The organism is Providencia sp. TYF-12 (assembly GCF_041344805.1).
GTDB classification, from domain to species: Bacteria; Pseudomonadota; Gammaproteobacteria; order Enterobacterales; family Enterobacteriaceae; genus Providencia; species Providencia huashanensis.
This window is the reverse complement of the sequence record NZ_CP166833.1, coordinates 1,440,093-1,555,435: the sequence shown is the minus strand read 5'-3', so window position 1 is coordinate 1,555,435 and position 115,343 is coordinate 1,440,093. Positions and strand designations below refer to the sequence as shown.

Genomic DNA, 115,343 nt, shown 5'->3' with positions numbered 1-115,343 from the left:
AGTTCTCACTATAATGAGTTAGTTATGCTGTTGTAGTGCCTATTCTGTTTTATAGGTAGTTTTTAGAAGGGAGATTAATCGTGCTTGTTAATACCCTTTAGCTGCATTGGCCTCACCCTGACAACTGACTGAAAACCATTACGTCTGTTCCTCTAGCTTTAGTTAACGCCCAAAATAATTATGCCGCTGCCGCCTGCTCAGTTAGCCCTGCAATCATTTGGTTGAATTGAGACTTCATCCATTGGTGGCCTTTATCCCTTGCCGTTGACTCGTGCCACGTTAAATAACAAGGGCGTGTGTTATTTTCCCACGGTAATGTTAGCGAACGTAATTTGAATTGACCTGAGTAATGTTCAACCAACCATTTTGGTGCAAATGCCACTAAATCAGTTTGAGCAACAATATTAAGCACGCTGTTTAAATCAGTTCCTTGATAACTCACGTTGTCAGATAATTCAGTATTATAATAATAAGGCTTACTGAATGAGCCAATATTATCCATAGCAACAATAGCATGACGCTCATTGTTTATTTCAATAGCAGAAATAGTATTTCCAATACGAGGGTGATGGTTTGATGCAACTAATACTAATTCATCATCAAATAAAATTTGTTGTTGATATTCGGGTTTTTCGAATTGGCTATAGCCAAGGAAAAAATCTATTTCTTGATATTTTAATTGATGAGCAATGTTGTTATCCATAAATGAATGAATAAAAATATTAATATTAGGTGATACTATTTTAAATTTCGCGACAATAATTGCAGCTAAGCGAATATCTAATGGAGAACAAATAGACAAATTAAACATTCGTTCGCTATCTTGTGGGTCAAACCCTGCGCCAGGTAATTCATTATGTACTAACTGCAACGCTTGCCTAACGGGGCCAAACAACTGTTTAGCACGAGATGTTGGTTGAATACCCCGACCATACCGAACAAACAGCTCATCATTAAACATGGATTTTAAACGAGACACCGCATTACTTACTGCGGGTTGAGACATCCCTAAAACTTGAGCCGCTTTTGTCACGTTTTGCATCTGCATGACAACATCAAAAACCGTTAATAAGTTTAAATCAACATTACGCAAATGAATATCACCATTGTCTTTTTTGGCTGTTAAAATCGTATCAAAATCAGTCATTTTTTACTCCACTAAATATATTTATCATTTTTCATTAATGAAAAGGCTCATTCATCGAGAAAAAACCGACGAATATATAAATTCATTAAATATTATGTTTAAAACAACTTATAGATAATAAGTCATTTCGCTTTCCCTGCATTTATTAAAACGACGTTTATATTATTTTACCCATTAATTAGATTCACAGTATAAATATCATTATTAAAACGTAAATATTCACTAAAGTAATGAATGATGGTTACTTATTAAGCGAACAATCACTCTCAGTAAAAATAATAAAACAATTTGTGAAAGAAATCATAATAAATCGTGTGTGAATTCAAGAAATATTCGCATTATCAGATTATTTTTTAATTATATATTTATTAGATAATTAATTTAATTGAAAACCATCAGTGAACATGATTCATTTCCCTCTTTTAATCCATCACCCACATACAAAAACAAAGAAATAGTTAAAAAACAATAGATTACATGAATCAATCCGCACAACTATTTCACCAAAAGAATTTTACCCTTATTTCAGCCAGTAAATATAGGTAAAAACGTCATATAAATTATAAAATTTAGTCACAACCCCTAGTTTTTAGAGGTAATTCATGATTGGTAAAAATATGTGAAAAATCTAAGATTGACATTAACCATGAGATCACGTATCAATAAATACAGTTAATTAAGCAACACAAGAGAGACAGTTTAAAATGATGTTTTCTATCCGCCTACTAAGCCTACTACTACTCGCATTAAACTTGCGCGGTATGCTTATGGACGGAAAATAGCAAGACACTGTCCACAAACATTAAGAACCCGCGCAACCCGCGGGTTTTTTTATGCCTGCGGCTTTAAAAGAACATAACGATTGGTTTAATAAAATAAAATTCGAGATGAGGAACACAATATGAGCAACCAAGTTATTATTTTCGACACCACCTTACGGGACGGTGAGCAGGCATTGCAGGCAAGTTTGTCAGTCAAAGAAAAATTACAAATTGCCTTCGCCTTAGAGCGTTTAGGTGTTGATGTTATTGAAGCGGGTTTCCCTGTCTCCTCTCCAGGTGATTTCGAGTCAGTCCAAACCATCGCTCGTGAAATTAAAAATAGCCGAATCTGTGCATTAGCACGTTGTATTGAAAATGACATTGATGTTGCAGCCGAGTCATTAAAGGTTGCCGAAGCCTTTCGTATCCATATTTTCTTAGCCACCTCCAATTTGCATATGGAGAAAAAATTAAATAAATCCTTTGATGGCGTAATGGATATGGCAATCAATTCCATCAAGCGCGCTAGACGCTATACCGATGACGTTGAATTCTCCTGTGAAGATGCGGGCCGTACTGACCCTGACAATTTATGTCGCATTGTAGAAACGGCTATTAATGCAGGTGCAACGACAATCAATATCCCAGATACTGTCGGTTACACAACGCCTTACCAGTTTGGCGGCATTATCACTGATTTGTATAACCGTGTGCCCAATATCGACAAAGCCGTAATTTCTGTTCATTGCCATGATGATTTAGGGATGTCCGTTGCTAACTCAATCAGTGCTGTGCAAGCCGGTGCCCGCCAAGTTGAAGGGACTATCAATGGCTTAGGCGAGCGTGCTGGCAACACAGCATTAGAAGAAGTGATTATGGCAATTAAATTGCGCGAACAAATGTTAAATGTGCATACCAATATTAATCACAAAGAAATTTACCGTACCAGCCAATTAGTTAGCCAATTATGTAATACGCCAATCCCAGCCAATAAAGCGGTTGTAGGTAGCAACGCATTTGCTCACTCATCAGGAATTCACCAAGACGGTGTATTGAAAAACCGTGAAACCTACGAAATTATGACGCCAGAGTCTATCGGCTTAAAAGAACAACAATTGAATTTAACCTCGCGTTCAGGCCGTGCTGCCGTTAAACACCGTATGGAAGAAATGGGGTATCACGAAGGTAAAGACTTCAAATTGGATGAATTATATACTGCATTTTTGAATTTAGCCGATAAGAAAGGTCAAGTCTTTGACTATGACTTAGAGGCCTTGGCTTTCTTTACGAAACAACAAGATGAAACTGACCACTTCGTGATGGACTATTTCAGTACACAATCAGGCTCTAGCATTGTCGCAACAGCAACAGTCAAAATGCAGTGTGGCGATGAAGTGAAGTCTGAAGCGGCAACCGGCAATGGCCCCGTTGATGCCATCTACCAAGCCATCAGCAACATCACGAAATTCCCTATGAAATTAGTATCTTACCAGTTATCAGCTAAAGGCCACGGTGAAAATGCATTAGGCCAAGTGGATATCGTGGTTGAATGCCATAACCGTAAGTTCCACGGCATGGGGTTAGCGACAGATATCGTCGAATCTTCAGCGAAAGCCATGGTGCATGTGTTGAATAGCATTTGGCGTTCAGAACAAGTCGAAATAGAAAAACAAAAAATAAACCAAGAATCACAATCAAACACAAAGGAAGCTGTTTAACAATGTCTAGTTATAAAATTGCCGTATTACCGGGTGATGGCATCGGTCCTGAAGTTATGGCGCAAGCACACAAAGTTTTAGATGCCATTAGCAAACGCTTTGCTATCACTATTAATACTAAAGAGTATGACGTTGGTGGTGCGGCTATCGATAAACACGGAGAACCTTTACCACAAGCAACAGTACAAGGTTGCGAAGAAGCAGATGCGGTGTTATTTGGCTCTGTCGGTGGACCAAAATGGGAGCATTTACCACCCGATAGCCAACCTGAACGCGGTGCGTTATTACCTTTACGTAAACATTTTAAATTATTCAGCAACTTACGCCCTGCCCGTTTATATCAGGCACTGGAAGCATTCTGCCCTTTACGTGCTGATATCGCAGCCCAAGGTTTCGATATCCTTTGTGTCCGTGAATTAACAGGTGGTATTTACTTCGGTCAACCAAAGGGCCGTAAAGGTGAAGGCAGCGAAGAATATGCATTTGATACCGAGGTGTATCACCGCTATGAGATTGAGCGTATCGCACGTATTGCATTTGAATCAGCTCGTAAGCGAAATAAAAAAGTGACCTCTATTGATAAAGCTAACGTGTTACAAAGTTCAGTGTTATGGCGTGAAGTCGTTAATCAAATTGCAAAAGAATACCCAGATATTGAAATCAGCCATATGTATATCGATAACGCGGCAATGCAAATGATTAAAGCACCTTCACAATTTGATGTGGTGTTATGTTCTAACTTATTTGGCGACATTATTTCTGATGAATGCGCCATGATCACTGGTTCTATAGGTATGTTACCTTCTGCAAGTTTGAATGAATGTGGGTTTGGTTTGTATGAACCTGCTGGCGGCTCTGCCCCCGATATTGCAGGGAAAAATATCGCAAACCCAATTGCTCAGATCCTATCAGCCTCTATGCTGTTAAGATTTAGCTTAGACCAAGCTGACGCTGCAGATGCTATTGAGCGTGCAGTCAATAAAGCCTTAGAAGAAGGCTATAGAACATCAGATTTAGCTGGTACAGGTAAATCAATCAGTACCAGTGAAATGGGCGATACCATTGCTCGTTATATTGCAGAAGGGGTGTAACATGGCTAAGACTTTATATCAAAAATTATATGACGCGCACGTTATTCGGGAAGTCGAAAATGAAACCCCGTTAATTTATATCGACCGCCATCTGGTACATGAAGTGACTTCTCCTCAAGCTTTTGATGGGTTAAGAACTAAAAACCGCCCGTTACATCAGCCGAGTAAGACCTTTGCTACTATGGATCATAACGTTTCGACACAAACAAAAGATATCAATGCTTGTGGCGATATGGCTCGCATCCAAATGCAAGAATTAATGAAAAACTGCCAAGAGTTTGGTGTGACTTTATATGATTTAAATCACCCATATCAAGGTATTGTCCATGTGATGGGCCCTGAGCAAGGGATCACCCTGCCTGGAATGACAATTGTCTGCGGTGACTCCCATACGGCAACACATGGAGCATTTGGTGCGTTAGCTTTTGGGATTGGAACTTCTGAAGTTGAACACGTTATGGCAACGCAAACGCTGAAACAAGCGCGTGCCAAAACCATGAAAATCGAAGTTGTCGGTAAAGCCCCAGCAGGGATTACAGCAAAAGACATCGTATTAGCTATCATTGGGACGACGGGTAGCGCAGGTGGTACAGGCTATATTGTTGAATTTTGTGGTGAAGCCATCGAAAATTTAAGCATGGAAGGCCGTATGACGGTGTGCAACATGGCTATCGAATTAGGTGCTAAAGCTGGGATCATCGCACCAGATGAAACCACCTTCAATTATATAAAAGGGCGCCAGTTTGCACCTAAAGGCCAACAATGGGATGACGCAGTCGAATATTGGAAAACGTTGAAAACAGATGATGATGCTAAATTTGATAAGGTCGTCACTATTCAAGCAAGTAGCATCGCACCACAAGTTACTTGGGGAACCAACCCAGGGCAAGTTATTGCTATCAATCAGCCTATCCCTGCACCTGAGTCATTTGCAGACCCAGTTGAACGCGCATCTGCAGAAAAAGCGTTGGCTTATATGGGGTTACAATCAGGCATTAAATTATCAGATGTAAAAATTGATAAAGTGTTTATTGGCTCATGTACCAACTCACGGATTGAAGATTTACGGGCAGCGGCTGCAATTGCTAAAGGTAAAAAAGTCGCAGACGGTGTTCAAGCGATTGTGGTTCCGGGTTCTGGTCCTGTTAAGGCACAAGCTGAACAAGAAGGTTTAGATAAAATTTTTATTGATGCCGGTTTTGAATGGCGCTTACCGGGCTGTTCAATGTGTTTAGCCATGAATAATGACCGTTTAAATCCAGGTGAACGCTGTGCATCAACCAGTAACCGTAACTTTGAAGGTCGCCAAGGTCGTGCTGGTCGTACACATTTAGTTAGCCCAGCGATGGCTGCTGCCGCAGCGATTAATGGCCATTTTGCTGACGTTCGCGACATTCAAATTTAAGGGGAAAAGCAATGGAAAAATTAATTACCCACGTAGGCATTGTTGCTCCTTTAGATGCCGCAAACGTTGATACTGATGCCATTATTCCTAAGCAATTTTTGCAGAAAGTTACTCGTACTGGTTTTGGTCAACATCTGTTTAATGACTGGCGTTTTTTAGATGAAAATGGCCAGCAGCCTAACCCTGATTTTGTCTTGAACAAACCCGTGTTTAAAGGCGCAAGTATTTTACTGGCGCGTGAAAATTTCGGTTGCGGCTCTTCTCGTGAACATGCTCCATGGGCACTGACTGACTTTGGCATTCAAGTCGTTATCGCCCCAAGTTTCGCCGATATTTTTTATGGCAACTCGTTCAATAACCAATTGTTGCCAATCAAATTAAGCGAACAAGAAGTGGATGAAATGTTTAACTATGTGAACAGCCATGAAGGTTGCCAGTTCACTGTTGATTTAGAAGCGCAAACAGTCACAGCAGGCGATAAAACGTATCATTTTGAGATTGATAGTTTCCGCCGTCATTGCATGATGAATGGGTTGGACAGTATTGGGCTGACGCTGCAACACGTCGACCAAATTAAAGATTACGAGCAGAATATCCCCTCTTTTATGCAATAAACCCGTTTCTACGCCTACTTCAGTAGGCGTAGTTTCACGATATAAAGTGGAACATCCCCTCACTAACGCCGTAAAGCCTCATCATTCAAGACGAGGAACATCTTCAGAAGGCTTAAACCAAGCAGATTTAAAATCAAACCAGCCAAAGGTATTCATGCGAACGCCACGCATTGTGCGTTGACCTTGTAATTCAAGCCAATGATGAAAAATAGGATGGAAAATTTGTGAGTCAATTAAACTTTCACACCAAGATTCAACGTCTAATTGGTGAGTTCTCCATAAACAAAGTTCATTTTCCAGTGTATTTCCAAGACATTGACGTAATAGCGGCATTTCATATAGGGTAGCAAAAATTGAAAACTCCAGTGGCTTAAAAAAGTTTGCCGTGGCTAACCAAATATCGCTTGGCGCATCCCCATTAAACCAATCATCATAATCAATAATATTGATGTTAAGCTCAACACCTTGTGTTTGTAGCACCCTTTTCATTATTTGGCTTATCGCATAAAACTCATGGTGATGATGATAAAAGGTGACTGTCAGTTCAGTTAGGTCAGCAGGTTTAGGAAATAAAGTCAGCATTTTGCTATGGTGCCAATGTAATAACAAACCATAAGCAGGCGCCCAGTGACGCTGGTAAAACGGCTCGCAATGAGCAAGTAAGTTTACTGGCGTTAAAAAGCTGCATAGCCACTTGCGGACATCTTCACGTTGAGCAATTTCTGAACGCTGATCCATCAGCAAGAAATAGCACCCCTCCTCCATGCGACTTTCCAATGAATCATTGTGATGTGTATCGCCATCCATTTTTAATGTGGTACACACCATTTGCTCTGATAGCTCAGGAACCACCCATATAGTCACTTCATCAAGTAGCGCTCGATAGCCAAAATAGCGGTCAAAAGCCGAAATAGTCAGTTTTTGTGGCAAGTTTTTTTCAACTTGGTAAGGGCCTGTACCGATAGGGCAACGACTAAAATTTTCTATACTTTCCCATTCTTTAGGTAGAATAGCGGCATGATGGCTACCTAATAACCAAGGCAACTGCTTATCGGGCTTGCTGAGGGTGATATCAATGACATAAGGCTGGGGAGACGACACAGATTGAATATGAGAAAAAAGCGGCCAGCAGCTTTTTAAGCGTAATAGTGACGAAATGATATCATCTACCACCATTTCTCTTCCATGGTGAAAGTAAATTGCGGGGCGTAGATAAAAGCGCCATCGAGTATCACTAATGCTCTGCCAGTGATGTGCTAAACCATCTTCGACTTCCCCTTTTTCCTCATTTATATGGGTTAACCCATTAAAAATTTGGCTCATTAAGTGAATTTCTGAGCGACGCATTGGCGCACCAGGTAAAAGCGCCGGAAAATCACGATAATAGATAATGCGTAGTAAGTTTTTACCTTGCCGATAACTGCGCTCTAATTCAGATAGTACCATTTGACGAATAGTTTCTTTATCACCGACAAGAGCCACCAGCTTTTCTATACTTTCCTCTTTTAGTAATTGCTCAGCCTGCGCCTGCTGTAACTCTAAGCCATTTACATGGAAGATTAACGTAGAGCGTTTACCTCGGCCTGATTCTGCTCGCCAACTAAGCCAACCATTAGATTGCATATTATTAAGTAGTGTACGAACGTGACGTCTAGAGCAAAACAAGGTATCTGCAATATTTTGCAGAGTAGTTTCACTATCTTGCCCCTGAAAGTGTTGCCAAAGGCGGATGAATTGGTTTTGTAAGCGTGAATTAGACATAAAAGAGGAACTCCGGCAAAAAATGCATCAATTTTAATTTTCTAAAACCAAGCGATAATAGTTAGCAGTAAGTAGCTCGTTTGGTTTGCATATTGCTGACCAACTCCCCCATTTAGAGTAATGGTGTTTTATCACCAAGCCGGTTCGCCGGCTTTTTTTTGCCCTGTTTTTTCAGGCTTCACTCTCTCTTCCAATCAGATACTTGTGTTCGCCCCCAAGCTACCTTCCCTCGTCATCTCGCTATGGCGCAAACTATTTAGAGGTTAGCTATTTGCGTATTATTTATTATCGATATAGTCACAATTCTACACTTCACTTAAATAATTATACCGTAAGAAATTCACTGGCAAGTAGTCTTTGAAAAGTAAATCATTCATAGTTATAAACAGCCAAAGCCAATAATATGGATGTTATTCACTTTTTCTGTGGATATCTATGTTAACAACCCTATGGTAATCAGGGTATATCCCCAGCGCCTTTTTTTATCAAAAAAAAACAGAAACTAATAAACATTGGTAAATCAATCAAATAAAATCAAAAACACCACTTTATCCACTGGTTAATTTTTTAACTAAATCGCTTAGGAGTCTAACTGAACAAAGATCAAACAACGAGGTATTTATCCACAACATATGCGCTTAACTCACTCGTTTTTTGTGATAAACTTCAAAAAAAACGTTTCGTCAAGCCTGTAAATGCACACAGTGCTCCCTATTTTTAACAGTTATCCAGAAATCCTGTGGATAACCTAGTGCATGATCCTGTGATTATCTTGGGAGGAACTTTAATAACCTCTAAAATCGTTTTTAATATACGTAAATAACTAATGATATTATCATATATTTCATATAGTTAAAATTTATAGCTATAAAGTGTTATACTCACCTCATTCAGCAATTTATTTTTGTTCGTTTTTTACACACTAATACCCAAATCATGATGCCATTTATACCACCGCAACCACCTGAAAACGAAGCAACCCTTATGAATAGGGCTCAAGCACTCGCGGGCTATACACTGGGTCAGCTCGCTCAAATAGCCAATATCCCAATTCCCCCTAATCTTAAACGAGACAAAGGTTGGGTTGGGATGTTATTGGAGTATTTTTTAGGTGCCAGCGCAGGTAGCAAAGCAGAACAAGATTTCGCTCATATTGGTATTGAATTAAAAACCATCCCAATTGACCGCCACGGCGTTCCATTAGAAACCACCTTCGTTTCTGTAGCACCATTAACGGGCAACAGTGGTTTAACATGGGAAAATAGCCATGTACGCCGTAAGCTATCGCGAATTTTATGGTTCCCAATCGAGGGAGAGAGACAAATCCCTCTTGCCCAACGGCGCGTCGCTAACCCCTTAATTTGGAGCCCTTCTCCTTTTGAAGAACAATTGCTACGACAAGATTGGGAGGAGTTAATGGACCTCATCGTGTTAGGTAAAGTAGAAACCATTACGGCACGGCATGGCCAAGTACTACAAATTCGCCCCAAAGCAGCAAATAATAAAGCACTAACTGAAGCGATTGGTGAATTTGGTCAACCAATCATGACATTACCACGTGGTTTTTACCTTAAGAAAGATTTCACTGCGCCTTTATTAGCGCGGCATTTTAATCTTGCTTAACAACCCCCATCGCCTGTACCAAAGCAGACGATAAACAATTATCACTGTTTATTTATTTGATTTAGAAGGTACAAAGATGTTTGAGTGGATATTGGACCCTAATGCGTGGATGGCACTGGCTACACTAACAATATTAGAAATTGTATTAGGCATAGATAATATTATTTTCCTCAGTATTGTCGTCAGCAAGCTCCCTGCCCACCAACAAAATAGTGCAAGGCGCACTGGGCTGATAGCAGCAATGGTAATGCGTCTTGCGTTACTTGCCTCAATAGCTTGGTTATCACGACTCACCACACCACTTTTTAGCATTGCTGAGCATATGGTATCTGCCCGCGATTTAATCTTGTGTGCAGGAGGCATTTTTCTCATTTGGAAAGCTAGCCAAGAGATTTTCGACACTATTGAAGGAGAAGATGAGAATAGTTTTGCCAGTAAGCGCATTAGCTCATTTTGGGGGGCTATCGTACAAATTGCTTTGTTAGATATTATTTTTAGTCTAGATTCTGTGATCACGGCCGTTGGGCTGTCAGATCACTTATTCATCATGATGGCGGCGGTAATTATTGCAGTATTAATTATGATGGTTGCCGCCAAACCTATTGGGGAGTTTGTTGACCGGTATCCGTCAGTGAAAATTTTAGCCTTATCCTTTTTAATATTAGTCGGTTTTACGCTGATACTCGAAAGCGTCCAAGTCCATGTATCAAAAGGCTATATTTACTTTGCTATGTTCTTTTCAATGGCAGTACAGGTACTTAATATTTTACGCAGTAAAAAATGGAAAACAAAACATCCCCCCCATTAACTTGATGTTCCAAGCGCTTGCTTTGCTGCCAAGATAGCCCCCTCAACGGCTTTCTTGGCCTGAGGGCTATTTTTCCAACAACTTGAGCCTGTTAATGCGGCTCCTGAAATTAAAATTTCATCATAAGAAGCTTCACTTAATTGAGCTAATGAGCTAAACCCCATTTGCTCTAAGCGGCTTATCACCATGGGACCAACCCCTTTAACAGCCAATAAAATTTGCTTTTCTGACTCGGAAAATGCCATATCACCCTCTTTATACTAATTACCCAATAATTATTTAAGCTAATATTTTGCAATTTACCTCTTTAATACTTTAAAATCGCAATTATAACAATGCCAGTTTGAATAATTATTAACTGACCTATCTTATCACCCAGCCCAAACTTGCTTTATCTTAGGAATTCATATGTATAACGTTCCAGTGACCAATCTACATCAACATACGATGACGTTAGCCGATGGTCGTCAATTGTGTTGGTTTGAATCAGGCCCCAAAACAGGTTTCCCCGTGATTTTTTGTACTGGAGCAGGTATGAGTGGCACATTGGGCTTTGGGTTAGATTTACTGCAACAATTAAATATTCGCTTAATTGTTCCTGAACGCGCAGGGCTTGGGGGCTCCACCTTCCAAACAAAAAAATCATTAAAAAGTTTTGCTATGGATATCCAAGCGCTTTTAAATGAGCAATCTATTGATACCTTTTCTGTAATTGGCTTTTCCCAAGGTGCGGTCTTTGCGATGGCCATTGCCTATTATTGCCAGCCAAATTCACTGTCTATTGTTTCTGGGCAAGACCAATTTGAATACCCAGATACTCGCGCAAAATTAACGGCCGATGTTGTGAATATGCAGGAACAAGCGCTTAATACGCCTGATAATTTATCCGATTGGCTACTTAAGAATGTAACAGGAGAGTGGCTATTAGCTTTTATCCTCAATTGCAGTGCAGAAATAGACCAACAACTGTACAATGAAGAACAATTTCTTGCAGCCTATACAAGTTGTATTCAGCGCGCTTTTGCTCAAGGTAACCAAGGATATGTACAAGACTTATTAATCACCTTGCAAGAATGGGGCTTTACCCCTGAAAATATTCAATGTCCTACCTCCTTATGGTACGGCGAGTTGGATATGAGCACAGTACATTCCCCTGATTTTGGTGAAGTGTTGGCCAGCCGTTTTTTAAACTGCAACCGCTACTTATATCCTCAAGAAGGCGGTTCATTGCTTTGGACACAAGCAGACGCTATTTTAACTAATATTAAGAAGCAAGCCGCTTAATGAAAAAAGCCGCGCTGAATAAATCAACGCGGCTATCAGTTCAATTTTGATATCACATATGTGAATTAGCGATAAACAATCCCGCCATCAGTCAAAATTGATTGACCTGTAATATAATCAGAGTCATCGCTGGCTAAGAATGCCACTAAACCTGCTACATCATCAGGGGTTTGAGCACGACCCAGTGCGATACCCTCAACATATTTTTTGTAGGTTTCGCCTTTTGGTGCCCCAGTGATTTCTGCAAAGCGTTCGTCAATCTCAACCCACATATCTGTACCCACAATACCTGGGCAATATGCATTCACCGTAATACCTGAACTTGCATATTCTTTTGCCGCCGTTTGAGTTAACGCACGAACCGCAAATTTAGTTGCTGAGTACACACCTAACATAGCGAAACCATCGTGGCCTGCAATCGAGGAAGCATTGATGATTTTACCTTTATGCTTACGCTCTTTGAATTTCTCGCTAGCCGCTTGGATGCCCCACATAGTGCCATCTACGTTAATTTTGAAGATTAAATCCATATCTTCTTGGCGAACATCAGCGATTGGCTTAACTTGAGCAATCCCTGCATTGTTGATCATTACATCGAAACCACCTAACTCTGCTTCTGCATGAGCTACCGCAGCAAATACTTGGTCACGTTGACTGATATCTGCGGCAAATGTTGTCACTTTACGACCTAAGGCTGCAATTTCTTTTGCAACATCTTCAAGTTTATCTTTTTTCAAATCCACCAGTGCGATATTGGCACCTTCTTTTGCTAAGCGTAATGCAATACCGCGACCAATTCCTTGTGCCGCACCAGTAACTAAAATGACTTTATTATTTAACGCCATACTGTTCTCCTACTGAATAATAGTCAAAATGACTAGTCCACCATTAACAATAAGTTAGCAATAATAACAATAAGTTACAAAGTAAAGATTTTCTTCTGTCATTCTCTATTTATTAGATATATTTAACTATTAACTTAATAAATACTTTTGATTTTCCAAAGAAAAAGGGATAAATAATGAAATTCAAAGATGATTGTTAATAAAAATCATTATCAATATAATAAACAAAAAATGCGATTTCTTGTATTATGTTTAATTAATACACAATTAATTGAAATTTAAAATCGAATTGGGGCTCATACGTTTCAATTATTCTCTCAGTTCCACCCTGGCGTTTCCCTATATACCGATTAATGTTAACGATTTCAGTAACATTAATCTTCTTTGTCCCTGCAAAGCGAATAAATTTCACACAACAACACATTGTTTTAAACCAAAATAAAAAGCAATAAGCCGAGTTTTTCCTGATTTAAAACCCTTTATTTTGAGGGCTCCATAGAAAAATGAGGGATAAACATGCTACTCAACGGTAAAACTGCAATTATCACTGGGGCATCTTCTGGTATTGGCCGCTCTATCGCAATAATGTTTGCTCAAAATGGAGCTTCAGTGTGCCTGACCGGTAGACGAAAAGCGGAGCTTAGCGAAGTGGCTAATGAGATCAATGCCACAGGAGGAACTGCAATTTATTATGCGGGAGATATCTGCTTAGAAGAGACACATTTCAACCTGATAAACCTAGTTTCAAAAGAATTTGGACGATTGGATATCGCTGTAAATAATGCTGGCATGGTAGGCCCAATGAAACCAGTAGCAGAGTTCAGCCTTGAAGAGTGGGTACAGGTTCAAACTATAAACTCTACAGCCGCATTTTTGGGCGCTAAAAATCAAATACCTTTAATGGTTAAATCAGGGGGAGGGTCAATTATATTCACCTCAAGTTTTGTTGGTAATAGTATCAGTCTTCCTGGGATGTGCAGTTATGGAACAGCCAAATCCTCTTTACTGGCGTTAGCTAAAGGTATCGCGGTGGACTATTCAGATAAGAATATTCGGGCAAACGTCATTCTACCCGGTGGGGTAAATACCGATATGGCAGGCAACCAACAACAACGTGAATGGGCAGCAAATTTACACGCGATGAAACGGTTAGCTGAACCTGAGGAAATCGCATCCTCCGCGTTATTTTTAGCATGTTCACTATCAAGTTTTATAACCGGAACATCATTATATGTGGATGGAGGCGTTTCCGTATGCAAATAAGACTTGTTAGGAGAAAAAAGTTAATCCGTTTTAGGAAAAAATGCAAAACCAAACCGCAGCGCCATTTTAAATAAAACCTCATGCAAGCATAGCGTTGGTTCGCAACCTAAAAAAAGCCACCGAGTTGGTGGCTTTGATTCTAAAATAGAAATAAATACATTATTCTTTAGATGCTTGGATATATAACATTTCCAATGCAATGGATGCCGCCGCTAATGCAGTAATCTCAGATTGGTCATAAGCGGGAGCCACTTCCACTAAATCCATACCCACAATATTTAATGGCTGTAAACCACGCAGCAATTTCAATGCACGGTCTGAGGTTAAGCCACCCACAACAGGTGTCCCTGTTCCCGGTGCAAACGCTGGGTCAAGACAGTCAATATCGAATGTCAAATATACTGGCATGTCACCAACAATATCTTTAATCTGCGCGATCATGTCATCTACTCCACGATCGTTGACTTGCGCTGCATCTAACACTGTAAAACCGTTGTCACTATCGTGCTCAGTACGAATACCGATTTGCACTGAACGGGTTGGGTCAATTAGCCCTTCTTTCGGCGCATGATAGAACATAGTGCCATGATCATACTGACTGCCATTACCATAAGTGTCAGTATGAGCGTCGAAATGCACTAATGCCATTTTACCAAAGTGTTTTGCATGAGCACGTAACAGCGGCAGTGTCACAAAATGGTCACCGCCAAATGTTAAGCAACGTTTACCCGATTCAAGTAGCTTTTCCGTATGAGCTTGCAGTTTATCGCACATGTCTTGAGCATCACCGAAAGCAAACACAACATCCCCACAGTCAACCACCTTTAAACGCTCGGTTAATTTAAATTTCCACGGCCAACGATGGCTTTCCCATGCAAGATTAGTAGAAACTTGGCGAATTGCCGCAGGGCCATGACGACTTCCAGCGCGCCCTGACGTCGCCATATCAAATGGTACACCTGTGATCACCCACTGGGCATCTGAACTATAAGGTTGAAAATTCAGCGGAAAACGTAAGAAACCAAATGCGTTAGAAACCAGTGAATTATCAACTTGATTGCCTAAAGTACTATTAATCATTTCTGTTCCTCAAAATGAACCTGCCTATTAGCAAGCCCTTTTAATATTCGATTCGAATGGTTTTTATCTAATTAACTTCGCACAGTATAAATAATAAACAAATCATGTTATTTGCACAAAGTTATTATCTGCAATACTCTCAACTCATGCGCTAAATAGTTCGTGTTGTGGCTAGGCGGCAAACAAGGATATCTCGGGGAGCATACACAAGTATGTGACCCGAGTAACCGAGTGCAGCCAACACCACAACTCTACAAAATATAACGTGCATAATGCTCTAAATAGTTCGTGTTGTGGCTAGGCGGCAAACAAGAATATCTCGGGGAGCATACACAAGTATGTGACCCGAGTAGCCGAGTGCAGCCAACACCGCCACTCTACAAAATATAACGTGCATAATGCTCTAAATAGTTCGTGTTGTGGCTAGGCGGCAAACAAGGATATCTCGGGGAGCATACACAAGTATGTGACCCGAGTAGCCGAGTGCAGCCAACACCGCCACGGCACGAAATATGACGAGCATTGGATAACTTATTCGTCTTCGAGATAAGTATACCCATACAACCCGTTCTCGAACTCTGCCACAAAATCTTTCTGTAGCTGCTCACTCAGCCCCGTCCCTTTAACTTGCTCAGTAAAGCTTTCTAATAATACTTCAGGAACCAGTTTAACGTATTGCAGCATATCAGCCACGGAGTCGCCTTCTTCACTTTGTAAGTAACGCACATTACCTTGGCTATCAACCCATACATCTATCGCAGCGGTATCACCGAATAAATTATGCATGTTGCCTAAAATTTCCTGATATGCCCCAATCATAAAGAAACCAATCATTGGTGGGTTTTCTGGGTCATAAGCAGGCATTGGCATGGTGGTTTCAACCCCATCGCCATCGACATAATGGTCAATAATACCGTCAGAATCACATGTTATGTCTAACAATACAGCACGGCGGTCTAATGGTTTATCTAGCCCCTCAATCGGCAATACAGGGAAAACTTGGTCAATACCCCATGAGTCTGGTAATGACTGGAATAAGGAGAAATTAACATAGAACTTATCTGCCATACGTTCTTGAAGTTCATCGATTATTGGACGATGAGCACGGTTACTCGGGTCCAAATCTTGTTGAATACGGCGGCAAATATTAAGATACAACTCTTCAGCCCATGCACGTTGAGTTAAATCTAAAACACCATGTGCGTATTGGGTATGCGCTTCTTGTAAGTCAAACTGACTATCATGTAACCATTCACGCAACGAGCGGCTATTCCCTTGATGTTGCATCGATTCCCATGTGTCCCACAATGAAATAAGTGAGCGCGGGGCATCTTCATTTGGTGGTGATGTCTTAGTAAATTCGTTGCGCTCTACACCAATCACATTGGAAACTAAAACGGTATGATGCGCCGTTAACGCACGGCCAGATTCAGTGATAACCGTTGGGTGTGGTAACCCAAACTCTTCACAAGCATCACCAATAGCCCAAATCACGTTGTTAGCGTATTCATTTAAACCATAGTTAACTGAGCAATCAGATTGGGAGCGAGTCCCCTCATAGTCAACACCTAGACCACCGCCCACATCAAAACATTGAATATTGACGCCTATACGATGTAGTTCCACATAAAAACGCGCGGATTCACGAACCCCCGTGGCAATATCACGAATATTTGCCATCTGAGAACCCAGATGAAAATGAAGCAGTTGCAAGCTGTCTAAACGACCTGCATTACGCAGGATTTCGACTAACTGTAATACTTGAGTCGCAGCCAAACCAAATTTGGATTTTTCACCACCACTAGCTTGCCATTTACCAGACCCTTGCGAAGCAAGACGGGCACGTACCCCTAAGCGTGGAGTGACATCAAGGCTTTTAGCTTCTGCGAGTACCATCTCAATTTCGGACATTTTTTCGATCACCAGATAAACTTTGTGACCTAATTTTTCCCCAATCAGAGCTAAGCGAATGTATTCACGGTCTTTATAACCATTACAAACAATCACTGTCTGTGTTTTGCCTGCATTGGCTAAAACAGCCATTAACTCTGCTTTAGAGCCCGCTTCTAGCCCTAATGGTTCCCCCGAATTGACTAAAGATTCAATCACACGGCGTTGTTGGTTGACTTTGATAGGATAAACAAGGAAATAATCCCCCTTGTAGCCATAAGATTCACGAGCACGTCTAAACGCCGCATTTATTGAGCGAAGGCGATGCTGTAGAATTTGTGGGAAGCAAAACAAAGCAGGTAAACGTAAATGCTGTTGTTCTTCTTTGACCTCGTTTACAAGGTCAGCTAAATCAACAAAGGTGTCAGGGTTTTCAGGATTAGGGCAAACACAGACATTTCCGCGCTCATTCACCTGATAGTAACCACCACCCCAATACGCAATATTGTAAGTCTGGCGCATTTTGCGAGCGATATTATCATTCATAACAAACTCCTAATATGGAGGGGTGAGTGACGCGTTCTCCTTCCGATGCATGTAATTACGACATGGCACGACAAGACAGTTATGTCGGGGAAACGGCAATACTCAGATTTTAATAAAAAGTGCTTAGAACATCTAAACAGTGACAATATACGACCTTAAGCTGACAAATTAATGACTCAGCCTCAAAGGTGTATTAGAGATGTGACGGTAACTTCGTGATGAAGTAAAGAATGACAGGAAAGTAAACGCCAATGTCACGCGGCGATCCGCAAATGACGGTTGGATACTGTTATTCAGTAGATTATGGTTCATTCCCCATTAACCCCCAATATAACTGTTTAACCCTTTAAAATTTCAATGTTGTAGCACTATTTTGGCAGGTTGACCTGTTGATTTAAGCTATATCACCTTGTTTTTTATTGAAATTCAAAAGTTTATAAACATTCCTGATAGATAGCAGGGATTTTATTTTACCTGCTGGTATATAACGGGAAATAACAACCATCCGTTACGGTCGCTGTTTATACATCTATTACGCTCAAAAAGCAAAACCAAAATAACTAAATTGAGATAAAACTTTATGGGTCGTTGTTTTGTGCTCTAGCCGTTTTTTGTATAAATAGAGGTAGAAATTTTTGCTGTATGAGACTAAAATAGACGTCTAGATGTTAAAACATCCAATTATAAATCTGCGAATTCTTAAGGTATTAATCTCATGGCTACACATCTCTTTACTTCTGAGTCTGTATCAGAAGGGCATCCAGATAAAATTGCTGATCAAATCTCTGATGCAGTACTTGATGCTATTCTAGAACAAGACCCGAAAGCTCGCGTTGCCTGCGAAACCTACGTCAAAACAGGTATGGTGATGGTTGGGGGAGAAATCACCACCAGTGCTTGGGTTGATATTGAAGAAATCACACGCAAAACGGTTCGCGAAATCGGTTATACCAGCTCCGAAATGGGCTTTGACGCCAATTCATGTGCGGTCTTAAGTGCCATTGGTAAACAATCACCTGATATCAATCAAGGTGTTGATCGTATCGACCCATCAGAACAAGGTGCAGGTGACCAAGGTCTTATGTTTGGTTATGCCACTAATGAAACTGATGTATTAATGCCAGCGCCAATTACTTATGCACATCGCTTAGTTCAACGCCAAGCAGATGTACGTAAAAATGGCACCTTACCTTGGTTACGTCCAGATGCAAAAAGTCAGGTTACCTTTCAATATGACAACAATAAAATTGTCGGTATTGATGCGGTGGTTTTATCCACTCAGCATTCTGAAGAAATTCAACAAAAAGACCTGCACGAAGCCGTAATGGAAGAAATCATTAAACCTGTTCTTCCTGCTGAATGGTTAAGTTCTGCAACTAAATATTTTATTAACCCAACAGGTCGCTTTGTCATTGGGGGCCCAATGGGTGACTGTGGTTTGACTGGCCGTAAAATCATCGTTGATACATACGGTGGTATGGCTCGTCATGGTGGTGGTGCTTTTTCTGGTAAAGACCCTTCTAAAGTCGACCGCTCCGCGGCTTATGCTGCACGCTATGTTGCAAAAAATATTGTGGCTGCAGGGCTTGCAGACCGCTGCGAGATCCAAGTTTCTTATGCTATTGGTGTCGCTGAGCCAACCTCTATTATGGTCGAAACATTTGGTACGGCTAAAGTAGATGAATCGTTATTAATTAAATTAGTACGTGAATTCTTTGACTTACGCCCTTACGGTTTAATTAATATGCTTGACCTTCTACACCCAATTTATCAGCAAACTGCATCATATGGCCATTTTGGTCGTTCGCAATTCCCTTGGGAAAAAACGGATAAAGCTGAATTATTGCGCAGTGCCGCTGGCTTATAATTTATTTAGTTAATACCGTAAAGTAAAAAACCCATCTGCTAATGATGGGTTTTTATTGTCGATAATATCGTCATATAAATGGCTTAATTTTTTTGTGTAAATTGGAAAATTGCCATTCCTGCTATCATAGCTAACGTAAATATAACCCCTTGAGTAACCCCCATTCCTGTTAATAGCAAGGCAGGTCCTGGGCAAATACCTGCAAGCCCCCATCCAACACCAAATAACACGCTGCCCGTAATCAGCTTTTTATCAATTATTTGGTTAGTTGGTATTTGTAATGGACAACTCAGGATACTTACTCGTTTTCTTTTGATAAAAACATAGGAAACCCCACTAATCACCATTGCCACTGCCATTGTGACAAGTAAGGACGGGTCCCAATTCCCCGTAATATCAAGAAAGGATAGAATTTTAGCCGGGTTTCCCATCCCCGCTATCACCAAACCTAAACCAAATAATATTCCTGATATCAGTGCAATTATAATTGGCATTCACTTATCCCCTTAGCCCGTACTGGTTAGCAAGCGCTACGGTTACAAAAGCCACAAGCATAAAAATAATTACGGCAACAATGGAGCGACGAGAAAACCTCGACATACCGCAAATGCCATGGCCACTGGTACATCCCCCCCCTAAACGCGTGCCAAAGCCAACAAATAGACCTGCTAGAATTAAAACTGGTACGCTAGCCGTAATATTTACTTCTGGCGTATAAGCAAACCAAGTGAATAACAACGGGGCAATCATCAATCCAATGATAAAAGCCGCCTTCCATGCCGTATCACCTTTTATCGGTCTTAGTAAACCACCTAAAATGCCGCTAATCCCTGCTATTCGTCCGTTAAAAACTAATAAAATTGCCGCTGCCAACCCAATCAGCACGCCCCCTATCGCAGCGGATATCGGGGTAAAATTAGCCCAATCAATCACCATGTTAGTTCTCCTTTGCCGGGCAATAAAGTTGATATAAAGTATTAAGTAGCGTGAATAGTTTTTCATCTGCTATTGCATAGTAAATGCGTTTACCCTCACGACGAGTTGTCACTAAGCCTTCATTTCGTAACACAGTCAGTTGTTGTGATAAGGTGGGCTGTTGGATACCCAGTTGTTCCTCTAATTCACTGACGCAAGCTTCCCCCTGTGTTAATTGGCAAAGTAGGATTAAGCGATCAGGATTCCCCAGTGTTTTTAATAATGATGCAGTTTGTGTTGCTGCTTGCTTCATCGCAAAAAGCAATTCTTCTGGTGTATTATTCATATAGTCACGTTAGTTATCTTTATTATGTATTATTATAATATATATTTTTATATAATAATCGTCAAATTTTACTTGTTTGCCTTGCTCACCTTCACGTATCCTTAACTTATGAAAACGATTAGAGTCCCTATTTTTTTACAGCAACGAGTCATGAGCACCCTACGGGAAAAGCTCGCGTTGGCGGAACAAAAACTTGAACAAGCTTTTCCAGAACCCAAACTCAATTACAAACAACGCGGCACAACAGCTGGTAGTGCTTACTTAAAAGAATGGGAAATTCGTATTAATCCAATATTACTAATTGAAAATACACATCTTTTCATCGATGAGGTTGTTCCTCATGAACTGGCTCACTTATTGGTTTTTAAGATGTTCGGTCGACAGGGAATTGCGCCCCATGGCAAAGAATGGAAATGGATGATGCAACATGTGCTAGAAGTGGATGCAAACCGTACTCATCGTTTTTCAGTCGCAACAGTAAAAAGTAAAACCTTTAATTACACCTGTGCCTGTAAAACAACCCATGAATTAACAATACGTCGTCATAACAAAGTGATGAGAGGTGAAAACCAATATTTGTGTCGTCGATGTGGGGAAATTTTAAAACCGAAGGAAGTTAGTGCCGCTACGGCAGAAAATTAACCTTCCGCCGTAGCAAATTCAACATGTCTCTTAAGCAAACTCCGTCATCACTAATTTGGCAATTTCGAAGTAGATAATCAAACCTGTGCCGTCAATAAAAGTCGCAATAAACGGTGCCGATACGACTGCTGGGTCTACTTTTAGTTTCTTTAATACCATTGGTATAATTGAAGAAACAATCGCACTCCACATAGTGATAGCGACAATTGTTAAGCTTACAACAATCGTTACCTCGTGACCAACGCCTAAGATCCAAGCACGAATTAAAGCAGCCCCACCAATAGTGACAGCAACTAAAAATGAAGTAGAAACCTCTTTTTTCAGCACTGCACCAAGGTTACGTAAGCTAACTTCTCCCAACGCCATTGCACGAACTAGCGTTGACGTAATTTGAGTACCGCTGTTGCCACCAGTACCAATCAATAATGGGATAAAGAACGCAAGTGAAATTGCTGCTTCAAGTTGTTCTTCAAATGCTTTTAATACTGTCCCTGTATAGGCTTCAGCGACAAATAACATTAACAACCAAACTACACGTTTACGCCACAGTGTTACTGGACTAGTCGTTAAATAAGGCTCATCAAGCGGTGTCGTTGCGCCTTGTAACTGCGCATCAAGTGTATTCTCATCTTCAATCAGTTCTGCGATATCTTGCGGACGCAAAACACCCATTAATTTGCCAAATTGCACAACAGGGATCATATCTAGACCACTATGGTTAATCAGGTCATAGACATCATGACGAGATTGTTCTGGTGCAACCGAAAAATAATTGTGCCGCATAATATCAGACACTAATAAATCTTCTGGAGAAGCTAACAATGATTTAACTGAAAGAATTCCATTTAAATAATTGTCGCTATCAACAACAAATAAATAAGTCGGAATTTGTTCGCCATCAAGGTGTTCAATAAGGTTTTGTTTTACACAGGCGATTGAATCTGCGACAGAAACTGGTAGATATGATTGGCTCATATATGCACTAACAGTTGCGTCATCAATTTTAGGCTGCTGTGTATTGTGGTTTTTAAGGCGCGTGCCTTTCATCGCGGATTGAGCAATTGCAACTGCTCCCGCTTTGTTTTGAGAAGTGAATGTCATTTTTTTAGTCCCTATTACTGTTGGTTACTCAAACAGTACTCAAATAGGGGCGAAACCAGATGAGAGAATGCAAAAGCTATCTCTTCGTCTCGGTTTTAGCACTATACAACGTATCCTGTATTGAGCAGGAAGTTACATGGGGATATACCTTCGGTCGATATATCCTGTCCTAATCTTGGGCGTCTCTCGACGTCGTCAGATCAGTAACCTATGTTTGTATAGGAGCCTCGCCTAACGAGATACTGCACTTTGGATGCGGCGCGAATTATACCCATTGATAAATTAATTACTAGTCTCTATCTACGTTTTTTTACGCATAGTAAACTTATTGTTTAGGGTTTGTTTAAGTTTATATTTAATATAAATTCATCAAGTAACAATTTGTAAAAAACAATAAATTATAATGTTTTTGTTATAAAAACATTATAATAAAACAGTAACCACATCAATAATAACCAAGAAAACAAAAATAACATTAAAGATATAATTTAATAAAATTAATTAAATTCACCCTTATTCCTTGCCTTACAGCATAAATATCAAAACCCATGACTCCAAGCATTATTAAATAAACCACTCACTCTTTATTGGTGTATCATAAATTACTAACACTAATTATTTGAGTGGTTTTTAAAACCAACAACAATCAAATTTAAAAATTAATTAGCAAGAAAATACACTTAAAGCGCTATTTAATTCTAATATATTAACAAAAAATGAATTATTAATTCTTAATAATAATTTTTAGATGTCAATTCAGAATTAAATATCACTAGAATTATCTTAGAATATTTTTTAATTTATTTAACAGTGAAAGTTTTATTATGGATAAAGTAATTGTAGGTATGTTAACAAATTTAACATACAGAGTGAATGATGAAATAAAAATCGCAGCAATTTCAGCATTAGGCGATTTTAAAGCAACAATTGAATATCATGATGCCATCATACGCATCATAGATTTATGCCAAGACCCAAATAAAGAAGTCGCAGTTTCAGCAATTAATACATTGAGTAAATTGTCTGTTTATTTCATACATAGTCCAAAAATAGAACACTAAAAACCCTTATTATGCGTACGTTAAATTTATATTATTTCGTATTGTGTAGCACTGCCCCATTATTTTTATAATGAGACAGCCTAACGACGTTAAATAACCTTACTCGATTTCAGTGTCGCCTTGTAATTGGCAGCTGCAGGCTAAAACATAACCTTCGGCAATCTCTGCTTCAGTCAATGTCATCGTACTGGATGTGGTGTAATTTCCTGATAATACCTTTGTTTTACAACTACCACAGACACCTGCACGGCACGCCGCGATAACCGGCTGTTTATTTTGTTCTAATGCAGACAATAAAGAGGTACCAACTGGTACTTTAAAATTCACTAAACGCTGACGAATTTTTAATGTCAGAACATCTTCGCTATCAATAGCCTCTGGTTCGGTAGAAAAGCGCTCCATAAAGAATTGCTCAGCAGGGACGCCTAAATTTGCAGCAAATTGCTGCGCATTTTTCATATATGGAACTGGGCCACATGTCATTACGATACGTGAATGAATATCGGGTACTAGTACTTTTAGTTTTTCTTCGGTTAAACGACCCTGTGCAACCTCCCCATTATCTGGAGTTTCAGCCATTACACACAGCTGTAGCCTATCTGGATATAATTGGGTTAATTGTTGCCATTCTTGTGCAAAAATGACTTGTTGGTTATCGCGAACATTGAATAATACTTTGACGTTTGCCTCAGGACGATTTGCCATTAGCCAACGAGTCATAGACATAATCGGCGTCACGCCACAACCTGCCGACAGCATTAAATATTGTTGGTTTTCTACATTAGCGCAAGTGAATTCCCCTTGAGCGGCTGAAAGCCAAAGGTAATCACCCTCTTTAACAGAACGTGTGAGCCAATTTGACCCCATACCATCTGCTAATCGCCTGACTGTAATCGAAATAAAACGACTTTGCCCTGGTGATGATGAAAGAGTATAAGCACGCATGACCTCATCACTATTTTTAATACTAACCAAAGCATATTGCCCTGGTGAATACATATAGAAATCGTGATTAATAAGATTGATAGTCCAAACATCCGCTGTTTCTTGAATAATAGAATGAATTTGCATCCTATTTGGACATAAACTGCTTGGCATTGTCATTGCTTCACTCCTTTATAGGGGGTCACAGCCCCCTTCTCTCATATCGGTATTTTAAACGGGTTCAGTCGTCTTACTAATTATGCAGGTAAAATTTCAGCGAGATCTTGCTCTACCGTGGTGATGCTACGCATACCAAACTTCTCATTTAACACATTTAATAAGTTTTCGGTTAAGAAACCTGGGGCTGTTGGACCGGTATAAATATTTTTCACACCTAGCGCCAATAGTGTTAATAGAATAACAATCGCTTTTTGTTCAAACCAAGATAGAATCAAGCTTAGTGGTAAGTCATTGATACCACACCCAAGTTTCTCTGACAGATTGACCGCCAGCATGATTGCGGAATAAGCATCATTGCACTGACCAACATCCAATAAACGTGGTAAACCTTCTAATGTACCGAAGTCCAATTTATTAAAACGATACTTACCACACGCTAATGTTAGGATCAGGCAGTCCTCAGGTACGCTACGTGCAAAATCAGTGTAGTAACTTCTTTCACCACGGCTACCATCACAACCCCCTACTAAGAAGACATGACGCAGTTTTTTCTGTGCGACTAAATCAATCACCGCATCAGCAGCGCCTAATAAAGTTTGGCGTCCAAAACCAACCGTGATTTTGTGTTCAATTTCGGTATATGGGAACCCTGCTAGTGATTGTGCTTGCGCTATCATGTCAGAAAAATCATCACCAACTAAGTGTTTAGCTCCCGGCCAGCCGACAATGCTGCGCGTCCAAATTCTGTCTTTATATTGCCCAACATCAGGGTCAATAATACAGTTTGATGTCATCAAAACAGGCCCAGGGAATTTAGCAAATTCAACTTGCTGGTTTTGCCACCCACTGCCATAGTTACCGACGAGATGAGCATATTTTTTCAGTTCTGGATAACCATGTGCGGGTAACATTTCACCATGGGTATAAATATTGATCCCTGTACCTTCTGTTTGCTCGAGTAACATTTTCAGATCTTTTAAATCATGGCCTGAAATCAAGATACATTTACCTGCAACAGGGCGAACATTAACCTCAGTTGGCACTGGATGACCAAACTCACCGGTTTCACCCGCATCTAATATTTCCATGATTTTAAAATTCATCAAACCAATTGCCATTGAGTTATCAAGCAATTCATTCATGTCTGATGGCAACGTACCTAGCCAAGCCATAATGCTATGGTATTGGCCATAAACCTCATTATCGTATTGGCCTAGTACATGAGCATGTTCCATGTAGGCCGCAGCCCCTTTTAAGCCATAGAGGCATAACATGCGTAATCCATGGATATCTTCGCCTACTTCTGCCTTATCGATATCCAAAGAGAATTGTGCTGCTTGTGCCTGTAAGGTAGGAATATCGGTACCGGCTAACTGCAAGTGGATCAAGGGGTGATTAAATACCACAGCACTATTTACTGACTGGCAGTGTTTAATTAATTTATCACGTAAATAAATAGCTTCGCGTGCATAACCAATAATACGGTCTGAATCAAAATTGACGTTAGTTAATGTGGAGAAAAATGCGCGTGGAGCAAAACTATCAATATCATGATCGATAATACCGAGTTCACGAGCCGTAACTGCACTGGCCGATAAGCTTTGCAATACAGCAACTAATAAATCTTGTAGGTCAGAAGTTTCTGCTGTTTTACCGCACATACCCTGCGCGTATGCACAGCCATTACCAGCTGGAGTTCTAATTGTTTGTTCACATTGCACACAGTACATGTTATTCGCCTCTTAAAGTTGCATTTCAAATACAACATTAAGATTACGCTCTTTATTAGAATAAAAAAGTGGAATTGTTAGCTATCTAACCATTTATTGATCTACATTAATGTTTTGTATGAATGAGAACTATTATCAATACTGGAAGTATGATAAACCATCTGCTGCTGGCCTTAGTGTTTATTCATTATTTCAGAATGAATAAGCTGCCCTCATTTTATTTTTTGAAAAATAATCACTATTTATTCCAATATAATTTTCCTATGATAAGGTTTACTTTATCTCTTGCTATACTATGAATGTAAGTTATTGTTATGTAATCACAAAAAGAGAATCAAAAAAAGATGGCACAGGAAAAATTAACAAGTAAGTCCGTAATGAAATATCGTTTCGGTGTACTTAGACGGTTAAAAGAATCAGATAAGACTCCCATAAAGATCTTACTATTAGCCGCAATTATTGGCGCTGCCGTTGGGCTTATTGGCTCTCTATTTATGTTAGGCACCACTTGGATCAGTAACTACCGTACTCAATCTGTTGGCGACTTAGTCATAGATAAATGGTTAGTTATTCCGACTATGTTTGCTGTCTCAGCTATTCTTGCAATGATAGGTTATTATCTTGTTAAACGTTTTTCCCCTGAATCAGGGGGCTCTGGTATCCCCGAAATCGAAGGGGCTCTGCAAGATTTACGCCCTGTTAGATGGTGGAGAGTCATCCCCGTAAAATTTTTTGGTGGCTTAGGAACACTAGGCTCTGGGATGGTATTAGGGCGTGAAGGGCCAACAGTCCAATTAGGGGCTAATATTAGCCAGATGTTCTATGATATTTTTCGCTTAAAAGATAATGAATCTCGCCACACTTTATTAGCTGCGGGTGCAGCCGCTGGCTTATCAACTGCATTTAATGCGCCTCTTGCAGGGATATTATTTATTATTGAAGAGATGCGTCCTCAATTTAAGTACAGTTTAATCTCCATTAAAGCTGTATTCATAGGTGCAGTTACAGCCACTATTGTTTTTAGACTAATTAATGGGGAAGCCGCCTTATTAAATATCGGGCAATTTTCCTCAGCCCCCATGAACACACTTTGGCTCTATTTAGTTTTAGGGCTGTTATTTGGTATTGTAGGGATCTGTTTCAACCGTTTTTTATTATTTTTACAGGATAAATTTCTCGCCTTTTATCAAAATAAAATCTCTCGTTTCGTCTTAATGGGAGGGCTGATTGGTGGGGCTTTTGGTGCTATTGGTGTTTATACTCCTGAAATTGTTGGCGGTGGTTACTCGGTGATCCACCAAATGGTTGCAGGACAATTTACGATTACCTTAATATTCCTCTTTTTTGCATTACGCTTTTTAACCTCAACAATTAGTTTTAGCTCAGGCGCACCTGGAGGGATTTTTTCTCCCTTACTCGCTCTGGGAACGTTATTTGGTGGTGTTTTTGGCTATGCTGTACTCGAACTATTTCCCCATTACCAAATAGAAGTGGGGACTTTTGCCATCGCAGGCATGGGGGCTTTATTTGCTGCAACGGTAAGGGCCCCTTTAACGGGTATCGTATTAGTTTTAGAAATGACGAATAATTATCAGCTTATCTTGCCTATGATTATTACTTGTATCGGTGCCACTATGATGGCCCAGTTTTTAGGTGGCAGGCCCCTTTACTCCGTTATATTAGAAAAAACACTTGAGCGTAGTGCAAAAGAAGAGTCAGCAGCGAAAGCGACCATCCCCCCTTCTGCTTAACGTTAGCCATAAAAAAACGGGTTGTTGAAACAACCCGTTTTTTATCAATCAGATAGTTTTATCTTTTTTTTGCAATTAGCGTTGCGAAATTAAGCTTAATTCGGTTTCCTTGTGCATCCGTGCGATGCAGATGACCTGGGTTTTCATTATATTTTAAAATTTCCCAGTCTTGATAATAATGTTTTAATTCGCCTGGCTTCAAGAAACATTTAAAAGGAACTAAATCTAATGGAGCATCTGGCGTTTCAACAGCACAGACAATCACATTAATACCACCTGATAACGTATGCTGTTGCATGTTCGCTACCACATCCGCAATCTTTTCACGCTGCAAAAACATCAGTACCACAGTAGAAATAATTAATTGATAATCATCTTGAATTTGGTGGCTATTAATATCGTAAATAGCAGTATGAATATTATCTATACCTGCTTGTTTTTTCACAAAATCAATCGCTTGAATATGTTGCGGATTGATATCGACGGAAGTAACGTCATAACCTTGTAATGCAAGGTAAAAACTGTTCCTTCCACGACCAGAGCCTAAATCCAACGTTTTACAAGGGGCTGATAATTTATTTTCACATAAATACCGAACTTCTGAATGGGGGATCGTTAAACCATACTGCTTATAAAATTTAATTTCTGGTTGGCACAAAAAGGCGAGTTGGCATTCCATATCATCACTACAATTGGAAATACGATGCCAAATTTGTGGTTCGATTATTGGCGGCTGGTTATGAACATCAAAGGTGAAGTGCTGTTCGCTGCCATCTTCATTAAAAATGATAAAATCAAGAGAGCCTTTCAATACCTTTAACTGGGCGTATGTATCCTCTTTTGTATTATGGCGCTCTTGAAACATGAGCGGTAAAGAGGTTTTATTCCAGACCGGCATGGTCTTGTAGCACACAAGTTCATTCATATCATCACCAATAAGTTGCATTTTAAATACATCTTATACCGATAGCTTGAACACTGCAAAGCTTTCATTAATAAAACAATCAGGGTTTTGATACAAATCAACCGCCAGTCAGCACTAGCGGTTGCCCTATGATTCATTACCTAATAATAGATAATTAATAACCTAATTGCTTAGCACTTAACCCTAAGAATTCAAATGGTTTTGTTACCACATAACTGTTGGTCGCATCCCCTGAATAGATATTGCTTTGCTCTACTCCTAAGTCAAGCTTTTTGACTTTCCCTGTTTCAGCAGAAAAATCAATTTTCTTTAAATCGGTCCAAAAAATATTTGGCGTTAATGCGGACTCGAAAAAGTAAAGTTGACGCTTATGATCCACCAAAGTACGCCAACGAGTTGATGATATCTCTGGTGAGTTTTCTGATGTCAAACCATATGGTACAGACACATTGCGAACGACACTAAAAACACTCGCTACCGCTTTGTTAGCTGTTGTTTTTTGAGGGATGGCATTGATATAGAATTGGGCCCGGGCAAACCTGTCTGCTGAGCGGTTAGTTCCTGGTAACATCACTGTACCACCAATCCCTTGCCAATATTCCTGCATTGCTAATTGCTTTTCATAAATTGGTGAATTAGTCATCACTTGATATTTTCGATTGTGATGAATAACTTGCTTACCATCAATATATTCAATAATAGCGCTATCGCCACTAGCATCTGATAAAGATAAATGTAAGGTCGCCAAACGATCTTGCCCTGGCACATTATCAGTAGCGACGACTAGCGGATTTTTTTCTAAATCAGCAACCGCTTCTTCAACCGTTGCATAGTTATCTAAAACATACTGTGCCCACAATGAAATAGACAATGCAGGTTGTTTATCGTCCACTTGAGGGTATTTTGATTCCGCTAGCCACAAGAGATTAGCCACTAAGCCTTTTTCATTGACCCCATCAGTCGTCGAAATATCATAACCTGAAGCGATCACGCTACCGTATTTTGACTTCCATTGTAGAGAATTTGGCCCAGCAACCCCATTACGCTCCATTCCCCGGGGGAAAACCCAAAGATTGGTACCAATATCGTATTTCCAATCCATTGTTCTACCAGTCATGATTTGCTCGTTGTCACCCAAGTAAAGTACCCGAGTACATGCTTGGCTCACCATAATAGGCATTGATATTGCTGCGATTGTCGCTAGTGCTACGATGCTTTTTTTAACAAACTGCATGCCATCTCCAAAATAATCAAATTAACGTACTATAAGCATAGTATACAGATGGATATTATTTAGTCTTACTAGATAAAAAATAAAATGAGATATGGATATAGTAAGAAATACAATAAATGATAAACGTTAATGGCACTTCTTTGTATCAGTGCCATTTTTTACAGTGAAAAAACTAGTTATTTACTGAAGAAAACAAAGAACGTAATAATGCTGCTTTTTGTTTGTTATCTGGGATAGCTAATATTTCATCATAGAAGCTAATCGAAATACGACAAGCTAATGCAGGCGATTTTTTACCCGCTTGTAAATTGCCAAGAATTGCTGTGTCTGCACCATATTTTGTAGAAAGTTCGCTGGCTAGTTTAGTCAACATCTCAGTATATTCAGCAGGTGACATTAAAGCTTGCTTCGTACCCGCTTCACTCGAAATTAACAGTTCATTCGTTGCTTGAATTTGCTTTAATAATACTACTTGGCTTTTTTGGGGTGGGATAATTTCCGCCGTCTCTCTTAAATGTGGGAAAAGAGAATAAAAACATGTTTGCCCTGTTGGGTCTTCTTCTAATAAGATTTTAAGATAATCATTCACTTTACTGGTGAAATTAATAACAGAATCATCAGAGGCGTATTCCATACGCTCCAGCACCAGTTTCATTACGCTGCCAACAACCTGATCAAATAATTGACGACGCAGGTCTTCATTCGTCGGGTCATATTGTGTAATAAGGTGCTCAAAACTTTGGTAGGTCTCAGGGCTTATTTTCTTTACTGTGGCAATTATCGGCAATTCTTTTTCAACTTGAGCAAGTGCTTCTGAATGAATAGCACTATTATTTTCAGTTGATAACACGTCATTATCTTTACTTAACCAATAAAAACCGAGCGCAAATGCAATAAAAATAATGCATACAATTAATGCGGTTTTACGTGAGTTATTTGTTTTCAAAATTGCCCTGCCTTTTCTCTATAAAACGGATCACCACAAATGCCGTCAAACTTGCCTATATCACCTAAACAATGAGATATATTGCCATACACCAAATAATAGTGTTCAAGACGATAACGTCCTATGCCTACTATTTTAGCTTGCATCGAAGCTGTCTAGCTATAGGAATAAAGGAAATTGCGAAATAAAGATAAGAGGGATTTAGTACAGAAAATAATTTAGTTATTCATAAAATAAAAAACCTCCGGAGCTTAGCAGCCCGAAGGTTTTGAATAATAAAACTTATTTAGTTTGAACGCCTTCAACAGAAATCAGCAGTTGTGCTTCTTGAGATTTAGGCCCTAAATCAGATTTAATATTAAATTCTTTCAATTTAATATTACCTTGAGCTTCAAAACCTGCGCGATATCCACCCCATGGGTCTTTACCTTCACCCATCAGTTTTGCATCTAAGGTAATTGGTTTTGTCACACCATTTAAAGTAAAATCACCTGTAATTTTATAAGTTTCACCGTCTTTTTTCACTTCTGTTGAAACGAATTTCGCTTCAGGGAATTTAGCTGCATTTAAAAAGTCTGCGCTGCGTAAATGCTTATCACGCTCTGCATGGTTAGTATCAATGCTTCCCGTTTTAATCGTGACTTCTACTTTATCTTTTGATGGGTCTTTTGCATCATAAGTGAAATTGCCATCGAAATCTTTAAAGCTACCATATACCCAGCTATATCCTAAATGCTGAATACGGAATTCAATAAACGCATGTTGGCCTTGCTTATCAAATTGATATGTTTCTGCTAATGCAGAACCTGCGGTTAAAAATAAAGCACCAGTAGCCAGACCAAGAACCGTTTTCTTCAACATAATTATCTCCACGTTACTTATCGGGATTAAAACCCAACATTCTTTTTAATGTAATATCACGATCAAAAAAGTGATGTTTAAAAGCAGCAAAAGCATGTAAAACTGACAATAAAACTACAGCCCAAGCTAAATATAAGTGAATTTCACCTGCGGTATCCGCTTGTGTTGCAGCGCCAGTAAATATTGCGGGTACTTCAAACCAGCCAAATACACTAATAGGCTGTCCATCAGCAGTCGAAATTAAATAACCGCTAATCAAAATACTGAATAAAATAATATAAATCAGCACCTGTGCAATCAAAGAGCTTGCTCTCGTTAATTTGCTATAACTTGCTAATGGTTTCGGTGGGGGAGAAATAAATCGCCAAATCACACGAAATGCCATAACAATAAATAATAATATTCCTATACTCTTATGTATCTCAGGAGCTTGGTGGTACCAACTGTCATAATATCCCAGTGTCACCATCCATAAACCTAAAGCAAACATTCCATATACGACTATTGCGACCAACCAATGCACGAGCAACGAGATATGCCCATAACGGGTTGCACTATTTTTCCATTGCATGATAAAAAACCATTTAGAGGTGAAGGTGATATCGTATTAACTAAGCCGTAGTAATCATAAGGTGAAACTAATATTATTCCTATCCCTAAGTTAAACAAATAATTTGTTGTAGATATTCAAATACAATCAACATAATTAAAAATAGTTTACTATTTTGTTTTGTCTATATTTAATAGTAAAAGTTGAATAAAGATTCTTCCAGTTTTGTAAACAGTCGTAACTGGATAATTATATTTCCATTTTGGTTAATTTCAATTTGTTCTACCTTATAGCAAATAGATATAACCTTTTCTCATAAAAATAAAATTTGTCGGTCAGGCATTTTCCTTTTACATTGGTATTCTCCATTTTTACATTTTTAATTAACTAGCAGGTTAGACTCTATGTATAAACTTTGGATAGCGAATAAAAATTACTCTTCGTGGTCTTTACGTCCTTGGGTTTTATTAAAAGTATTGCAAATCCCGTTTGAAGAAAATCTGTGTTTTTTTGAAAATGGTAAAAGTAGCCATAACAAATTTAGTCGTTTCTCCCCAACGGGCTTAGTACCTTGTTTAGTTGATGACAAACTCACTGTTTGGGATTCTCTCGCTATTTGTGAATACATCGCTGAAACGCACCCTCAAGTATGGCCAAAAGATAACAAAGCAAGAGCTTGGGCTCGCAGCGCTAGTGCAGAAATGCATTCTGGGTTTACTTATCTACGCCAACAATGCCCAATGAATGTTGCGCTCAAAGCAACTACAGCGACGATTTCTTCCGAATTACAAACGGACCTAAACCGCCTTCAGCAATTATGGCAAGATGGGTTGAATCAATTCGGCGGGCCATGGCTTGCGGGCAATGAGTTTAGCGTTGTTGATGCTTTCTTCGCACCTGTAGCCTTTCGCATCCGTAGCTATCAGTTACCAATAAGCCCAGCAGCACAACATTGGGTAGCCCGCGTTTTAGATTTACCGGCAATGAAAGAATGGCACGAAGCAAGTCTACATGAACCGAATATCGACCACTAACCGATAAGATAGGGGCGCTTAGTTGTATTGCCCCCTAATTTATTGATTAGGAAAAAATCACCTGCACGAACATCAAAATTAAATATTAACCAATCTGATTAATATTCAAGCCATTACCCCTATTTTATAAATAAAAGATTACAATCTTTCATCCCAAGGGTTAGCAGTCATTACATCGCCAGTAGGAGTATGTAATGTAACTTGGTCGTTTTTAAACCATTCCGCTAACGAAAAGCCCCCTTTTGGGGTTTCAATGTGAATATCAATTGGGCAATACGGGGTATTTGCTTTAATGGCGAATTCGGCAAAATCTTCTTTTTGTTGAGGAGTTGAACAACGAATAACTACATCAAGGTCGCAGTCAGATAACATACTTTGAATATCGGTTGCCAAGGTATAGGCACAACTCCCCGTGACGCCCCACTGCCAAGGCCATTTATCCTGTGAGATTATCCATAACACCTGGACAGGTGGTAACGCGATAAACATAGAGCGTTGTAATTCAACTGAATTTGCTACCAAAGACTCTACATTCATAATATGGGTTATCGCTGATTTCTCAATTTGAGTCGTGACGCGTTGATGCGGTTTAATTCCCCGAATTGCGACCGTCAATTTATTATTGTCCGCTTTATCTCTATAAACGGTCAGTGGCAGCTTACTATTCCACTGTGAGGCAACCCATTCAGGGAGCGATTCTACCGCAACATCATTATCATTGCCGACCCAAACAAAATCATGCGGATTAATTATTTGCATTTTATTACCTTTATGATTGCTATGAATGCTCCTTCTATTATGCCTTTTTTACTGCATAAAAACAGAATTTACCTTTTAACCATGAATATCGTGCCATTAATTAACAATCTAGCCAGATATTGTTTTCTATCCTTGAAACATCAATGAGATTGCTATCTAATTACCTTAATAATTAATAAGTTAAGCTTCTATTTATGAGCGTCGTATTATGAGAAACATCCCTGCTATTTACGATGGGTTCCTTTTTACCAGCTGCATGTTGTTTAGTGCAGTCGCGGCCTATCTGATTTTAGATGCGCAAGCAGCTATGTGGGCAGCATTTTCCACACTTTATTCTTTTAATCTGTTCAATGCTGCAAAAGAGTATAAAAATTATGCCTATACCGCTTTTTGGCTATTGATGATTTTAGTCGCCATATTTATAGGTGATACCCTGCGATTAAGCATGGCGTTTTATGTTTATCTCTTCGTGTTTTCTTTTATTTATTATCAGTTATATGGCACTGACCCTGTGATGGATTTAACCATGAAATTTATGATTATCATGTCAACCATAGGGACAATTTTACCTGATATTTCTAGAAGCTTAGCGTTGGGCTTTATTATTGGAAGCGGTGTTACTTTAGTAACTTACTATACCTTAAGCCACAAAATGACACGACATAGCATTATTACCGGTGCACTGGTTGAGAAAAATTTATTCACATTACATAAGAATATTATCCCGCGTTCCATGACTTATGCTGTGGGGCTTTTATTAACATTAGCCATTCCTAGAATGCTCGACCTAGGTCATTTTTATTGGACATTGCTCACATTTGTATTTGTTTTACACCCCAAAACTAAGGGTATCATTCATATTACAGGGCAACGCGTTTTAGGGAGCCTTATTTCCGTACTTTTACTGTACCTTTTATTTAACACCCCTCTGATGCCTTATATTGGCTTATTTGCAATGGTGGTGTTCGCATTTCTCATGCCTATGAGCTTTCATCATGGCTACACTTTCATGACTTTTGTCGTTACCAGTTTAATTTTATCCGTTCTTGAACAAGTCATTTATTGGCGACACCCTACCTATGAATTATTATTTGACCGAGTCTTAGAGACCGCCTTAGGAGGTGCTATCGCTATTATGACAAGTGTTATTTTAAAATTATTCAGACAAGAAAAATAACTAAGGGGAATAAATCCTCAAAAAACAAGCATTGTTAAGTTTTGTCGAATCTCTAGGGTACTTCACGAAATAAAAACTAACTAGATTACGTAATGAATAAGTCTGTTCTATACTTTGATAAGGATAAAAAACACTCCAGTCAGTAATTTTGGGATCATTATTGATGCATTTCACATTCAAGTAACGCGAGGCTCAAAATGAAAATATCCATCATTGGCGCAACAGGGTTTGTGGGTAAGGCCATCGTAGCTGAGGCGTTACTCCGTCATCATCAAGTCACGGCTATTTCTCGTCACAGCAACCAATTGTCTCAACATGCGTATTTAATTACCGCATCTGGTGATATCACCGATGTTGCTTGGCTAACCTCTCGGCTCAAAGGGCAAGATGTCGTCATTAGTGCTTTTAATGGTGGCTGGCAAAACCCAAATTTATATCAAGATACCGTGGCAGGTAACCAAGCGATTTTACAAGCTGTACAAAAATCAATGGTAAAACGGTTTATCGTTGTCGGTGGTGCGGGGAGTTTAAAAACCTCTTCAGGTGTTGATTTAATTGATTCTCCTAATTTCCCAACTGAAATAAAACCTGGGGCTCAAGCCATGAGGGAACTCAAAAGCCACTTACAATCTATCGATTCTCTTGATTGGACCTATGTTTCCCCTGCTGCGGTACTTGAACCAGGAGAAAGAACCGAAACATTCCGTTTAGGTGGAAGCCAGTTACTCATGAATGGCCAACACCCCGCAAAGATTTCCGTTGAAGATCTCGCTGTCGCCATCCTTGATGAAGCTGAACATGCACAATTTATTCGCCAACAGTTTACCGTTGCATATTAAATTAAATAAAAAAGCCGGTAACTATATACTTACCGGCAAAATTGATAACAGATTTGGTGTTTACTTAACTTAATTCACGTATAACTTTCACTTACTTTTCACGATGTTTTGCTGCATAAATCTCACTATTAACCCAATTGTGGTCTTTTTCCCACGTAAATAACCATTTACGTGTTGGGCCAGCCATCACATTAAGGTAATAGTTGTCATAACCTGCCATTGTTGCCATTGGGTGATACCCTTTTGGCACCATAACCACATCTTTGTTATACACCGCCATACACTCATCTAATTCACGATCATCTGTATAAACACGCTGCATACAAAAACCTTGAGATGGATTTAATCGGTGATAATAGGTTTCTTCCAAATACGTTTCATTTGGCTCGTTATCAGTATCATGCTTGTGGCTTGGATAGGAACTAGTACAGCCTTCATCCGTATAAACTTCCACCACTAACAAGCTATCTGCCGCTTTATCATCGGGTAAAATATTATGTACATAGCGTTTATTGTTGCCATAACCCCGTTGCTCTGCCCCAATATCATCAGGGCCAATTAAGCGAGTTGGGTAAGTGCCCTTTCCTTTTGCACTGCAAACTGCGAGTTCCAATGCTGTTTCAGCTTTAACTTCAGCAAACTCTTGGGCTGTGACATAAACTGCATATGGTTTTTTACGTTCAAAAGGGTCCATGCGGTCGCCAATATTATCAAATGTTTGATTTGGCGTTTTAATCGTCGCTTTACCTGCCACTAGCACTAAGCACATTTCATTTTCACAAGCGGGTAAAGAAATCGACTCACCTTGTTTTAATTCATAAACATCAAAGTGAACATATCCCCAGTTAGCGATTTTCGGAGTGATATGCTGAGTTCGCTTATGTGCATCTGGAGCATGATATTTCGACAGTAATTTTGACATAATTTTCCTCTGACACTTTAAGATTGCCTACTAACACCTGCAATCTGTTTTATTGACCTGTGGCCATCACTCAAAATACAGCCATCTAACTTTTTAATTCTTTTGAGCCTTTCGCTCTAAATACACTAAATAGTTCAGTTTGTGGCTAGGCGGCAAACAAGAGCAACGCAGGGAGCATACATAAGTATGTGACCTGTGTGGTCGAGTGCAGCCAACAACGCCACAGACTGAAATATGACGACGATTTAGATTAGCCCGGCTTCTTTGGCTAACCTATGTAAATTGTTATAGCCCAGTGTCGCGTAAGTCAACGGGTGGGCAATCGCTGGGTCTTGCTCCGCTTCTACCACTAACCAACCATTTTCGTATTGGCTATTTTTTAATACTTTAAAGACTTCTGGGTAGTTAACACAGCCATCACCGGGTACTGTAAACACCCCAGCTAATACTGCATCTAAGAAACTTGTTTTGCGGTTTTTAACATCTTTTAATACATCTGCACGCACATCTTTGCAATGCACATGATTAATTCGTTTTGCCCAACGTTTAGCGACTTCTACTGGGTCCGCACCTGCAAATGTTAAGTGCCCTGTATCCAGTAATAAGCCTACTTCATCACCGGTATGTTTCATCAGGTTATCAACATCTTCTGCTGACTCGATAACCGTCCCCATATGGTGGTGATAGGCGATTTTAACCCCTTGAGATAAGGTATATTTCGCAAACTCAGTCAGCTTCCTGCCGTATTCTTCCCATTGGTCATTTGGAAATAGTGGTCGCATATGAACGGGTTTATTTTGATCGCCATGAATACAGTGAGTCACTTCGGCAAATACCATCACTTTCGCGCCTAAATCACGCAGTAATGCTAAGTGACCTTGTACCGCTTCAATTTCCTCTTCCACGCTGCGAGTCAACAATTCACCCGAATACCAGCCTGAAACCAGTTGTAAATCATGCTGTTTTAAAATTGGCCCTAAGATTTCCGCTTTACGTGGAAACTTATTTCCTAACTCAAAACCAGCAAACCCTGCTTGACGACCTTCAGTTAAACATGTTTCTAGAGACGTTTCTGCCCCTAAAGTGGGTAAATCATCATTGGTCCATGTCAAAGGGTTAATACCAAGTTGGATTGCCATGATGAAGCTCCTGTGTAGGTAAGAGTAATATTATTTACGCTGACGCCATAAGGCGATCAGATTTAAGTAATTGCTTTTTATTTTCTGAACCAGCTCGTCGTCATTGATTTCACCTTTCATCCACTCATAAGAAGGCTTACCAAATAAAGTACGACCAACGGCAAATCCTTTTACGATTGACTTCCCAGCAGCGGCATTAAAGCCCGCTTGTAATTCTGCTTGTGGCGCATCAAGCCCTAGTAATACAACACCACGACAATAAGGGTCACGCTCTTGGACCAATGCATCAACCTCATCCCAATTTTCTGCCTGTAGCGGTGGTAATTTCCACCAGTCTGGCTTGATGCCTAAGTTATAAAAACGTTTAATGGCTCGTAAATACAGCTCATCATTACGCTCCATATCAGCTGGTAATATTACTTCCAGTAATAATTCATGGCCTGATTGGCAGCATGCGCTATACACCTCTTGAACGGTTTTCTCTTGCTCTAAACGCAGCGGATGATTATCTTCAGGGTGGAAAAATACTAAGCATTTCACGATATGCTCTTTCGGCCAGCTAATCAGCTGCGAACCAATATTGCCATGCTCTAAACATAGTGGTCTGGACGCTGGTAGCTCAATGGGTCGCCCTATCCACCAACCACGCCCTGTCACATCATTCAAAACATCCTGACCAAAAGTGCTATCACACAATAAACCTGCTTTACCCTGTAAGTTTGCCTCTTCAGCTACTTCACAGCTGGCACGGAAAATCAATTTTTTCAAATAAGGGATACATGAAATATCTGCACCTGCATTACGTGCCATATCGACAAATTGGATCCGATGGTCAAACGCCATTACACATAATTCATCCCACTGAGTGCTACGTGATGTCACTCGGTGCAAGTGATTAAGCATCGGGTCGAGATCAGGACGCGGTACAGCCGCAGCGCGCTCAAGGTAGTTATCCAGTTCAACTTTCGTTGGCATCGCGGGCGCACAACCGTGGCGCGAAACAACTAATGCCCCACATGCGTTAGCAAAAGCGCAGGCTTTTTCCCAACCATCTCCATTCAAATAACCGCGTAATAGACCAGACATGAAGGCATCACCTGCACCTAATACATTAAGGACTTCCACCCTCACGCCATGTACTGTAATCCCTTCGTCTAAGGTCTCTGGGATCTCACCACTGAACACTGAGCACCCTAAAGAACCGCGTTTACACACTAGTTCAGCATTTGTTAATTGACGAATATTTTTAAGGGCTTGAACAGTATCCGTTGTCCCACCGGCAATATGAAACTCTTCTTCGGTTCCGACAATCAAATCAAACAGTGACAACACGTCTTGTAATTGCTGAGTTACGCTTTGAGAAGCAATAAAACGCGTTTCACCATCACCTAGGGAAGTTAGCCCCCATAAGACTGGGCGATAATCTATATCAATGGCAGTTTTTACATCATTACGTTTGGCATATTCCAATGCTTTTAGCACAGCGGCACGGGTTTTAGGGTTAGATAAATGCGTCCCTGTAATTGCCAGACAACGAGAGGATGCAATATATTCTTCCGTAAAATCGTCTGGACTAATTGCCATATCAGCACAATTATCACGATAGAAAATCAATGGAAAAGTGTCTTGATCTTTGATCCCTAATATTACCAATGCCGTTAATCTATCTTTATCAGTAATAAGATGACTGGTATCGCACCCTACACGCTTTAATTCCTCACGTAAAAAACGGCCCATATGCTCATCACCAACACGGGCAAGCATTGATGACCTTAATCCTTGTATCGCAGTTCCAAATGCCACATTCCCCGAAGAGCCACCTAAATATTTGGCAAATGTACTCATATCTTCTAAACGAGAACCTATCTGTTGTCCGTACAGGTCAACGGCAATACGGCCCATACAGATAACATCTAACTTCTTCTGCTTATCCATTAATCACCCCTTAACTACAACAGAATTAATTGATTTCTTTGACTTTAACCCAGCGCTGTTCTTCATATGAGCGCGCGATTGCATCTAAAATTCGCGATACTTTCCAGCCTTCTTCAAAATCAGGCCACATTGGTGTGCCTGTGGCTACCCCATTAATGAGATCGCGCACTTCTACGGTTTTTTGATCGTTAAAGCCAATACCATGGCCTGCACCACCACAAAACGGTGCATAATCTGGATGTTCAGGCCCAACTAAGATTGTTTTAAAACCTTGACGGTTACTTGGGTCGTCGTGACGATATAGTTTTAGTTCAGCCATTCTTTCTTGTGTGAAGGTTAATGTCCCTTTAGTACCCGTCACCACATAGGTCAGCCCCATTTTACGTCCAGCTGCAATGCGTGAAGTTTCGATAACCCCCATCGCTCCGCTTGAAAAACGTACCATCGCATGTGCTTGGTCTTCATTTTCAACAGGCACCATCACAGATGAGCCTTCTTTCTCTGGGCGTTGTTTAATAACAATTTCCATGTCACCACAAACGGTTTCAATATCGCCAACTAAAAATTGTGCCATATTGATAATGTGTGCAGATAAGTCACCCAGCGCCCCTAAACCCGCTTTTTCTTTGAAACAATGCCAATGAATGGGGGCATTGGGATCTGCCATATAATCTTCATTATGGGTACCATAAAAATGGATAACCTCACCAATCTCACCATTAGCAATAATTTCTTTTGCGAGTTGTGATGTTGGGTTTTTCATGTAATTAAAACCCACCAAGGTTAAAACACCGGCTTTCTTTGCCGCTTCTACCATTTTTTTTGCATCATCAGAGTTAAGCGCTAATGGCTTTTCACAATAAACATGTTTGCCATGTTTAATTGCTTCCATTGCCATTTCTTTATGCAGAAAATTAGGGGAACAAATATCCACCACATCAATATTTGGGTCAGCCACGAGTTTGCGCCAATCATTGGTTGAACGATTGAACCCCATTTCTTGAGCCCGAGCTTGAGCTAGCTCTGGTGTAATCTCGGCAATCATTTCGCGAACCAATTTTCCTTGTAGTGGAAAAACAGTAGGGGCCTGTGCATAAGCAATGGCATGAGCTCGCCCAATATAGCCAGTACCAATCATACCGATACGGATTTCCTTCATTTGTTCTTCCCCTCGCTCATTTTTAGTGGCGCACTGGCTAACCCAATGCGGGTCTGATTTATTCAGAAGTTGATAATAATGTTATACGGAATATTCATTTCATTTTCAACGGAATCAGGAATATTAGTTTCATTATGTGATCTAGCGTTAATTTTTTATGTAATTAGCTAATATATAAAGAATTAACTCTATTACTCAGGAACCTAAAGAGGTAAGGCGGAGATAAATGATGAAATAAAAGAATAAAAAATGGAATGAAAAAGCAAAAAATGAAATGAAATGAAACATTGCACCTCAGTTGTTCATTGTTGTTTTACACAGCTAAGTAAATAAACAATGTGTTTATTCCCTGTATGTTTGCAGACCATACCGTTCCTTGGGCTCGTAAGTTATCATCGCTGGTTTGTTCTAGGTGTACATTAACTTAGTTAGTTGGTATATGAAATGACATCAATGACTTCCTATCAATTAAGGTAAAGGAGCAATATCATTTTATAAAAAGAGCGACTATCTTCCCAATATTGTCCCTATTGTTACTTTTTCAGTGAATATAAAAAACCGTCATGAGTATGTTATTGTTCTCATAACGGTTTAAGATGAAAACAGTATAATTAGCGATGTAAAATACTGAGAAACTCTTCTTTACTCGACGTTAAAGATAATGCATTAGCAATAAACTCATCACTGAAAATCAATGCAATCTCTTTGAGTACATCAATATGCTCCCTTGATTTAGCAATCACACCGATGGCAATGAACATCACATTGGTTCTATCCCAAATCACCCCATCAGGGAATTGAAAAATTTCCACTCCCGTATGTAAGATGATGTCATTCGCTGATTTAGGTAAATGTGGCAGAGTGATACCATTGCCTAAAAAAGTCGAGATTTGCTGCTCTCTTTCAGTTAGAAAATGGACACAGTCCCTATCTACGTAGCCTTTATTTTTAAACTCGGTACCTACCATCTTTAATACTTCAGCTTTATTTCTGGCCTGACACCCTAAATGCAGATTATTTGTGGTCAGTTGTTCAATCATATCTAACCCTCTTTTAAGTTAACTAGGTACATTCGTATCATGAATGGTTAACAACTACATTGATGACAACTCTTCTTCTAACTGCTCTAACGATTTATTCGATGTTTCAGGAAGTAGTTTCACCACAAAGACAATTGCTAAGTAGTTTATTACCGCGAAAATTAAGAATACAGGTCCTAAACCAAGTTCGGCTTGCAATACAGGGAACAAGTAACTCACGATCGCATTCATAATCCACATAAAGAAAACAGAAATCCCCATCGATAACCCACGGATTTTTAATGGGAATAACTCGGCTAATACCACCCAAGTTAAAAAGCCCATTGTCCCTTGCATCACACCAACAAATACCGCACCAAGTAACCAGATCAACGTTGCTTTAATATCCCCAGTTAAGAAATAATCCGTTGCTGCGATTAATAAATGTAACGATGCCATTAAAGCAAAACCACCGACAATTAATGTCTTGCGCTTAAAGCGGTCAACTAAGAACAGTACCCCGATAACCATTCCCCCAACAGAGAACACACCATTTAATACGTTAAAAACCAAAGAAGTTTGTTCAGAAAAACCAGCCGTTTTCAGTATTTCTGTACCATAGTACATAATTACGTTAACCCCTGTGGTTTGCTGTAAAGCAGCCCATACCATCCCAATCAAAACTAATTTAAAAATCCAAGGGGTATTGAAAATTAAAGCTAGATTTTGTTTTTTTCCATTTGGGTTTTTCTTTGCTTCTGCGGCTTCAACATCTAACAATGTGACAATATCTTCATATTCCTGAATAGCACGTTTTTCTGGGCGAATTTGTTTTAAAATGTTCAATGCTTCTTCACGACGATTTTTACTCATCAACCAACGCGGGCTTTCCGGAGCTTTCCACATACCAAAAAGTAAGCATAAAGCAGGTACAGCTTGCACTAACAACATATAACGCCAAACGTCTGGTAAATGCCCCCAAATAGAACCAATAATCGCATTAATCGCAAAGGCAGCAAGTTGACCTATCACAATTGCCACTTCGTTTAACCCGGTGAGTTTGCCTCGCATTTCTGTAGGCGCAACCTCTGAAATAAATGTTGGTGCAGTGACTGATGCACCACCAACAGCAAAACCGAGAATAAATCGAGCTACAAGGAGAATTTCAATATTCGGTGCAGCGGCAGATAAAAAAGCGCCAAATAGGAAAAGAAACGAAAGGTAAAGTAAATAGGTGCGTCGCCCGATAAAATCAGCCACTCGCCCGCCGCAAACACTTCCAAGTGCGGCACCAACCAACAAGACACTCATCACAAGGCCTTCAGTGGTCGGTGTTAACCCCATGTTTTCTTTCAGTGAGGAAAATGCCCCGTTGATTACACCAGTATCATAACCAAAAAGTAACCCACCAAAGGTTGCTACCAAGGTGATTTGGTGCAACCTTTTTCTCTGTTGTTCATTGAGATTCATTATTAATGACATATTATTACCTTATTATTTGAATCATTATGTCTACCAAAAAAGCAAATTTTCAGTATTTAAATAAATTCTTTACATGTTAAGTATTAAATAATGAAAAATTTTTGGCGCTCTTATTGAATCACTACTTGCAAGCTTCAAGACTATTTTATAAATCAAAATTCACAAATAAAAACAAATACTTAGATTGAATTTAAAAATTAAACAGTAAAATAGCCACAAATTTTATAGAAGCATTACTGCTTGTAGGGTATTTAATTAATACGTAAGACAAATATTAATGTATATATTTATTAAATAATCGGATGAACATATCTGAATTCTATTGCGGGCGAAAAATCATTTTTTCGTCCGCATATTAATAATCAATTAAAATATAATTTAAAAATATAAATTAGAGTTTAACTTCTTTTCCTGTTTTTAATGATTCAAGTGCTTTGTCTGCAAGATATAATGCAAACTCACCATCGGTACCTGTGGTTTCTGATTCAGCACGTCCAGCTAAAATATCAACAAAATGTTCCCATTCAGCTTTGTATGCCTCATGATAGCGTTGTAAGAAGAAATATTCGGGTTTAGCAGACAAACAACCGACTTCGCTTAATAACGCAACGCTATTTTCTTTTATATTCCCAGCTGTCAGCAGCCCCTTCTCACCATGCAGTTCAATGCGCTGGTCATAACCATACCCTGAGCGGCGGCTATTCGATATGGTCGCCATGGCCCCTGAAGGGAACTTCAAAATAATGAATGCGGTATCGATATCACCCGCAAGGCCAATCGCAGGGTCTACTACATTACTTCCTTGGGCAAATACAGAGCAAGGTTCTTCACCAATCATAAAGCGCGCCATATCAAAGTCATGAATCGTCATATCTCTGAACATACCACCGGAGACTTTGACATACTCTGCTGGTGGCGGTGACGGGTCTCTAGATGTAATAATTAAAGACTCAGCTTTACCAATCGCCCCTTGCTGGAATAAATTTTTGAGATGGCGAAATTGCGGGTCATAACGGCGATTAAAACCAATAAACAATGGGACATTATGTTGTTTAACACTTTTAAGGCATTGTCTTACTCGTTCAAGATCGAGATGAACTGGCTTCTCACAAAAAATGACTTTTTTATGTTGAGCCGCTAACTCAATTAAATCAGCATGTGTATCTGTGGCAGAAGCAATTAAAACGCCATGCACATTTGGGTCTTGCATCGCTTCTTCTGTGGTTTGTACTTTAGCTTGGTACTTTTCAGCCAACGCAGATGCATTAGCTTGGTACGGATCAATAACAGAATAAAGTGCGGTTTCTTTATGGCCGGCAATATTAACAGCATGAACCTGTCCAATACGTCCTGCGCCGAATAGTGCTATGTTGAACATTCAAATGCTCCTTGATACCTTAAATCCACTATTTGGATATTACGAAATATACCAAATAAAACATTCATTTCAATTTATAATTTTTTGGAAATTATGTTTTTGGGCTCTAGGTAACAAATGTTGCATTAAAGTGTATTTTTAGTGTTATTTAGATCACAAAATAATAATGTAACTCATCACTATCTGACAATAAAGTATGTACTTTACTGCAACTTTATTTTCTGTTTCTGTTTTATTAATTCCGACTAACTTAAATTTAAAACATACATTTCAACAAAAAGAAAATTAAACTATTAAAACCATAAAAAAACCCAGCAAACGCTGGGTTTAAAAATACACATGACGACAACTCATAAACACAATAAGTGAAATCCTTGCGGATATTCACAATAATACCCGACGAAATGAGGCCTACACCATCACTCAAAATAAAACACCTCCTCAATGGCATAACACCATCGAGTTATTTTGATGATACGTAAACCACCAATAACGCGTTAATTAATAAAGCCGTACCTTATGTTCAACTTTATGTTTAATTTCCTCAGCCGCCGCAACAATTTCAGGCTTTTTAGCAACTTGAGCTGTTCCTGTACGCCACCACGCTTCATAACCATTAGTCATGGTTTTTGGAAGCACTTTAATATCAATCAATACACAACCTGAATGCGTTTTAGCATCCTCCAAAGCAGAGATCAGCTGAGCTTCATCATGAACTCGATAACTTTTACAACCATAGCTTTCTGCATTTTTAGCGAAATCCACTTTCACTAATGGCCCATCCAGTAGGCCTGTTTGTGGATTGCGTTGGCGATTTTCAGTCCCAAAACTCCCCATGCCTTGGCTCATTTGTAAATTATTGATGCAACCAAAGCCCGCATTATCAAATAATAAAATAGTGATTTTAATATTTTCTTGAATTGCCGTTTGCAACTCACTGTGTAGCATTAAATAGGAGCCATCCCCGACCATGGCATATACAGGTTGTTCTGGAGCCGCAATTTTCGCGCCAACAGCCGCAGCAATTTCATACCCCATACATGAATAACCATATTCTAGATGGTAAGTATCCCGCTGCTTTGGTAGCCAAATACGCTGTAAGTCCCCCGGTAATGACCCCGCTGCCCCCACAATAATCGCGTCACTCTCCATGTGCTGCTGCATCAAACCTAGAACCCGAGTTTGCGCAAGTTCAGTGCCGAGTGTTTTACTGTATTCTTCAAGTTTATCATCAAGGTGGCCTGCAATTTCTGGGATAAAATCCAACGGCCGATACTGAATGCTAAACAACCGGTCTAATTCGTTCTTCCATTGTTGCTTCGCCAGTTGAATTTCATGCCCCCATTGGGCCTGATAGCCTGACCCCTTCATTTTTGCATCAAGAGCTTGCAAAGCTTCTTTTGCATCTGCTACCACTTTTAATGCATCTAACTTACTGGCATCGAATTCAGCAACGTTAATATTTAAAAACCGCACACCTTCCTTACTAAACAATGACTTAGATGCCGTGGTAAAATCAGTAAAACGAGTCCCAACACCAATAACCAAATCAGCTTCTTTTGCAAGTAAGTTTGCCGCAAGCCCACCTGTCGTGCCTATTCCCCCTACATTTAAAGGATGGTTGGCAACAACAGCACTTTTACCCGCTTGAGTTTCACCAAACGGAATACCGTAAGCCTCCGCAAATTGAACGAAATCATTATGTGCTTCTGAATAACGCACACCACCACCACATATCAGAAGCGGCTTTTGCTTACTTTGAATAAGATGAGCGGCTTCCTCTAGACTTACACTTGTTGGCGGCCGGCGTTCAATGCGATGAATTCGCTTTTCAAAGAAGTAATCAGGGTATTCCCATGCTTCCCCTTGAACATCCTGAGGTAAGCAAATGGTAACGGCCCCCGTATCAGCAGGGTCAGTTAATACACGCATTGCATTAATCATCGCTGCCATTAGCTGTTCAGGCCGCGAAATCCGGTCCCAATAACGAGATACAGGGCGGAAACAATCATTCGTGCTGATTGTCCCATCACCATATTGTTCGACTTGCTGCAAAACAGGGTCTGGTTGACGAGTGGCGAAGGTGTCTCCTGGTAGTAATAACAACGGAATACGGTTGGCTGTGGCTGTTGCCGCCGCCGTTACCATATTAGCTGCCCCCGGCCCTACCGAAGAAGTCACTGCAAAAATTTGTTTCCGTTTTTTCTGTTTGGCAAAGCCAGTCGCAATATGCGCCATACCTTGCTCATTACAACCTTGATAAACTCGCAGATGTCCAGGCGCTTCTTCAAGCGCCTGACCCAAACCGACAACGTTACCATGGCCAAAAATCGTAAATATTCCCTGAATAAACGGATACTGCTCACCATCGACATCAACATATTGTTGGTTAAGAAACTTTACCAATGCTTGGGCTGTAGTCATTTTCTGCTTATTCATATGGGTCTCCATTTATTCCATGGTTGGCATTGTGAAACTACTTTCATGATGTTCTAAACGTACACTAGCAGGCCAACGACTAGTCACTGTTTTCATGCGAGTATAGAAGCGAACACCATCATTTCCATGAACATTGAGAGGCCCAAAAATTGAACGTTTCCAACCACCAAAACTGTGGAAAGCCATTGGTACTGGGATTGGGATATTAATTCCGACCATTCCAGCTTGAACATTTTCTTGGAACTCACGGGCTGTTTCACCATCACGTGTAAAAATTGCGGTTCCATTGCCGTATTCGTGTTGGTTAATTAGTTTCAACCCTGTTTCAAAATCAGGTACTCGTACAACAGCTAATACAGGCCCAAAAATTTCTTCTTTATAAATATCCATTTCAGGAGTCACATTATCAAATAATGTTGGCCCAACAAAATAACCCTTTTCAAAACCCGTTACTTTGAAATCACGACCATCAACCAATAATGTCGCCCCTTGTTTTTCACCACTCGCAATATAGTCGCAGATTTTCGCTTTATGCTGTGCTGAGATTACTGGCCCCATATCATTTTCTTTGCCATCTGTAATACCGGGTCCCACGGTCATTTTGGCTATCTGAGCTTTCAAATTAGCAATTAATGTATCTGCCGTTTCATCCCCTACGGCTAATACAACAGAAAGTGCCATACAACGCTCACCCGCAGCCCCAAATGCAGCGCCCATTATTGCATTCGTAGCCTGCCCCATATCCGCATCAGGCATTAAAATACAATGGTTTTTTGCTCCACCTAACGCTTGGCAACGCTTACCATGCTGAGACGCTGTGGTATAAATATATTCGGCAATCGGAGTTGAACCAACAAAGCTTACCGCTTGAACTTCTGGTGCAGTTAGCAGCGTATCAACAGATTCTTTATCCCCTTGAACGACGTTAAATACACCGTCAGGTAAACCAGCTTGCTTTAACAATTTAGCCAATTCAAGAGCCAAAGACGGGTCTTTCTCAGATGGTTTTAAAACAAAAGTATTACCGGTAGCAATTGCCACTGGGAACATCCACATCGGTACCATAGCAGGGAAGTTAAACGGGGTAATACCAGCACAAACACCTAGTGGTTGCATTAATGAATGACTGTCCACACCTGTGGCGACATTGGCCGAGTGTTCACCTTTTTGTAAGTGAGGAATGCCACAAGCAAATTCAACAACCTCCAGGCCTCGTGTAATCTCACCCACCGCATCAGAAAACACTTTACCGTGTTCTTTAGAAATAAGGCGCGCTAAATCATCCATGTTATCTTCAAGTAACGCTTTAAATTTAAATAAGATTCGAGAGCGCTTTAATGGCGAAAGTTTCGACCATTTTGGAAATGCTTTATGAGCAATCGCTATGGCGTGTTTCGTTTCATCAGCACTGCTTAATACCACCTGTGCAATTTGCTCGCCCGTTGCTGGGTTGAATACAGGTGCAAATCGACCGCTTTTGCTCAAAACTATTTCACCACCGATGAAATTATTAATCTGTTCCATGTTGCCTCTCTTTAACTGACAGGATTACGTTGTTACCCAATGTATATGAAATATTTGTTTCATTTGCAATGAAATTTGAAATAACATTCAATTTATGTGATCTAGACAAAGTTTTTATGAAATTTCTAATTCAAGATAGAAAATGCCATTTTAAAAAGTCTCCTAATCACTTATTTAATTAGGTATACACGTCTATTGCAGTGCAGACAGAAGCACTTACCAACTAGGCACAATAAGAAAAGCAATCAATGTAACTCATTCAATTTGCTAACCGAAATTCAAATTATTTTAGATATATAAAGATAGAGAATGTAGAAATATGAACTAACCGTTTCAAAATAATTCGACTAACCGTGCAAAACAACTACAATTAGAGCCAAATCATGGAGGTTATATGTCAAGTGCATCAAATTTAAATGAGTTTCAAGAGCAAGTTCGCTCTCGTTATGATGAGCTAAGTAAACGCTTGCAACAGGTGGCTAGGTACGTACTCGATAATACAAATAGTGTCGCATTTGATACCGTTGCCGTTATTGCAAAAGAAGCCAATGTTCCACCATCAACATTAATTCGTTTTGCAAATGCGTTTAATTTCAGTGGCTTTAATGAAATGAAACAATTGTTTCGTATGAACCTTGTTGAAGAAACGGCAAGCTACACTGATAGAGCAAGGCTATTTCGCGAAATGGATAGTGCTCAAGAATTGAGTGATGACCCCGCTCAAATTTTAAAAGAATTTGCTCACTCCAATGCACAAGCCTTGCAGCAAATGGCAGCTAGGACCTCTGCCGAAGATTTAGAAAAAGCAGTTTCATTATTAGCTAATGCACAAAATGTCTACATAATTGGCTTGCGTCGCTCATTTAGTGTCGCGACCTACCTCAGTTATGCATTAAGCCATTTGGAGTGCCGCCCTGTTCTGATAGATGGTCTTGGGGGAATGTTTAAAGAACAGATCAGTAAAATTAGTGAAAACGATGTGGTTATTTCAATTAGTTTCACCCCCTATGCATCAGAAACAGTAATGGTTAGTGAAAAAGCAGCACAGTCTGGTGCTAAACAAATCGTAATTACTGACAGCCAGATTAGCCCACTCGCCAGTTTTAGTGACGTTTGCTTTGTGATTAAAGAAGCGCAAGTGGATGCATTTCGTTCCCAGTCAGCAACGTTATGTTTAGCTCAATCATTGACAGTCGCCTTAGCCTACCGTCAAGGAAGTAAGTTAGTTTAACGCTACTTTGGCTCGAAAACTAAATACCTCCATTAGTTTAGAGCCCCTATTTGGCCGTTTCCATTACTAAATTGATTTCTCTTTGCTACATACCGCCGCTCAAGTGGGTTTACATAAATGATTTCTTTAATTTGTGAGTTTCATCAGAAAATACAAATTTCGACAACACATTAATATGAAATTATTATTTCATCCTGTTATGTTGGGAGCACATGAATTTCTGATTTAAAACCGATAATAAGGAACGACCATGTTAAATACACACTTTCTTTATTTACTGGGCCATCTTCGATTGCTTGAAGAGCAGCACTCTGTCACTTCTCTTCGTCGCTCAGGGATTGGTTTAATCGGAACGTCCATTCATAATCAACCTTATATTCATGCAGTAAAATGCAGTGCTCATCATAGTGAGTTGGTATCTGTTTGTGATATCGCTCCCCCACTTCCCTCTATGTCTTATTTTATGTATCAAAAACAACAAATAGAGGCACTGGTTAATAACGATGACGTTGATTGCATCATCATGACAGCAGTCTGTAGTGATGAGCTATTGAAATTTACAATCAATGCCGCAATTGCAGCAGGAAAAGATATCTTACTCAATAATATCCCAAGCTTTAATGAAAAAGAGCTTGAAGAATTATTCATAAAAGCAATACGAAACGATGTTTTAATTGACTACAGTCAAGCACTCACTTTTGAGGACTCATTTAATCAAATAAAGCATGTCTTGCACACTCAAAACAAATTAGAAACAGGGTTATTACGCTTATCCGCTCACCGGGTCATTGAGCCAGAAAATAGGTTACCATTCAATATACTAAGAGGTACGATTACACAAAAAATTGAACTGTTATTAACCTTACTCCCTGATTTTTCATTTTCTACAGCGTCAATTCAGTTTTCACACCCTTTCGCAAAAATGGAAGATGGGGATGTGCTAATAATCAATTTGCGTCATAAAGGGGGGTTGTTAATTTCATTTGAGCTATTTTTTAATACGGGGAATATTTCAGACAAATTATCTCTAAAACAGTGCAATCAAAGTTATGAGGTTGAAAATAAAGTACTATTTAACCCACAAAGACAACAACTTAATGAAAAAAATACTATTTTTAAACAAATAGACCAATTCATTCTAAAACTGCACGGCGGTACTAAACTTACACAACCAGCTCATTGGGCACGTACTAATGAACTTACCAATGAAATATTAAAACAATTATACGATGAGGGGTTTATTTAAGTACGATAATGACAAATTAAGAGATACAGCAGCTCTGTTAACCTATTTTTTAACTTACAGAGTTAAGTTTTCCAACATTATCGTGTGGATACGTTTAACCAATTGATCATTAAGTTTTTTATTCAGCCAATACTAAACAATGTTAGTGTAGAGTACTGCGCATCCCGCTGTTAACATTCACTACGCCATATAAGAAAGAGGCTGGCTCAATATTGAATAAGTAGGCAAACTGAAATAATGAATCTACATCAATACAACTTTCACCGTTTTCGAAACGTCGCATTTCATCTTCAGTTACCCCAATTAAATTCGCAGTTTGTTTAACGGTCATTTTATGACTTTCTCGTTGATTACGAATTTTTATCCCCAACATCTTAGCGATACTGTCTTTACTCATAATACCCCCCTGGGTTACATACGTATAAGCTATCTAATTAAGCGACGCGTAAATTAACACCACTTTTCAATTTATAAATTGACTTAAAATAACTAAATTCCGATTAAACCAATCATTAAAAGACTATTTCTATCGAAGAAAAACACAATAAAAACATAACATTATGATATTATTATTTTTTATTATTTCATTGTTGCAGATAAGATTCGATTGGTACTACATTAACCCCAATGAAGAATGGGTTAATTTACTCACCTATCTCTAATCGTGAACAATGTATCTATCAGATTACAATAATATTTTAGCTTATTTTTTAAATTTGATGAAATAAACTCTATACATTTAATGTTATTTACTTATGGAAATCGTGACAATTTGTAGTTAAGCGTATCAATAAGTTTCCATACGGCTATTGTATAAAAAAAATAATATTTGTGGTTATAAAAAATAGCCCTATTTTTTATAACTAATCATCGTTTCAGCAACCCACTAAAGATAAACGGCTTATATTTTCATTATAAATCACAACAATCCAAGCTGGATCTGTTTTTTATATCAATCCATTTACAACCATCTCAAAAGGATTATCGGCATTTAGCAATAATAATATTAACTGTTCTTTATCTATTTCTATAGTTGTACGTTTATTTACTTTAAACTTAAATAGTTATTAATACATATTTAATGTTAAACTAACAACAAATAATTGTATTTCAGTCGGTAACAACAATACTTTTAGAAGAAAAACTTACTTAACTTCACATCTTTTTAATCAAACTGTCTGTAGACATGGTATTCTATTGCGAGCATCCATGAATTCTTATCTAGTATCATTGTCAGTATTAAGCATTATTTACTTTATTGATCTAGATAATAGCAACTTGAAAGGATAATCATGCTACAAGAAAGCGTTATCAGGGAAATCATTCTCTGGATAGAACAAAATTTAGAATCTCGCCTATCCCTAGATACTGTTGCCGATAAATCAGGATACACTAAATGGCATTTTCAGCGCCTATTTAAAAACCAAACTGGTTTGGCACTTGGCTCGTATATCCGAGCAAGGCGCCTTTCCTGTTCAGCGGTAGCATTACGATTAACTAACGACAGCATTATGGATATCTCACTGAGATACCGATTTGATTCGCAACAAACATTTTGTCGCGCTTTCAAAAAGCAATTTAACCTTACCCCTTCTGAATATAGAAAGCGCAAAGGTTGGAAGGTCGATGGGTTCTGTCTGCCACTTCGTGAAAATAAAGAACTTCAATTCCAAGTCAGACTTACTCAATTGCCCGCAATAAATTTACTTGGTATTAAGCATCGATATACCAAGGATATAAATGGTTGGAACCTTAAAACCGATGAATTACGCAGACAATATTGGAAAAAATTTCTTGATAAAAACCAATATGTGACGCAGCACCTATATGCTATTCATGGTGTAGACTTGAGCTCTAATGAAGAAGGGACTTTCTTATATATTACTGCATTAGATGAAAAAGATGTTGATATCACCCCACCACAAGCAACAAACTTTCAACTACCGAGTGGAAATTATTTGGAAATTAAATTAGATGGTAGTCTGCAGGGGATTGATTACAACGATATTATCTATACTGCTTATGGTAAAGTTCTAGCTGAAATGGATATTGTCCGTGGAACTGGTTCGGATATAGAAATGTATGTTTTAAACTCCAAACCTACTTACGAAGCATTTATAAATAACCCCCATCACTACATCCAAGAATTGAATTATTATATTCCAGTGCTTGTTTAACTACTCACAAACAACCCGCATTACTCTGCGGGTTGTTTGCAAATTTAATTGAAATTAAAAGGTCACATTAACTTTTGCCCAAAAAGTTCTTCCTGGCTCATTAACAGGCTGGTTTGATGAATAACCAAATCCACTGTTACCCGCTAAATTCAAATGCTCGCTATATGTTTTATCAAATAGATTATCAACCCCTGCACTTAATTTCATATTTTGATTGACAACATACGCTGTATTTAATGAGAAAATAGTGAAACCCGCACTCTGACTAAAATCTTTTCCAACAACATTACCATCATTAATCGCAACACGGTTTTGACGACTCACAACACGTAATAGACCAGTTGTTGTCCAATCCCCTTTTTCCCATGACAACCCTAAACGCCCTTCTAATGGGGGCATTTGTGGCAATGCTTTACCATCTGTACGGTTTTCTCCCCATGAATAAGCGAGACTCGCATCTGCTTTCCATTCATCATTCAGTTTTTGGGCAATACCGAGCTCCCCGCCCATAATAAGCGCATTTACATTTTCTATCTGGCTCATGCGTGGGTTTGTTGGGCTATAACGAAACAAAATAAAATCATCCACATGACCAATATATGCAGAAACCCATGCATTTGTATTTTCATGTGCATATTTAGCTCCAATATCTAACTGGGTTGTTTTTTCAGTTTTCACCTTATCAAATACATTATTGGTACCATCCGGTCCCAGTTTAGGTGAAAATAACTCCCAATAATCTGGGAAACGCTCGGTATATCCTACACCGGCATACAGCATAACAGGGGTATCAGATAACGAATGTTCATAACGAGCAAAGCCTGCTGGCATTACTGTATTACGCCCAGAAGCCCCTATACCTGTATTATTATCAACGATCACACGATCTAACCGTGCTCCACTGACCATTTTGCCTTGTGTGGTTGCATGCCAAGTCAACTCACTAAATACCCCATAGTCTTGGAATTGAGCATCCTTTTTCCAACTATTATTCTGATTTTTTCGGTGCTTATTTGTTTGCATATCCGCACCGCTACGTAGCTCATAGTCAGTCCATAACCATGTACCCATAACACGCCCACCCATGGTTTCACGGTCAACTCGCATTTTCATTGGCATATTCATCATGCCATGACCGCCATGTCCCATATGCCCCATTCCCCCACCTGAAGGTGAACGCAAAGAGTAATTATCCATAATATGATCAGCGTAATTGTAATAAACATTCGCTTCAACCTTATCAAGAACATCACCAATATTGCTCTTTTCAAAGCGCAAACCTAAACTTTCCCGTTTAAATTGAGAACCATCCATCCCTCTTCCAGCATAACGTGCCTCCCCGTCACCTTTCCCTGCGGTTAATTCTAATAAAGTATACTCATCTGGCGTCCAACCCACTGCGACATCAGCATTCCATTTATCCCATTTAGAGGGCACTTTATGCCCATTACCATCTTTATAATCATTAGAACGGGATTTATTACCAATGACTCGAATGTAACCTACTTCATTACCTAAACTGATATCAGCATTACCATCCCAGCGGTTATTTGATGCAGTTAATGCACTTGCATTCCCTTTTATACCAGCTTCAGTAAACAAAGGTTTTTCTCGTTCAAAACGGATCGTGCCAGCAGAATTCCCTGGTCCCCATAAAACGGTTTGTGGACCTTTAATCATATTAAGAACATCGAAGTTTTCTGGCGAAATATAGGATGTTGGAGCATCCATACGGGAAGGACAGGCGCCTAACATTTCACTATCGTTAGTTAAAATACGTAAACGTGAGCCAAACATCCCGCGAAAAACAGGGTCGCCATTTGTCCCACCATTACGAATTTGCGAAAAACCAGGGATAGTTTTTAGGTAATCTGAACCATCACTTGCGGGAACTGGCTGCCTTGGGGTTTTAGGCGATGTAGTGATAGTTAATGGAGAATCAACAGGTGCAGTAACAATCATCACTGAGCTATCTGTAATGAGACTCTGATTAGCCTCATTTTTAGCTGCTGTAGATTCGCTAATAACCGCACTAACCACCAACGCTGCAACGGGGGCAATTTTAAAAAATTGAGTATTCATTTGCTACCTATGTATCGATATCAACACTAATATTTCTGTTATTCACCTTTGTGTCTAAAAATTTGCAACAGGAATACCAATCCTGAAAATAGTAAAAATCCAAGATGATGAAAAACCTTCTGTGCAAAAAAACACAAAATAACAGTCTGAAAAATAATTAATTTTTAGATAAGCATAGGAATTGAGGAGGGGCTCTAGCTAAATGTAATGACCACGGCCTATACAGCCAAAATTGAATACAACGCTCAAAGGGGATAAAAATTGCCAGGGTTGCCAGTTGACGGATTACCGCAGCAACAAACAGAATTAGAAATGGGAAATGAATCAATAACTGGCAGTAACCACAGGCTATGTCTTCCATAGGCGACTGACCAACCCCTGTCATTAACATATGATTCATGGGTACCGATAGCTCACAATTTTCAGGCATTACTTCCCCCTGATGCTTATGCATCAAAGGCGCAGCCGTCTCACTATGTGCTTCTGTGCAAGCGGTTGCATGTTCCATTGATTTTGAAACCAAAGGAGCAATAAACAGCATTGCGACAGCAAGTAAAGCAAGATAAGCAGCTAACTGTCTGATAAAAGGACGCAGGTGCAACGTTTTTCCGTTATTTTCAATACCCATTTTTATAGGGCGAAAGTGTATCTTATTTGGATGCCTAATGTTATTGATTTTCACCATTAATGTTAAATCGCACGACAATTTTGTACTATTTGTACAGTGAAAGGAGGCTTTTCGCTTTTATACAACTGTTTGTTTTAGGATTTACCTATCCTATTGGCATCATTTGTTGGATGAATATTATTTGAAAGCGGTAAATGAAAACTAGCAGATAGAAAAGACATGATTGCAATCATAAAATAATAAGTAAAAATATAAATAAGTTACCTTTAATATAATTAAAAGCTAAAACCATATTAAAATAATGATTATTAGCTTTCTTTAATAAGCAACTGAAATTAGAAAAAACTGAAGTGAACGATAAGAAATGAATGTTATACAGACTTTCGCCTGTATAACATTATCAAGAAGGATATTACTTACCTGTCGGCGTCCCTTTCTTTTCATGTACCATCATCAAAGCCTGCTCAACACTGCGCTCGATAATCGGCCGACGCTGATCATTTTCAGGTAATAATTTTAACATCATTTGCCAAGCTGAAATTGCCTCTGCATAGCGCTCTTGTTCAAATGCATTGAAAGCAAAAATGCTCAGCGCTTTCACATTCGTGCGATCTTTAGCAATTAATTTTTTGAGCAATTCAGCACCTTGGCGGTTATCTTCAGGGTCAGACGAGCGAGTAAGAACCTCGGCATACCCTATAATGACGTTTTCATCTTTAGGCGCAAGACGATAAGCTCTGCCATAAGCATCTGTCGCCATGGTCGCATTATTGAGTACCATGCCAATTCGCCCTAACATCACCCATGCCTCGATATTTTGAGGGTCTTCTTGTAAACGTGTCCGTAAGCCTAAAGCTAAGTGTTCCATTTCCGCATTGTTCAACGGGGGCTCAGAAGGGTCTAATGCTCTATCTAGTAAAGCTGGGGCTTGTTGGTAAGCATTATTCCAATCCGTGACTTTAGCGTAACTACCCACTTGATAATAGGCGCCGCCAGCTACACCTAAAGCAATCACTAACCCTGGAAGGTAAACCCAATTACTGGCTCGGGAGGCTTCTGGTAATACGCCATCATTACCCTGTTCCACCTGCTTGATACGCACCCGTTTTCTCGAACGGGCAAAAATAATCCATCCCCCCAATGCGATGGCGGCAAAAGGTAAGCCCCATAACATCATGGTGAGTGGCGTTAATGGCGGGTTATAAGTCACAAAATAACCATAGCGGGCAACCATGTAATCAACAATCTCGTCCCGGCTTTTACCTTCTTTCATCAACTCATACACTTTTTGACGTAAGTCCAGCGCAATCATTGAGTTAGAGTCCGCAATACTGTTATTTTGGCACTTTGGACACCGTAATTCTTCCGTTAACTTGCGAAATTGTTGTTCCTGCTGTTCACTATCAAAAGTAAACACTTCAGTAGCCGCATATGTGACTGTTGAGCTGAGTACTAACATGAATAAACCGAGTAAATACCTCATTGGTTCGCCTCCTGATTATAGCGTTCCCAAAGGGGTTTAAACTCTTTTTCCCAAACACGTTCGTCCATTGCCCCTGCATGGCGATAGCGGATCACACCATTGCCATCGATTAAAAAGGTTTCTGGTGCGCCATAGACACCGAGATCAAGGCCCAACATCCCCTCCCCATCAAATAAACTCAGTGCATAAGGGTTACCAAGCTCTCGCAGCCACACAATCGCTTTATCACGCTTATCTTTATAGTTTAGCCCCACAACCCGTACACCTTGTGCAGACAGTTTATTGAGATACTGATGTTCTGCACGACAAGTCGGGCACCATGTCGCCCATACATTAAGTAAAATCGGTTGCCCCTGTGTTAATACATCAGATTCATAATGTTTCCCGGGGTTTTCTAATGATTCGAGCCTAAATACAGGAACAGGTTTACCAATTAGAGCAGATTCAAGTAAACGAGGATCATCCCCCTCCGCATTACGCATTAGCTGCCATAATAAGACGGCGGCTATCCCTGCAAAGATAATAAAAGGGATTAAAAAGACTTTGCGATTCATGCCGTTTCCCTCTGTAATTTACGACGACGGTAGCGTGGGTCAAACATGCAAAACAACGCACCAACTGCCATCAATACACCACCTGACCAAATCCAGCGTACAAAGGGTTTATAATACAAGCGCATGCTCCATGTACTTTTTGATATTTCTTCACCCAAAGCTGCGTATAAATCACGGGTAAAACCACCATCAATAGCCGCTTCTGTCATTACAGCACGACTAACGTTATAAAAACGTTTTTCAGGCATCAAAATACTAACCACTTTGCCTTTTTCTGTTACAGAGATGCTACCTATAACGCCTTGATAATTAGGACCATCGGCTTCTCTGACGCCATTAAACGTAAAGGTGTAAGCCCGAATATTAATGCTATCCCCTGGCTTCATTTTGACATCGCGCTCAACACTGTAGTTTTGGCTGAAGGCTATCCCAACTATCGTGACGGCTAAGCCTAAATGCGCCAAAACCATGCCCCAATAACTCGGCGTTAGTTTGATTTTTTTGCTTATACGAACTTTCATTTCAGCAAAAGCTAAAATTGCAATCCAGCACGCCATCATCAAGCCAACAACGGTTAACGCCTCAATACGATCTTCCATTAATAGCGGTAAAACAAATGACAACACTAATGTCATTATCGTTGCAATAATAAGCATTTTTTTGATAGCAGCAGGGCGATCTCGCCCCCAGCGTACTAACGGCCCAATCCCCAATAGCAAGGCAAACGGCACCATCAAGGCGATAAACATAGTATTAAAGAACGGCTCACCAATCGAAATCGTCCCCAAACCAATTTGTTTATGCACTAAAGGTAATAATGTCCCTAATAAAACAACCAACATTGCTGCCGTTAAAATAACGTTATTCCCTAATAGCATGGACTCACGTGACCACAATGCGTTGTTGACCCTTGAACGAACCTTATGCCCCCTTAATGCGAACACTAATAAAGAGCCACCGACCACCAGTACCATGAAGGCAAGGATAAATAGTCCTCGGGATGGGTCTGAGGCAAAGGCGTGTACAGAAACTAGAACCCCAGAACGCACTAAAAATGTGCCAAGCAAGCACAAGGAAAAAGCAAAAATCGACAATAATAATGACCATGCTTTAAATGTGGCTCGCTGCTCAGTGACAGATAATGAGTGGATCAGAGCTGTCCCCACTAGCCATGGCATGAATGAGGCATTCTCAACTGGGTCCCAGAACCACCAGCCGCCCCAACCTAATTCATAGTACGCCCAAGCCGAACCTAGCATAATGCCAAGGGTTAAAAAGAACCATGCCGCCATCGTCCATGGGCGTGCAAAGCGAGTGAAAGAGCTATCTAAACGCCCGCTAAGCAATGCCGCAATGGCAAAGGCAAATGCCACAGAGAAACCAACATACCCCATATACAACAATGGAGGGTGAAAAATTAGCCCAGGGTCTTGTAATAACGGGTTGAGGTCTCGCCCTTCAATCGGGAAAGCCGGCAACGTACGTGAAAATGGGTTTGAGGTGAAGATAATAAATAACAAAAAGCCAACACTGACCATCCCCATTACCGCGAGTACTCTAGCCACAATATCAAGTGGCATACGATAACTTCCTATTGCTACGGCAAAAGTCCAACCGCTCATCAACAATACCCATAGCAATAAAGAACCTTCATGAGCCCCCCATGTTGCGGCTATGCGGTACCAAATGGGTAATTGTGTGTTGGAGTTATTAGCAACATAAGTCACAGAGAAGTCGTTAACAATAAAGGCATTGACTAATACTAAAAATGCCCCTGTGACACATAAGAAAAGTAACCATGCTAATGGACGAGATGATGACATTAAGCGTGCGTCATTACGTGCCACTCCCCATAAAGGGTAAAACGACAGTAAAACCGCAATACCTAATGCTAAGCAAAGCAGAATGCTACCAATTTCAGGGATCATGATGCATTGTCCTTATAGGCAGCTGCTGGCCTGCGGTGATTTTCTTGCATCGCTTTTTCAACTTCTGGTGGAGTGTAGTTTTCATCGTGTTTCGCCAAGACTTCTTTGGCTAAAACATGGTTGTTCGCTTGTAATTCGCCTTGAACAACAACCCCCTGCCCTTCTTTAAATAAATCGGGCAAAATACCGTCATAGCTCACATCTACCTCACCTTCAGCATCATAAACCGTAAAGGTGATTTTTAATGAGTTTGGGTTTGAGTCATCGCGTACAACACTGCCTGGCATTACCATTCCACCCACACGTAAACGCTGCCCAACCTCTGGAATTTGATGGGTTTCCCGTTTACCATAAATAATTTCACCGGGTGTATAGAAGAGGTCAATACTGGAGCGTAGCGCATATAGGATCAACGCCAATGTTAAACCGACACCGACAAGTATGGAACAAATTAACCAAAGCCGGTTACGACGACGAATATTCACATCCCCTCCCTACGCGCTCTTGCCGCTTTTTGCCTTACTTCACGAGCTTGCTGTTTAAGAATTGCGTTTATAATCATTTTTCTTTGAAAAAATGTATGCAAACAGAGTAACAGAATCGGTATTAAGGTTAGCGCAACAGCCAGCCATACATAAAAACCATAGCCCCCCATCGCAAAAAAATCACTCCAAGATGCAAATGCGGATGTCATGACTTGCGGCCTCCCTTATTAACTATGTCTAATACCCATGGGCGATTGCGTTCTAGAATCAATAATTGATTACGTAAACGAATTAATGTCAAAGAAATAAATAAAAATAAGTAACCCAAGATAGCTAAACGGAGTGGTGTGCGCATTGCAGGGTTAATACTTTCTTGCATACGAGTAGAAGGCTGATGCAGCGTTTGCCACCATTCAACAGAGTAATGAATGATAGGTAAATTTATCACCCCGATTAACACTAAAATAGCCGCTGCTTTGCCCGCCATACGACGATCATCAAACGCATGCCATAAAGCAATAATCCCCACATATAGAAAAAGTAAAATCAGCTCTGAGGTTAAACGTGCATCCCATACCCACCACGCGCCCCACATTGGTTTACCCCATGTTGCACCTGTCACTAATGCAATAAACGTAAACACTGCTCCTATGGGAGCCATTGCTGCTATGGCCAATTCCGACACTTTCATTTGCCAAACTAAACCCACAAAGGCCGTGATCGCCATGGCTGCGTAAATCCCCATTGACCACATTGCAGCTGGAACATGGATATACATAATGCGATAACTTTCACTTTGAACTTTATCTGTTGGTGCGAAACCAAAACCCCAAATCCAACCGACAGCTAAACAGACTACACTCAATATAATAAACCACGGTACTAGACGGCCGCATAACCGGTAAAGGTTGACTGGAATGGCAAGTTGATGAAGCTTTTTCCACATAGTTTAGTTACCTTGATTTTTTATATTGTTAGTAAATTCTGCATAACAGCACATCATACAATACACGTTAAAAAAGCAAATATATTGATTTAACACAAATATAACTTAGGCTGATCATACTCAGATGTATAACCAGCCTATTTGTTAACCATTGTTTACAAATCATAGTTATAAGCAATGGTAAAACGACTCTCTAAGGTTAAAAGCCCGGTTCAACTTCACGCATATCCGGTAATTTATGTGCGATCCCTTTATGGCAATCAATACAGGTTTTACCTTCAGTTAAAGCTTGGTCATGCATTTTTGCCGCGACCCCTTTTTGCGCAGTAAAATCCATATACTCAAAGTTGTGACAGTTACGACATTCCTGAGAGTCATTATTTTTCATCCGGCGCCATTCGCTTTGTGCCATTGCCAAACGGTGGTCTTCAAATTTTTGTGGTGTATCAATAATGCCAAAAATCTTACCGTATAATTCTTTACTGGCTTGAATTTTGCGTACCATTTTGGGGCCAAATTCATGGGGTACGTGGCAGTCTGGACAAGTCGCCCTCACACCACTACGGTTCGTATAGTGAATGGTATCCATATATTCTTCATAGACATTTTCACGCATCTCATGGCAACTAATACAAAACTCTTCTGTATTCGCCATTTCCATCCCCGTATTAAAGCCTCCCCAGAAAATCACGCCACCCACAAAACCGATCAGCAATAAGGTGCCTAACGCTAAGCGACTTGGTCTACGCCACCAACGCCATATTCGTCCAATTAAGCCAAAGAGCCCTTTACGCGGCTGTTTTTCGCCATTGACCTGCTTATCATTGTTATTTGCCATGTCTCCCCCTTATTTCCCAAAGCCTTTGGATGGGGTAAATGTGTTATCAATGATAGGTGCCGTATCTGACTGCGGCACATGGCACTGTAAACAAAAATAGCGATTTGGTGCGACTTCACCAAGCACTTTACCTGTTGCATCCATAAAGTGTGTTGGACTCACTCTTGGCGCACCTGTTGTCCGGTAATTCTCAACACCATGGCACTGTAAACAGCGGTTAGTATTCGTCGTAATTTGGTAACCTTCAACGCTGTGTGGGATCATCGGCGGTTGGTTCACATAGTTTAGCGCCATTCTTTCCTGTTCTTTCGGAATATGAATGCTTCCCTCTGTCGTACCAGACACTTCCGGTGATTGAGACAAATCGACACCATTAGCAGCCCAAACAAGACTACTAACAACAAGGGCCATACCTGCAATTGCGCGGCTTAGCGTCTTTTTCAGGACAGGATTTTTCATGATTTAGCTCCCGAGCTCCATCGTAGTGTTATTTTAAAAACATCCTCAGAACAGACATCGATACAACGACCGCAAGTAATGCAGTCTTTATCTGTAATCTGCGCTGGGGCTTGCTTATCTAAGACCGGGGCACGCAGTACTTGCGGCTCCGGACAAATGTGGAAACAATCCATACAGCGGCTACAATTTTGTTTATTTTCCGCTGTAACAACTAATGCGCCTTTACAACCCGCGATGCCATACAGGGCACCCAGAGGGCAAAGGTGACCACACCATCCATGTTCCACAACCAATAAATCGAATAAAAACAGTGCAACGAGGACTAATGCACCGCTACCAAAACCAAAAATTAAACTGCGCCCCATTAATGAAACTGGATTTAACCATTCCCAAAGAAGAGTCCCTGTCACCGCTGAACCAATGAGGATCACTCCGAGCAATACATAGCGGATATAACGCGGTATTGTTGCGGACTGGTTTAACTCAAACTTACGGCGCAACCAAGCTGCCGCATCCGTGATCGGATTCACAGGACAGACCCAACTACAGAAAATACGCTTACCTAATAGTGCATATACCCCGAACACAATAACTGCACCTACCAGTGCCGAAATACCGGGTAAATATCCACTTGCTAAGCTTTCTAAGGTAATGAGTGGGTCAGTCAAAGGCACAGTATCTAGCAATAAGCTGCTACTGTAGTTCCCATGTAAAACCCAAACACCGAACCATGGCCCACTGAGAAACATAGCGAGCACAAGCAATTGGCTCACACGTCGAAATACCAACCACTTATGGCTATGCCACCAGCCCTTTTTAGTCTGAGCTTCACGTCCGGCATCACGCTTACGATTTGCCATTGTTGCCCTCCAGCCAGCCAAAACGGTAATGATGACCTAATTCACCTTTCGCTAGCGACCTTGGTAATACCTTGATAGCAGCTTCTTCCAGTACACAAGCCTGTTCACACTTACCGCACCCTGTACAGTAATTGCTATTGACTGTTGGTAAGAACCTCGCATGTTTACCTGTTCGGTGGTTTTGTTCCAATTCCAAGGTGATTGCTTCATCAATAAGTGGACATACTCGGTAACAGACGTCACACCTTAACCCTTGAAAATTAAGACAGTTTTCTTGATCTAACAAAACTGCCAATCCCATTCGTGCATCATTAATTGATTCAATGTCTTTATCCAGCGCACCACTTGGACATACCTTGGCGCACGGAATGTCTTCACACATTTCACATGGGTTTTCACGGGCGATGAAGTACGGGGTTCCTGCTGCTAAGCCTGATGCTAATGTTGCTAGTTTCAACATGTCATAAGGGCAAGCTTGCACGCATTGACCACAACGTACACAAGCACTTGAAAATGCCTTTTCATCAAGAGCGCCCGGTGGGCGGAGCCTAACTCCGCTGGCCCGAGACGTTTGTTGCTGAAGCCCCAGTACCACACCAACAGCCGCTAACCCGCCCGCTGCGCGAGCAACATCACGCAAAAAACGACGGCGACTGTTCTGGGACTTAGCCTTTTGAGCTTTCGCTTTCTGGGGCATTAGCTATTACACCTTTTCTAATTTAACGGCACATTTTTTGTAATCCGTTTCTTTTGAAAGTGGGTCCGTTGCATCCAGTGTTAAGTTATTCACTAGCTGCGCAGCATCGAAGAACGCCATGTACACTAAGCCTTTCGGTGGTCTGTTACGGCCACGTGTCTCCACAATCGTCGTCACATCACCACGGCGTGAAACCACTTTAACTTTGTCTCCACGACGTAACCCTCTGTCTTTCGCATCTAATGGATGTATAAAGACTAATGATTCAGGGAAAGCTCGATGTAATTCGGGAACACGGCGAGTCATACTCCCAGTATGCCAATGTTCTAATACACGTCCGGTTGATAGCCACAGGTCATATTCTTTATCTGGAGACTCTGCCGCAGGTTCAAATGGCAATGCAAAAATAACCGCTTTACCATCTGGCTTACCGTAAAATTGATAACCAGCACCGGCTTTAACGTATGGGTCGTTCCCTTCGCTATAACGCCACATGGTTTCTTTGCCATCGACAACAGGCCAACGAATACCACGTGCTTTATGATATTCATCGAAATCAGCAAGGTCGTGACCATGCCCGCGTCCAAAGCCTGCATATTCTTCAAACAAGCCTTTTTGCAAATAAAAACCAAGTTCACGAGATTCGTCGTTTAACTGGTCTTCAGCGAGTTCGCTAACAGGGAATTTAGTCACCGCTTCATTGGCAAATAACACGTCATATAAGGTTTTTCCACGTAGCTCCGGTTTTTTCGCCAATAGCTCTTCAGACCAAACCTCATCCGTTTTAAAACGACGAGAGAACAACACCATCTGCATTAAATCTGACTTTGCTTCACCCGGTGCTTTAACTTGTTGGCGCCAAAATTGAGTGCGACGCTCTGCGTTACCATACGCCCCTTCTTTTTCTACCCACATCGCCGTTGGCAAGATCAGATCGGCGGCTAACGCACTGACTGTTGGATAGGGGTCAGAAACAACAATAAAATTACGCGGATCACGCCAGCCTGGCATGCGTTCTTCATTAATATTTGGGCCTGCTTGCATATTGTTGTTGCACATTACCCAATAGAAGTTCAGCTTGCCGTCTTTGAGCGCTCGGTCTTGAGCAACAGCATGTAAACCGACTTTTTCAGGAATAGTACCAGCAGGTAAGCCCCAAACACCTTCCACTTTTTCACGGTGTTTTTCGTTAGTAACCACCATGTCAGCAGGTAAACGGTGAGAGAATGTTCCAACCTCACGCGCAGTACCGCATGCTGAAGGCTGGCCAGTTAAAGAGAAAGGACCGCAACCAGGCTGAGAGATTTTGCCGGTCAATAAATGTAGGTTATACGCTAAGTTATTTGCCCAAACGCCACGAGTATGCTGGTTAAAGCCCATCGTCCAGTAAGATACCACTTTGGTATTCGGGTCAGCGTAAAGTTTCGCTAACTCTTCTAATTGATCTTTTGGCACACCGGTCATTTCTGCCGTTTTATCTAACGTATATTCTGCAACAAATGCCTTATACTCATCCCATGTCATTGGCTCTGATGCATCGGAACCCGCATTTTTTGCACTTTTTTCTAATGGGTGAGTTGGGCGTAATCCATAACCGATATCTGTTGCACCACGACGTAAATTCACGTGTTTATCGAGGAATTCCTGATTAACTGCATTATTTTGAATAATGTAGTTTGCGATATAGTTCAGGATCACAAGGTCAGATTGCGGCGTAAATACAATCCCGTTATCCGCCAATTCAAAACTACGATGCTTAAATGTGGAGAGTACCGCAACACGTACATCTGGATTAGATAGACGGCGGTTAGTAATGCGTGACCATAAAATTGGGTGCATTTCTGCCATATTCGAGCCCCACAGAACAAATGCATCTGCGTGCTCAATATCATCATAACAACCCATAGGCTCATCCATACCAAAAGTACGCATGAAGCCAACAACCGCAGACGCCATACAGTGGCGAGCATTCGGGTCTAAATTATTCGAGCGGAAGCCCCCTTTAAACAGTTTCGACGCTGCATAGCCTTCCCAAACTGTCCATTGACCTGAACCGAACATTCCGATGCCTTCAGGGCCTTTATCCTTCAATGTGGTTTTGACTTTTTCTTCCATAACATCAAAGGCTTGTTCCCAAGTGATTGGAGTAAACTCACCATTTTTGTCATATTCACCGTCTTTCATACGCAACATCGGCTGTGTTAAACGGTCTTTTCCATACATGATCTTCGGTAAGAAATACCCTTTGATACAGTTCAGACCACGGTTAACAGGAGCCTCAGGGTCACCTTGACTTGCTACAATACGGCCATTTTGCGTTCCCACCAGAACGCCACAGCCTGTACCGCAAAAACGGCAAGGCGCTTTGTCCCATTTGATACTTTCCTGTTGACCAACAACAGCTTTCGCAATGCTGGGTGCACCAATACCGGCCGCCGCAGCAGCGGCCGCTATCGCATTGGCTTTCATAAAGCTACGACGACTGAGTTTCATAATCTTCCTCACCTTGCTCATCCTGCTGGTGATACACCAGCGAAACATCTAGTACACCATCAATATCGCGTACTAAATCAATAGTATCTAACAATGCTCTGCTATCTTGACCTTCAACCACAACGATCAATTTTCCGTTGTCTGGAGAACTTAACGCAACTTCACAATTCGAAAATTGTTCTATTTTTTCGGTCACAGCAGACATTCGTTCACTTTTTACTTGTACGATTAAACTGCACACTTGATAGTTACTGTGCATGTTCATGCTCCACGGTAATGGCTGATACTGGGCAACTTGCAACACAAGCTCCGCAGCCTGTACAGCCTTGCGTTTCTATTTTTGGCTGGTAAATACCTGCCAGTGACGGACGAAAAGAGATGACTTCTGGCTCACAACTGTCTTGGCAACGACGACACTCGATCGAAAGATACGCAAGGCAATTCTGGCCAATCGAAATTGAGATATCCCAAGGTTGGGAATGTTTTGATAGGAAAATAGGTTCAGGGCATGATGCCGCACATGCGTAACAGAAAGTACATTCTCCGCGTTTAAAATCAACAACGGGATAGCCGCCCGCGCCTGGTCGCAAAATTGCAGTTTCACAACTTTCCACACACGCGTTGCAACGGGTGCACAATTCGATAAATTGCACTTCACTACCACTCCATGGCGGCCGAACCACTGGAGCTGCGTTACGCCACGCACCAGTTAATACTCCCCGACGGGTGAGATCAACCATGTTTTTTCCTTTACATTGCCAACAAGAAAACTAAAAAGTACTAATAAACCGCATTTTTTATATGTGTATTTATGAGAAATATTAACGAGAGAGGTTATAAAAATACATACTACCTAGGAGGTAACAGGAGTAATAACACGACTTACGCCCTAAAATGATGACATTGGTTTTATTGATGGGATTGACCTTCAAAATAGAGCCAAAAGAGGTAATTAAGACAATTTATTAATTATTTTTTAACAATCATTCAATATGATTTTTTAAATTAAACCTAACTTTTAATGTTATGGGTTTAAATTAACACCAAAAACTACCACTAAAGTGGTATATGCAATGTCATTTTGCAAAAAAATATATGCAATATTTTTGATATTACGCACATTTTACTTTTACTCTTTTATTATAAAAATAATACAAGAGTAAATAAAATTTAAAAAAGCACATAAAATCAACGAATTAAATTAAAATTAATTTTATTTTAAAAAATAAGAATCATTACGATCCATTTCATTTAAAACAGTTTGAAAACTAGTGACTAATAACTATATCAGATTTAACAGTACCTCATTTTTATTATTTCTCTGCATTCTATTCCTTTAATACAAATTATCTTTTGATCAAAAACAATATTTTTAGTGTGGTTTTTTGTTACACATATAGGCTGGCAATGTCTTGATAGCATCTGTGCGCTTACTATCAAACTTATATAACAAAAATATATCCAAATTCGTCCGAGTTACAGGCTACATGCAAAAAAAACAACTCGAACAATGAAGGGATGGCTGGCTAACATTACTCGAGGCCCTTTATGGCAAACATAAGAAATAATGCACTATACTTATTGAGTTTGGTGGCAGGAATATTTCTATTTACCTCTGTGCATGCACAAACCCCTACCACTAAAGATACGACTTCCACTATTAATGCTCGAAATGAAACTTTCGAGGCGGCTCACCCAGATCAATACCATTCATGGAGAGCAACTTCAGAGCAATCCAACCGCGAAGATGCGCTCGCTGAAGATCCTCGCTTAGTGGTACTTTGGGCAGGATACCCATTCTCTCGCGACTATAACAAGCCACGAGGCCATGCTTATGCAATTATCGACGTTCGTGAAACGTTACGAACTGGTGCGCCAAAAGATGCTCAAGATGGCCCATTGCCTATGGCATGCTGGAGCTGTAAAAGCCCAGATGTTGCTAGGTTAATCCAAGAACATGGCGAAGATGGCTACTTTGAAGGCAAATGGGCAAAAGGCGGTCCTGAAGTTGTGAATGTTTTAGGTTGTGCCGACTGCCACAAAACAGATTCACCCGATTTTGCTAAAGGCAAACCGGAGTTAACTCTCTCACGCCCATATGCAGAACGGGCAATGGAAGCCATTGGTAAACCATTTGCTACAGCCAGTCGCTTCGACCAGCAATCCATGGTCTGTGGTCAATGTCACGTTGAGTATTATTTCTCTGGCGATAAAAAATCAGTGAAATTCCCATGGGATAACGGGACAAAAGTCGAGGATATGGAAGTTTACTACGATAATATCGGTTTTTCTGATTGGACAAACTCCTTATCAAAAGCCCCCATGTTAAAAGCACAGCACCCTGAGTATGAAACCTGGAGTGCGGGTATTCATGGTAAAAATAATGTGACCTGTATTGACTGCCATATGCCTAAACTGCAAAACGACAAAGGTGAGCTGTATACCAGTCATAAAATCGGTAACCCATTCGATAATTTCGAACAAACCTGTAGTACTTGCCATACTCAAAGTAAACAACAACTGCAAGATGTTGTCGCTGAACGTAAACACGCTATCCAAGAAATGAAAATCAAAGTTGAAGACCAGTTAGTTCGTGCTCACTTTGAAGCAAAAGCAGCTTGGGATGCAGGTGCAACCGAAGATGAAATGAAACCAATTTTAACCGATATTCGTCATGCGCAATGGCGCTGGGATTTATCTATTGCCTCTCACGGTATTCATATGCACGCACCAGATGAAGGTTTGCGTATGTTAGGTGGCGCGATGGATAAGGCTGCGGATGCACGGACTAAATTAGCTCGCTTGCTAGGTTCGAAAGGGATCACCCACGAAATAGCTATTCCCGATATTTCGACTAAAGAAAAAGCACAGCAAGCTATTGGTTTAGATATGCAAAAAATTAATGCAGAAAAACAAGAGTTCTTAAAAACAGTCGTGCCACAGTGGGATGACCAAGCTCGTAAAAATAACCTATTAGCCAAATAAACTAGATTCGCCCGCAACCTAAGGGCGATTTAACCAATGGAGTGAATATGAGCGTACTACGTTCGTTATTAACTGCTGGGGTGCTGGCAACAGGCTTATTATGGGCAGCGGCTGCATCCGCGACACCTCAGATTGCACAAGAAAATGCAGAAGGCCGTTGGGTTGTTACACCGCAGCGTAGCGCAGATAGCGCTTGCATCGACTGCCATAAACCTGACAAAGAAGGCATGCACGGCACGCACGCAGAAGTTATTAACCCCAATAATAACTTACCGGTAACTTGTACCAATTGTCACGGGAATCCTGGACCAAAACACCGCGAAGGCGTTAAAGATGTTATGCGTTTTAACGACCCAATGTACGGTGTGGAACAGCAAAATAGTGTGTGTTTGTCCTGTCACTTACCCGAACAGCTACAAAAAGCGTTTTGGCCACATGATGTCCACGTCACCAAAGTAGCCTGTGCTAGCTGCCATGACCTTCATCCTAAACAAGACACTATGAAGGTACTGACAGATAAAGGGAAAGTGAAAATTTGTGTCGACTGCCACTCTGATCAACGCAATAACCCTGACTTTAACCCAGCAGCGGTAAAATTGCGTAAGGAGCAACCATGAGTTGTTCTCGTCGTCAATTCATCATCTACTCAGGCGCACTGGCGGCGGTGGGGGGGATAGCGAGTCATACTCTAGCGAATACAATGAAAATAGACGGGGTTCGCTACGGCATGATCCACGATGAAAACTTGTGTATCGGCTGTACGGCGTGTATGGATGCGTGTAGAGAAGTTAACCAAGTCCCCGAAGGTGTTTCTCGGTTAACGATTATTCGTAGTGAACCTATTGGTCAGTTTCCTGATGTTAAATATCGTTTTTTTCGCCATTCCTGCCAACATTGTGAGAGCGCCCCTTGTGTTGATGTATGCCCTACAGGGGCCTCTTTTATCGATAAAACAACTGGAATTGTGGATGTAAACCCTGACTTATGCGTAGGTTGTCAATATTGTATTGCAGCCTGTCCTTACCGTGTCAGGTTTATTCACCCCGTGAGTAAAACCGCCGATAAATGCGATTTTTGTCGTAAAACCAATCTAAAAAAGGGTAAACAACCCGCTTGTGTCGAGTCTTGCCCAACCAAAGCACTGATATTTGGTAATTTAGATGATCCTAATAGCGATATTTCGTTAATGCTAAAAGAAAAACCAACATACCGGTTCAAAATAGCGCTCGGCACACACCCCAAAATGTATCGAGTTCCCTTCAAATATGGGGAGGTTAGCCAATGACAACAGCTTCAGCTTTCCATTTTGAATCTCTCGTTTGGGATTGGCCAATTGCTGTTTATCTATTCTTAATTGGTATTTCGGCAGGGCTAGTCGTACTGGCGGTATTACTACGTCAGTATTACCCCAAAGCGGCAGGCAGTGACAGTACTCTAATGAGAACGACACTGATACTTGCGCCAACAACCATCATATTTGGACTACTGATTTTGATCCTCCACTTAACTCGTCCGTGGACGTTTTGGAAACTGATGTTCCACTACAGCCTAACTTCAGTGATGTCGATGGGGGTCATGCTATTTCAGCTATATATGGTAGTTCTGGTTATTTGGTTAGCAAAAATATATGAAAAAGAGGTGATTACATTACAACAAAAGTGGCTCCCTAAATTCAGTTTTGTTCCTCGTATATTAAGCTTATTTAATCGCGTTGTGCGCTTTCTCGATATCATCATGTTAGTACTCGCGGTACTACTTGGAGCCTATACTGGCTTTTTACTCTCAGCGCTAAAATCGTACCCTTTCTTAAATAACCCGATTTTACCCGCTTTATTCCTATTTTCAGGGATATCGTCGGGGATCGCAGTCGCGCTAATTGCTATCGCCCTACGTTATCGTAAAAATGTTCATAACCCTGAAAGTGCATTTCTACATAAAGTTGAAGGCTATGTGATTTGGTTAGAAATATTCCTATTAGCTGCATTTTTTGTTGGGTTAGCACTTGGCGATGACGGGAAGATACGTTCCTTAACTGCGGCGCTGGGTGGCGGTTTCTGGACCACTTGGTTCTGGATTGGTGTCGTCGGTTTCGGCTTCATTATTCCTTTAGCATTAAAAAAATGGGCTGATAAAGGACTAGGGGCATCTCGAGTGTTGATTATCAGTGGTGCCAGCTTATTAGGTGTATTTTGCTTACGCTTTTTTGTGTTATATGCGGGGCAATTAACAGTTGCATAACTCATTCAATCATAAAGGTGATAATTGGAACTAATACTCCCTGAAATCGGCTTTCTCTGCCTTGTATTGGCTTTATGTATCGCTAGCTTTCAGGCTTTGAGTGGAGTTATTGGTCTCATCCAACACGTTCCGAGGCAAATGCCTCAGAACGTGCTTTGGACTTATTCACAGTTTTTTCTGCTACTTACTGCCTATATTTGTTTGACCGTCAGCTTTATCCAAAGTGACTTTTCCGTAGTATATGTTGCACAGCATAGTCATCGTTTATCCCCTTTATATATAAAGATTGCCGCAGTATGGGGAGGACATGAAGGGTCAATTTTCCTTTGGTTACTGTTTATATCGGCTTGGAGCGCATTATTTGCTTGGCGCTATCGCCAGCAAAATCATCTTGTCTTCCCACTGACATTAACCTTTCTTGCCATGATCAGTGGCGCTTTATTATGGTTCATTATTTTTTATTCAGACCCTTTTGAGCGGATTTTCCCACCCGCAATTGAAGGGCGTGATCTCAACCCAATGTTGCAGCATTGGGGGCTTATTTTACATCCTCCATTGCTGTATTTAGGCTATAGTGGGTTAATGGTTGTGACCGCCTTAATTCTCGCATCAATACTCACAGGCCAATTTAATCAAATCACGGCTTGGTTGTGTTGGCGTTTCACCGTACCAAGTTGGTGTATACTGACTCTCGGAATTACGCTGGGTTCATGGTGGGCATATAACGAATTAGGCTGGGGGGGTTGGTGGTTTTGGGACCCTGTTGAAAATGCATCACTACTTCCTTGGCTAAGTGCCACTGCCCTGCTTCATAGCTTATCCGCATCGAGGAAAACTGAAGGATATCGGCACTGGTCAATATTACTTGCCATTCTTACCTTCATCTTATCTTTATTGGGTACATTAATTGTACGCTCTGGCATTTTAATGTCTGTACATGCTTTTGCCCTTGATAATGTGAGAGCCGTTCCCCTATTTTTACTATTTAGTATCTTAAGCCTTATCGCTTTGTTTATTTATGGCTGGAAAGCAAAAAATGTAGAAAGTAAAACCGCTAAGGTGAATAAACGTGATACTTACTTATTATTAACATTAGTCCTATTTGCTACAGTATTATTTATTGTTCTTACTGGTACGCTTTATCCAATGATTTATGCCCTCTTTGGTTGGGGGAAAATTTCTGTTGGTGCGCCATATTTTAATCAAGCATTACTCCCATTCGGCATTTTAATGTTACTTATTATGGCATTAAGCGTGCTTAATCTACCGAAGAAAATCCCTTTCATCACCCAATGGCGATTTCCGGTTATATTGCTCCTCAGTACATTACTCAGTATTGTTCTATGGTCACACGGAATAATTATCGCCATTTCGTGTGGGTTTTTAATGGCTATTTTATGCATTTTTTGGTTACGTCCAATTCGTGTAATTAACCAACAATTACCCTCTCTTCTTGCCCATACTGGGGTAATTATTTTTGCTGCGGGTATTGCCCTTTCCGTTGGTAGCCGGCAAGAAATTAGTGTCAACCTTTCCATTGGGCAGTCTGTTTCTTTAGCAGATTATCAGTTCCAATTTAAACAGCTTAAACTCCTTGCTAAGGGGAATTACACAACTGAAAAAGCCGTTATACAAGTTGCCCAAGCCAACCACCCCTTACACCAATTAATTACTGAACGCCGTTTTTATACGGCACGTCAGCAATTAATGATTGAACCAGGAACCTATTGGGGCTGGGTACGTAATTGGTATGCTGTTTTAGGGGAGAAAACAAGTGCAAATAGCTACGCAATACGCTTTTATGTGCAAGATGGCATTCAATGGATTTGGGGAGGTGCGTTATTTATGTGTTTTGGGCTGCTAATTGGTTGGGTAAAAGGAAGAACAAAGCATGAATAAAGCTTTAGTCACTTTCATTTTCTTATTTGCTTCGTTTATGGCTAAAGCACAAATTGTAGACGTGTGGCAATTTAATTCGCAGGAAGAACAAGACTATTCTTTGCAAATTGCCTCATCACTACGTTGCCCACAATGTCAAAATCAAAATTTATTAGAGTCAAATGCCCCTACTGCGGTCAGTATGCGGCATCAAGTATTCAAAATGGTAGCTGAAGGTAAAAATAAGAGCCAAATCCAACAATATATGACTGATAGATATGGTGAGTTTGTTCTTTATAACCCACCGCTAACGCTAGGAACTGCTTTATTATGGGGATTGCCCATCATTGCTCTGGCGGGGATTTTAAGTTTAACATTCTACTTAACTCGCCGACAAAAATATCATTATCGCCATGATAGCGCCGAAGTAACCCAAACTACAAAACAACTTTTAGTCTCCGTGACTGATGAATCTCCTTCTCAACAGAAACGAAACACGGTGTTTATCATTGTATTATTCTTCGCCATTATTGGTTATTTCTTTATACCCCGCTTTGAACTGACGTATCGCGAATATTTACGTATCTCTGATCCTCTTTTATCATTCACTCCGTTACAACAAGAACAAAATGACTTGTTACGTTTACAAAATGATATTCGTCAGTCACCTGAAAATAGTGAACTATGGGCAACACTTGGTGAATATTATTTATATCAAAACAGCTATGACAACGCACTAATCGCTTATTATCGAGCACTAAAATATGGCGATGAGAATGCACAAATATACTCCGCAATTGCAACTGTATTATATTATCAAGCAGGGCAGCACCTGACTCCAGATGCCCATGCTGTAATTAATAAAGCCCTAGCTCTTGATAACAATGAGGTCACAGCCTTAATGCTAGTTGCTTCTGATGCATTTATGAATGCAAATTACGAGCAAGCAATTGATATTTGGCAAAAACTATTAGATAGCAATAGCTCCCGTATTAATCGTTCACAACTAATTGAAGCCATACATATGGCAAAAATAATGGGAAATAAAAAATAATTAAAATATATAAAATTAATATCTTTACATTAAGTGTTAATACATACTAAATTATCACTATAGTAACAAATATACCCCCCTAATTAATGTCAATTCATTTTAATATGTAATTTTTCGTTTCTTACTGCTCATCATTATTTCATCTCTATATTACATTAAATAATTTTATGCTACATTCGCTATATTAAACTCCTAAAATTAAACCTGTGTATAATAACGTAAGTAAAATTAACTCTCTTAATCTTACTTATATACGATTAAACATTTTTCTTTTACGATGTTATTTTAGGAATGTAAAACAATCACATAAGAAATAAAAAACATGAAAAATAAAATATTTTCATTCTTGGTTGTTGGCCTTATTGCTGGCGCGTCCTTTATTGGCGGTGTCGCGAGTAACTATACACCTGATCTAGATATTATTGAAAAATCACAAAAAGCAGTTGAGGATTTTTTAGTTGACCCTAAAACAGCAGAGTATAAAAATGTTAAATATCATGAGATAAGAGAAACTCTTGACCACGGAATGTTAGGTTATGTTTGTGGAGAAGTACTCATTTTTACCAGTCAAACACCATATTCATTTAAACGTTTTATCGTCAAAACATATCGTCATGACGATGGTCGTAATGTTGTCTCTATCCCAATTATTGATGATAAAGACAAAGAGTTCCCTAATGATAATTTTAATATAATATGGGGTAAATATTGTAATAATTAATCCACCGGATAAAAATACAATCAAGGTTAAATTTAACACATTAATAATATAAAAATAATATTTAAATTACGTCTAAAACCATCACTCAATCCTACACATTTCAAACGAAATAAAGTATGTTGTTTTTATATTGATTCAATTACATATAATAAAAATATAATAAATGGTCGAATAAACCAGCATAAGCAATATTCTCATATTCTCAACTTGTTTATTTCTGCATTCAAGATAAGTTAGAATTAAGATGAGCACTATATGTTAATTTTCTATCTACCTCCATATACTATAGTGCATACATCTGCTTAAGAAAGGTTAAAAATAGTTCCATAACCTTAATCACACAACTGACTTTGAGAAAAGCGAAGTCATGCCTATCTTATCATTTTCTAATCTTGCAACGTTAAATTAACTAGCTATTTTGGTAGTAATTCTTGATTGCTTGATATAAAGTCACAACCCTTTTTTTTCAAGGTTACTATTTTGGAGGCGAGATGTTTATAGGCTTTGATTACGGTACATCCAACTGCGCTGTCGCAATCATGAAGGACGGAATACCGACACTATTACCATTAGAGGGCCATAGTAAATATATTCCATCAACACTGTGTGCGCCAACAAGAGAATCTGTATCTGAACACCTATTTCGTCATTGCAAAATCACACCTTCAGATGAAATTGGGCAGCAAATATTAAGAAGGTCGATAACTTTTAATCAAGATGAAGGGGTCGATTTAATGCCTGAAGATATTGTTTTCGGGCAAGCTGCCTTAGATTTATATTTAAGTGACCCAAGAGATGTTTATTATGTAAAATCACCTAAGTCGTTTTTAGGCGCTTCCGGGCTTCATGAAACACAAATTAGTTTTTTCGAAGACCTTGTTTGCGCCATGATGAAAAATATCAAAGATACTGCTGAACATACCTTACAACAAGTTATAGACGATACAGTGATTGGACGGCCAATTAACTTCCATGGTCGCGGTGGAGAATTAGCTAACCAGCAAGCAGAATCCATATTATATCGTGCCGCAAAACGTGCAGGCTTTCATCATATTACATTTCAATTTGAACCTGTCGCTGCTGGCCTTGAATATGAATCAACTTTAAATAGTGACCAAATAATCCTAGTTGTTGATATTGGTGGCGGAACAACTGATTGCTCATTAATTCAAATGGGGCCAAGTTACCGAACCGCACAAGATAGAACCCCTTCCTTATTAGCCCATAGTGGCCAAAGAGTGGGCGGAAATGATCTTGATATCTATATTGCGCTAAAACAATTGATGCAACTTTTTGGGATGGAAAGCCAGTCGCTTTCAGGTATTAAAATGCCATTTTTACAGTTTTGGAACCCAATTGCGATAAATAATGTTGAAGCCCAAAAAGAATTTTATTCGCGGCAAAACCTTTCAGCGCTGACTCGATTAAAACAAGAAGCAAAAGAGCCTAAAAAATTGGCTCGCTTACTAGAAGTATATAACGAAACCCTTGGGTATAGCCTTGTCCGTAAAGCTGAAGAGGCGAAAATTGCCTTATCTGAAGATGCTAATTATTTAGCTAAAATTGCGCTATTGAATGAAACGCTTGAAGTTAATATTCAACGAGAGCATTTAATTGAATCAATAGAATCACCAAAGAATAAAATGATTGAACTAGTTAAAGAGGCTGTCAATCAAGGGGGAGTGCAACCTGATGCTATTTACATTACGGGGGGAAGTGCTCGCTCACCCATATTGCATCAAGCTATCTCCCAAGAATTGCCTAATATCCCTATCGTACGCGGAGATGATTTTGGTTCCGTTACCGCAGGGCTAACTCGCTGGGCTGAAACCTGTTTTAAATAAAAACACATTATTTTCTAAGTGACTACTTACAATAAAAGGTAATGTTTAACATTGCCTTTTAACCTTACTTCTTCAGTTGCTGGTAGTCACATGAAAATTAATAATATTCTCAAAAAATTTAAGCTAACAGATATTAGTCAGATCGAAAGCATCTATCCTTATTCGCCAGTATATAAAATACATAAGAATAATCATGATTATGTACTAAAACAGACTTGCTCTAATATTGATGATGCCAACAGATTAGCAAGCTATTTATCCAATTTAAATAATAAAAAAATAAATATTGTCACACCAATTTCAGTAGTTACCCCGAATCCACAAGAAATAAATAATGATGTTTGGGTGCTCTATCCGTTTATTAAAGGAAGTAAATATAGCGCTTCTACACATGAAATTATTGAAGCAGGCCGTTTACTGGGGAAAATACACTCGGTTTCCTCTATCAATAATCAAGAAAAACTCAGTGAGTATAATGAATATGAGCTTGAGGATAGCGATATAATCAATGATATCAATATCATACATGACCATTGTATAAAGCATAAATTAGCTATAGATATAAATCAGTTTAAAAGATTAATGCTAGAGACTATTGAAAATCAATCGGTTTTAAGAAAAAATAATTTACCCGCTGTTGCTACGCCTTATGACTACAAAGCTGATAATTTAATTTATTTAGAGTGCAACCAAGCCTTTATTATAGACCCCGATAATGCAACTTATATTCCTAGGATTTTCGATTTAGCCTTAACATTGTTACTTTTCCATAATGTATTAGAAACAGCACCAAATCGTATTTTTACTGTAGATGAATGGGAATTGTTTAAACTCGGTTATTCTGAATTCATTACAGTTACCCCTTTTGAAAAGTCTTGTTGGCAACAAGCTATCAAACATTTATTTTTAGATGAAGTGATTTGGTTAATGTCTGATTTTGAACAAGGATGGGAAAATACACGGCAACGAAATTTATTTATTTCATTGTTATCATTAATATTAGATGAAAAATTGTTAAAAAAATACACGCTATAATTTAAAACAGCACGTTGCTAGATAATATGGATGCCGCTCAAAGCGGCATCCATAAGAAAATTATTTTTTAACTTTATGTACAATATCAAAGTACTTATCTTTGTTATCTTGCTCTGGATAAATACGATAAGTATATTCTTCAGGTGTTACAGTGACATTTTCTACAACACGAGTAAATAACACTTCCCCTTGATCATTTTTTGCAGTTAATGAACGGGTTTTTCCATTCTCATCAAATGACCAATCACCTTTCATTTTTGGTTTCCCATCAAATGTAGTCATATTAAAGGTGCCATCTGGATAATATTCAGCTAAGCCAAAGAAGTTAGAAACTTGCTTATCATCGGCACTGACTTCTTTTTTGTTTTGGTCTAAAGCTTCCGTTGTTGTCCAGACTTTACCAACCATGATTTCTTCGTAAGCATTTAATTTATGCTCAGCATTTTGTGATTGCGTTGCTGCTGGAGCCGTAGCGGCTTGAATACCAAATGACATTGTAGATACAACAGCAAATAATGTAGGTACTAATAGTCTTTTCATTTTATTTCCTTTAACTAACAAGCTCAAACAAGCATTTGATTTAACTTAAGGGTAACTACATAAGACTTATTATCATAATGTTATTACGTTTATTTACATGGAAATGTTTTGTTACATACGAGGAGGAGTTCTAAATAAATTACAGTTATACCAACAATTACAAATTAATTAGAATAAATATATTCAATCCTAACTATTTAACAATTTATTGATCAACCAATATCCCGCTTTACCTGGTGGATTATGCTTAGACCACACTAAATCTACATTAATTTTACGCGGCCATAGGTCATAATTAAGGCTCACCAATAGGCCATGACCGAATTGCTTGACTAACCAAGTGGGTAGTATTGCCCAGCCAGTCCCTTGTTCAGCCATTTCTAGTAACAACAAATAATTGGGAGCCAGCCAGTTTTTTTCGCTGTTAATGACGGTTTCACTGCTGCTACTTAACCGTAGTTGACGTGTCGTCGTGAGATGTTGATAGGTAATTTGTTTTTCTTTTGCTAACGGATGGCTAGCTAACACATACAACCCTAGCTCCCCTTGAACAGGTAAACGTGAAAATGAAATATCAGCAGGATATTCGATTCGTGACTCCATCATGCCAACATGAGCCTGCTGATTTTGGATCATTTCAATGACATCATTGTTTTCGGCTATTAAGAATTCAAATTCAATATGAGGAAATTGTCTATCTAATATTGTTAATACATGCTCTGCGTGTGGAGGTTGATAAATATCTGAAAAAGCACAACTTAACCGTGGTTCAATATCAGGTGACAATTCAACTCTCAAGGCTTGTAATCGTTCATCAGCTGATAAGATATCCTCAACTAGACTTAATACCTTTCTTCCAGCAAAAGTCAGTGTTGATTCACGCCCTTGCCTATCAAATAAAGCAAATCCCATATCATCTTCAAAACCACTAATAGTCGTACTCACTGTCGATTGGCTTTTATTAAGCTTTCTCGCTGCCGCAGAGAACGATTTCAGTGCAGCGGCTTCCACAAAGGTACGCAATGTTTCTATAGAATAGTTCATAAGGTATCGATTTTTCCGATGGCTGCCATTTTGTATATATATATAAAATAGCAAATAATTGCACCTGTTTTTTTTATAACATATTAGATAGCTATATATTTGAGGTAGTTATGAGCAAGCAGACAAAAACATTAACTGAACGAATTTTTCATGCAGTTTCATTTGAAATCATCGCAATCGCGATAACTGCTCCGGTCAGTGCATGGATTTTAGGACGCTCAATTTTCCAAATGGGTACCGTCGCGATTATATTATCGACACTCGCCATGTTATTAAACCTATTCTATAACATGCTATTTGACCTCTACTGGCCTCTTTCTAAAGGGCTACGCCCAACTAAAGTACGTATTGCCCATGCTGTTGGTTTCGAATTAAGTTTTGTGATCCTCGGCCTACCGATACTGGCAGTACTCCTAGAAATGACTTTATGGGATGCATTTTTACTTGAGATTGGCTTCTTTGCTTTTTTCTTATTTTACACTTATGCATTTAACCTACTCTATGACATTTTGCGTGACCGTTGGTTTACTAACCAAGAAAACCAATCAAACTCGATTAAGCCAGCCATAAAACGTACATAGTTCAGCAACGACACCGAACACGAAACATGTTCGGTGTCCTTGTCAAATAGTGACCCGATATTAGCTATCATTGCAAAAAACTTTGGAGAAATGGATAGCCATGAGAAAGCAGTGGCAGCGCTTAGTTTTACACAGAATAACCAATCCTCTGCGACAATTTATGCCATGGAACAACATTTAATCCGGAGTAAAACTAAATAAGATAATAAGATACTATTAACAGTCATAATTTATCATATAAGTCATTTCATCAAGGTTTAGTTATTTGCTAAGCCTTTTTGTTTTAATAGAGAAATAAATATCCCCACTTTATCTGCTGTTAATTACTTTAATGACACTATAAAACTGAGAAACCACGACGTACCTCACGATAATGACAATAACTTGCATTTGCAATTGATAATCATTAACATAAAATAAAACATCATATTATCTTATGATTTATAACCAAATGAATTCTTTTACCCCTTATAACCTTAAAGCAATGTTAGCAATTACTTATCTTAAACACGTTTAGCCGTTACCTTTTTGGCTTTAACTGAAAGAATACCGAGGTCTTATGATGAGTCAAAAACTACTTACTTTTATTCTGTCGATAACATTGCATATTTTAGTTATCGGGTATTTTATTTATATAACGACTCAATCATTATCTCAATCTCAGAAAAACCAAGCGTTGCAGGATGCTCCAGTTATTTCTATTGCATTGACTCAGGCCGCTCAAGAAACTCAACCTGAAGAAATAGCACAAGCCCACGCTATCCTTAGTAAAATAAAGTTAGACACTGTGGTGGAAAAAGCCACTATTGTCGTCCCTAAAAAACAAAAAGAAATAAAAAAAACCGTCAAAGAACCGGTTAAACCAACAACATCTACAATGGTTAAAAATACAGAGACGCCTAAGAAGCCAGTAGAGAAAAAAACACCTCTACACACTGAAATTGCCCAACAGCAAAAAGCAGGTGGTCAAGTGACGTCCTTATCCTTGGGAAATAAAAGCCACAAAACACAACAAGCCCCTAGTAATATAGACAGTCAATTAATAAGTTCCTATCGTGAAAAATTACGTCAAGAAATTGAACGCAATAAACAATATCCACGTAGAGCTAAAAAAATGAAAAGTCGAGGTGTCAGCACAGTTCAGTTCCAATTAAGCCAAACGGGAGAAATTAGTTTAGTACGCTTAGCGAGTAGTTCTGGAAACGAATTATTAGACAATGCCGCATTAACAGCGGTACAAAAAAGCCGCTCAGTAGGTAAGCCACCAGCGGGCTTTGCTCAATCAATTATCCTTAATATTGAATTTAATTAACGCTAAATAAAGCTAATAACCCGCTATCGTGATATGAGTTACTATGCTGTTAATGCCTGCAATATATTGAATAGTGAACAGCCTGATTATCATTGGGTTTAGCTGTTTGGCTTTACTATACATAAAAATGAAAAAACCGTTGAGAATAGGCTTTCTAATGCTGTTTTATTAATCGTGTATGATGAACTAATCAGTAGTGAAATTCTCTACAGGCTACAGATGATTGTTGCCAAGGCTATTGCGGGGTAATCATTACCTAATACTGTTTATATAGGACGAGAAAAAGCTTATTTCTTGTTATCATCGACAAAAGCCTGATGTTTGGTTACGATCGGCTTAAAAAGCGAAATCAATATATCAAGTGGATCAATATGGAACAAAAACTACTGGCGGATTTTTCACTTTGCGCACAAACTCTTGGCGCATTATTTAGTTATAACCCTTCTGATGCCCGTGTAAATAAATTAATTCACTTATTTAGCTCAAGTGAATGGCAATCTGAGTGGCCTTTCAATAATATCTATGATTGCCAACGTATTGATAAACGCTTTCAAGATAGCTTAAATGAGCAAGAAACATTACAAGAAGCTTATCAGCGCTTATTTATTGGCCCTGATGCGCTTCCCGTACCACCTTGGGGCTCTGTTTACCTTGATAAGGAAAATAGTGTTTTTGGTATATCCACCCTTGAACTAAGGGCTTGGCTACGCAACAACCAAATTAATATTGAATTAAATCAAAATGAACCAGAAGATCATATTGGTTTATTATTGTTACTCACTGCTTGGGTTGTTGAAAATAAACCCGAGCTATTACGGGGCCTATTAGAAATGCATTTGTTACCCTGGGCTTATCGTTATTTAGAGAAAATGCAATTACAAAGTGGCCATGCTTTTTATGAAGCAACTGCACTATTAGCGAATGAAACTTTAAAATACATACAGCAAGCTATCCAATTAAATCCGATAAATAAAGAAATTTACCTTTAGTTGTTTCAATAGCTATTTGAATAGAAAATAAATACGTGTGAATAATAGCCCTAAATCAGGGTATATTTAGGGCTATTATTATACTATGGGTGTTTTTTAGGTATATGGTAGGCATCATTTAAGAACAGGATAATTTTGTCCAAGTCAGAAATATAAGCAGTATTATTGTAAACCCCCGTTTGATGTACCGAACTAATCCCTTCAGGCAATACCAACACAGGCAAAGATTGGTTCACATCCCCGATAACAGTGATCAGTTCTTGTCTAGGTTTTTCAAAACCAATATAGACCACATCAATAAATTCCCTTAAATTAGTGTTCTTAGCAAGAATGCCTTCTAACATTGTGCAATCAGGGCAATAAAATACTTCACCTTCATAATTTTTATCTGAAAAACCCATATTTAAAAGATATAACTTACATTTCATAATGTTACCTAATTGAACTGATGAGTAAACCAAAATAAACTATTCGGCATTATTGTTACTTTATTTGAGCAAGTGCAATATCAACATCTGCAATAATGTCTTCAATATCTTCACAACCTAATGAGAAACGCAAAAGCCCTTCAGTAACACCTTGTAATAGGCGTTCTTCTTCAGATATGCAAGCATGAGACATGATCCTAGGATAAGAAACGATAGATTCTATCCCCCCTAAACTCACGGCAACTAATGGTATGCGAATTGTATCTAAAAATAATTTCACATTCTCATAACTGCCTAAATCAAAAGAAACAACCATTCCCCCATTTTTAGATTGCCGCATATGAATATCATAATTTGGATGAGAGGGTAGAGCTGGATAAAATACTTGCTCAACTTTAGGATGTTCATGCAAATATTCAGCAAGCTTTTGTGCGTTTTCACTGGATCTTTCAACTCGCATCGCCATCGATTTCAACCCACGCATGGTTAACCAGCTATCAAAAGGTGCAGCAATACTACCAATAGCTACCGCAGATTTATGTAGCAATTTAGCATATTCGGGGTTGTTTGTTGCTGCCGTTCCTAAAATCACATCGCTATGTCCATTAATAAACTTTGTAGCGCTATTAATCGAATAATCAATACCTAATGAAATCACATCAGACAATAACGGTGTCATAAACGTATTATCACAAATTGTGATGAGTTGCTTTTCTTTTGCAATACGGATCACTGAGATTAAATCTGTCACCTGTAATGTTGGGTTTGATGGAGTTTCAATATAAAAAGCCTTGGTATTCTTTTTAATTGCATCCGCATAATTTTGCGGGTTTGTTGCATCAACAAATGTCACTGAAATACCATATCTTGGTAAAAATTCAGTCATTAATTGAAACGACCCGCCATAAATACTTTTGCAAGCAACAATATGGTCACCATGGCTAAAACTCAACAAAATAGCACTAATTGCTGCCATTCCGGAGGAAAAAATTTCAGCATACTTGGCATTTTCAATCGCACAGATAGCATCACTTAATGCATCTCTAGTAGGGTTAGAAAAACGTGAATAAATATAAGAATAATTTTCTTCAATATCCGATTGAGAATAAGTCGATGATTGATATAACGGAATAGACGAACTTCCAGTATATTTATCTGTCATCGGGTAACCATGTATAACTTTGGTATTAATTTTCATAAGTAAATCGCATTATTAATAAGTATATTTAAATATTTGCCACATTAATTTCAGAGTAAGCAAACATAGCGGGTGAACCGCCAGTATGAATAAAGAGTAATGGCTGATTGTCACCAATCGTTTCTTTTAAAATATTATCAATTAACCCTGCCATTGCTTTGCCTGTATAAACAGGGTCAAGTAAAATCCCTTCTTTTCTCGCCAATAGTTCAACTGCTTGTTGGCCTTTATCATTAGGCATTCCATAACAAGGGGCAAAATATTGATCCCATAATTTAATTTCAGGTAATGCTGAAAGATTAAATTGCACGGCAAGTTGATTAAGTAAATATTCAACTTTAGGCTTTTGTTGTTCTACCGTGCGAGAAACTGTAACCCCTATGACTGGGGTATGTGGTAAAAACGCTTGTAAACCAACTGCCAACCCCGCATGTGTTCCAGCACTCCCTGAGGCCACAATTACAGCCGCAAACTCGATTTCTTTTGGTTTTTGCTGCACAATTTCTAAAGCACAATTGACATAACCTATTGACCCTAATACGTTTGAACCACCTACAGGAATAATATAACTACCTTGCAAATTTAGTTTTTCAATAAGTTCCTGCAGTTGTGTATTTGGGTCTGTCAGTTCATCACAAAAATAACAATCCGCATTAAATAAGTCGGTTAGCAGCTTATTTCCATTATTCAAAAATAGTGAATTATGGCTTCGTATTGGGTTTTCTAATAGTGCAACACACTGTAAGCCATACATTGCAGCAATAGCTGCTGTTTGGCGAACATGATTAGATTGAATAGCCCCCGCGGTAACGATAACCTTGGCTTTTTTACTCAATGCATCTGCAAAAAGATATTCTAATTTACGAAGTTTATTTCCCCCCATAGCAAGGGGGGTCATGTCATCACGTTTAATATAAATATCACGGCCTAGATACTCTGAAATATTATGTAATTTCATTAAGGGAGTTACCCCATGAAGTAAATCTATTTTGGTAATAGCCGAGATTTTTTCTTGAAAATTCATTTTTAACGTATCCCGCTAATAAGTAAAACCTAAATAGAGATAAACCATTAACGCAAAGACAGCTGTTACGGTGGCATAAGGCATTTGAGTACGAATATGTTCAATATGGTCGCAATCCGTTGCCATTGAAGCCACAATCGCATCACTGGATATTGGAGAAGTCATATCGCCATAAATAGAACCCGCAATAGCTGCACCAATCATATATTCAATAGGCATACCGACGGAAATCCCTAGTTGAACGCCAATCGGGATCATAATGGCAAATGTTCCCCATGATGTTCCCGTTGCAAGAGACATCACCGCACTAATTAAGAAAATAAACCCTATTGAAAATGCAGGTGAAATAACCCCTGATGTAATTTCTGCAATATAGGCCCCGGTATTTAAATCTGAAGATACGGTCCCCATTAAAAATGCCAAAATCATCACAGAGCTAATTTTGACCATGCTGGCATAGCCGATATACAGTTCTTTAAAAAAAGTCTCAATGTTCAATACACGACGAGCTAAGAACCAAACAAAAGAAACTAAAGTTCCAAACATGACGCCCCAATATACCGAAGTTGAGCCACTACCTTTGCTAAAATCGCCATTACCAGTGATATAAAGCGCAAGAGGTACCATTAATACTGTAGATAGAATAGGAATAAAGAAATTAAGGGATGTATGGCAGTTAGGGTGGTCAATAATATCTTCATCATCCTGTTCTGTTTCTTCTGCCGCCAACATTGTCAAAGCCTGTTCTTGCGCACGTAAATCGGCTTTTTTCATTGGCCCCCAAGATGTATTAGAGAAGATATAAAACAATACTGATGCTAAAGAAAACCACGCCATGATATTAAATACCATTGAGCTTGCTAAAATTTCAAATGGTTCTCCTGTGATGAAACCTTTGGATATTTGTACGCCAATCACCCCCATCATTGCCGCCCCCCAACCGTTAATCATGGCTGAAGAACAAACTGAAACACAGGATGTTTGAACAATATATGACATTTTCTCAGGCGATACGCCGTATTTTTTAGCCAGTGTTTTAGTTGAAGCCCCTGCGATTAATTGATTAATCGAACTTTCGATAAAAATTAATGAGGTTATAATCATCGCCATTAATTGAACGGCTTTTTTATTTTTAATTAATTTTGTTTTATTCGTTAATAATCTAACCAGTGATTTTACGCCCCCAGTAACAACAACCAGTCGCATAATACCGCCAATCATTACCATAAATAGAATTGTTTTTGTATTCCCTGGTGAAGCAAACGTATTAATAATCCCATCAAGTGTCCCATTCACACCTAATAATATATTGTGATCATGTATAACGGTAAAACCGACTAATATTCCCAGTAATAATGATAATATAACTTGTCGTGTAAAAATGGCTAAAAGTATTGTCACCATTGGCGTGACAATAGTCCAAATCCCATAATCATTCATTAGATGCTCTCTTATTATATTTTATTGTGATTTTAATAAATTAAGATAATGCGTTTTCTAAATCATTTAATAAGTCAGTAATATCTTCAATGCCTACAGATAAACGTAATGTCGTATCATAAACACCAATACTCTCTCTTTCTTCTTTTGTCATTGAGCCATGGGACATAGTTGCAGAATGATTCACCATACTTTCTACACCACCAAGAGACTCAGCTAATACAAAGTACTTCACTTTAGATAAGAAATACTTTGTATCTTCAATATCACCTTTTAATTTAATCGTGACGACCGCCCCACCAGTACGCATTTGTTTTTTACATAGTTCATATTGTGGATGCGAAGACAGCCCTGGGTAATAAACTTGTTCAACTTTTGGGTGTGTAGATAAATATTTTGCAACTTGTTCTGCGTTACAGCATTGTGCTGACATGCGAAGTGCTAATGTTTTAAGTCCACGTAAAGCTAGATACGCATCAAAAGGAGAAGCAATCGCGCCTAGTGTGGTTTTCAAAAAATCTAGACGATTCGCTAGTTCATCACTCTGAGTAATCACTGCACCACCAATTAAATCAGAGTGGCCACCTATATATTTACTCGCCGATAGCATCACTAAATCAGCACCTAATTCCAACGGTTTTTGATTCCATGCCGTAGCGAATGTATTATCAACACAAGTTAAAATATGATGCTTTTTAGCTAATGAACAAATTGCTTTAATATCAACTAATTCTAATAATGGGTTTGTTGGGCTTTCTATCCAAATTAAACGGGTGTTTTCTTTTATTTTTGCTTTAACTTCTTCCAGATTATTAAGGTCAACATAGTCTATTTGGTGCCCACAATTTAATGTTGAGACGCGTTCAAATAACCTAAACGTTCCACCATAAACCCCTTTCATCGCAATAATATGCGAATCTTTAGGTAATAAGTTTAATACTAAGCTCGAAGCGGCAACACCTGAGGCGGTTGCTGTTGCATAAACCCCACCTTCAATTTCAGCTAGTAAGGTTTCATATGCATAACGTGTTGGGTTACTACAACGTGAATAACAATATTCTCCATGATCTGTTAAGCTTTGTTGAACAAAAGTACTGGCCGTTGTAATTGCAGGGAAAATAGCGTGATTAACTGCATCTTGCTGCTTTCCACCATGAATTAAAATTGTAGCGATATTCTTAGTCATTATCTAAACCCAGTAATAGTAAAATAAAGAACGATATATTTATATTTGTTGCTAAAAGGAATATGCCACAGAGAAATAGAAAATTTTTTCTAAAAATTGATGACATGTTGCAAATTAAGAGAAAATTTTTCTAAACTGAGTTTAATAACATTAAAAATCAATAAATTACTATAATTACAATAAATGAGTTCAGCGTCACAATATTATTATTTAGTCACTTAATGAATAGAAAAAAGGCAGCAAAGAAGCTATAACCAATTAAAAATAAACAACAAATGTATGTGAGAAGTTAAATATATCAGTGTCACATGTAATCAATCAGTATCAATATTTAAATAAATTTAACTTATTTCTTAGGGGATTTGCTTATTCCCCCTCTATCAATACTACTGAACATGGGTTTAAGAGAATTTTATTCTCTTTGCTTTAAAATTAAAATAGATCATTGGATTAACTATTCTAGTTAAGTATTCAGAATTAAAAACAGACAGCGCAACGCTAGGATAGTATCATTAGCATCATTAGCCTTTTATTCTATTTGAGATTTTATAGTGACTTCATTTGCTGACCTTAACGCTCTTTCTACTGAACAACTTTCTAACCTACAAGAATTAGGTTATCTCAGTATGACCCCTATCCAAGCCGCCGCCCTTCCGCCAATCCTTGCCGGAAAAGATATTCGAGCACAGGCTAAAACGGGGAGTGGCAAAACCGCAGCGTTTGGTCTGGGGTTATTGCAACATATCGATGCTAAGTTGTTTAAAACACAATCATTAGTCTTATGCCCTACTCGTGAACTCGCAGAGCAAGTGGCAAACGAACTACGTCGGCTAGCACGTGCAATTCCTAATATTAAGATTTTAACCCTGTGTGGTGGCGTCCCATTTAGCATACAACGGGATTCCCTCGCCCATGCTGCACATATCATTGTCGCAACGCCGGGCCGTTTACTTGACCATTTAAACCGTGAAACCGTTCAGTTAGATGCTTTGCAGACTCTAGTGTTAGATGAAGCTGATAGAATGTTAGATATGGGTTTTATGCCTGACATAGAAACCGTGATTGATTACTCCCCAGTGAATCGCCAAACCTTATTATTTTCAGCAACTTGGCCAGATGAAATCGCACGTATCAGTCAGCAAATCCAGCACGAACCACAAGCTATTGAAATTAATAGCATTGACGAATTACCCGCTGTCGAACAACAGTTCTATGAAGTTTCACGTCATGGGAAGATAGCCCTATTGCAAAAATTATTAAGCCGTGAGCAACCTGCATCCTGCGTAATTTTTTGCAATACTAAAAAAGATTGCCAAGCCGTATTTGACGCTCTAACAGAGAGTAAACAGAGTGTTTTAGTACTACATGGTGACATGGAACAACGTGACCGCGACCAAACTCTAATACGTTTTGCCAATAGCAGTAGCCGCGTTTTAGTCGCAACAGATGTTGCTTCCCGTGGGTTAGATATCAAAGCACTAGAAATGGTGATTAACTATGAATTGTCATGGGACCCAGAAGTGCATATTCACCGCATTGGCCGAACTGCAAGAGCAGGAGAAAGCGGCCTAGCAATTAGCTTATGTGCACCTGAAGAAGCTCAACGCGCTAACGTGCTCGAAGAAATGCTAAATATGAAGCTCAATTGGCACGCTGAGCCTGAGGGGCTTCATATCACACCATTAGAAGCAACAATGGCAACATTGTGTATTGATGGCGGCAAAAAGGCCAAAATGCGCCCAGGCGATATTTTAGGAGCACTAACTGGTGATGTCGGTTTAGTAAGCGATGATATTGGTAAAATTGTTATCCATCCTACCCATGCCTATGTTGCCGTCAAACGCTCTGTTGCTCAACAAGCATGGAAACAATTACAACAAGGGAAAATTAAAGGCAAAGCGGTTAAGGTTAGGTTACTAAAATAATATTGGGCAATCTGTGTTTCCTTCCGCAATAAAAAAGGAAGGAAACACGCTATTTGTTTTATGATACGGCTTTATTATCTTGTGGCAGAGCTGATTTAGGCAACCCAAAAATTTTATCGAAAGCCCAATTAAAAAAGAAAGTATAAATTGGGATAAAAATAATTAATGCAAAATCAAATATTAACGCCTGTAAAAGACTAATCGAGAGCCACCATGCAATTAACGGTATTAAAAAAATTACCAATGTTAATTGAAATAATATGGCATGCACAAACCGGCGCCTAAAGGTTCTGATTCGTGATTTTTGTTTTGACTCCCAATATTCAAACCCTGTATTAAAAATAAAATTCCAACTAACAGCAATCGTAGTTATCACCAATGCTAATGGCCCTGTTGTTCCCGCTGAATTCCCTGAAAGAAAGGCCAGTGCTAGCGCTGAAATCACCCACCCAACAACTTCATAGATAGTAACAAACACAATTTTCCGTTTAATTCCCTGCATATCTCCACCTCTAAATATATCGTCATCAATAGGTGGTAAAATAAATATAATTCAATGATAATAAAAGTCAGCTACTATCAATTTTATTGAAAGGTCTACCATGTCATTCAATAGTGACAATCTTATTATTTTCCTCACTGTTCTAGACAAAGGCTCATTTTCTGCCGCTGCAAGATCATTACAACGAGTCCCCTCGGCAGTCAGTATGGCAATAGCTAATCTTGAAGCAGAATTGGGTTTTGAGCTATTTGATCGTCACTCCCGTGAGCCCAAACCGACAGAGAAAGCCCTTTCATTAGCCCCCTATGCACGCCATATTATTGAAAACTTATCACAACTTAATACATTTTCCAGAGAGTTGACCCAAGGGGTAGAAAGCACTCTGGCTATAGGTGTTGCGGCAGGTATTAATTCAAATATACTCTTTGATGCTCTACGTGTTTTGAGCCAACGATATCCCTTGTTACATATTGAACTTGTCACCGCGCCCCAAGATGACCTATTACCACTACTACATAAAAAACAACTCCAGCTCGCTATTGTATTTGGTGGAATACATGTTAACTCTCAAGAACAATTTCATTATATTGGCGAGGAGTCTATTATTGCGACTATTTCGACAAAGCACCCTTCTTTGCAAGAAAGAACTTCACTTTATATTGAAGACCTCGTCGAAAGCCGACAAATTATTATTGGTAGCCGGCAGCACGAGCTCAGTGATATGCGCATTGTTGTTTCCAGCAACTATTGGAAAACAGATAGCTTTTCCCTAGCACTAGGCTTAGTCGAAGGGGGCATGGGCTGGGGGAATTTTCCCTTGTCCCTGATTAAAGATAAGCTAGCGACAGGGACTTTAAAGCCGTTACAGTTTAAAAATACGCCTAATGGTTTGAAGCTCCCTATTCATGTGGTTAGCTTAAAGAGCCATGCACTTAAACGCGGCGCACAAGAATGCATTGAATTACTGAAAAAAACACATCTTACATAAAAATTTTCATGACCCCTTCTGACTTATTTCCTTAAATTAAATTGTTTTTTAATAGATTAATTATTTTAATACCACCAACGAAAACGTTTGCTTTTTATTTTTCTGGCTATAAAATGCGTCGGATTTTTTTGCCCTGAAAAAATAATTGGAGACTATCGTGAGCGAAGATAAAAATTATAGTCATGGCCCCGTGCCCATATCCGCGCGAAAAGGCGGGCTAGCATTAACCTTTGTAATGCTAGGATTAACCTTCTTTTCCGCCAGTATGTGGACCGGAGGCGCTCTTGGTACCGGTCTTGATTTTCATGATTTCTTCCTCGCAGTACTCATCGGTAATCTTCTTCTTGGTATCTACACCGCATTTCTTGGTTTTATCGGTTCTAAAACTGGCTTAACAACCCACCTCCTTGCACGCTATTCTTTTGGTATCAAAGGTTCTTGGCTTCCTTCTTTCTTATTAGGCGGCACCCAAGTCGGCTGGTTTGGTGTTGGAGTTGCTATGTTTGCAATTCCTGTCGGGAAAGCTACTGGTTGGGATATTAATTGGCTAATTGGTATTTCAGGGGTCTTAATGACGGTGACTGTTATTTTCGGTATTTCTGCACTTACGGTTCTTTCTGTCGTTGCTGTCCCTGCTATCGCCATACTGGGCAGCTATTCCGTTTATCTTGCGGTTACTGATATGGGGGGCATGAATGCTTTACAATCAATTACCCCGACAAAACCAATTGATTTTAACCTTGCATTAGCCATGGTCGTAGGGTCTTTTGTGAGTGCAGGCACATTAACCGCTGATTTTGTTCGCTTTGGTCGTAGGCCAAAAATCGCCGTCCTCGTCGCCATTGTTGCCTTTTTCCTTGGTAATTCATTAATGTTTATCTTTGGCGCGGCAGGAGCCGCTTCATTGGGTATGGCAGACATTTCTGATGTTATGATTGCTCAAGGACTTTTATTACCCGCAATTATTGTTTTAGGGCTAAATATATGGACTACCAATGATAATGCCCTCTACGCATCTGGCTTAGGCTTTGCAAATATTACGGGGCTATCCAGCAAAACCTTATCTATCATCAACGGCTTAATAGGTACTTTATGTGCTTTATGGCTATATAATAATTTTGTTGGTTGGCTCACTTTCTTATCTGCCGCTATTCCTCCAATTGGGGGAATTATCATTGCAGATTTTTTAATGTATCGTCACCGTTATAGCACCTTCGATAGCAATAAAATGCGTGATGTTAACGTTAGTGCATTATTGGCCGTTGCTGCTGGTGTCATTGCAGGTAATTATTTACCTGGGATTGTCCCAGTTAATGCCGTGCTCGGTGGCGCATTATGTTACGCTGTTCTTAACCCATTATTAAATCGCCGCCGCACAACAGACTCGGAGATGACACGTGCTTAATCAAACTTTCAAACATATTCATAATGCCCATTTAGCAGAACGTGATGGACTATGGCGCATTGATATCGAAAACAAAAAAATTCAAGCCATTGTGCCACAACCCGCCGGGGAAATATTGCCTGAAAGCTTGGATGCTGAAGGTGGCTTAGTGACTGCTCCCTTTGTTGAGCCACATATCCATTTAGATACAACGCAAACTGCTGGGCAACCTAGCTGGAACCAATCAGGCACCTTATTTGAAGGTATTGAGCGCTGGGCTGAACGTAAAGCAATGTTGACTCACAATGATGTTAAAAGCCGAGCGTGGCAAACATTAAAATGGCAAATTGCTAATGGAATTCAACATGTTCGTACCCATGTGGATGTTTCTGACCCCACATTAACAGCCCTGAAAGCCATGTTAGAAGTTAAGCAAGAAATCGCCCCTTGGGTCGACTTACAAATTGTCGCCTTTCCACAAGAAGGGATTTTGTCATATCCAAATGGCGAAGCCCTATTAGAGGAAGCATTACGCTTAGGCGCAGATGTGGTAGGAGCAATTCCACATTTTGAGTTTACCCGCGAGTATGGTGTTGAGTCGTTACATAAAACCTTTGCACTGGCTCAGAAATACGACCGCTTAATTGATGTGCATTGTGACGAAATCGATGACGAGCAATCACGCTTTGTGGAAACCGTAGCCGCATTAGCGCATGCACAAGGGATGGGGGCTCGTGTGACTGCTAGTCATACAACTGCCATGCATTCCTATAATGGCGCTTACACTTCGCGTTTATTCCGTTTATTGAAAATGTCAGGGATTAACTTTGTCGCGAACCCACTCGTCAATATTCACTTACAAGGCCGATTTGATACTTACCCTAAGCGCCGTGGTATTACACGTGTTAAAGAGATGCTAGCAGCAGATATTAATGTTTGCTTCGGTCACGATGATGTATTTGACCCTTGGTATCCTCTCGGTACAGCAAATATGCTGCAAGTGCTACATATGGGGTTACATGTTTGCCAGTTAATGGGTTATCAACAAATCAATGATGGGCTGAAGTTAATTAGTGAATACAGTGCGCGTACATTGGCTTTAGCTGACTATGGTATTGGTGAAGGGAAGCGGGCTAACCTGCTAGTTTTACCTGCCGAAAATGGTTTTGATGCGGTACGCCGACAAGTCCCTGTTCGCTATTCTATCCGTGATGGGCGTGTGATAGCCAATACTCAACCTGCGGTAACACAAATCCAACTTGAGCAAGCCGAAATTATCAATTACGGTTATTCAGATCGAACTAAATAAGTTATTTAGCCGTTTAAATGGTTCTCTGTGGCCAACAGGTGAACCATTTAAGCTGTCTTCCTATATTTCATTCCCCCCATTTTAAATTTGCTGTTCATCTTTCATACCATTGCCATATTTATATACTAAGCTTATTATTTACATAGTTGATTTCTATAAAATATTGACAATTTTTGATAAGCAATAAACGTCTAGTTACCCCTTATTTTTGGTTATAAGTGCCATTTATAAAAATTAAGTGCAATTTTTATTGAAATTAAACCTGAAGGTTTTATATTTTTTAAAGAGTTATCTAAAACTGGATTTGAGCTTTATTTATAGCAACAATAACGCTAATACACTGACTGTCATACCGTGGTGGTCAATATTCCTGTTTTGCTGTACCGCGAATACGTCACAAATAAAGTTCTCTGAATCCCACTTTGACAAAAATTGGAGATCAGATGAGTACTGAAAATGTAGTTAACCAGAAAGCCTCTATCGACTCTTGGCGGCGTATTGCTTCAGAGCTATTAAATGAAGCAGACATTGAAATTAATGGTTCCCGCCCTTTCGATATACAAGTTCATAATAACCAATTCTTTAAACGTGTCCTACAACACGGTTCAATAGGGTTGGGTGAAAGCTATATGGATGGCTGGTGGGATTGCGAGCGGTTGGATATGTTTTTTCAGCGCGTTTTACGCCATGGGCTTGATAACAAATTACCCCATCATTTCAGTGATACGTTGAAAGTCGCTGTAGCACGAGTGCGAAATTTACAAACCCTAAAACGGGCTCGTATCGTTGGTGAAGAGCATTACGATCTAGGTAACGATTTATTTTCTTTGATGCTAGACCCTTACATGCAATATTCCTGTGGTTACTGGAAAGGCTTAGACCATAGCCCTGAAAACCTCTCTCTAGCTCAAGAACAAAAATTAAATTTAATTTGTGAAAAATTACAATTAAAACCAGGTATGCGGTTACTTGATATTGGCTGTGGTTGGGGAGGTCTTGCTGCCTATGCAGCTAAACATTTTGGCGTTTCCGTCACTGGTGTCACAATTTCAGCTGAACAGCAAAAATATGCACAGGCTCGTTGTGCTGATATGGATGTCAAAATTTTATTAGAAGATTATCGAAACCTTAATGACCAATTCGACCGTATTGTTTCAGTGGGTATGTTTGAACATGTTGGGCCAAAAAACTACGCAACCTATTTTGATATTGTCCAACGTAATTTAGCCTCCAATGGTTTATTTCTCCTTCACACCATTGGGTCTAATCGCAATAAAGTTAATGTTGATGCGTGGATCAATAAATATATCTTTCCAAACGGCTGTTTACCCTCAATACAAAATATTGGCGAAAGTAGTGAAGGCAAATTAGTGATGGAGGATTGGCACAATTTTGGTGCGGATTACGACCATACACTGATGGCGTGGTATGCTCGTTTTCAATCAGCTTGGCCTGAGCTTGAAGCTAATTATACACCTCGTTTTAAGCGTATGTTTTCTTATTACCTCAATGCGTGTGCTGGTGCATTCCGAGCTCGCGATATTCAATTATGGCAAATTCTCTGGAGCCCACAGGGTGTTGAAGGTGGCTTGCGTGTTGCCCGCTAAATGTTGAAATTGAATTAGGATTGCAAAAATAAGCTAAAAGAAAGTTCTGTCATCAGAGCTTTCTGGCTTATACCTATTTTACCCATTCAACCATTGTTCAACCAGTTGCAAGCTTTGTTGTATATTCTTCCTTATCATATTGCACTTTAATGACCAGTAATGCCTAAAACCCTACTGTAATGAAACCAGTACTTGACAGCTTAACCCCGTGCTTTCCATAATAATTTCTAGGCTAATGCCTTGTTTAAGTAGCTTACTTGCCAAAACAATTGTTGCCTCTTGTCGTCCTTTTTCTCGCCCTCGCTCAATGCCTTAAAGTAGACCTTCTTGGCGGCCTTTATCCTGTAACCGCTGTGCAATATTCATTATAGTTTCCTTATGTTTTTCGGTTTGCTCCCCCAATGCCTGCACAATATGTTCGAAATTAGTGGAGTCCAACACAATGAACAAATAATTCACGATAGTCACGATATCATTATCACTATTACAGTGTTGAGTGACCAAGCAAGGCCACTATCTGTTTAAGCTAATGCCAGCTCTGGCTGAATTATGCTATAGATTTGATTTTTAAGCGTAGTTTGTTGGGCTAGAAGATAAACATGTTCTGCTACGTCTGCCCGCATCACTAAACCGTGAACATCATCTACTTGTTGTAATATCGCTTTTCCTGTTGCTTGTCCGTGCAGTAAACCACCAGGGCGAACGATGACATAATCGAGAGAGCTCGTTTGTAACCATGATTCAGCAAGGGATTTTTCACGCACGGCTTGACCAAAAGCGGTACGTGCCCGTAAAGACAAATATTGCCATGAATCACCGCATCCAAGCGATGTCACGAGAACCATGCGAGATATACCAGCCTGCTCGGCACAATCAATTACAGTGCGGTGAGCTAAATAATCCTGTGTTCCCCCCATCGTAGAAATAACCGTTGCTGAGGCGCCAGCTGCTTGGCAAGCTGACGAAACGACGGCCTTATCACAAGCATCACCCCTAAACACCTGTATGCCTTGATCTTCTAGCATTTCGGCTGATTGAGAATTACGCACTATTGCGATAACAGGACGTTTATCCGTAACTGCCAGTTTAACAACCATATTACCGACGCCTTTACCACCAGCGCCCAAAATTAACCAAGGACTCATTCTTGTACCCCTATCAATCTTTATGCCTGTAACTCATTAATATGCAACTTTGATTTAATCAAATTATCAACCTACTGCTCCTAGCCCGTCTATTTCATCCTATCCCCCACAATAAAACATTACTTATTTTAATGTTTTATTGTGAAATACTATTTTTTACATTCATTAAAATGTGACTAATCTAACTTTTTTATTAAAAATTTTTTAAGTGAAAAATAAATAAAACAACAATTAATTTACAAAAAAATTTTTAATATCAATAGCTAACACACCAAATACCGAGTCTATCATATTGATACCCATAATAATATCAATGTTAATGCGAAGAATTATCATTTGCATTTATATTTTTATTTGATTTAATGACACCCGTTATATATCAGAAAAATGATAATTACCATACTAGTAATATCATTATTATCTTTAATTAAAATGGAGTATTCCGATGAAAAAGTTAAATGTTATTGCTCTAGCATTCGCAGCATGCGGAATGTCTTTTAGTACCTTTGCCGCTGTCGGTTCTGATCAAAGCCAGCCTTTTGATCCATCGGGCCCTTCCGTACAAGTAGGTGCCACAGAAGGTACTGCTGGAGGCCATGGTGGCGCAATTGGTGACCCTGGAATAGGAGTTCAAGCTGTCTATGGCGGCAAAACTATTTCTTTTTCTGGTTTAACAAAAATGGCTCCAAAACAAGCTGGAAATGAAGCCCATGTGATTTCAATGCCTAATACTCCTGGCAATCCAGCCACACACAACAAAATGGGCGTATTCAATTTTGCACAAGTTGCCAACGCTGAAATTTACTTTGGTGAATGGTCATCAACAGGCCAAGTCAATGACACCACACATACTGCTTATTACTCAGGTAAAGATGTTACTAGCAATATGCCAACGGCAGGAACTGCGGAATATTCAGTGAAAGGGATTAGCCAATACAACGGCGGTGCACTAGCGACGGGAACTTTGACGGCTAACTTTGGTAGCAAATCATTAGCAGGGAATATCGGTAGCACAAATATCGATGCCAAAATTAAAAATAACGCAACCTTCGCAGGGGATGCAACGCTAAATGGCGCTGTCGGTGAAGCTCGCGGTCACTTCTTTGGCGACCAAGCGAAACATATAGCGGGTGTGACTAAATTTAACGACCAAAGTAAAGATATGGCCTTTGGTGGGAGCCGAGGAGATATCTCCCAGTAACGTGTAAATCAATTTAGGTGGTCAACAAAGCATGATTGACAGTTGGCTGCCTACCTTTAATGCCGAAAACAACCTATGCAATATTTTTTACTTTTTTCCGTCACAACTATATTAGTACTTTCTTTCCCTACATTCTCAGCAAGTCTGGATACAGACCGAGAACAATTATTATGGCAGAAAGACAAACAAAACTATCGTGATAAAAGCGCCGTTGTTCCCGGCAAAGACCAACAGTTACTCCCTGATGACATGTCTATTAATCTTAGCGGTAAAACTTACACGCTGAGAAACAATGCCCAAGATTTAGGGCAAGCAATTTATTTAGCCATTAACCATCGGCAATTTCAGGATGTACAGCGTTTATTAAAACGCTATCAGGCTTTGTCTGACGCTGATCCGTTATTGATTTTATTTGCTAAAGCCGAAATAGAAAAATCGCAAAATCACTACCCTCAGGCCATTGCGTATTATCAACAGATATTAGCGTTATCCCCCCAATTTCTACGAGTCAAGTTGGAATTGGCTCGTGCCTATTTTGAAGACAACCAAAATAAAGAATCATTAGCGTTATTCCAAAGCCTAATTAACGATGAGACCCTCGCTTTGCCTGCTGGGGTTCAACAAACTATTCAACAGTTTATTGGCGCGATTGAAAACCGTACGGCTTGGACAGGAAGTTTATCTTTTGGATATAAATACAACAGTAATATTAATCAAGCCCCTAATAAAGATAAAGTTTGGCAAACGCCGGGCGGCACATGGAAAATGGCCAACCCAATCGCGTCTTCAGGGCTTACTTATGATGCTAGCCTCAGTAAAATTATCCCAATAACAGGAAACCATTCCCTTCAAATCAAGGGAACATCCTATGGTGATCGCTATCCACATTATGCTGAGTATAGTGAAAACACCTCATCTTTCGCTGCCTTATATCGCTTTAATAATGCAAATACAACCGTATCTTTGGGCCCGCAACTCGAACTAAAAACCGTCAATGAAAAGCGTCGATATTTAGGAATGGGGGGACGAATAGACGCAGATTATCAATTCACCCCTCAAGTGATCCTGACAACTTCAGCTGATTATCAACAACTTCATTATCAGAAACCCTATGACAGCGCTGATGGCTCGCGAACAGCACTTCATATGACGGGGATTTACGGTATTACACCTAATAGTTCCATATTTTTAGGTGCTGATGCCACTCGCGTAACCACTGAAGTTCGCAGTGACAACTATGACCAACTTGGCGCACGGGCTGGCTTTTATACGGTATTAACACCCGATATTCATTTCTTAGCATTAGCAACTTATCGAGAAAGCCAATTTGGTGCCTTCAACTATTTGCTAAATGTTAAGCGTCATGATCGTGAAACTATGTATTTTGCGCGATTAAATTTTCCAAATTACACACTACTAACCTTCACGCCTTATACCAGTTACCGCTTTCGAAATAATAAAAGCTCGGCAGATGGGATCTATTCCTACCATCAGCACGAGGTTTCAGTTGGGTTAGAAACCCGCTTTTAAGTGTTATGGCATAGAGAAAAACAAAATGTACAAATACAAATTAAAACCTATTACTACTGCAATTATTACCACCCTCTTTTTCCCAGCAACGACTCAAGCGGAAAAGAAAGAACATATTGGCACTATTACTGTTCAGGATTCCGCAAAAACCATCAAGGAACGAGACCAACAAGGCTACGATGATCAATATGATGCCAAGGGTTCTAAGGTATATTTAGGTAAAGATCTAGTTGAACGCTATAAAGGAACCAGCACCGCTGACGTACTAAATAGTGCAATTGGTGTATACAGTGGCGATGCGCGTAATAGTGGAGCATTAGACCCTAATGTCCGAGGTATTCAAGGTCAAGAGCGCGTCCCCGTCACAGTCGATGGCACAGAACAATCTTTAACGGTCTATCGTGGTTATAATGGCGCCAATAACCGTAATTATGTAGACCCTAACCTCATTAGCAGTATTGATATTGAAAAAAGTGGTTCACTGGTTAGCGATATCAAAACATCCGTTGGTGGTGGGATAGCAATTAGAACTATAGGAATAGATGATGTTGTCGCCCCCGATGAGAAATTTGGCTTTAGTTTAAAGCTAGAAACCAGTAGTAATTCGACACGAGAACGAGTACCAAACTTTGGATATGGTAGCGATTATCGAGATCACCCTGAGATCTATAAAAACAATAACTATGTTTTTTCAGACCCCGTCGTTAATATCACCCCAAAATCTCGCGGTAATGCGCAATTTTTCAATTTTAAAGATAACGGTGGGAGAATAGCAGTAGGTACCCGCCAAGAAAAATTTGATGTTATGGCGGCCTATGCATACCGCCGACAAGGCAACTATTTTGCTGGCAAAAAAGGCGCTCATCGCTACCAAGAAGCAATTCAGCTCAACGAACAACAAACAGTGCAACAGCAGCTAGGCCCAGACCCATACCTCCCTTTCGCAGCCAAAATATATGCTCCCGGGAAAGAGGTCACAAATACATCTAATGAATTAGAATCTTATTTAATTAAAACAAATTTGTATCTCACTGAAAACCAAACATTACATTTAAGTTTTAGGCGCAGCGAAAGTACCTATGGTGAAATTATGCCTTCGCGTATCGGCTTTAAAGAAATTGAAGGGAAACAAGTGCTTCCTCAATGGCCATTAGCCCACTTTACGGTAAATGCCTATAATGCAGAATATGCATGGAAACCTGATGACAATCCATTGATTGATCTAAATGCCAATATCTGGATGACACACTCTGTTGGTGATACAAATACCTCAGGGGGTTACCCTCGTGAACCTAAAGAACGTGATTGGGGGTTTGAATACGGCTATGGAAACGGTAAAGACCCTAATATTGACGGTTCTTTAATTAATACTGCCGCAACAAACTCTGAAAATGACCGCATCGGTTTCAACTTGCGAAATACAATGGCACTTACACCAGATCTGGACTTAACGCTACGCGGGTCAATGCTTAAAGAAAAATTAGACTCTAATGATGTGCCCCCCTCCCAATCAGCTAGCCCCTTTATTGCTCTCCCCCGAAAAGGGCATCGGCAAGAGACAACCATTGCTTTTAACTTTAACTATAGGCCAACAACATGGTTAGAGCTTGATGCAGGCGCAAAATATATTGATGGTTGGACAGAAGATGATTACTTAAAAGAGCAAATGAGAAAACGCACCAATGGTTTTCAAAACCCTGATGAACGCCTTGCTAGAAGGATCAACTACAACCGAATTTTGACACAAGAAGAATATGACAAAGCCGTCGCTAAAGGTTATCAACCCTTTGGCGGTTCTTATCGTAATAAACAAATTTTAACTGAGGTATTAGGGCTTGATGATGTAGATTACCATGTTTATATCACCGAGAGAAAAGACCCTCAGCGACCAAACGAAAATGGCGTTTTAGACGTCAGTTTCCGTACTGACTGGAAATCGGATAAAGATGGCCGTTACACAACAAAAACGAACCCTTTCCACAATGGCACTATCGACCCACAAGCACGCGCAATTGACCCCGTCACAGGTAAGGAAGTGTTTGTTTATAATAAAGCGTATGAACATCCAGCAAGCGAACTTAAGCGAAAACTCACAGAGGAAGAAAAATGGCAGTTTCCCGGCAAACAAAAAAGTCATGGCTGGGCCCCTGCTTTTGGTGCAAATATCTGGTTATCGGATAATGACCGAGTTTATGCACGCTATATCGAAACAATACGTTTACCAAGTATTTTTGAAAACAGTATCGGCTTTGCAGGCTCAAGTGAAGCCCGCAAAGAAAAAATGGTTTTTAAACCAGAACGAGCTAAAACCATGGAATTTGGCTATTCTCGTAACCTTCAAAGCTTATTAGGCGCTGAACGCCATGCAGATATAAAAATAGGTTACTACCACACTGTAATCGAAAATGCGTTTGACCGTGATGGTCGCCTTAACTTTATTCAAGTAAAAGAACATAAAACCGCAGGGATTGAAGCCCTCGCTCGTTATGATAATGGCGGGGTATTTATGGATATAGGTATTGATTACCGCTTGAAAAATGAAGTTTGCGATGACTCCGAGCCTGCAAAAGTAGACATTGGTAATCAATATAATATTTCCCAATGTACAACAGCTGGATTTCCCGGCGGCTTCTTGAGAACGCAGTTACAGCCCAAATATGCGATTAACTCGAACCTTGGGATGCGTTTTATGGATGAAAGCCTTGAAGTAGGAACTCGTTTACGTTACACCAGCAGCGTGCAAAATAAAGATGAAAAGAAAATGATGCAGCGTTACCCCGGTAGTTATTCAATGGCGAATAATAGCCCTATGCACTGGACTCCAACATTAACCGCCGATGCCTACGCTCGCTACCAAATAGATAAAAATATCAATGTTGAGTTTTTAGTTACCAATTTAACTGACCGTTATTATATCGACCCATTGACTCGTAGTATGATGCCAGCGCCTGGGCGCACATTACGCTTAGGATTAAATGCACAATTTTAATATTGGTTAGTTATTTATCATAAAAGGATACCCGTATTAATATGTAACGGATATCCTTAACTTATTTAAACGCCTTAACTCAAGTATCAATCTTTTTATCAAAGACCTGATATACCTTACCGCTCTATTATTTCTCTTATTCTAAAACGCATCATGATTCGACAGTAAGCCAAAGCCATCTTTACTTATTATTCTCGATCACCTAGGCGTTATTTAGTCTCTATAACCTTGAATAAACACACTTCATACTCCCCTCACCAGAACCAATGAAAGCAAATGAAAAACAAAAAGCTCACCTTATGCCAAATGAAAGTAAAAATGTAAAATTTGCAACCCTTATCACAAAATATCAATTAATAGTTCTAAATCATATAGATAAATATAAATCACCACACTTACACTATTTTGTTTTTCTTTCGAAACAAATCACAGTAGCTTTCGATTGGTCATTTTTTGTGATCATGACTTCAATTTCGACATTTTCGATCACTTACTTTTTGATATTATGCAAAAGTATAAATAATATATAAAAACACAAAACGAAAGAAAACGTAAACAAAGAGGAAGAAGCAATGACTGTTTCGCGCAGAAGCTTTATCAAAGGATTAGCAGCCAGCGGTGCAGCAATGTCGGTTTCTAGTCCCATTTTAGCCAACTCAGGGAAACCTTCTAATGGCATGCCAGCCCGTCCTGATAATGCTCCAAATTTATTGATCATTTTCCCAGATGAAATGCGTGCACATGCATTGCAATTTATGGGAGAAGATCCTTCGATTACACCTAACCTAAATAAGTTTGCCAAACAAGCTAAAGTAATGACACAAATGGCGTCTAACTACCCATTATGTTCACCATTTCGCGGCATGTTTATGACGGGTCAATATCCTGTTCGTAACGGCATAACAGGTAATGCTCATGACTATGGCGGTAAGGTCGGTATTGATTTATCTCCTTATTCGAAATGTTGGTCCGATGTATTGAAATCACTCGATTATAGTACAGGCTATATTGGAAAATGGCATTTGGATGCACCTTATGCCCCTTTTATTGAAAGTTATAATAACCCGATGGAAGGCCGTTATTGGAATGAATGGGCAGCACCTGATCGCCGCCATGGCTTTGATTTTTGGTACTCCTATGGCACTTATGACCTACATATGAAGCCTATGTATTGGGGGAATGATACACCACGTGAGAAGCCAATTTATGTCGACCAGTGGGGGCCTGAACATGAAGCTGATATGGCTATCAAATTTCTACGCAATGAAGAGGGTAAATACCGAGATACATCGAAGCCATTTGCTTTAGTGGTTTCCATGAACCCTCCTCACTCCCCTTATGACCAAGTGCCACAAAAATATTTAGACGTTTACAAAGGAAAAACCTCACAAGAACTTAATACCAGACCAAATGTAAAATGGGATACTGAATATCAAGAAGGCTATGGCCCCCAATACTTTAAAGAGTATTTAGCGATGGTAAACGGCGTTGACGACCAATTTGGTCGCATCGTTGACGAACTAGAAAAACAAGGTCTTGCAGACAATACGTTAGTCGTCTTTTTCTCTGACCATGGTAGTTGTCTTGGGGCTAATGGGCAGGCAACTAAGAACAACCCTTATGAAGAGTCTATGCGCGTACCAATGATGTTCCGTTTACCCGGAAAAATCAAAGTAGGACAAGATGATGCATTGATGTCTGCGCCAGATATATACCCAACAATATTAGGGCTACTAGGGTTAGAACACTGGATCCCCGGCTCAGTTGAAGGGAGTAATTTAGCGGAGCGTATAGCAACAGGTGAAGGCGATACCGCTAATTCACAGCTATACCTGTTTATTCCTTATGGCGAACCTTCATTTGGTAAACGGGGGGTAAGAACTAAAACCCATACATTAGTTATTGATCGCCAAGATGGCCAGCCTCTGAAATATACTCTTTACGATAACGTAAATGACCCTTATCAAATGAAAAATGTCGCTGATGAGAATAAACCGCTTATCGATAAATTAATTAAAGAAGAGCTAGTTCCTTGGTTAGAAAAGACAGGTGATTCTTGGAGACCAAGTGAATTTATTACAGCAACAACAAATAAATTAAACAAAAAAGTCACAGAATGTGAAACTAAATAATTAATATTAATTTGCCACCTCTCCTTAGGTGGCAATTTCATAAAAAATAAAACAATAAATTCTCTAATAAAACAGGGAACTACTACCATCATGCTTAAAGCATACAGCTTGGAATAAAGATAATGAAAAAACTATTTATCACTAGTGCCGTATTATTTGCAGTTTCTTCACAATATGCACTCGCTAATAACTATAAAACGACAATTGAATACCGTCATCAATATTTAGATGCTTCTGGGAAAAGTGGCGACCGTATTAAAGCCTTTTTGGATACTGGGAAAAATATTGGCTTTGAGTTAGATGCTCGCTATGGAAATAAAGATGGCGCATATGATGCAATGAAAATTGATGGTTCTGAGTTTTCTGCATTTTATTATAAAAAACTCAATCCAAACCTCGTTGGCCTTGTTGGTGCATCTCTTGATTTTGATAAGCTCGGTCTAGTTTATGTTCCTTACGTCCGCTTAAACTATACGTTTGATAACGGTATTCGCTTACAAGGTCGTTATAAATGGAAGGTTTGGGATTATGGGCAAGTTGGTGAAAACGGCAGCAACTACCACTCTAAAGTTCAAGAATTTGATAGCTGGATTGGTTATAAATGGAATAATTTAGACTTACAATATCAATTAGACTTAATGTGGGAAATGGCTGATAACGCACAACCTATGTATAACAATAAGAAATTTGATTATCAACATAACGTGCGCCTACGTTATGATATTAAAGCTGATGATGGCGCATTATGGCGACCATTTGTTGAAGTAGGTAACGTGAAAGAAAATCGTTTCTCAAGCGACCGTCAAACCCGTTTCCGCGTTGGTATTCAATATACTTGGTAATTAAGCAGCGGTTATTATTAATCTAAAAACATTAAGACCTATTTCTGAAATATTGAATAGGTCTTTTTATTTAAAAAAACATTGAGCACCCTACATTCTACAGTAATAACAATAAAAAAAACCGGTTATGTTTTATTACTAAAAACATAACCGGTGAAATAACAAATATAGTATTAAAAAGTAATAACAATGAGCAATGCTAAATGAATTTATAACCTAACAAAATAAATTGATAACTTCACTACCCGCTAATAAATAAGCTCCCGCACCATAATCCATATTATGTTCAAAATTAACATCTCTCGGGTTAAATGCAGGTAATTGTACATAACCTAACATACCATTAGGGTGAATACAGCCGCGTAATGCGACCCAAGCCTTTTCTAATACTGGGTAAAAAGTCTTTTCATCTAAAATATTATGATTAATTCCCCATGCTATTCCATAACAAAATAACGCTGCCGCACTACTTTCAGGCGCCGGGAAACTTTGTGGGTCAAGCAAACTCGTACGCCAAAAACCATCTTCTTGCTGATAAGGAATGATTGCAGCCAGTAATTCTGTAAACAAATCAATATAACGTTGACGATCGGGATGGTCACTCGGTAAGTGTGGTAAAATCCGAGGAATTGATGCGATAACCCAACCGATCCCTCTGCTCCAAAACACTTTCTCGCCATTCGCCTCACGTAGCTCACTACCTTGGCCATCTGGGATATAACGATAATCACGATAAACAAGCCCAGTCTCAATATCGCGTAAATGCTCAATTGCATCCCAATAAGCTTGATTCATGTAGTTTAAATAACGTACATCTTTTATTTTTGCCGAAAGCGCGGCAAATGCTGGGGGCGCCATAAATAAGGCATCACACCACCACCAATCTTCGCGACCCGCTTTGGGCTCTGCTAACATCAAATCAAACGCTTTAATCGTTGGCTCAAGAACTTCCGGTTGTAAAAATTGGCTACTCGCCACTAAATAAGCTTGCGTACAAACATGGTCATCCGCAAAGCGTGCATTAGGGCCTGGGCGAAACCCAGTATGAAGTGTGTAATTCATCACACCATCAAGGTATTCCTTATCTTGTGTCGCTTGCCATGCCGCAGCAACACAAGACCACAGAACGCCACGCTCCCAATCCGTATCTTTAATAAAACGGGTTTTTCCACTACGGCGGATCACACTACGTACCTGATTCGCAGACTGAAAACGGTATACTCGTTTCATATCCTGCAAAACAGTATTTCGTTGTAGCGATTGAGGTAATAATGATTGTTCCATTCTTATTCTCCTGATGGATTAACGGGCCAACCATCCACCATCTACCGCAATGGTATAACCATTAATATAGTCACTGGCTTTTGAAGCTAAGAAAATGGCAGGCCCTGCGAGATCATCTGGAGTTCCCCAACGGCCGGCAGGTATGCGCTCCACGATTGCTGCATTACGAGCCGCATCAGCGCGCAGTGCCGCCGTATTATCTGTTGCCATATAACCTGGTGCAATGGCATTAACATTAATATTATATTGAGATAACTCTGTTGCCAGTGCGCGAGTCAGCCCCATTACCGCGGACTTACTGGCCGTATAAGATGGCACCCGAATACCACCTTGGAAAGATAGCATTGACGCAATATTAATGATTTTGCCACCATTGCCTTGTTTTACAAACTGACGGGCAACGCGTTGTGATAGGAAGAATAATGTTTTTTGGTTAATGTTGATCACATCATCCCAATCTTTTTCACTAAACTCTAATAAGTCTTCACGGCGAATAATTCCCGCATTATTAACTAATATATCAATATGACCCATTGCCGATACTGCTTCGTCAACTAAATCTTGTAAGCCTGATTGTTCCATTAAGTTCATGGTAATGTAATGAAATTTGCGCCCTAATGCTTCTATCTGCTGTCGTGTTTCAGGTGCATCTTGTACACCAACCCCAACAATATCAGCTCCTGCTTGTGCCAAACCAATAGCCATACCTTGCCCTAACCCAGTGTTACACCCCGTAACGATGGCAACTTTCCCAGTTAAATCAAATAAATTCATGATGAGTTCCTCTAACGATGTGGGAATATCCCACATCGTTTTACTGTATAAGAAAAAAAAAGAGTGAAAGGAGTAACTATTTCAGATCTTTCATTGCGACATGGTCCATATCATGGAAAACTTGATTTTCCCCAACCATGCCCCAGATAAAGGTATAAGCCGCGGTACCTACACCGGAGTGAATCGACCAGCTAGGGCTAATCACCGCTTGTTCGTTGCGGACCACAATATGGCGAGTTTCTGTTGGTTCACCCATATAGTGGAAAACCACATTATCTTCTTTCATATCGAAATACAGATAAACTTCCATACGGCGCTCATGGGTATGACATGGCATGGTATTCCACAAACTTCCCGGCTCTAATACCGTCATCCCCATTGATAACTGACATGTTGGTAGGATTGACGGGTGCAAAAATTTATAAATAGTACGGACATTGCAGTTTTCAGCATTACCCAGTTTCTCAGGCGATGCTTGGTCAATCGTAATTTTACGGCTTGGATAAGCATGGTGAGCCGGTGCACAATTGATATAAAAACGAGCAGGTTCTTTCGCATCAATACTCATAAATTCAACTGTTCGAGTCCCCATACCAATATAAATGGCTTCACGCGGGGCTATCTCAAACACATCGCCATCGATAATAACTTTACCTGCCCCACCAATATTGATTGCGCCTAATTCACGCCTTTCTAGAAAAAAATCAACACCTAAGGCTTTCCCCGCCATTAACGCTAATGGCGCACTTGTTGGAACAATACCACCGACAATAATACGGTCGATATGGCTATAAGTGAGATTCATTTCCCCTTCACGGAACAGATCCTCAATCAGAAACTGTTGACGTAACCCTTCGGTATCGAGCGTTTTAGCATGCTCACTGTGAATTGGTTGACGAATTTCCATTATAAATACCTCATAAATTTACTGATGGGTTAACCATCTTAGTGATCGGCTTTCCCGAATACAGAGTGAACGTGTTCACCTCTGATGAATGTGTCTGTTAAATAAAAATTGTTATCAACAACAGCAAAATTGGCTTGAGCACCTTTACGGATATAACCAAATTGCTCGCTAATACCGAGATATTCAGCCGGTATTGCGGTTGCCATCTGAACGGCTTCCCATTCAGGTATGTGAGCTAAGCGCACCATATTGCGCAATGCACTATCCAAGCTACATGTACTCCCCGCTAAAGAACCATCGACAGTTCGAGCTTGGCCATTCGTGACTTTGACCATTTGTGCGCCAAGGGCGTAGTCACCATCAGGAAGCCCCCCTGCCCGCATGCAATCAGTAATCAATGCAATCTGTTGGTAACCTTTTAGGCGATAAGCCAGTTCCATCATGACAGGGTGGACATGAATACCATCGGCTATCAATTCAGCGAGTACATTGTGATATAACACGGCACCACAGCAGCCAGGTTCACGGTGATGTAACCCCGTCATCCCGTTATAAAGATGCACGCCACAATCTGCGCCACGCGCAAAAGCTTGGCTAGTCTGCTCATAATCCGCCGCAGTATGTGCAACACTGGTTTTAATTTTATGTTCAACAAGCCAATCAATAGCTGAAGTGGCGCCTTCAGCTTCAGGGGCTATAGCAACACGCAGTAAAGAACCTTCTGCACATCGATAAAGCTCATCAAGCTCAGCAACTGTAGGCGCTTTAAGGTATTTCACTGGATGCGACCCACGATGCCTTTCTGTGAAATAAGGGCCTTCAAGGAAGCTTCCTAGCAGTTGTGCACCGGATGTTTGTGGTTTGGAGGTAAAGTCTCGGATGCTGGTTAACGCTTGCTGGATATCATCCATTGGGGCTGTGACCGTCGTACCGACCCATGCCACAACTCCCGTTTGGACTAATTCATCTGAGATGGTTTGCAAAGCAGATTGACTTGCATCCATCACATCACAGCCGGCTCGTCCATGAATATGAATATCGACGAATCCGGGTAGCAAACTGCGGTCTTTAAGATGGATAATCGGGCAGTTTTCAGGCGCGATATTCGTAACTTCCTGTACAATGCCATCATTTATCACCACATACTGCTGGTAACGGATGCCCTCTGGAGTGAACGTCCTATCCGCTAAAATTGCATATTGCTGGTTCATAAACCATCTTCTTCATTTTCAGGTTCAGACGACATAGCAAGCTGCTCACGGAGGTCTTGGATACTTGTCATACCAATCTCTCTCAGAACCGACAGTAACTCACTGGCGGTGGTATCTTCACGTTCAAATGCAGCATTAACTATCATAGGAAGGTTGACGCCAGCTAAGACTTCAACAGAGGGGTTTTCCATCATAATTGCCATGGCACGATTACATGGAGTGCCACCCGGAAGGTCGGTGAGGAAAACAACTTGCTCACAAGACATCGATTGAATAGCGGCACGCATTTGCTGCTCTAATTCATCGGGCGATATTGATTCAATGAAATCAATAAACACCATATTCTCCTGTTCACCTGCGATAGCTTTTACTGCCGATGCCATACCACTTGCAAAATTGAGGTGACCCGAAATAATCAAACCAATCATTCGTATACTCCTAAGCGGGCAAACCCATTTGCCCGCAAATATCTAACTTACTTACAGAACACCCAATACGTGACCAATCACACCGAATGCCAACATTGAAAAAATAAGTACAGGAGGTTTAGCCCAAAAGCCTGTGCCCTTGACCATTTTGAACATCAGGAAAACCAAGCCTAGCGGTAGTAAATTCGGCATAATTTTGTCGAATAATGCACTTTGCAGCTCAACAACCTTGCCACCTAATTCAATCGAGGCCGTTGTTTGCACCTTTATGAAAGTAGCGGATAACGCACCGATAACAAAAATCCCCATAATGTTGGCGGCTTTCGCTAATTTTTCAGTCGCATCACTCATATTGACCATCGCAGCTGTACCTGCGCGATAGCCCATAAACATCAAACCGAAATACACAAAGAAGTGGATTATTTGATAGAGAAAGAAAAAGACAAACGGCCCTGCAATAGACCCTTCCATTGCAATAGAAGCGCCTAATGCTAACGTCAATGGCATTAATGTCATGTGGTCGATAGCATCACCAATCCCACCAGTAGGCCCCATACCTGCAACTTTCATCACGTTGACCGTTGAAGGCTTCTCTTTGTTTTCCTCCATAGCAACCGCTGTGCCGAGCAAAAACGTAAACAACTTTGGACTCGCATTGAAAAATTGCAGATGGTTTTTTAGTGATGTCGCATAGTCCCGCTTGTTGTTTCCATGGATTTTGCGCAAAGCAGGGATAATTGAAAAAGCAAATCCACCACCTTGCATGCGTTCGAAGTTAAAATTACCTTCCATAAATAAACCACGAAACGCACATTTCCAAAGATCGCCTTTCGTTATTACCTTACGAACCGTTGTATCCTGATACTCATCAACACCATCAACATAGGACTCAACAGGGAGGTTTTTCGTTTGTTCGATTGCTTTGTTATCAGATACCATCTTCAAAATCCTCATTTTTCTGTGAGTTATTGTTGTTACTGTTACCGCTGAAGAAGTAATACAGTGCTGCTGCGGATGCGCCAAGTATTGCTACCGCCATGATGGGAAGCTTCAAGTAAGTTGTCATAACAAATCCAACGAAGAACACGCCCGCCACTTCTTTTGACCACATGATTTTTAACAACATAGCAAAGCCAATTGCTGGTACCATTTTCGCGCCAATACCTAAACCTTCTAGCAATACTTTTGGCGTGTTTTGATCTATCCATTCCGCAGCATGTTCACCAAAATAAACCGTGACGAATGCAACAATGGAATACAGTAATGAACGAACAGTAATAGTGGCTATCAACAGTCGAGAAATACCCGATGCATCGGCTTTTTCTGCATAACGGTCTGCTTTACCCATAGTAAATGCAGTCATGGCGAAGAAACCGATAATGATCATTTGCATTAGCACTGCGATAGGCATCCCAATCCCCATCGCAACTGCAGGTGATTGATTAGTCATGATGGCAAAAGCAACGGCCGCTATAGTCCCTAATGTGACATCTGGTGGCTGAGCCCCTGCATTAGGAACTAACCCTAACCATGCAAGTTCCAGCGTAGCGCCTGCAATCAAACCGACTTGCATATCACCCATAATCAACCCAACAACAGGGCCTGTAATGAGTGGCCTGTGAATGTTTAGCGCAACATCATACTTATCTATACCGCAAAAGAAGGCCCATAAAGCCACAAGAGAAGCTTCATAAATCATAATAATTCCTTAAACACAGTTGTTTTAAGTTATGCCTCAAGCAGCCTTAAGCCGTTGCAAGCGCTAACACATCCACTGGAGATTGGTCAGGTGTATTTTGCACGGTACAGGTGACGCCTTTATCCACCAAACGGCGAAATGCCTCCAAATCACGTTCATCAACAGACACCGTCTTCGCAATCTGTCTTTTCCCTTCATGGAAATGCATATTGCCAACATTACAGTGCGTTATAGGAACACCACCTTCAACTAAACGAGCAACGTCAGTTGGGTTATTGCAAAGTACAAAAATTTTCTGGCGAGGAGATGCTTTACTAATCACATCAATGGTTTTTTGAATAGAGAAAAAGCGGACCGCATATTCTCCACCTGCTGATGCTTTCATGCCAGCTTGCATAAAAGCAGAATTGGGTCCATCAGCAGCGTCATCATTCGCAACAAGAATTAAATTTGCTTCCGTGTGTTTACCCCATGTAATACGAATTTGCCCATGTAATAAACGTTCATCGATTCGGGTCCAGACAATATTTGGTGTGTGCATAACTTGCTCTCTTATTATTTGTTGTGTCTATCTCAAGATAGCGATTCGCCATCTTTTTGATATGAGAACGGGTAAATAGTAACACCTTGAACAACCCGGTTAATTTCTCCTGTTGGAGAAGGGTTATCCGGTGTATTCCCCAGTGCAATAGAGCTATGAAAAGCAAATGCTTGCGCTAACATTAGATAAGGAAATAGTAACGCTGCGTCAGAACAATGCTCCAGTTTTGAAATATAAATGAAATTATCTTTCAAAAAAATATCTTCAGAGGACGCAGTGATCCCGATCACCTTGGATGATGCATTATCGTGAATTACCTCTCGTAATAAGTCAGTTTCATACTGTCTGGTATACGGGTCATTCGAAAGAAATAAAACGACTAGCGTGTCTTTGTTAACGATTGATTTAGGGCCATGACGAAATCCTAATGGAGTATCAAAACTAGCCACCACTTTACCTGCGGTAAGCTCTAACATTTTCAAAGCCGCTTCCTGTGCAAGCCCCTGAAGCCCCCCACTACCTAAATAAATCACACGTTTGAATTTACCTGCATAGCTCTCACGAATTATTCGGTTAAACTGCTGATAATTATCATGATATTGAGTGAAAAATGGTAAGATTTGTTTATTAAAGAAAGTATCATCTAAGAAAATGGATAGTGCGGCCATCATCATAGATGAAAAACTTGATGTCATGGCTAAAGAGCGGTCATTCGACTCTTCTGGCATCAAAAGTGCCAATGCATTAGGGTTATTTTGGCAATATTGGAATAATTGCCCCTGTGAATTGCAAGTCAGCACTAAGTGGTAACATTGAGATAAACACTTTTCAGCGACATCAAGAGCTGCAACACTTTCAGGGCTATTTCCAGAGCGAGCAAAAGAAACTAACAAGGTCGGCACATCTTCAGCTAAATACTCTTTCGGGTCAGAAACCAAATCTGTTGTTGCTATTGCATCAACACGACGCTTAAGATGCCCAGTTAATATAGGAGCCAGTGCACGTCCGGCAAATGCAGAAGTGCCTGCTCCAGTCATAATAATACGAGCATCTGGTGCTGATAAAACTTTAGCTAAAAACGCATCAATTTCAGTACGTAATGCTTTCACTGATAACGCCGTTTTTTGCCAACATTCAGGTTGCTGCTCAATTTCTTTTGCTGTCCAGAACGCATTAAGTTGTTCTAGTTCAGCCGGTTGATAACTTAAATATTCCATGTCAAACCTCAGTGACTGAATTTACACGCATCGGCGTACACCGATAACACATCGCGAATTTTTGCGAAAACAAACGACTTAGGTGAGCCATCAATCAGACCTTCTCTCAATTGTTTAAATTGATGTGGCAGATATTGGCTAAGTAAAGGTAATGGGATTGGTTTAGCAGATAAATTATTCATTAGCTTATCTATTGCATCGCTAATTTCTTTATCCGGCCAATAGTAACGAATGCGGTCGCTGAAGCTATATACCCGAGCAAATGCTTGTTGGTGAATATCGCCATGATAATACTTCTGCCAGAAATGCGGCTCGCTACACATCAAGCGCTCCATTTTTTCTTTTAAATGAGAACATTGCTTGGCAGGAAACATTTCATTCTCAATTTCGCACAATGAATACAGCGCTTCGCGCATTGCAAACGTCAATGCGGGGCCTACTTTCAAAAT

103 protein-coding genes and 1 riboswitch (1 of these 104 only partly in view) are annotated in these 115,343 nt (G+C 39.8%); of the genes, 40 read left to right on the top strand and 63 right to left on the bottom strand.

The window, feature by feature from the left end; translation table 11 throughout:
- Positions 1-178: 178 nt before the first annotated feature.
- Positions 179-1,147, bottom strand: a complete 969-nt coding sequence (leuO, locus tag ABE954_RS06880) for a transcriptional regulator LeuO (protein ID WP_042845131.1) — start codon at positions 1,145-1,147, stop codon at positions 179-181.
- A 901-nt stretch (positions 1,148-2,048) separates the two neighbouring features.
- Between leuO and leuA the strand changes: the two genes are divergently transcribed.
- The 4 genes from leuA to leuD are packed head-to-tail and all read left to right on the top strand — an operon-like array spanning position 2,049 to position 6,736.
- On the top strand, positions 2,049-3,626 hold the full coding sequence (gene leuA, locus ABE954_RS06875; protein ID WP_042845133.1) for a 2-isopropylmalate synthase: 1,578 nt from the start codon (positions 2,049-2,051) through the stop codon (positions 3,624-3,626).
- 2 nt (positions 3,627-3,628) lie between these two features.
- Positions 3,629-4,717 carry a 3-isopropylmalate dehydrogenase gene (gene leuB, locus ABE954_RS06870; RefSeq protein ID WP_371025809.1) on the top strand — a complete coding sequence of 363 codons (1,089 nt, stop codon included), beginning with the start codon at positions 3,629-3,631 and terminating at the stop codon, positions 4,715-4,717.
- Between the two features lies 1 nt (position 4,718).
- On the top strand, positions 4,719-6,122 hold the full coding sequence (leuC, locus tag ABE954_RS06865) for a 3-isopropylmalate dehydratase large subunit (RefSeq protein WP_129466228.1): 1,404 nt from the start codon (positions 4,719-4,721) through the stop codon (positions 6,120-6,122).
- Positions 6,123-6,133: 11 nt separating this feature from the next.
- A complete protein-coding gene (gene leuD / locus ABE954_RS06860) occupies positions 6,134-6,736 on the top strand; it encodes a 3-isopropylmalate dehydratase small subunit (RefSeq protein ID WP_042845138.1) in 603 nt (200 codons plus the stop codon).
- Positions 6,737-6,817: 81 nt separating this feature from the next.
- Here leuD and sgrR read toward each other — a convergent pair whose 3' ends face one another.
- Positions 6,818-8,497 carry an HTH-type transcriptional regulator SgrR gene (gene sgrR, locus ABE954_RS06855; protein ID WP_048607951.1) on the bottom strand — a complete coding sequence of 560 codons (1,680 nt, stop codon included), beginning with the start codon at positions 8,495-8,497 and terminating at the stop codon, positions 6,818-6,820.
- Positions 8,498-9,436: 939 nt separating this feature from the next.
- Between sgrR and mutH the strand changes: the two genes are divergently transcribed.
- Positions 9,437-10,120 carry a DNA mismatch repair endonuclease MutH gene (gene mutH, locus ABE954_RS06850; RefSeq protein WP_042845420.1) on the top strand — a complete coding sequence of 228 codons (684 nt, stop codon included), beginning with the start codon at positions 9,437-9,439 and terminating at the stop codon, positions 10,118-10,120.
- A gap of 76 nt (positions 10,121-10,196) precedes the next feature.
- Entirely contained in the window at positions 10,197-10,928 is a 732-nt protein-coding gene (locus ABE954_RS06845) for a TerC family protein (RefSeq protein ID WP_042845141.1), read from the top strand.
- Here ABE954_RS06845 and ABE954_RS06840 read toward each other — a convergent pair.
- Positions 10,925-11,173: a Pathogenicity locus gene (locus ABE954_RS06840; RefSeq protein WP_042845143.1), complete on the bottom strand. Its 249-nt coding sequence runs from the start codon at positions 11,171-11,173 to the stop codon at positions 10,925-10,927. The two genes, ABE954_RS06845 and ABE954_RS06840, sit on opposite strands and share 4 nt — an antisense overlap.
- 163 nt (positions 11,174-11,336) lie before the next feature.
- Here ABE954_RS06840 and ABE954_RS06835 point away from each other — a divergent pair, with 163 nt between their 5' ends.
- Complete coding sequence (locus tag ABE954_RS06835; RefSeq protein WP_042845145.1) at positions 11,337-12,212, top strand: alpha/beta fold hydrolase; 876 nt, start codon at positions 11,337-11,339, stop codon at positions 12,210-12,212.
- Positions 12,213-12,277: 65 nt separating this feature from the next.
- Here the strand turns inward: ABE954_RS06835 and ABE954_RS06830 are convergent, their stop codons facing one another.
- Positions 12,278-13,057 carry an acetoin reductase gene (locus tag ABE954_RS06830; RefSeq protein WP_042845147.1) on the bottom strand — a complete coding sequence of 260 codons (780 nt, stop codon included), beginning with the start codon at positions 13,055-13,057 and terminating at the stop codon, positions 12,278-12,280.
- A 516-nt stretch (positions 13,058-13,573) separates the two neighbouring features.
- Here ABE954_RS06830 and ABE954_RS06825 point away from each other — a divergent pair.
- Positions 13,574-14,320 (top strand): SDR family oxidoreductase, encoded by a 747-nt coding sequence (locus ABE954_RS06825; protein WP_042845148.1) that lies wholly within the window; start codon positions 13,574-13,576, stop codon positions 14,318-14,320.
- A 159-nt stretch (positions 14,321-14,479) separates the two neighbouring features.
- On the opposite strand, the gene speB is transcribed toward ABE954_RS06825, so the two are convergent.
- Both speB and speA read right to left on the bottom strand, forming a co-directional pair.
- A complete protein-coding gene (speB, locus tag ABE954_RS06820) occupies positions 14,480-15,400 on the bottom strand; it encodes an agmatinase (protein WP_042845149.1) in 921 nt (306 codons plus the stop codon).
- A 531-nt stretch (positions 15,401-15,931) separates the two neighbouring features.
- Positions 15,932-17,836, bottom strand: coding sequence for a biosynthetic arginine decarboxylase (gene speA, locus ABE954_RS06815; RefSeq protein WP_048607955.1), 1,905 nt, complete (start codon positions 17,834-17,836; stop codon positions 15,932-15,934).
- Positions 17,837-18,551: 715 nt separating this feature from the next.
- Between speA and metK the strand changes: the two genes are divergently transcribed.
- Entirely contained in the window at positions 18,552-19,703 is a 1,152-nt protein-coding gene (metK, locus tag ABE954_RS06810) for a methionine adenosyltransferase (RefSeq protein WP_042845152.1), read from the top strand.
- 83 nt (positions 19,704-19,786) lie between these two features.
- On the opposite strand, the gene ABE954_RS06805 is transcribed toward metK, so the two are convergent.
- From ABE954_RS06805 to ABE954_RS06795, 3 genes are read right to left on the bottom strand one after another with little or no spacing between them, the layout of a single operon-like run.
- Positions 19,787-20,197 (bottom strand): DUF6691 family protein, encoded by a 411-nt coding sequence (locus tag ABE954_RS06805; protein WP_042845154.1) that lies wholly within the window; start codon positions 20,195-20,197, stop codon positions 19,787-19,789.
- A gap of 4 nt (positions 20,198-20,201) precedes the next feature.
- A complete protein-coding gene (locus ABE954_RS06800; protein WP_042845155.1) occupies positions 20,202-20,639 on the bottom strand; it encodes a YeeE/YedE family protein in 438 nt (145 codons plus the stop codon).
- 1 nt (position 20,640) lies between these two features.
- The gene (locus ABE954_RS06795; protein WP_042845157.1) at positions 20,641-20,964 is read right to left on the bottom strand and encodes a helix-turn-helix transcriptional regulator; all 324 of its coding nucleotides are present in this window, start codon (positions 20,962-20,964) and stop codon (positions 20,641-20,643) included.
- Between the two features lie 108 nt (positions 20,965-21,072).
- Here ABE954_RS06795 and ABE954_RS06790 point away from each other — a divergent pair, with 108 nt between their 5' ends.
- Entirely contained in the window at positions 21,073-21,606 is a 534-nt protein-coding gene (locus ABE954_RS06790) for a SprT family zinc-dependent metalloprotease (RefSeq protein ID WP_210814614.1), read from the top strand.
- A 30-nt stretch (positions 21,607-21,636) separates the two neighbouring features.
- Here ABE954_RS06790 and ABE954_RS06785 read toward each other — a convergent pair whose 3' ends face one another.
- The gene (locus ABE954_RS06785; RefSeq protein ID WP_042845160.1) at positions 21,637-22,707 is read right to left on the bottom strand and encodes a magnesium transporter; all 1,071 of its coding nucleotides are present in this window, start codon (positions 22,705-22,707) and stop codon (positions 21,637-21,639) included.
- Positions 22,708-22,780: 73 nt separating this feature from the next.
- Positions 22,781-22,953: riboswitch (M-box (ykoK) riboswitch) on the bottom strand.
- Positions 22,954-23,531: 578 nt separating this feature from the next.
- On the opposite strand from ABE954_RS06785, the gene ABE954_RS06780 reads away from it, so the two are divergent.
- On the top strand, positions 23,532-23,768 hold the full coding sequence (locus ABE954_RS06780) for a HEAT repeat domain-containing protein (RefSeq protein WP_042845162.1): 237 nt from the start codon (positions 23,532-23,534) through the stop codon (positions 23,766-23,768).
- A 99-nt stretch (positions 23,769-23,867) separates the two neighbouring features.
- On the opposite strand, the gene hcr is transcribed toward ABE954_RS06780, so the two are convergent.
- Together hcr and hcp are read right to left on the bottom strand one after the other, a co-directional pair.
- A complete protein-coding gene (gene hcr / locus ABE954_RS06775; RefSeq protein WP_371025808.1) occupies positions 23,868-24,872 on the bottom strand; it encodes an NADH oxidoreductase in 1,005 nt (334 codons plus the stop codon).
- Between the two features lie 77 nt (positions 24,873-24,949).
- Positions 24,950-26,602, bottom strand: coding sequence for a hydroxylamine reductase (hcp, locus tag ABE954_RS06770; protein WP_210814155.1), 1,653 nt, complete (start codon positions 26,600-26,602; stop codon positions 24,950-24,952).
- Between the two features lie 344 nt (positions 26,603-26,946).
- Between hcp and clcA the strand changes: the two genes are divergently transcribed.
- Complete coding sequence (clcA, locus tag ABE954_RS06765; protein ID WP_048607958.1) at positions 26,947-28,353, top strand: H(+)/Cl(-) exchange transporter ClcA; 1,407 nt, start codon at positions 26,947-26,949, stop codon at positions 28,351-28,353.
- A gap of 58 nt (positions 28,354-28,411) precedes the next feature.
- Here clcA and tehB read toward each other — a convergent pair whose 3' ends face one another.
- From tehB to ABE954_RS06740, 5 genes are all read right to left on the bottom strand, one after another.
- A complete protein-coding gene (gene tehB, locus ABE954_RS06760) occupies positions 28,412-29,299 on the bottom strand; it encodes an SAM-dependent methyltransferase TehB (protein WP_042845168.1) in 888 nt (295 codons plus the stop codon).
- Positions 29,300-29,432: 133 nt separating this feature from the next.
- Entirely contained in the window at positions 29,433-30,512 is a 1,080-nt protein-coding gene (locus ABE954_RS06755) for a linear amide C-N hydrolase (RefSeq protein WP_048607959.1), read from the bottom strand.
- A gap of 172 nt (positions 30,513-30,684) precedes the next feature.
- Positions 30,685-31,458 carry a hypothetical protein gene (locus tag ABE954_RS06750; RefSeq protein ID WP_042845171.1) on the bottom strand — a complete coding sequence of 258 codons (774 nt, stop codon included), beginning with the start codon at positions 31,456-31,458 and terminating at the stop codon, positions 30,685-30,687.
- Positions 31,459-31,740: 282 nt separating this feature from the next.
- Complete coding sequence (locus ABE954_RS06745) at positions 31,741-32,319, bottom strand: YceI family protein (protein WP_042845172.1); 579 nt, start codon at positions 32,317-32,319, stop codon at positions 31,741-31,743.
- Positions 32,320-32,332: 13 nt separating this feature from the next.
- Entirely contained in the window at positions 32,333-32,890 is a 558-nt protein-coding gene (locus ABE954_RS06740; RefSeq protein ID WP_042845173.1) for a cytochrome b, read from the bottom strand.
- A 383-nt stretch (positions 32,891-33,273) separates the two neighbouring features.
- Between ABE954_RS06740 and ABE954_RS06735 the strand changes: the two genes are divergently transcribed.
- Entirely contained in the window at positions 33,274-33,903 is a 630-nt protein-coding gene (locus tag ABE954_RS06735; RefSeq protein ID WP_048607961.1) for a glutathione S-transferase family protein, read from the top strand.
- Positions 33,904-34,041: 138 nt separating this feature from the next.
- On the opposite strand, the gene ABE954_RS06730 is transcribed toward ABE954_RS06735, so the two are convergent.
- Positions 34,042-34,662, bottom strand: a complete 621-nt coding sequence (locus tag ABE954_RS06730; RefSeq protein WP_042845176.1) for a malonate decarboxylase holo-ACP synthase — start codon at positions 34,660-34,662, stop codon at positions 34,042-34,044.
- A 208-nt stretch (positions 34,663-34,870) separates the two neighbouring features.
- Between ABE954_RS06730 and ABE954_RS06725 the strand changes: the two genes are divergently transcribed.
- Together ABE954_RS06725 and ABE954_RS06720 are read left to right on the top strand one after the other, a co-directional pair.
- Positions 34,871-35,839: an FUSC family protein gene (locus ABE954_RS06725; RefSeq protein WP_042845178.1), complete on the top strand. Its 969-nt coding sequence runs from the start codon at positions 34,871-34,873 to the stop codon at positions 35,837-35,839.
- Positions 35,840-36,036: 197 nt separating this feature from the next.
- Positions 36,037-36,678 (top strand): NAD(P)-dependent oxidoreductase, encoded by a 642-nt coding sequence (locus tag ABE954_RS06720; protein ID WP_048607963.1) that lies wholly within the window; start codon positions 36,037-36,039, stop codon positions 36,676-36,678.
- A 91-nt stretch (positions 36,679-36,769) separates the two neighbouring features.
- Here the strand turns inward: ABE954_RS06720 and iolB are convergent, their stop codons facing one another.
- From iolB to ABE954_RS06675, 9 genes are all read right to left on the bottom strand, one after another.
- Complete coding sequence (iolB, locus tag ABE954_RS06715) at positions 36,770-37,600, bottom strand: 5-deoxy-glucuronate isomerase (RefSeq protein ID WP_042845181.1); 831 nt, start codon at positions 37,598-37,600, stop codon at positions 36,770-36,772.
- Positions 37,601-37,845: 245 nt separating this feature from the next.
- On the bottom strand, positions 37,846-38,739 hold the full coding sequence (gene iolE / locus ABE954_RS06710) for a myo-inosose-2 dehydratase (protein ID WP_042845183.1): 894 nt from the start codon (positions 38,737-38,739) through the stop codon (positions 37,846-37,848).
- A 30-nt stretch (positions 38,740-38,769) separates the two neighbouring features.
- A complete protein-coding gene (gene iolC, locus ABE954_RS06705; RefSeq protein WP_371025807.1) occupies positions 38,770-40,674 on the bottom strand; it encodes a 5-dehydro-2-deoxygluconokinase in 1,905 nt (634 codons plus the stop codon).
- A 25-nt stretch (positions 40,675-40,699) separates the two neighbouring features.
- A complete protein-coding gene (locus ABE954_RS06700) occupies positions 40,700-41,833 on the bottom strand; it encodes a Gfo/Idh/MocA family protein (protein ID WP_048607968.1) in 1,134 nt (377 codons plus the stop codon).
- 611 nt (positions 41,834-42,444) lie between these two features.
- Positions 42,445-42,873: a PTS sugar transporter subunit IIA gene (locus ABE954_RS06695; protein ID WP_042845189.1), complete on the bottom strand. Its 429-nt coding sequence runs from the start codon at positions 42,871-42,873 to the stop codon at positions 42,445-42,447.
- Between the two features lie 54 nt (positions 42,874-42,927).
- Positions 42,928-44,334 (bottom strand): sugar porter family MFS transporter, encoded by a 1,407-nt coding sequence (locus ABE954_RS06690; protein WP_042845190.1) that lies wholly within the window; start codon positions 44,332-44,334, stop codon positions 42,928-42,930.
- A 391-nt stretch (positions 44,335-44,725) separates the two neighbouring features.
- Positions 44,726-45,712 (bottom strand): inositol 2-dehydrogenase, encoded by a 987-nt coding sequence (gene iolG / locus ABE954_RS06685; protein ID WP_042845192.1) that lies wholly within the window; start codon positions 45,710-45,712, stop codon positions 44,726-44,728.
- A 501-nt stretch (positions 45,713-46,213) separates the two neighbouring features.
- Positions 46,214-48,151 carry a 3D-(3,5/4)-trihydroxycyclohexane-1,2-dione acylhydrolase (decyclizing) gene (iolD, locus tag ABE954_RS06680; RefSeq protein ID WP_094301216.1) on the bottom strand — a complete coding sequence of 646 codons (1,938 nt, stop codon included), beginning with the start codon at positions 48,149-48,151 and terminating at the stop codon, positions 46,214-46,216.
- A gap of 12 nt (positions 48,152-48,163) precedes the next feature.
- On the bottom strand, positions 48,164-49,675 hold the full coding sequence (locus ABE954_RS06675; RefSeq protein WP_042845196.1) for a CoA-acylating methylmalonate-semialdehyde dehydrogenase: 1,512 nt from the start codon (positions 49,673-49,675) through the stop codon (positions 48,164-48,166).
- A gap of 394 nt (positions 49,676-50,069) precedes the next feature.
- Here ABE954_RS06675 and ABE954_RS06670 point away from each other — a divergent pair, with 394 nt between their 5' ends.
- Both ABE954_RS06670 and ABE954_RS06665 read left to right on the top strand, forming a co-directional pair.
- Complete coding sequence (locus ABE954_RS06670; RefSeq protein ID WP_042845197.1) at positions 50,070-50,906, top strand: MurR/RpiR family transcriptional regulator; 837 nt, start codon at positions 50,070-50,072, stop codon at positions 50,904-50,906.
- 250 nt (positions 50,907-51,156) lie between these two features.
- Positions 51,157-52,152, top strand: coding sequence for a hypothetical protein (locus ABE954_RS06665; protein ID WP_226619208.1), 996 nt, complete (start codon positions 51,157-51,159; stop codon positions 52,150-52,152).
- A gap of 142 nt (positions 52,153-52,294) precedes the next feature.
- Here the strand turns inward: ABE954_RS06665 and ABE954_RS06660 are convergent, their stop codons facing one another.
- Entirely contained in the window at positions 52,295-52,549 is a 255-nt protein-coding gene (locus ABE954_RS06660; RefSeq protein WP_042845200.1) for a helix-turn-helix domain-containing protein, read from the bottom strand.
- An 895-nt stretch (positions 52,550-53,444) separates the two neighbouring features.
- On the opposite strand from ABE954_RS06660, the gene ABE954_RS06655 reads away from it, so the two are divergent.
- Positions 53,445-54,329 carry a helix-turn-helix domain-containing protein gene (locus ABE954_RS06655; RefSeq protein ID WP_042845201.1) on the top strand — a complete coding sequence of 295 codons (885 nt, stop codon included), beginning with the start codon at positions 53,445-53,447 and terminating at the stop codon, positions 54,327-54,329.
- Between the two features lie 54 nt (positions 54,330-54,383).
- On the opposite strand, the gene ABE954_RS06650 is transcribed toward ABE954_RS06655, so the two are convergent.
- From ABE954_RS06650 to napF, 15 genes are all read right to left on the bottom strand, one after another.
- The gene (locus tag ABE954_RS06650) at positions 54,384-56,411 is read right to left on the bottom strand and encodes a TonB-dependent copper receptor (RefSeq protein ID WP_042845202.1); all 2,028 of its coding nucleotides are present in this window, start codon (positions 56,409-56,411) and stop codon (positions 54,384-54,386) included.
- A gap of 157 nt (positions 56,412-56,568) precedes the next feature.
- A complete protein-coding gene (locus tag ABE954_RS06645; protein ID WP_042845422.1) occupies positions 56,569-57,012 on the bottom strand; it encodes a DUF2946 domain-containing protein in 444 nt (147 codons plus the stop codon).
- A gap of 439 nt (positions 57,013-57,451) precedes the next feature.
- Positions 57,452-58,522: a cytochrome c-type biogenesis protein CcmH gene (locus tag ABE954_RS06640; RefSeq protein WP_042845203.1), complete on the bottom strand. Its 1,071-nt coding sequence runs from the start codon at positions 58,520-58,522 to the stop codon at positions 57,452-57,454.
- Positions 58,519-59,076, bottom strand: a complete 558-nt coding sequence (dsbE, locus tag ABE954_RS06635; RefSeq protein WP_042845205.1) for a thiol:disulfide interchange protein DsbE — start codon at positions 59,074-59,076, stop codon at positions 58,519-58,521. The genes ABE954_RS06640 and dsbE overlap by 4 nt, the downstream gene beginning before the upstream one ends.
- Positions 59,073-61,004 carry a heme lyase CcmF/NrfE family subunit gene (locus ABE954_RS06630; protein ID WP_042845207.1) on the bottom strand — a complete coding sequence of 644 codons (1,932 nt, stop codon included), beginning with the start codon at positions 61,002-61,004 and terminating at the stop codon, positions 59,073-59,075. Before ABE954_RS06630 ends, dsbE begins: the two co-directional genes overlap by 4 nt.
- The gene (gene ccmE, locus ABE954_RS06625) at positions 61,001-61,489 is read right to left on the bottom strand and encodes a cytochrome c maturation protein CcmE (RefSeq protein WP_042845209.1); all 489 of its coding nucleotides are present in this window, start codon (positions 61,487-61,489) and stop codon (positions 61,001-61,003) included. Before ccmE ends, ABE954_RS06630 begins: the two co-directional genes overlap by 4 nt.
- Positions 61,486-61,698: a heme exporter protein CcmD gene (ccmD, locus tag ABE954_RS06620; RefSeq protein WP_048607973.1), complete on the bottom strand. Its 213-nt coding sequence runs from the start codon at positions 61,696-61,698 to the stop codon at positions 61,486-61,488. The genes ccmE and ccmD overlap by 4 nt, the downstream gene beginning before the upstream one ends.
- Positions 61,695-62,435, bottom strand: a complete 741-nt coding sequence (locus ABE954_RS06615; protein WP_042845213.1) for a heme ABC transporter permease — start codon at positions 62,433-62,435, stop codon at positions 61,695-61,697. The genes ccmD and ABE954_RS06615 overlap by 4 nt, the downstream gene beginning before the upstream one ends.
- 199 nt (positions 62,436-62,634) lie before the next feature.
- Positions 62,635-63,273, bottom strand: coding sequence for a cytochrome c-type protein NapC (gene napC / locus ABE954_RS06610; RefSeq protein WP_048607975.1), 639 nt, complete (start codon positions 63,271-63,273; stop codon positions 62,635-62,637).
- Between the two features lie 9 nt (positions 63,274-63,282).
- On the bottom strand, positions 63,283-63,732 hold the full coding sequence (gene napB, locus ABE954_RS06605; protein WP_042845215.1) for a nitrate reductase cytochrome c-type subunit: 450 nt from the start codon (positions 63,730-63,732) through the stop codon (positions 63,283-63,285).
- Complete coding sequence (gene napH, locus ABE954_RS06600; protein ID WP_131680664.1) at positions 63,729-64,592, bottom strand: quinol dehydrogenase ferredoxin subunit NapH; 864 nt, start codon at positions 64,590-64,592, stop codon at positions 63,729-63,731. The genes napB and napH overlap by 4 nt, the downstream gene beginning before the upstream one ends.
- Positions 64,579-65,289: a ferredoxin-type protein NapG gene (gene napG, locus ABE954_RS06595; protein WP_042845217.1), complete on the bottom strand. Its 711-nt coding sequence runs from the start codon at positions 65,287-65,289 to the stop codon at positions 64,579-64,581. Before napG ends, napH begins: the two co-directional genes overlap by 14 nt.
- Before the next feature lie 6 nt (positions 65,290-65,295).
- The gene (gene napA / locus ABE954_RS06590; RefSeq protein ID WP_048607977.1) at positions 65,296-67,782 is read right to left on the bottom strand and encodes a nitrate reductase catalytic subunit NapA; all 2,487 of its coding nucleotides are present in this window, start codon (positions 67,780-67,782) and stop codon (positions 65,296-65,298) included.
- Positions 67,763-68,041: a chaperone NapD gene (napD, locus tag ABE954_RS06585; protein WP_071548302.1), complete on the bottom strand. Its 279-nt coding sequence runs from the start codon at positions 68,039-68,041 to the stop codon at positions 67,763-67,765. The genes napA and napD overlap by 20 nt, the downstream gene beginning before the upstream one ends.
- Positions 68,031-68,522: a ferredoxin-type protein NapF gene (napF, locus tag ABE954_RS06580; RefSeq protein ID WP_129466237.1), complete on the bottom strand. Its 492-nt coding sequence runs from the start codon at positions 68,520-68,522 to the stop codon at positions 68,031-68,033. The genes napD and napF overlap by 11 nt, the downstream gene beginning before the upstream one ends.
- 808 nt (positions 68,523-69,330) lie before the next feature.
- Here napF and nrfA point away from each other — a divergent pair.
- The 9 genes from nrfA to ABE954_RS06535 all read left to right on the top strand — a co-directional run bounded on the left by nrfA (position 69,331) and on the right by ABE954_RS06535 (position 79,537).
- Positions 69,331-70,767: an ammonia-forming nitrite reductase cytochrome c552 subunit gene (gene nrfA / locus ABE954_RS06575; protein ID WP_042845221.1), complete on the top strand. Its 1,437-nt coding sequence runs from the start codon at positions 69,331-69,333 to the stop codon at positions 70,765-70,767.
- A gap of 47 nt (positions 70,768-70,814) precedes the next feature.
- On the top strand, positions 70,815-71,384 hold the full coding sequence (nrfB, locus tag ABE954_RS06570; protein WP_042845222.1) for a cytochrome c nitrite reductase pentaheme subunit: 570 nt from the start codon (positions 70,815-70,817) through the stop codon (positions 71,382-71,384).
- The gene (gene nrfC, locus ABE954_RS06565) at positions 71,381-72,052 is read left to right on the top strand and encodes a cytochrome c nitrite reductase Fe-S protein (protein ID WP_371025806.1); all 672 of its coding nucleotides are present in this window, start codon (positions 71,381-71,383) and stop codon (positions 72,050-72,052) included. Before nrfB ends, nrfC begins: the two co-directional genes overlap by 4 nt.
- The gene (nrfD, locus tag ABE954_RS06560; RefSeq protein WP_129466238.1) at positions 72,049-73,005 is read left to right on the top strand and encodes a cytochrome c nitrite reductase subunit NrfD; all 957 of its coding nucleotides are present in this window, start codon (positions 72,049-72,051) and stop codon (positions 73,003-73,005) included. The genes nrfC and nrfD overlap by 4 nt, the downstream gene beginning before the upstream one ends.
- A 24-nt stretch (positions 73,006-73,029) precedes the next feature.
- The gene (locus ABE954_RS06555) at positions 73,030-74,904 is read left to right on the top strand and encodes a heme lyase CcmF/NrfE family subunit (RefSeq protein ID WP_371025805.1); all 1,875 of its coding nucleotides are present in this window, start codon (positions 73,030-73,032) and stop codon (positions 74,902-74,904) included.
- Positions 74,897-75,937: a heme lyase NrfEFG subunit NrfF gene (nrfF, locus tag ABE954_RS06550; RefSeq protein WP_042845226.1), complete on the top strand. Its 1,041-nt coding sequence runs from the start codon at positions 74,897-74,899 to the stop codon at positions 75,935-75,937. The genes ABE954_RS06555 and nrfF overlap by 8 nt, the downstream gene beginning before the upstream one ends.
- Positions 75,938-76,259: 322 nt before the next feature.
- Positions 76,260-76,658 carry a hypothetical protein gene (locus ABE954_RS06545; protein WP_129466240.1) on the top strand — a complete coding sequence of 133 codons (399 nt, stop codon included), beginning with the start codon at positions 76,260-76,262 and terminating at the stop codon, positions 76,656-76,658.
- Positions 76,659-77,149: 491 nt separating this feature from the next.
- The gene (gene yegD / locus ABE954_RS06540; protein ID WP_048607984.1) at positions 77,150-78,502 is read left to right on the top strand and encodes a molecular chaperone; all 1,353 of its coding nucleotides are present in this window, start codon (positions 77,150-77,152) and stop codon (positions 78,500-78,502) included.
- A gap of 90 nt (positions 78,503-78,592) precedes the next feature.
- Positions 78,593-79,537 (top strand): phosphotransferase, encoded by a 945-nt coding sequence (locus ABE954_RS06535; RefSeq protein ID WP_206227035.1) that lies wholly within the window; start codon positions 78,593-78,595, stop codon positions 79,535-79,537.
- A 60-nt stretch (positions 79,538-79,597) separates the two neighbouring features.
- Here ABE954_RS06535 and ABE954_RS06530 read toward each other — a convergent pair whose 3' ends face one another.
- Together ABE954_RS06530 and ABE954_RS06525 are read right to left on the bottom strand one after the other, a co-directional pair.
- On the bottom strand, positions 79,598-80,077 hold the full coding sequence (locus tag ABE954_RS06530; RefSeq protein ID WP_071548305.1) for a DUF4822 domain-containing protein: 480 nt from the start codon (positions 80,075-80,077) through the stop codon (positions 79,598-79,600).
- 189 nt (positions 80,078-80,266) lie between these two features.
- Entirely contained in the window at positions 80,267-81,121 is an 855-nt protein-coding gene (locus ABE954_RS06525) for a LysR family transcriptional regulator (RefSeq protein ID WP_042845235.1), read from the bottom strand.
- 110 nt (positions 81,122-81,231) lie between these two features.
- On the opposite strand from ABE954_RS06525, the gene ABE954_RS06520 reads away from it, so the two are divergent.
- From ABE954_RS06520 to dmsD, 3 genes are all read left to right on the top strand, one after another.
- The gene (locus tag ABE954_RS06520) at positions 81,232-81,702 is read left to right on the top strand and encodes a multidrug/biocide efflux PACE transporter (RefSeq protein ID WP_264403654.1); all 471 of its coding nucleotides are present in this window, start codon (positions 81,232-81,234) and stop codon (positions 81,700-81,702) included.
- Positions 81,703-82,261: 559 nt separating this feature from the next.
- Entirely contained in the window at positions 82,262-83,014 is a 753-nt protein-coding gene (locus ABE954_RS06515; RefSeq protein ID WP_166686958.1) for an energy transducer TonB, read from the top strand.
- A gap of 371 nt (positions 83,015-83,385) precedes the next feature.
- Complete coding sequence (gene dmsD, locus ABE954_RS06510; RefSeq protein WP_042845240.1) at positions 83,386-84,003, top strand: Tat proofreading chaperone DmsD; 618 nt, start codon at positions 83,386-83,388, stop codon at positions 84,001-84,003.
- An 83-nt stretch (positions 84,004-84,086) separates the two neighbouring features.
- Here the strand turns inward: dmsD and ABE954_RS06505 are convergent, their stop codons facing one another.
- From ABE954_RS06505 to ABE954_RS06485, 5 genes are all read right to left on the bottom strand, one after another.
- Complete coding sequence (locus tag ABE954_RS06505) at positions 84,087-84,431, bottom strand: DUF3088 family protein (RefSeq protein WP_052219313.1); 345 nt, start codon at positions 84,429-84,431, stop codon at positions 84,087-84,089.
- A gap of 55 nt (positions 84,432-84,486) precedes the next feature.
- Complete coding sequence (locus ABE954_RS06500) at positions 84,487-85,593, bottom strand: PLP-dependent aspartate aminotransferase family protein (protein ID WP_371025804.1); 1,107 nt, start codon at positions 85,591-85,593, stop codon at positions 84,487-84,489.
- Positions 85,594-85,657: 64 nt separating this feature from the next.
- Positions 85,658-86,653 (bottom strand): D-cysteine desulfhydrase, encoded by a 996-nt coding sequence (locus ABE954_RS06495; RefSeq protein WP_129466242.1) that lies wholly within the window; start codon positions 86,651-86,653, stop codon positions 85,658-85,660.
- 15 nt (positions 86,654-86,668) lie between these two features.
- The gene (locus ABE954_RS06490; protein WP_042845248.1) at positions 86,669-88,093 is read right to left on the bottom strand and encodes a Na+/H+ antiporter NhaC family protein; all 1,425 of its coding nucleotides are present in this window, start codon (positions 88,091-88,093) and stop codon (positions 86,669-86,671) included.
- Between the two features lie 40 nt (positions 88,094-88,133).
- Positions 88,134-89,279, bottom strand: coding sequence for a PLP-dependent aspartate aminotransferase family protein (locus tag ABE954_RS06485; protein ID WP_042845250.1), 1,146 nt, complete (start codon positions 89,277-89,279; stop codon positions 88,134-88,136).
- Positions 89,280-89,830: 551 nt separating this feature from the next.
- Here ABE954_RS06485 and dbpA point away from each other — a divergent pair.
- Positions 89,831-91,204 carry an ATP-dependent RNA helicase DbpA gene (gene dbpA / locus ABE954_RS06480; protein ID WP_166685692.1) on the top strand — a complete coding sequence of 458 codons (1,374 nt, stop codon included), beginning with the start codon at positions 89,831-89,833 and terminating at the stop codon, positions 91,202-91,204.
- Between the two features lie 58 nt (positions 91,205-91,262).
- Here dbpA and ABE954_RS06475 read toward each other — a convergent pair whose 3' ends face one another.
- Positions 91,263-91,706 carry a PACE efflux transporter gene (locus ABE954_RS06475; protein ID WP_210814154.1) on the bottom strand — a complete coding sequence of 148 codons (444 nt, stop codon included), beginning with the start codon at positions 91,704-91,706 and terminating at the stop codon, positions 91,263-91,265.
- A gap of 100 nt (positions 91,707-91,806) precedes the next feature.
- Here ABE954_RS06475 and ABE954_RS06470 point away from each other — a divergent pair, with 100 nt between their 5' ends.
- The 4 genes from ABE954_RS06470 (at position 91,807) to cfa (ending at position 96,994) form a co-directional block, all read left to right on the top strand.
- Positions 91,807-92,694, top strand: coding sequence for a LysR family transcriptional regulator (locus ABE954_RS06470; protein WP_042845255.1), 888 nt, complete (start codon positions 91,807-91,809; stop codon positions 92,692-92,694).
- A 157-nt stretch (positions 92,695-92,851) separates the two neighbouring features.
- Entirely contained in the window at positions 92,852-94,099 is a 1,248-nt protein-coding gene (gene codB / locus ABE954_RS06465; RefSeq protein WP_042845257.1) for a cytosine permease, read from the top strand.
- A complete protein-coding gene (locus ABE954_RS06460; protein WP_042845259.1) occupies positions 94,092-95,387 on the top strand; it encodes a cytosine deaminase in 1,296 nt (431 codons plus the stop codon). The genes codB and ABE954_RS06460 overlap by 8 nt, the downstream gene beginning before the upstream one ends.
- A gap of 443 nt (positions 95,388-95,830) precedes the next feature.
- Positions 95,831-96,994 carry a cyclopropane fatty acyl phospholipid synthase gene (gene cfa / locus ABE954_RS06455; RefSeq protein WP_272663722.1) on the top strand — a complete coding sequence of 388 codons (1,164 nt, stop codon included), beginning with the start codon at positions 95,831-95,833 and terminating at the stop codon, positions 96,992-96,994.
- Positions 96,995-97,306: 312 nt separating this feature from the next.
- On the opposite strand, the gene ABE954_RS06450 is transcribed toward cfa, so the two are convergent.
- Positions 97,307-97,498 (bottom strand): hypothetical protein, encoded by a 192-nt coding sequence (locus ABE954_RS06450; protein WP_225832987.1) that lies wholly within the window; start codon positions 97,496-97,498, stop codon positions 97,307-97,309.
- A 17-nt stretch (positions 97,499-97,515) separates the two neighbouring features.
- Positions 97,516-98,139, bottom strand: a complete 624-nt coding sequence (locus ABE954_RS06445; RefSeq protein ID WP_187550066.1) for an SDR family oxidoreductase — start codon at positions 98,137-98,139, stop codon at positions 97,516-97,518.
- A 445-nt stretch (positions 98,140-98,584) separates the two neighbouring features.
- Between ABE954_RS06445 and ABE954_RS06440 the strand changes: the two genes are divergently transcribed.
- The 5 genes from ABE954_RS06440 to ABE954_RS06420 all read left to right on the top strand — a co-directional run bounded on the left by ABE954_RS06440 (position 98,585) and on the right by ABE954_RS06420 (position 106,833).
- Positions 98,585-99,340, top strand: a complete 756-nt coding sequence (locus tag ABE954_RS06440; protein WP_042845264.1) for a Slam-dependent surface lipoprotein — start codon at positions 98,585-98,587, stop codon at positions 99,338-99,340.
- A gap of 75 nt (positions 99,341-99,415) precedes the next feature.
- Complete coding sequence (locus tag ABE954_RS06435) at positions 99,416-100,870, top strand: porin family protein (protein ID WP_048608007.1); 1,455 nt, start codon at positions 99,416-99,418, stop codon at positions 100,868-100,870.
- Positions 100,871-100,895: 25 nt separating this feature from the next.
- Complete coding sequence (locus tag ABE954_RS06430; protein ID WP_281110440.1) at positions 100,896-103,859, top strand: TonB-dependent receptor plug domain-containing protein; 2,964 nt, start codon at positions 100,896-100,898, stop codon at positions 103,857-103,859.
- A 572-nt stretch (positions 103,860-104,431) separates the two neighbouring features.
- Positions 104,432-105,991 carry a sulfatase-like hydrolase/transferase gene (locus ABE954_RS06425; RefSeq protein ID WP_166685687.1) on the top strand — a complete coding sequence of 520 codons (1,560 nt, stop codon included), beginning with the start codon at positions 104,432-104,434 and terminating at the stop codon, positions 105,989-105,991.
- Positions 105,992-106,113: 122 nt separating this feature from the next.
- On the top strand, positions 106,114-106,833 hold the full coding sequence (locus ABE954_RS06420) for an oligogalacturonate-specific porin KdgM family protein (RefSeq protein ID WP_042845267.1): 720 nt from the start codon (positions 106,114-106,116) through the stop codon (positions 106,831-106,833).
- 216 nt (positions 106,834-107,049) lie between these two features.
- Here the strand turns inward: ABE954_RS06420 and ABE954_RS06415 are convergent, their stop codons facing one another.
- The 10 genes from ABE954_RS06415 to kbaZ form a co-directional block, all read right to left on the bottom strand.
- Entirely contained in the window at positions 107,050-108,117 is a 1,068-nt protein-coding gene (locus ABE954_RS06415) for a glycoside hydrolase family 105 protein (protein ID WP_042845268.1), read from the bottom strand.
- A gap of 18 nt (positions 108,118-108,135) precedes the next feature.
- Entirely contained in the window at positions 108,136-108,891 is a 756-nt protein-coding gene (gene kduD, locus ABE954_RS06410; RefSeq protein ID WP_042845271.1) for a 2-dehydro-3-deoxy-D-gluconate 5-dehydrogenase KduD, read from the bottom strand.
- Positions 108,892-108,967: 76 nt separating this feature from the next.
- On the bottom strand, positions 108,968-109,798 hold the full coding sequence (gene kduI, locus ABE954_RS06405) for a 5-dehydro-4-deoxy-D-glucuronate isomerase (protein ID WP_042845272.1): 831 nt from the start codon (positions 109,796-109,798) through the stop codon (positions 108,968-108,970).
- 38 nt (positions 109,799-109,836) lie between these two features.
- Positions 109,837-111,009, bottom strand: a complete 1,173-nt coding sequence (gene nagA, locus ABE954_RS06400) for an N-acetylglucosamine-6-phosphate deacetylase (RefSeq protein WP_042845274.1) — start codon at positions 111,007-111,009, stop codon at positions 109,837-109,839.
- A complete protein-coding gene (agaF, locus tag ABE954_RS06395; protein WP_048608013.1) occupies positions 111,006-111,437 on the bottom strand; it encodes a PTS galactosamine/N-acetylgalactosamine transporter subunit IIA in 432 nt (143 codons plus the stop codon). Before agaF ends, nagA begins: the two co-directional genes overlap by 4 nt.
- A gap of 51 nt (positions 111,438-111,488) precedes the next feature.
- Complete coding sequence (locus tag ABE954_RS06390) at positions 111,489-112,376, bottom strand: PTS system mannose/fructose/sorbose family transporter subunit IID (RefSeq protein WP_042845278.1); 888 nt, start codon at positions 112,374-112,376, stop codon at positions 111,489-111,491.
- Positions 112,366-113,136, bottom strand: coding sequence for a PTS N-acetylgalactosamine transporter subunit IIC (gene agaW, locus ABE954_RS06385; RefSeq protein WP_042845280.1), 771 nt, complete (start codon positions 113,134-113,136; stop codon positions 112,366-112,368). Before agaW ends, ABE954_RS06390 begins: the two co-directional genes overlap by 11 nt.
- A 46-nt stretch (positions 113,137-113,182) precedes the next feature.
- Positions 113,183-113,677 (bottom strand): PTS N-acetylgalactosamine transporter subunit IIB, encoded by a 495-nt coding sequence (gene agaV, locus ABE954_RS06380; RefSeq protein ID WP_042845281.1) that lies wholly within the window; start codon positions 113,675-113,677, stop codon positions 113,183-113,185.
- Positions 113,678-113,709: 32 nt separating this feature from the next.
- A complete protein-coding gene (locus ABE954_RS06375; RefSeq protein WP_206227030.1) occupies positions 113,710-114,894 on the bottom strand; it encodes an SIS domain-containing protein in 1,185 nt (394 codons plus the stop codon).
- A gap of 8 nt (positions 114,895-114,902) precedes the next feature.
- On the bottom strand, positions 114,903-115,343 hold the end of the coding sequence (gene kbaZ, locus ABE954_RS06370) for a tagatose-bisphosphate aldolase subunit KbaZ (protein ID WP_129466363.1). It continues 843 nt past the right edge of the window; only the last 441 of its 1,284 coding nucleotides appear in the window; its start codon lies off the right edge, out of view; the stop codon is at positions 114,903-114,905.

What these genes read in the sequence shown, in the direction of transcription:
- napF (WP_129466237.1), bottom strand. Translation starts at nt 68,522, where the DNA reads ATGGTTGATCTCACCCGTCGGGGAGTATTAACTGGTGCGTGGCGTAAC.
- ABE954_RS06780 (WP_042845162.1), top strand. Translation starts at nt 23,532, where the DNA reads ATGGATAAAGTAATTGTAGGTATGTTAACAAATTTAACATACAGAGTG.
- ABE954_RS06525 (WP_042845235.1), bottom strand. Translation starts at nt 81,121, where the DNA reads ATGAACTATTCTATAGAAACATTGCGTACCTTTGTGGAAGCCGCTGCA.
- ABE954_RS06840 (WP_042845143.1), bottom strand. Translation starts at nt 11,173, where the DNA reads ATGGCATTTTCCGAGTCAGAAAAGCAAATTTTATTGGCTGTTAAAGGG.
- sgrR (WP_048607951.1), bottom strand. Translation starts at nt 8,497, where the DNA reads ATGTCTAATTCACGCTTACAAAACCAATTCATCCGCCTTTGGCAACAC.
- ABE954_RS06470 (WP_042845255.1), top strand. Translation starts at nt 91,807, where the DNA reads ATGTCATTCAATAGTGACAATCTTATTATTTTCCTCACTGTTCTAGAC.
- ABE954_RS06615 (WP_042845213.1), bottom strand. Translation starts at nt 62,435, where the DNA reads ATGTGGAAAAAGCTTCATCAACTTGCCATTCCAGTCAACCTTTACCGG.
- ABE954_RS06495 (WP_129466242.1), bottom strand. Translation starts at nt 86,653, where the DNA reads ATGAATTTTCAAGAAAAAATCTCGGCTATTACCAAAATAGATTTACTT.
- ABE954_RS06640 (WP_042845203.1), bottom strand. Translation starts at nt 58,522, where the DNA reads ATGAGGTATTTACTCGGTTTATTCATGTTAGTACTCAGCTCAACAGTC.
- nrfD (WP_129466238.1), top strand. Translation starts at nt 72,049, where the DNA reads ATGACAACAGCTTCAGCTTTCCATTTTGAATCTCTCGTTTGGGATTGG.
- kduD (WP_042845271.1), bottom strand. Translation starts at nt 108,891, where the DNA reads ATGAATTTATTTGATTTAACTGGGAAAGTTGCCATCGTTACGGGGTGT.
- ABE954_RS06830 (WP_042845147.1), bottom strand. Translation starts at nt 13,057, where the DNA reads ATGGCGTTAAATAATAAAGTCATTTTAGTTACTGGTGCGGCACAAGGA.
- agaV (WP_042845281.1), bottom strand. Translation starts at nt 113,677, where the DNA reads ATGCACACACCAAATATTGTCTGGACCCGAATCGATGAACGTTTATTA.
- dmsD (WP_042845240.1), top strand. Translation starts at nt 83,386, where the DNA reads ATGGAACAAAAACTACTGGCGGATTTTTCACTTTGCGCACAAACTCTT.
- napH (WP_131680664.1), bottom strand. Translation starts at nt 64,592, where the DNA reads ATGGCAAATCGTAAGCGTGATGCCGGACGTGAAGCTCAGACTAAAAAG.
- ABE954_RS06420 (WP_042845267.1), top strand. Translation starts at nt 106,114, where the DNA reads ATGAAAAAACTATTTATCACTAGTGCCGTATTATTTGCAGTTTCTTCA.
- ABE954_RS06735 (WP_048607961.1), top strand. Translation starts at nt 33,274, where the DNA reads ATGTATAAACTTTGGATAGCGAATAAAAATTACTCTTCGTGGTCTTTA.
- ABE954_RS06660 (WP_042845200.1), bottom strand. Translation starts at nt 52,549, where the DNA reads ATGAGTAAAGACAGTATCGCTAAGATGTTGGGGATAAAAATTCGTAAT.
- ABE954_RS06425 (WP_166685687.1), top strand. Translation starts at nt 104,432, where the DNA reads ATGACTGTTTCGCGCAGAAGCTTTATCAAAGGATTAGCAGCCAGCGGT.
- ABE954_RS06725 (WP_042845178.1), top strand. Translation starts at nt 34,871, where the DNA reads ATGAGAAACATCCCTGCTATTTACGATGGGTTCCTTTTTACCAGCTGC.
- nrfB (WP_042845222.1), top strand. Translation starts at nt 70,815, where the DNA reads ATGAGCGTACTACGTTCGTTATTAACTGCTGGGGTGCTGGCAACAGGC.
- clcA (WP_048607958.1), top strand. Translation starts at nt 26,947, where the DNA reads ATGGCACAGGAAAAATTAACAAGTAAGTCCGTAATGAAATATCGTTTC.
- napD (WP_071548302.1), bottom strand. Translation starts at nt 68,041, where the DNA reads ATGCACAGTAACTATCAAGTGTGCAGTTTAATCGTACAAGTAAAAAGT.
- nrfC (WP_371025806.1), top strand. Translation starts at nt 71,381, where the DNA reads ATGAGTTGTTCTCGTCGTCAATTCATCATCTACTCAGGCGCACTGGCG.
- leuD (WP_042845138.1), top strand. Translation starts at nt 6,134, where the DNA reads ATGGAAAAATTAATTACCCACGTAGGCATTGTTGCTCCTTTAGATGCC.
- iolE (WP_042845183.1), bottom strand. Translation starts at nt 38,739, where the DNA reads ATGGCAATCCAACTTGGTATTAACCCTTTGACATGGACCAATGATGAT.
- ABE954_RS06390 (WP_042845278.1), bottom strand. Translation starts at nt 112,376, where the DNA reads ATGGTATCTGATAACAAAGCAATCGAACAAACGAAAAACCTCCCTGTT.
- ABE954_RS06795 (WP_042845157.1), bottom strand. Translation starts at nt 20,964, where the DNA reads ATGAATAATACACCAGAAGAATTGCTTTTTGCGATGAAGCAAGCAGCA.
- ABE954_RS06440 (WP_042845264.1), top strand. Translation starts at nt 98,585, where the DNA reads ATGAAAAAGTTAAATGTTATTGCTCTAGCATTCGCAGCATGCGGAATG.
- ABE954_RS06755 (WP_048607959.1), bottom strand. Translation starts at nt 30,512, where the DNA reads ATGCAGTTTGTTAAAAAAAGCATCGTAGCACTAGCGACAATCGCAGCA.
- ABE954_RS06675 (WP_042845196.1), bottom strand. Translation starts at nt 49,675, where the DNA reads ATGGAACAGATTAATAATTTCATCGGTGGTGAAATAGTTTTGAGCAAA.
- ABE954_RS06665 (WP_226619208.1), top strand. Translation starts at nt 51,157, where the DNA reads ATGTTAAATACACACTTTCTTTATTTACTGGGCCATCTTCGATTGCTT.
- iolG (WP_042845192.1), bottom strand. Translation starts at nt 45,712, where the DNA reads ATGTTCAACATAGCACTATTCGGCGCAGGACGTATTGGACAGGTTCAT.
- nagA (WP_042845274.1), bottom strand. Translation starts at nt 111,009, where the DNA reads ATGAACCAGCAATATGCAATTTTAGCGGATAGGACGTTCACTCCAGAG.
- ABE954_RS06825 (WP_042845148.1), top strand. Translation starts at nt 13,574, where the DNA reads ATGCTACTCAACGGTAAAACTGCAATTATCACTGGGGCATCTTCTGGT.
- leuB (WP_371025809.1), top strand. Translation starts at nt 3,629, where the DNA reads ATGTCTAGTTATAAAATTGCCGTATTACCGGGTGATGGCATCGGTCCT.
- ABE954_RS06515 (WP_166686958.1), top strand. Translation starts at nt 82,262, where the DNA reads ATGATGAGTCAAAAACTACTTACTTTTATTCTGTCGATAACATTGCAT.
- kduI (WP_042845272.1), bottom strand. Translation starts at nt 109,798, where the DNA reads ATGGAAATTCGTCAACCAATTCACAGTGAGCATGCTAAAACGCTCGAT.
- ABE954_RS06800 (WP_042845155.1), bottom strand. Translation starts at nt 20,639, where the DNA reads ATGGTGATTGATTGGGCTAATTTTACCCCGATATCCGCTGCGATAGGG.
- ABE954_RS06430 (WP_281110440.1), top strand. Translation starts at nt 100,896, where the DNA reads ATGTACAAATACAAATTAAAACCTATTACTACTGCAATTATTACCACC.
- napB (WP_042845215.1), bottom strand. Translation starts at nt 63,732, where the DNA reads ATGAAAAATCCTGTCCTGAAAAAGACGCTAAGCCGCGCAATTGCAGGT.
- ABE954_RS06670 (WP_042845197.1), top strand. Translation starts at nt 50,070, where the DNA reads ATGTCAAGTGCATCAAATTTAAATGAGTTTCAAGAGCAAGTTCGCTCT.
- ABE954_RS06785 (WP_042845160.1), bottom strand. Translation starts at nt 22,707, where the DNA reads ATGACATTCACTTCTCAAAACAAAGCGGGAGCAGTTGCAATTGCTCAA.
- leuC (WP_129466228.1), top strand. Translation starts at nt 4,719, where the DNA reads ATGGCTAAGACTTTATATCAAAAATTATATGACGCGCACGTTATTCGG.
- ABE954_RS06805 (WP_042845154.1), bottom strand. Translation starts at nt 20,197, where the DNA reads ATGCCAATTATAATTGCACTGATATCAGGAATATTATTTGGTTTAGGT.
- cfa (WP_272663722.1), top strand. Translation starts at nt 95,831, where the DNA reads ATGAGTACTGAAAATGTAGTTAACCAGAAAGCCTCTATCGACTCTTGG.
- ABE954_RS06520 (WP_264403654.1), top strand. Translation starts at nt 81,232, where the DNA reads ATGAGCAAGCAGACAAAAACATTAACTGAACGAATTTTTCATGCAGTT.
- tehB (WP_042845168.1), bottom strand. Translation starts at nt 29,299, where the DNA reads ATGCAACTTATTGGTGATGATATGAATGAACTTGTGTGCTACAAGACC.
- napC (WP_048607975.1), bottom strand. Translation starts at nt 63,273, where the DNA reads ATGGCAAATAACAATGATAAGCAGGTCAATGGCGAAAAACAGCCGCGT.
- hcp (WP_210814155.1), bottom strand. Translation starts at nt 26,602, where the DNA reads ATGTACTGTGTGCAATGTGAACAAACAATTAGAACTCCAGCTGGTAAT.
- ABE954_RS06690 (WP_042845190.1), bottom strand. Translation starts at nt 44,334, where the DNA reads ATGTCATTAATAATGAATCTCAATGAACAACAGAGAAAAAGGTTGCAC.
- napA (WP_048607977.1), bottom strand. Translation starts at nt 67,782, where the DNA reads ATGAAACTCAGTCGTCGTAGCTTTATGAAAGCCAATGCGATAGCGGCC.
- yegD (WP_048607984.1), top strand. Translation starts at nt 77,150, where the DNA reads ATGTTTATAGGCTTTGATTACGGTACATCCAACTGCGCTGTCGCAATC.
- ccmD (WP_048607973.1), bottom strand. Translation starts at nt 61,698, where the DNA reads ATGACATCCGCATTTGCATCTTGGAGTGATTTTTTTGCGATGGGGGGC.
- speA (WP_048607955.1), bottom strand. Translation starts at nt 17,836, where the DNA reads ATGAATGATAATATCGCTCGCAAAATGCGCCAGACTTACAATATTGCG.
- ABE954_RS06375 (WP_206227030.1), bottom strand. Translation starts at nt 114,894, where the DNA reads ATGGAATATTTAAGTTATCAACCGGCTGAACTAGAACAACTTAATGCG.
- ABE954_RS06650 (WP_042845202.1), bottom strand. Translation starts at nt 56,411, where the DNA reads ATGAATACTCAATTTTTTAAAATTGCCCCCGTTGCAGCGTTGGTGGTT.
- nrfA (WP_042845221.1), top strand. Translation starts at nt 69,331, where the DNA reads ATGGCAAACATAAGAAATAATGCACTATACTTATTGAGTTTGGTGGCA.
- ABE954_RS06720 (WP_048607963.1), top strand. Translation starts at nt 36,037, where the DNA reads ATGAAAATATCCATCATTGGCGCAACAGGGTTTGTGGGTAAGGCCATC.
- ABE954_RS06655 (WP_042845201.1), top strand. Translation starts at nt 53,445, where the DNA reads ATGCTACAAGAAAGCGTTATCAGGGAAATCATTCTCTGGATAGAACAA.
- ABE954_RS06530 (WP_071548305.1), bottom strand. Translation starts at nt 80,077, where the DNA reads ATGAAAAGACTATTAGTACCTACATTATTTGCTGTTGTATCTACAATG.
- ABE954_RS06695 (WP_042845189.1), bottom strand. Translation starts at nt 42,873, where the DNA reads ATGATTGAACAACTGACCACAAATAATCTGCATTTAGGGTGTCAGGCC.
- ABE954_RS06490 (WP_042845248.1), bottom strand. Translation starts at nt 88,093, where the DNA reads ATGAATGATTATGGGATTTGGACTATTGTCACGCCAATGGTGACAATA.
- speB (WP_042845149.1), bottom strand. Translation starts at nt 15,400, where the DNA reads ATGATTAATAGTACTTTAGGCAATCAAGTTGATAATTCACTGGTTTCT.
- iolD (WP_094301216.1), bottom strand. Translation starts at nt 48,151, where the DNA reads ATGAATAAGCAGAAAATGACTACAGCCCAAGCATTGGTAAAGTTTCTT.
- ABE954_RS06475 (WP_210814154.1), bottom strand. Translation starts at nt 91,706, where the DNA reads ATGCAGGGAATTAAACGGAAAATTGTGTTTGTTACTATCTATGAAGTT.
- napG (WP_042845217.1), bottom strand. Translation starts at nt 65,289, where the DNA reads ATGCCCCAGAAAGCGAAAGCTCAAAAGGCTAAGTCCCAGAACAGTCGC.
- ABE954_RS06415 (WP_042845268.1), bottom strand. Translation starts at nt 108,117, where the DNA reads ATGGAACAATCATTATTACCTCAATCGCTACAACGAAATACTGTTTTG.
- hcr (WP_371025808.1), bottom strand. Translation starts at nt 24,872, where the DNA reads ATGACAATGCCAAGCAGTTTATGTCCAAATAGGATGCAAATTCATTCT.
- ABE954_RS06505 (WP_052219313.1), bottom strand. Translation starts at nt 84,431, where the DNA reads ATGAAATGTAAGTTATATCTTTTAAATATGGGTTTTTCAGATAAAAAT.
- iolB (WP_042845181.1), bottom strand. Translation starts at nt 37,600, where the DNA reads ATGTCAAAATTACTGTCGAAATATCATGCTCCAGATGCACATAAGCGA.
- ABE954_RS06835 (WP_042845145.1), top strand. Translation starts at nt 11,337, where the DNA reads ATGTATAACGTTCCAGTGACCAATCTACATCAACATACGATGACGTTA.
- mutH (WP_042845420.1), top strand. Translation starts at nt 9,437, where the DNA reads ATGCCATTTATACCACCGCAACCACCTGAAAACGAAGCAACCCTTATG.
- ABE954_RS06845 (WP_042845141.1), top strand. Translation starts at nt 10,197, where the DNA reads ATGTTTGAGTGGATATTGGACCCTAATGCGTGGATGGCACTGGCTACA.
- iolC (WP_371025807.1), bottom strand. Translation starts at nt 40,674, where the DNA reads ATGGATAAGCAGAAGAAGTTAGATGTTATCTGTATGGGCCGTATTGCC.
- ABE954_RS06790 (WP_210814614.1), top strand. Translation starts at nt 21,073, where the DNA reads ATGAAAACGATTAGAGTCCCTATTTTTTTACAGCAACGAGTCATGAGC.
- nrfF (WP_042845226.1), top strand. Translation starts at nt 74,897, where the DNA reads ATGAATAAAGCTTTAGTCACTTTCATTTTCTTATTTGCTTCGTTTATG.
- leuO (WP_042845131.1), bottom strand. Translation starts at nt 1,147, where the DNA reads ATGACTGATTTTGATACGATTTTAACAGCCAAAAAAGACAATGGTGAT.
- ABE954_RS06485 (WP_042845250.1), bottom strand. Translation starts at nt 89,279, where the DNA reads ATGACTAAGAATATCGCTACAATTTTAATTCATGGTGGAAAGCAGCAA.
- ABE954_RS06435 (WP_048608007.1), top strand. Translation starts at nt 99,416, where the DNA reads ATGCAATATTTTTTACTTTTTTCCGTCACAACTATATTAGTACTTTCT.
- agaW (WP_042845280.1), bottom strand. Translation starts at nt 113,136, where the DNA reads ATGATTTATGAAGCTTCTCTTGTGGCTTTATGGGCCTTCTTTTGCGGT.
- leuA (WP_042845133.1), top strand. Translation starts at nt 2,049, where the DNA reads ATGAGCAACCAAGTTATTATTTTCGACACCACCTTACGGGACGGTGAG.
- agaF (WP_048608013.1), bottom strand. Translation starts at nt 111,437, where the DNA reads ATGATTGGTTTGATTATTTCGGGTCACCTCAATTTTGCAAGTGGTATG.
- ABE954_RS06500 (WP_371025804.1), bottom strand. Translation starts at nt 85,593, where the DNA reads ATGACAGATAAATATACTGGAAGTTCGTCTATTCCGTTATATCAATCA.
- ABE954_RS06630 (WP_042845207.1), bottom strand. Translation starts at nt 61,004, where the DNA reads ATGATCCCTGAAATTGGTAGCATTCTGCTTTGCTTAGCATTAGGTATT.
- ABE954_RS06535 (WP_206227035.1), top strand. Translation starts at nt 78,593, where the DNA reads ATGAAAATTAATAATATTCTCAAAAAATTTAAGCTAACAGATATTAGT.
- ABE954_RS06740 (WP_042845173.1), bottom strand. Translation starts at nt 32,890, where the DNA reads ATGCAATGGAAAAATAGTGCAACCCGTTATGGGCATATCTCGTTGCTC.
- ABE954_RS06445 (WP_187550066.1), bottom strand. Translation starts at nt 98,139, where the DNA reads ATGAGTCCTTGGTTAATTTTGGGCGCTGGTGGTAAAGGCGTCGGTAAT.
- ABE954_RS06730 (WP_042845176.1), bottom strand. Translation starts at nt 34,662, where the DNA reads ATGCAAATAATTAATCCGCATGATTTTGTTTGGGTCGGCAATGATAAT.
- dsbE (WP_042845205.1), bottom strand. Translation starts at nt 59,076, where the DNA reads ATGAATCGCAAAGTCTTTTTAATCCCTTTTATTATCTTTGCAGGGATA.
- metK (WP_042845152.1), top strand. Translation starts at nt 18,552, where the DNA reads ATGGCTACACATCTCTTTACTTCTGAGTCTGTATCAGAAGGGCATCCA.
- ABE954_RS06545 (WP_129466240.1), top strand. Translation starts at nt 76,260, where the DNA reads ATGAAAAATAAAATATTTTCATTCTTGGTTGTTGGCCTTATTGCTGGC.
- ABE954_RS06700 (WP_048607968.1), bottom strand. Translation starts at nt 41,833, where the DNA reads ATGAAGGAAATCCGTATCGGTATGATTGGTACTGGCTATATTGGGCGA.
- ABE954_RS06745 (WP_042845172.1), bottom strand. Translation starts at nt 32,319, where the DNA reads ATGTTGAAGAAAACGGTTCTTGGTCTGGCTACTGGTGCTTTATTTTTA.